This is a genomic window from Rathayibacter rhapontici (assembly GCF_001995175.1).
Classification (GTDB): Bacteria; Actinomycetota; Actinomycetes; order Actinomycetales; family Microbacteriaceae; genus Rathayibacter.
Window position 1 is genome coordinate 1 of record NZ_MUKN01000004.1, and the last position, 110346, is coordinate 110346.

The window sequence follows — 110346 nt, forward strand, 5'->3', positions numbered from 1 at the left end:
CTCGAGCAGGCGCAGCGCCTCCTCGGCCGGCAGGTGCGCGAGCAGGCCGGGCAGCGGCACGAACTCGCCGAGGCCCTCCCGGCACGCGGGGCAGGCTCGGAGGTGCTGCTCGTAGGCGCGGCGGTCGGCGCTCGACAGCGATCCGAGCAGGTAGGCGGCGTCCCAGTCCCGGAAGGCGTCGCCCTCGGGTGCGTCGTCACGCGCGTCGGTGCTCACAGCTCGGTCACTCCTCTCTCCTGCAGTGCGAGCTTGAGCGCCCGCATGCCGTAGTGCATCCGCGATTTCACGGTGCCGGGCGCGATGCCCAGCAGGTCGGCGATCTCGGCGACCGACCGGCCGCCGTAGTACGCGTGCACGATCACCGTGCGGTGCTCGAGGCTGATGCCGCTGAGGGCGTCCGAGAGCAGCCACGCGTCGAGCACCTGATCGGTGCGGTCGGCCGAGGGGCGCTCGGGCACCTCGTCGGTGCCGATCTCGCGGGCGTAGCGGGCGCTGCGGCGGTCGTCGATGACGAGGTTGCGCGCGACGGTGTAGAGCCAGGACCGCGCGGCGGCCTCGCCCTGGGCGAGGATCGCGGGGTTCTTCCACGCGCGCAGCAGCGCCTCCTGCACCACGTCCTCCGCCATCTGGCGGTCGCCGGTGAGCCGGAGGACGAACCTCCACAGCGCAGCCGAGTGCTCGTCGTGCAGTGCACGCAGCAGCTCGGCCTGTTCCTCGGACATGCACCACCTCTGACCCGTCCAACGTAACGGCGGCCCGTCCGGTTCATCCGCCGCCCCGGTTCGCGTCGACGGCCGCACTCTGGTACTCCGGGTACGGTGACCTTCCCCGACGCCGCCGATGCGGCCCGCGTGCGCGTGTTCCTGCGCGAGAACCGCGAGCAGATCCTCGCCGACGTCCGCCACCTCGTCATGATCGAGAGCCCGAGCGACTCGCTCGAGGCCCTCGGGGAGCTGCACGCGTACCTCGTGCACTGGGTGGGCGAGCGCCTCGGCCACGCCGCCGAGATCGAGCACCAGCGCGAGCAGGACGCTCCGCGCGCGTCCAGCTGGACCTTCCCGGGCAGCGCGCCGGGCCGGGGCCCGCGGGGATCGCGGCCGTTCGTGGCGCTGCTCGGCCACTACGACACGGTCTGGCCGCTCGGCACGACCCGGGCCTGGCCCTTCGCGGTCGACGGCGACCGGCTCAGCGGTCCTGGCACCTACGACATGAAGGTCGGCCTGGTGCAGATGGTCTGGGTCGTCGCGGCGCTGCGGCACGCGCGCCTGGAGCACCCCGCGATCCGACTCGTGATGAACGGCGACGAGGAGGTCGGCAGCCTGGTGTCGCGCTCGTTCCTCGAGCACCAGAGCCGCGGTGCCGAGGCGGCCCTCGTCTTCGAGGGCGCCATCGGCGACGCGGTGAAGACCGCCCGCAAGGGCATCGGCAACTTCGTCGTCGACGTCGTCGGCATCGAGGCGCACGCCGGCGTCGAGCCCGAGAAGGGCGCGAGCGCGATCCACGAGCTCGGCGTCCTGATCCCCCGGGTGCTGGGCATCGCGCGGCCCGAGGCGGGGACCACGGTCAACATCGGCCTGATCGGCGGCGGCAGCCGGGTCAACGTGACGACCGCGAAGGTGCGGCTCGAGCTCGAGGCACGCATCCGGAACTCCGCCGAGGCGGCTCGGGTGGAGGCCGAGATGAACGCGCTCCAGGCCTCGGACGAGCGGATCCGCATCGAGGTGCGCGGATCGTGGCAGCGCCCGGTGTTCGAGCGGAGCGCCGCCGTCGGCGCCCTGTTCCGCCGGGCCGAGCGGCTCGCCCGCACCATGGACCTGCCGCTCGTCGAGACCGCCGTCGGCGGGGCGAGCGACGGCAACCTGATCGCGGCCCTCGGCATCCCGGTGCTCGACGGTCTCGGCGCCCCCGGTGCGGGGGCGCACGCCCGCGGTGAGTCGGTGAGCATCGAGGGGATCCTCGAGCGCACCACCCTCGCCGCCCTGCTGGTGGCGAGCTTCGCCGCGGAAGGGGAGCGACTCCCGTGATCCACGAATCGAGACCGGTCGGGATCGTCATCGACGCGCCCGCCGACGAGGTCTACTCCTTCATCGTCGATCCCTCGAACCTGCCTCTCTGGGCCGCGGGGCTGGCGGAGTCGGACGTCGAGGAGGTCGACGGGCACTGGTTCGCCGACTCCCCGATGGGGCGGGTGGAGGTGGTCTTCGCTCCGCGGAACCCGTTCGGCGTCGCGGACCACCGCGTGATCACGGCCGAGGGGCGCGTCTTCGAGAACCCGCTGCGGGTGCTCGCGAACGGGGACGGCGCCGAGGTGGCCTTCACCGTGCGCCGCCACGAGGGGATGACACTCGAGCAGTGGGACGAGGACTGCGGCCGCGTGGCAGCGGATCTGGAGACCCTCCGCGGGCTGCTGGAGCGCACCGGGGACTGAGCGTGCTCTAGATTCGTTGCAGCCCGGCGAGCGCCGGTCGCCCGCGCGAGAACGTTGGATGCGATGACCTCTCCCGACCAGACTCCCGTCCGCCCCGCCGGCGGCATCGAGCTCAACGGCCTCGACACGATCCAGGAGTCGGAGCGGCACGGCCGCCCGCGCGATCTGTTCTGGCCGTGGTTCGCCGCGAACGTGTCGGTGCTGGGCCTGAGCTACGGCTCGTTCCTGCTCGGATTCGGCCTCTCCTTCGCGCAGGCCACCGCCGTCGCCGTGATCGGCATCGTCGTGTCCTTCCTCTTCTGCGGCTTCGTCGCCGTGGCGGGCAAGCGCGGCTCCGCGCCGACGATGGTGCTCAGCCGCGCCTCCTTCGGCGTGAACGGCAACCGCCTGGTCTCGGTGCTCTCGTGGCTGCTCACCGTGGGCTGGGAGACCGTGCTCGCCTCGCTCGCCGTGCTCGCGACCGCCACCGTCTTCGAGGAGTTCGGCTGGGACGGCGGAGTGCTGACGAAGGTCGTCGCGCTGATCGTGGTGGCCGCGCTGATCGTGATCGCCGGAGTCGTGGGCTTCCGTCTGATCATGCGCCTCCAGCTCGCGATCACGGTCGCCACCGGCGTGCTCACGGTGGTCTACGTCGCCCTCGTGCTCGACGACATCGACCTCGGCGCGGTCGCGAGCCTGCCCTCCGGCTCGGCCGGGGCCGTGATCGGCGGGCTCGTGTTCATGATGACCGGCTTCGGACTGGGCTGGGTGAACGCGGCGGCCGACTACTCCCGCTACCTGCCGCGCACGGCGGGGACCGGCGGGGTGATCGCCTGGACCACGATCGGCGGCGCGGTGGCCCCGGTCGTGCTCGTCGTGGTGGGCCTCCTGCTGGCGGGATCATCGCAGGAGCTGTCGGACGCGATCGCCGCCGACCCGATCGGCGCGCTCGCGACGATCCTGCCGACCTGGTTCCTCCTCCCGTTCATCGTCGTGGCCCTGCTCGGGCTCATCGGCGGCGCGGTGATGGACATCTACTCGTCCGGTCTCGCGCTGCTCAGCACCGGGCTGAAGGTCTCGCGACCGGTCGCCGCCGGGATCGACGGGGTGCTCATGGTGCTCGGCGCGATCTACGTCGTGTTCATCGCGGGCGACTTCCTCGGCCCGTTCCAGGGCTTCCTGATCACGCTCGGCGTGCCGATCGCCGCGTGGCTGGGCGTGTTCCTCGCCGACCTCCTCCTCCGCCGCCGCGACTACGACCAGGAGGCGCTCTACGACGCGCGGGGCCGCTACGGCAGCGTCTCGATCGCGCCGGTGCTGCTCGTGGTGGTCGGCTCGGTGATCGGCTGGGGCCTCGTGGTCAACTCCTCCCCCGGCTTCGGGTGGGAGGGCTACCTGCTCGGGCCGATCGGCGGACGCGAGGGCGAGTGGGCCTACGCCAACCTCGGGGTGCTCGCGGCGCTCGTGATCGGGTTCGTCGGCGCTCTCGTCTCCTCCTCGACGAGCGTGCGCCGGCAGGAGGCGCGCGCGTGAGCCTGCTCGTCGCGATCGACCTGCAGCACGTGTTCGCCGATGCCGACTCGCCCTGGGGCTCGTCGGAGTTCGAGCGGGCGGCCGCGGGGACGGCGCGGCTCCTGCCCCTCTTCGGCGACCGGGTCGTGACCACCCGATTCACCGCGCCGACCGAGCCGCAGGGCGCCTGGGTGCCGTACTACCGGGACTGGCCGTTCGCGCTCGTGCCGGACGGCGATCCGCTCTACGCCCTCGTGCCCGGGTTCGACGGCCACCGGGTGCTCACGGCGACGACGTTCGGCAAGTGGGGGCCCGAGCTCGAGGCGCTGCTCGACGACTCGCACGAGATCGTCCTGACCGGGGTGTCGACGGACTGCTGCGTGCTGTCGACGGCGCTGGCGGCGGCGGACGCGGGTGTGCGCGTGCGCGTCGTCGCGGACGCTGCGCGGGAGCCTCCGAGACCGACCACCGCCGCGCACTGGAGGCGATGGCGCTCTACGCGCCGCTGATCGAGCTGACGACCGTGGACGAGGTGCTCGCGCAGGTCGCCGGCGGCGGCTGAGCGCGCTCCCGACCGCCGCTGTGCCGAGGCCGCTCAGTACCGGCATGATGGGCGGATGCCCAGCACGGACGGCCGCGAGTCGGCAGCACCCCGGATCCTCGTCGTCGGCGAAGCGCTGATCGACATCGTCGAGCGCGACGGCGCGAGCAGCGAGCACGTCGCGGGTCGCCCGCCAACGTCGCGCTCACCCTCGCGCGACTCGGTCGCGACGCGACCCTCGTCACCGACATCGCCGACGACGAGCGCGGACGCCGCATCGGCGAGCACCTCGGCGCGTCGGGCGTGAGCGTCGTGCACGGCGACGCCGCCCGCACGTCGACCGCGAAGGCGCGCATCCGGCCCGACGGCTCGGCCGAGTACGAGTTCGACCTGTCGTGGAACCCGCCGGCGGCGGACCCGACGCCGTTCGGCCACGTCCACACCGGCTCGATCGCCGTCTACCTCGAGCCCGGCGGATCCGCGATCCTCGACCTGCTGGAGGCGCTGCCGGCCGGCACGACCGCGAGCGTGGACGCGAACATCCGCCCGGCGCTGGTGGGCCCGCGCGCCGAGGCGCTCGCGCGCTTCGAGCGGGTGGCCGCCTCGTGCGAGATCGTGAAGCTCAGCGACGAGGACGCCGAGTGGCTCTACCCCACCGTGCAGCTCGACGAGGTGCTCACCCGGATCCTCGGCCTGGGTGCGCGGCTCGCCGTCATCACCCGGGGCGGCGACGGACTGCTCCTGGCGTCCGCGGTCGCCCGGGCGACGGTGCCGGCCGCCCGGATCGTCGTGGCCGACACGATCGGGGCCGGCGACTCCGCGATGGGCGCGATCCTCGACGAGGCGTTCCGGCAGGGGCTCGGCGCGCCGAACGGGATGCTGCTCGACGAGCCCGCGCTGCGGGCGATCGGACGCTGGGCGGCGCGGGTCGCCGGCATCACGACGTCGCGCGCCGGAGCGAACCCGCCCACCCGCGCCGAGGCCGAGGCCGAGGCCGAGTAGATCGTCACGGACCCGTCACTCGACGGGTCTTCCGCCGGGGGCGGTGCCTGTTCCTAGACTCGGGCATGGGAACAGCACCGAGCTCCACCGCCACGGTCGTCCTGCTCGTCGGTCCGGGGACCGACGGCCTGCTGCGCGACCTCGACGCCCTGCCCAACGTCGACGCCCGTCCGGGCACCGGCCCGGGCGCGCACCCGTCCGCCTCCACCTACCTGCTGCACGACGCGGATCCGCTCGAGCACGTCGCGAACGCCTGGATCGAGTTCTTCGAGGACCGGGCGACGCACGGCGCGCTCGACGTCGAGATCGAGACGGCGCTGGGCGTCTTCCGCCGCGGCGAGGCCGCCCTGCCCGACTACTACGTGGTGCTCGAGCCGGAGTCGGCGCCGGCGAACTGGAAGCACTGGTGGCTGGGAGTGCTGCCGCACGCGGCGCCCGCGCGAGTGCTGCCGAGCTCGTCCGACCCCGGGGCCGTCCGCCGGCTGCTGGGCCGGCTCCCGCAGGGGCGGCCGTTCCCGGACCCGGCGTCGTGGCTCCCGGACGTGCGCTTCAGCGTGCCGGACCGCATCGGGCTCGTCTGACCCGTTGCCCGCCTCCGCCGCCGGGTATTGACTGATCGCGATCGCACCCCGAGCAGGAAGAAGGACACCGTGGCCACCAGTCTCAGCCCCTACATCGGCTTCGCCGGCAACGCCCGCGAGGCGATGGAGTTCTACCGATCGGTGTTCGGAGGCGAGCTGCAGGCCAGCACGTACGCCGACTTCCAGGCGAGCGAGGACCCCGCCGACCAGGACCGCCTCATGCACTCGCAGCTGACCCTGCCCAACGGACTCCTGCTGATGGGGTCGGACAACCCCAGCGCCATGCCGGCGTCGGAGGGCAGCAGGATCCAGATCGCGCTCTTCGGCGAGGACGACGCCGAGCTGAGCCGCTGGTTCGCGGCGCTCGCCGAGGGCGGCGAGACTCCGATGCCCCTGTCCGACTCCCCCTGGGGCGACCGGTTCGGCATGCTGGTGGACCGCTACGGAGTGGAGTGGATGGTCAACATCTCGCCCGCGTCGGACTGAGCGTCCCGATCGGCCTCCGCGCAGGCGCAGAATGGAGGGACCGCTCGGCTCCGGTCGCGAGCGGTCCCCTCTTGACTGACGAAGGCTGCAGATGACGATCACGCTCGGGTACAAGGCGTCGGCGGAGCAGTTCGGGGCACGGGAGCTCGTCGAGCTCGCCGTCGCCGCCGAACGGCACGGATTCGAGAGCGCGGTGGTCTCGGACCACTTCCAGCCGTGGCGCCACACCGGCGGCCACGCGCCGTTCTCGCTCGCGTGGCTCGCCGCGGCCGGCGAGCGGACGTCGACCATCCGGCTCGGCACCTCCGTGATGACGCCGCACTACCGCTACAACCCGGCCGTGATCGCGCAGGCGTTCGGAACCCTCGGGGTGCTCTACCCCAACCGCATCATGCTCGGCGTCGGCACGGGCGAGGCGCTGAACGAGGTCGCGACCGGCTACCAGGCGCCGGCGAGCAGACCTGGCCCGATTTCAAGGAGCGCTTCGCGCGGCTGCGCGAGGCGGTGCGCCTGATGCGCGCGCTGTGGGCGGGCGACCGGGTCTCGTTCGACGGCGAGTACTACTCCACCCACGAGGCGTCGATCTACGACAAGCCCGAGAGCGGAGTGCCGGTGTACATCGCCGCGGGCGGCCCGGTCGTCGCGAAGTACGCGGGCCGCGCCGGCGACGGCTTCATCTGCACCTCCGGCAAGGGGATGGAGCTGTACACCGAGAAACTGCTGCCCGCGGTGGAGGAGGGCGCGGCGGCGGGCGGACGCGACTCCTCGACGATCGACCGGATGATCGAGATCAAGCTCTCCTACGACCCCGACCCGGCGCTCGCGCTCGAGAACACCCGCTTCTGGGCGCCGCTCTCGCTCACTCCCGAGCAGAAGCACTCGCTGACGGACCCGGTCGACATGGAGCGCGCCGCCGACGAGCTGCCGATCGAGCAGGTCGCCAAGCGCTGGATCGTGGGCTCCGACCCCGACGAGACCGTGGCGCAGATCAAGCCCTACGTCGACGCGGGCTTCACCCACCTCGTGTTCCACGCCCCCGGCGACGACCAGCAGCGCTTCTTCGACGCGTTCGAGCGCGATCTCGCGCCGCGCCTGCGCGCGCTCTGAGCACCCTCCCTCCCGCCGGCCCCGCGCCGGCCGACCCCTCCGGAAGAGCCGCCACCCGCATGACCTCCTCCCCCACGGCCACCGTCCTCGACCGCCTCGCGCAGGGAGAGCCGATCACCCGGGCGAGCGCCGAGCTCCTGCTCGCGGCGCGCGGCGACGACCTCGAGCTGCTGCTGTCGGCGGCGGGGGCGCTGCGCGACGAGGGGCTCGCCCGCCGAGGGCGTCCCGGAGTGATCACGTACTCGCGCAAGGTGTTCGTGCCGCTGACGAAGCTTTGCCGCGACCGCTGTCACTACTGCGTCTTCGTCGAGACGCCCGGCGGCCTCGCGGCCAAGCGCGAGTCGACCTTCATGGAGCCGGAGGAGATCCTCGAGGTCGCCCGGGCGGGGGCGGCGCTGGGCTGCAAGGAGGCGCTGTTCACCCTCGGCGACCGGCCCGAGGACCGCTGGCCGGTCGCCCGCGCCTGGCTCGCCGAGCACGGCTACGCGTCGACCCTCGAGTACGTCCGCGCGATGGCGGTGCTGGTGATGAGCGAGACCGGCATGGTCACGCACCTGAACCCCGGAGTGATGTCGTGGGCCGAGCTGCAGCGCCTGCGGCCGGTCGCGCCGTCGATGGGGATGATGCTCGAGACCACCGCGACGCGGCTCTGGTCCGAGAAGGGCGGCGTGCACTACGGCTCGCCCGACAAGGATCCGGCGCTGCGCCTCCGGGTGCTCGAGGACGCGGGCCGCAGCCGCGTGCCGTTCACCACCGGCGTGCTGCTGGGCATCGGCGAGGACGACGCGGAGCGGGCCGACGCGCTCTTCGCGATCCGCGAGTCGCACGAGCGGTGGGGCCACGTGCAGGAGTGCATCGTGCAGAACTTCCGCGCGAAGCCGCGGACGGCGATGCAGAACGAGGTCGACCTCGAGCTGCAGGAGTACGTGGCGAACGTGGCCGTCGCGCGGCTCGTGATGGGCGCCGACACCACGATCCAGGCGCCGCCGAACCTCACCGACGAGCAGGAGCTCGGGCTGCTCGTGCGCGCGGGGATCGACGACTGGGGCGGCGTGAGCCCGCTGACCGCGGACCACGTGAATCCGGAGCGGCCGTGGCCCAACATCGACGACCTCGCGCGGCTGACCGCGGCGGCGGGGTACCGGCTCCGGGAGCGTCTCACCGCGCATCCGCAGTACCTGCGGGAGGCGGCGACCTGGATCGACCCGCGGGTGGCGCCGTACGTGCGGGCCCTCGCCGATCCGGAGTCGTGGCTCGCCGACGAGGCGGCACCGGTGCTCTCCCGGCCGTACCGCGAGGAGTTGGAGGCGCCCGCCCGCGCCGTCCCCTCCTCCGCTCTCGCTCCGGTCCTGGCACGGGCTGCCGAGGACCCCGCCGGCCTCTCCGACGGCGACTACCTGGCGCTCCTCGCCGTCGACGGCGATGACCTGGAGGCGCTCGCCGCCCTCGCCGACGAGCTGCGCCGCTCCGTGGTCGGCGACACCGTCTCGGTCGTCGCGAACCTCAACATCGACACGTCGCTCTGGCGCTCCGGCCTCGACGAGGAGGCGCTGCGCGAGCTCGCCGACGAGGCCGTCTCGTTCGGTGCCACCGAGCTGTGCCTGCAGGGAGCGCTCGCCCCGGGACTGCCCGGTGACGACCTCCTCCTCATCGCGCGGACCCTGCACGAGCGGCAGCCGTCGGTGCACCTGCACGCCTTCCGCCCCGCCGAGATCCTCGACGCCGCGGAGCGGACCGGGCGCACCGTGCCCGAGATGCTCGACGCGCTGCGCGAGGCGGGCGTCGCGAGCGTTCCCGGCACCGCGGCGCGGATCCTCGACGACGGCGTGCGCGCGGTCCTCAGCGAGGGCACGGACCCGAGCGTCGCCGCGTGGCGCGAGTCGGTCACGACCGCGCACCGCCACGGCCTGCGCTCCACCGCGACGATGGTCTACGGCCACGTCGAGACTCCGCAGCAGCAGATCGCGCACCTGCGCACCCTCGCCGCGATCCAGGACGAGACCGGCGGCTTCACCGAGGTCATCGCGATGCCGTTCGTGCCGGCGGAGGCGCCCCCCGCGGTCGTCGCGCTCACCCGCGGCGGCCCGACCCTCCGCGAGACGCGGGCGGTGCACGCGGTCGCGCGGCTGCTCCTGCACGGTCGGATCGATCACGTGCAGACCGCGTGGACCAAGGTCGGGCTGCACACGGCTCAGGTGCTCCTGCGCGGCGGCGCGGACGACCTCGGCGGACTGCTCCTGGACAGCGTGCTCCGGCCGGAGTCGGGCGCCGAGGCGCACCGCTCGCTCGACATCGCCACGGTCGACCGGGTGACGCGCGAGATCGGGCGCGACTGGCGCCAGCGGACCACCGACTACGGCGTCGTCGACCCGGCTCGCGCGGTGCGCCTCCATGCCCCGGCGGTCGGCGTGCCGGTGCGGGTGCGGCTCCCCCTGCGCGAGGCGCGACGCGCCTCATGACGTGCCGCACCTCATGAGCCGCCGCGAGGCGTTCCTCGACCGGCAGGCGTCGCTCGTGGCGGAGTCGACGGTGCTCGTCGGCGGGCGCTCGGTGCGGGTGTGGACCGCCGGGAGCGGGCCCGCCGTGCTGCTTCTCACGGGTCCCGGTCGCGGAGCGCGGGCGGATGCGGCGCTGCTGCTGCCGATGCTGGCGCGCCGGCGCCGCGTCGCCGCTCTGGAGCTCGCCGACCTGGCGGATCCGTGGGAGGACGGACCCGCGGCGGTCGCGGCCGTGCTCGACCTGCTGCAGGCCGCGGAGGCGGTCGTCGTCGGCCACTCGCTGGGGGCCGCGGTCGCCGTGCGGGCCGCAACGTCGGAGCCGCGGATCCGGGCCCTGGCCCTGGTCGCCGGGTGGGCCGCTCCGACCGAGCGGCTGATCACGAGCGCTCGCCTCTGGGCGCGTGTCGACGCGGCGGCGCGAGCCGACCTCTCGCGAGTGCTCGCCGTGCGCTCGCTCGCGGAGCTGGGCCCGGAGCGGACCCCGCCGTTCGGGTCGGGGGCGGAGGTCCTCCTGGCCGCGGCCGTCCGCGCCGACGTCTCCGCGGCCGCCGCGGGCCTCCGGGTGCCGGTGCTCGTCGTCGGCTGCACGGCCGATTCCGTCGTCGGGATCGAGGGAGCGCATGCCCTGCTCGGCACGATCGACGACGCCCGCTTCGCCGAGGTCGACTCGGGGCACGCGGTGCTCGCCGAGCGTCCGGCCGAGCTGCTCGCCGTGCTCGAGCACTTCCTCGCCGATCCCTCGCGCGACGCCCCCGGCTCGGTCCTCCCCCGGATGAGCGTCTGATGGCCGAGGAGGTCGACGTCCTCGTCGTCGGAGCGGGCTTCGCCGGCATCGGAGCCGCGGCGCTGCTCGCCCGCCGCGGCGGCACGTCCTTCGCGGTCCTCGAGCGGGCCGACCGGGTCGGCGGGACCTGGCGCGACAACCACTACCCGAACGTGTCGTGCGACATCCCCTCGCACCTCTACTCCTACTCGTTCGCCCCGGAGCCCGACTGGTCGGCGTTCTACGCGCCCGGCGCCGAGATCCAGGCGTACCTGGAGGCGGTCGTGGCGCGCGAGCACCTCGACGCGCACCTGCGGCTGAGCACGGAGGTGCGCGCGATGGACTTCGACGAGGAGTCGGAGCGGTGGCGGGTGCGCACCACCCGCGGCGACTGGTCGGCGGCCGTGCTCGTGGTGTGCGCGGGGCGGCTGTCCGAGCCGCGCCTGCCCGCGATCCCGGGGCTGGACGCGTTCCGCGGCACGGCGTTCCACTCCGCCCGCTGGCGCGACGACGTCGAGCTCGACGGCGCGCGGGTCGGACTCGTCGGATCGGGCGCCTCCGCGGTGCAGATCCTGCCGCACCTCGCGGAGCGCGCCTCCGACGTCGTGCTGTTCCAGCGCTCCGCGCCCTACGTCGTGCCGCGGCGGAACCGCGAGTACCCGCTCGCCGAGCGGCGCGCGCTGGCCCGCGTGCCCGGCGCGCTGCGGCGGCTGCGGGAGGAGCTGTTCTGGCGCGCGGAGCTCGGCTTCGCCGGGCGCGTGGGAGTGCCGGCGGCGATCGACCGCCTGCGCGCCGACGCGCTCGACCACCTCGCGGCGCACGTCCCGGATCCCGCCCTGCGCGCGGTGCTCACTCCGGACTACGAGATCGGCTGCAAGCGCGTGCTGCTCTCGGACGACTACTACCCCGCCCTCGTCCAGGACCACGTGCGCGTCGTGCCCGGCCCGCTGCGCCGCGTCGAGGGGTCCTCCGCGATCGGCGACGACGGCCGGGCGCACGAGGTCGACGTGCTGGTCTTCGCCACGGGCTTCCACTCGACGCGGCCCCCGTTCGCGCGGCGGATCCGCGGCCGCGGCGGCCGGCTGCTCGCCGAGCACTGGTCGGACGGGATGCGCGCCTACGACTCGACGGCCGTCCACGGATTCCCGAACCTGTTCGTCGTCAACGGCCCGAACGCGAGCCTGGGCCACAACTCCGCCGTGCACATGATCGAATCGCAGATCGCCTACGTGCTCGCCGCTCTGGACCACCGCGACCGCACGGGCGGGGCGCTGCTGGAGGTCCGCGCGGAGGCCGAGGCCGCCTCCGTCGCCCGGATCGACGAGCGCAGCTCCGACACGGTGTGGACGAACGGCGGCTGCGAGAGCTGGTACGTCGACGCCGAGTCGCGGCGGCTGACGCTGCTCTGGCCGGACTTCGCGTTCGCGTTCCGCGAGGAGCTCGGGCGCTTCGACCCGGCGGCGTACGCGGGCTGACGGGGCCGGCGCGCGGGACGTCGGCGGGGAACGGTCGTCGCGCGCGAGGGCGGCTGCGGGCCGTCCTCAGCGGAGGATCTGCACGTCCTCCACACACCCGACCGGGGCCTCGTTCGAAGCCGGCCGCGGGGTCGATGCGGCGGGTGCCGTGGCGGAGGGAGGATCATGGACGCACCCGATCCCTCCGCACGACAGGACCCCGCCATGCCGGTCGATCCCGCCTCCTCCGTCGCCCCGCCGCCTCCTCCCGCGCTCGATCACCACCGCGCCCGCGCGCTGCTGCGCGAGAGGTACGGCGTCGAGGGCTCGCTCCGCGATCTGGGCAGCAACCAGGACCGCAACGTGCTCGTCGAGAGCGACGGGAGCCTGCTGCTCCTCAAGGTCGCGAACCCCGCGACCCCGCGCGGCACGGTCACGGCGCAGACGGAGGCGGTCGCCCGGCTCACCGAGGAGCTGCCCGACCTGCGCCTGCCCCGCGCGGTGCCCGACCGCGACGGCCTGACGTTGCAGGAGCTGCGGCTCGGCGAGGAGATGTGCACCGCGCGGGTGCTGGAGTTCGTGCCCGGGCGGACCCTGTCGGGATCCGGATACCTCTCCCCCTCGGTCGTGCGGGCGATGGGCGCCCTCGCGGCGCGCGTCGACGTCGCGCTGGCGGAGCATCCGCTCGAGGGCCTGGAGGATCCCGGGCAGTGGGACCTCCGACGCGCCGGCGCGGTGGTCGCGGCCCTGATCGGGCGGGTCCCCCGGCGCGCCGCCCGGGTGATCCGGGGCGCGGTCGAGCAGGCGCTCGCCATCGTCGAGCCGCTCGCCGCGGAGCTGCCGGTGCAGCTCGTGCACGGCGACCTCACCGACGACAACACCGTGGCGGGCGAGGGCGGGACGCCCGACGGCGTGATCGACTTCGGCGATCTGGGCGCCGGATGGGCGGTGGGCGAGCTGGCGATCACGCTCTCCTCGCTCCTGCACCACGCCGACGCCGATGCGACGACGGTGCTGCGGGCCGCCGCCTCCTACGACGCCCTGCGCCCCCTGTCCGACGCCGAGGTCGAGGTGCTCTGGCCACTCGTCGTGCTGCGGGCGGCCGTGCTGGTCGTCAGCGCGCACGAGGTCCTCGCGGGCGACCCGGGCAACTCCTACGCCGCCGAGAACCTCGAGCACGAGCAGCTGATCCTCGAGCGGGCGCTCGCCGCTCCCCTGCCCGTCCTGCAGGCGCTGGTGAGGCGCTCGCTCGGGCGCGGCCGCCACCGTGGGGAGGCACCGCCGAGCACCTCGGCGCTCCCGGTCGACGCCGCCGTCCTCGACCTCTCGCCCGAGAGCCCGCTGCTCGACACGGGGCGGTGGCTCGAGCCGGACGCGAGGAGTCGCTGACCACCGAGGCCCTGCGGAGCGCTCCGGCCGTGGTCCTGCGCCACGGCGAGCGCCGCCTGACCCGGGCCCGTCCCCACTCGGCGCACGAGCCCGAGACGGTCGCCCTGCACGTGGCGGTGCACGTCGCCGAGCCCGCTGTCCCGGTCGCGCCGTTCGACGCGGAGGTCGTGGAGGGTCCTCCGGGTGCCCTCGTGCTGCGCGGCGCCGACGTGCGGCTGCTGCTCCGCGGCGTCGAGAACGCTCCGCCGCCCGGGACCCTCCTCGCGACCGGCGACCCTCTCGGTCGGATCCCCTCGGCCGTGCAGGCGCAGGCGCTGCCGCGCACGCTCGACGGGGTCGAGCCTCCGCTCTTCGCGCGTCCCGCCTGGGCCGACGCCTGGCTCGACGCGCTGCTCGATGCGACGCCCCTGCTCCTGGGGCGCGCCTTCCCCGCGCCGGAGCCCGACCCCGAGGTCCTCCCTCGCCGGCTCGCGCACCTCGCCGACGTGCAGGAGCACTACTTCGAGGAGCCGCCGACGATCCTCCGCGGCTGGCGCGAGCACCTCGTCGACGACTCCGCGCGCGTGCACCTCGACGTGCTCAACAACGTCACCTCGATCGGGCACGGGCACCCCCTGCTGGCCGAGCGCGTCGAGCGGCAGTGGCGCCTCCTGAACACCAACTCGCGCTTCTCCTACCCCTCGATCGGCGGCTTCGCCGAGCGGCTGGCGGCTCTCCTCCCCGAGGGGCTCGACACCGTCCTGCTCGTGAACAGCGGATCGGAGGCGGCCGACCTCGCCCTGCGCCTGGGCCGCGCGTGGTCGGGCCGCGACGACGTGCTCGCGGTGCGCGAGGCGTACCACGGCTGGACCGCGCTCTCGGACGCGGTCTCCACCTCCGTCGCCGACAACCCGGACGCTCTCGCGACCCGGCCCGCGTGGGTGCACACCCTCGATGCGCCCAACAGCTACCGCGGAGCCCACCGCGGCGCCGACGCCGTCCGCTACGCCGAGGAGGCCGTCGAGCGGATCCACGCCCTCGCGGCCGAGGGAGCGCCGCCCGGTGCCTTCATCGCCGAGACCTACTACGGCAACGCGGGCGGCATCCCGCTGCCCGACGGCTACCTCGGCGCCGTCTACACCGCCGTCCGCGAGCACGGCGGGCTCTGCATCGCCGACGAGGTGCAGGTCGGCTACGGCCGTCTCGGCGAGTGGTTCTGGGGCTTCGAGCAGCAGGGTGTGGTGCCCGACGTGGTGGCCGTCGCGAAGGCGATGGGCAACGGGCATCCGCTCGGCGCCGTGATCACGACGCGCGAGATCGCCGAGCGCTACCGCTCGCAGGGCTACTTCTTCTCGTCGGCGGGAGGCAGTCCCGTCAGCGCGGTCGTCGGGACGACCGTCCTCGACGTGCTCGAGGGCGAAGGACTGCAGCAGAACGCCCGCGCGGTCGGCGCGCACCTCCGCCGCCGTCTCGAGGAGCTCGCCGAGCGCCACCTGCTGATCGGCGCCGTGCACGGGCACGGCCTCTACCTCGGGCTCGAGCTGGTCCGCGACCGCGAGACGCTCGAACCGGCGACGGAGGAGACCCGCGCGATCTGCGAGCGCCTGCGCGAGCGGGGCGTGATCGTGCAGCCGACCTCCGATCGCCAGTGCGTGCTGAAGATCAAGCCGCCGCTGTGCTTCACCCGCGAGAGCGCCGACTTCTTCGCCGACCAGCTCGACGAGGTGCTGACGACCGGCTGGTGAGCACACCCGCACGCCGCGTCCCACACGAGCAGGCCGGGGTCAATCCCATCGTCACCGGCGCGCGCGGTTCCTAGCGTCGGAGGCATGAAGCACATCAGCTACGCCGACAAATCACTCCTCGCGGGCGACGACGTCGTCGATCTGCTGCTGCACTACGCGGCTCGGCTCGCCGACCAGGGAGCCGCCGACGACGTGGACGTGCACGTCTTCAGCGCGGACGGCGACGAGACGATCGCCACCTTCGTGCTCGGCCCGGGCATGGGGATCATGGCCGAGGTCGCGCACACGAGCATGCCCGCGCCCGACAACAGCGAGGCGATGGCCTATCTGCGCGAGAAGCTCGAGCTGCTGGACTCGCCGCCGCACGGCGGGCCGATGGATCCCGAGGACACCGAGCTCGACGCGTTCTACACCGAGCAGTTCGCTGCCGATCCGCGGGACGCGCGCGCCGACTGATCCGCGCGTCAGCCCGCGGGGAGGACCGCCTCGAGCTGCGTCCGCACGTCGAGCAGGATCCCGTCGACGCCGGCCGTCGCGTTCGCAGTGAGCGACAGCGAGAGCAGGAGGACGGCGCTCAGCACGTGGGCGAGGGTCGCTGCGCGGGCGGAGTCGATCCGGCCGTCGCGCTGCAGGATCGCCGCCACGGCCTCCTCCGTCCCCGCGACGATCGCGAGGGCCTCGGCGTGCCGGGGCTCGAGGGGGTCGCCGAACACCATCTCGCGGAGGTAGGTCCGGCCGTTCTCGACCTGAGCGCGGTTGCACTCGACGACCGGTGCGACGAGTGCCAGCACCGCGTCGACCGGGTCCTCGATCCGCTCGGCCGCGGCCCGGCCCCGCTCGAGCGCTTCGGCGTAGTTCGCGTTCTGCACCAGGAGGAGCAGCTCGCCCTTGGTCTTCGCGTACAGGAACAGGGTGCCGCTGCCGATGTCGGCGCGGTCGGCGATCTGCTGCGTCGTGACCTCGTCCACTCCGTGCTCGGCGAAGAGCTCGCTCGCGGCGCGGGTGATGCGCTCGAGCTTGTCGAGCTTGCTGCGCTCGCGGCGTCCGACGGGGGCGGGGTGCACGGCGGGTCCTCCGGGAGGGGTCAGGGGGACGCTCATCCTCCCACGCCGCGACCGGAAGGAGGCCGTGGCGGCCGAGGGGTCGCTCCGCACCCGCCGAGCCGGGGATAATCGTCTGCGATGCGTGAAGACGACGATGTCGACCTGGTGATCGACGCCTGGGCCGACGCCCTGCCCGATCTCGACTTCGCGCCCCTCGACGTCGTCTCGCGGCTCCGCCGGCTCAGCCCGCGGGTGCAGGAGTTCCGGCGCCAGGCCTTCGCGGTGAGCGACCTCGCGCCGTGGGAGTTCGAGCTGCTCTCGATGCTGCGTCAGAACGGCGCGTCCGGGCTCACCCCCTCGGCGCTCGCCGCCCGCCTGGGCATCTCGAGCGGCAACCTGGCGAACCGTCTCGACCGGCTCGCGGCCCGCGGCCTCCTCGTCCGCGAGCAGAACGCCGCCGACTCGCGGAGCAAGATCGTCTCGCTCACGCCTCGCGGCACGAAGCGCGTCGACGAGGCCATGCGGCACCTGGTGCACGCCGAGGGCGAGGTGCTCGCCGACCTCGACGCGAAGCAGATGGCCGTCCTCATCCAGTGCCTCCGCACGATCAGCGAGACTCTCGACCGCCTGGAGTGAGCCGCTACTCCGGGCGTCCCGAGAGGTCAAGCCCATGGGAGCTCGCAGGCGTCGGACGTAGCGTGAGGCATGCGCGATGAGGCGAGAGCCGGACGCGCTACGACACGCGAAAGCGGAGAGCACCATGACACAGACACCCATCATCCAACCCGCGCGATGGAGCCGGAACGGAGTCCGGATCGTCGTCGTCCCCGGGGCGGACCTGCCCCGGTTCCGACTCGAGATCGACCGCCGACTCATCACCGACCCCTTCGTCGCCACGGGCCCCTTCGCCTCCGTCGAGGAGGCCGAGCGCGCCGCCGAGATCGCGGCCTCCGCACTCGGCCGCAGGATCCCGGCCTGATCCCGTCTCCGTGCGCGCACTGCTCCTGAGCGGAGAGGGCCGCCACAGCGACCCCTGGCACCCGTTCGGCGAGACCAGCGCCGCCGTCGCGGACCTGCTGACGTCCCGCGGTGACCGCGTCGAGGTGCGCGGCGACGTGGAGGAGGCTCTCGCGGAGGAGCTTCGGGGCCTCGTGGTCGTGAACGTCGGCCTCCCCCGTGACGGGCACCCCTCGCCCGCGTCCCGGCACGCGCGCGACGGACCCGCCCGGCTCCGCGACTCGACGCTCCCGGTCCTGGCCCTGCACGTGTCGTCGACGAGCTTCGTCGACGCGCCGGAGTGGCCCGAGCTGCTCGGCGGCCGCTGGGTCCCGGACGTCACGATGCACCCGGACTTCGGCGCAGCGCGGGTCCGGGTGCGCGGCGATCGGCCGGTCGTGCGGGACCTGTCGGATTTCGAGGTCCAGGACGAGCGCTACTCCTGGCTCGAGGTCGCGGACGGCGCAGAGGTGCTGGCCGTGCACGAGCACGACGGAGTGGAGCATCCGCTGGCCTGGGCCCTCGAGCGCCCGGGCGGCGGACGCACCGTCTACGACGCCCTCGGCCACACCGCGGAGTCGTACCGGTCGCCGGGGCACCGCGCGCTGCTGGCCGCGGCACTCGACTGGCTCGGGGCCTAGACCAGGTCCTCGAGGGCACCGGTCGGCAGCGCGATCCAGCCCTCCGCCCGGGCGGCCTCGCGGTGCTCCGGAGGGATCGGCAGGGTCGCGCCGAGCGCGTGGGCCCGCGCGTTCAGCGCTGCGACGACGGCGTCGAGCGCGTCGTTCGACCGGGCCATGAGCGCGAACGCGTCCGCCGGCCCCTCGAGCCACGGCGCCGCGCGACGCAGGGCGGCGACAGCGGCCGGCACGGCCTCGGGGCGGGTCTTGTAGCCGGTGGTGTCGATCCGCCAGTGGCGCAGCGCCGCCGCCGGGTAGACCTCGACGAGGCGCCCGCCTCCCGAGCGGTCGACCTCCTCCCCGTCCGTCTCGAAGGCCTCGAGCAGCTCGGCGCAGCGCATCGCCGTCATGCCCAGGCGGTCGGTCGAGACGCTCAGCGGCCAGCGCCCGGTCGCCTCGCGCGCGGCGCGGTCGGTCTCGCGGTAAGCGAGCCGACGACGCCAGTCGCGACCGGCCAGGGTGCGCGGAGCGACCTCGCGCCGCGTGTGCGCCTGCACGAACGCGGCGAACTCGAGCGGCCAGCCGAACGCGCAGTCGATGCCGACCGCTCGCGCTCCCCGCGAGAGCTCGACGATGTCGGCGTCGGAGGAGTCGAGCGCCACGGCACGGACGACTGCGCGTCCCTCCGCCCACTCCACAGCGGCCCGGGCGGTGCGGGCGGGCTCCGCCGCCAGGTCGACACCGATCGTGAACACCTCCCGAGGGTAGGGCCTGGGGACCACGATCCCGCGTGCTCACCGGGGCCCGGCCTCGGACGACTAGCCTCGACCCCAGCGGCGCCGCGTCGCCCCCGAAGGAGCGCCATGAGACCCGCCGTCGCCGTCGTCCGGACCCTCGTCGCCCTCACGGTTCTGACCGCCGTGGCCGCGACCGCCGCCGACACCGCCTCCCGGACCCCGCTGAACCCGTTCAACTTCTTCGGCTTCTTCACGATCCAGGGCAACATCCTGCTCGCGGTGGTCCTGCTGATCACCGCCGGACTCTCGCTGGCGCGGCGACCCCAGGGCTCGGGCCTCGTCCTCGCCCGCGGGGCGGCCACCGGCTACATCGCCATCGTCGGAGTCGTCTACAACCTGCTGCTCGCGGGACTTGCGGGCGGCGTCACGCTCCCCTGGGCGAACACGGTGATGCACGTGCTGTTCCCGCTCTACGGAGTGCTCGACTGGCTGCTGATCGGCGATCGGCCGCCGCTCCCCTGGCGCCGCCTCTGGGTCGTGGTCGTGTATCCGATCGTCTGGCTCGTCGTCGTGCTCGTGCGCGGCGCGACGGACGGCTGGGTCCCGTACCCCTTCCTGGACCCGGCGAACGGCTACGCCTCGGTGGCCGCCTACGTCGCGGCGATCGCGCTCGCGTTCGTGCTCGCTGGCGCGCTGGCCTGGGCGATCAGTCGCGTGCAGGTGCTCCGGATCCGCGGGGCGCGCTGAGGAAAGTGCATTCCGGCCGTTCTGGGGTCAGGGCCGCATGATGCTTCCGAGGTCCCGGGATCTAGCGTCGACCTCGGCGGCCCCCGTCGCCTCCTACCGAGAGCGATCCCCCATGCCGCGCCACCTCCTCCCCCGTCCGCCCCGATCCGCCCGCCGGCGCCGCCTCGCCGCCCTCGCCGCCGGCGCCGTCCTCGCCCTGACCGCCGCCCTCGTGCCGGCGAGCGCCGCCACCGCCGCCACCCCCACGCTCAAGGTCCTCGGGCTCGGCGACTCGATCACGCGCGCCTACGGCACCTGCGGCTCGCTCGGCGACTGCCCGAGCAACAACTGGTCGACCGGCACCTCCTCCTCGGTCAACTCCTTCACCGCGCGCCTGCGCGCGGCCAAGCCGGGCACCACCGTGACCTCGGCCAACTTCGCGAAGACCGGCGACGTCATCGCCCAGGTCCCCTCGCGCATCGCCGCGGCCGCCGCCGCGGGCGTGAAGCCCGACGTCGTCACGCTGCTCATCGGCGGCAACGACCTCTGCTCACCGGACAACCGGGTCGCCGCCGACGGCTACACGATGACGCCCGCCTCGGCCTTCAGCGCCTCCGCGACCACCGCGATCTCGACGATCCGCACCACCTGGCCGACCGCGAGGATCGTGCTGTCGTCGATGCCGAACGTGGCGTCGGAGTGGTCGGTCGTCCGCAGCGGAGTCGGAGCGGTCGTGTGGTCCTCGGCCAAGCTCTGCCGCACCACCCGCGGCGTGAGCTCGACGGGAGCGCGCCTGAGCACGACGGCCGCCGCAGCCTCGGCCGCCGCGGCCAAGACCCGGACGGCGCAGTACAACACCGCGCTCAAGAACGCGTGCGCGGCCGCCGGACCGCTCTGCGACTACGACGGAGGCGCGCTGACCGCCACGCCCGTCACCAGCTCGCTGATCGGCAAGGTCGACTACTTCCACCCCAGCGTGGCCGGTCAGGCGAAGATCGCCTCGATCCAGTGGAACGCGTCGAACTTCGCGACCACGGGCTGAGCGCTCCCGCTCAGACGTCGTGCGGGCGCTCGCCCTCGAGCCGGCGCCGCTGCTCCTCGGCGAGCCGCGCGTAGTGCGCCTCCTCGCGCTCGAGATCCGCGAGCTGCTCCTCCGTCGACTTCTGCGGAGGCCGCACGACGATCGTCTGCGGGGCGGCGGGCCGACGGCGCTGCCGCGGCGCACGGCCGCCGGGGACGAACGAGCCGCCCTCCGGGCGCTTCCACTCGTGGCCGAGCAGGAACCAGATCGTGACCCCGATCAGCGGGATGAACACGATCAGCAGGATCCAGGCGATCTTGGGCAGGTTGCGGACCACGTTGTCCGGCTGGCGCACGACGTCCACGAGCGCCAGGACCATCAGCACGACGGTCAGAAGCGAGAAGAGAAACCCCATGCTGAGAGGGTACGTGCCCGAGCGGTGGGGGCCACCGGTTCCGCAGCCTGTACGTGGCACGATCGGAGGATGAGCGAGCCCCGAGACCGCCCGAGCACCCGTCGCCGCCTCACTCCGCGGCGGTTCGTGGCCCTCGCGGCGGGTGCCGTCGCGCTCGTGGGGCTCGCGCTCCTGGCGCTCGTGCCCCTGCAGTACGCGACGCTCGCCCGTGCGGGGTTCGACTCCGCGTGCCGGGCGAGCGTGGGGCGCGTGCCCGCGGAGGAGGGGGAGCTGCTGCGCGGTGCGTGGTCGTGGTGGCCGCTCGGCACGTCGTGCGAGTGGACGCTGCTCGACGGCTCGGTGATCGAGGTCCTGCCGGACTGGTCGACGACGGCCGTCGCGATCACGGGGGCGGCGCTGCTCGTGATCGGGATCGCGGGCGCGACGACCGCACTGCTCGTGCGACGCCGCACCCGCGGCTGAGGATCAGCGGTCGAAGAACGATCCCAGGTCGCCGAGGTCGGGCATCTGGAAGTCCGAGACCTGCTCGCCAAGACCGGACACCTGCTCACCGGCGCCGGACACGAAGTCGCCCGCCGACCCCGTTATGTCGCCGAACTCGCCCAGATCGCCGAAGCCGGCGAGCCCGTCGAGGTCGACGCCCTGCAGGAGGGAGCCGCCGACGCTGCTGAGCACGGCGCCGCCGGCGACGGCGGCCAGAAGACCGCCCGCGGCTCCGAGGCCCAGGCCCGCCGCGGCTCCCGCACCGCGCCCGCGAGGGCTCCGCGCGTCCCGGGCTTCGAGAACATCCGCTTCAGGATCCGGGGTTCTGCGCCTCGCCGCGGGTGGCCGCGCGGGCGAGGTCGTCGGGCGCGGAGGAGCGCGGCTGCTCGTTCGCGGGCAGCTCGTCGCGCAGTCGTGCCTCGACCTGCGAGCGCTGCTCGGGCGTCAGCTTCGCGAACGCGTCGCGGTGCACCTGCTCGAGCTGCTCGGGGTCGGCCGTGCGGAGGAGGTAGTCGTAGCGGGCGATGGCGGCGCGGTCCTCCGCCGTGACCGCGGGCCGACCGGGGCGGGCGTCCTGCGGGCGCCCGGAGGGACGTTGCTGGGGAGCGCCGTGCTGCGGCGCCGGCCGGGAGTCGCCGGTCACCTTGTCGGCGGCGGTGCGGACCAAATCGCGCCAGTCCGTCCCTCCGCTCGGGGACGCGGGGCGCGCGGAGGAGCTCGACGAGCTCTTCGAGTCGAGCGCCTTCGACGCCATGCTGAGGATGCGCTTGAGAGTGCTCACAGAAGACCTTCCGTCGGGTGTCAGCGTCGATCATCCCCGGGCCGCCTGGACGAAGGCCCATCGAATGCTCTCGACGAGCCCGGAATCGCGCATCCCGTCCCTCGCGGCCGAACGGTCGGATCGCGCGGTCGACCGGTCGGGTGCAGCACGCGGCACCGCGCCATGCTTCCCTCATGACCTCGACCGCGTCCGTCCCCGTCGTCCGCCCCGAGCCGACGGCGGAGCGGCTCCCCTACGTCCCCCTCGTCGTGCTGATGCTCCTCAGCTTCCTGCTCGTCACGGCCGAGTTCCTGCCCAACGGGGTGCTCACCGAGATGGCCGCCGGTCTCGGCGTCACCGCGGGACAGGCCGGGCAGACGGTCACCGTCACGGCGTTCGTGGGCCTCCTCGTCGCCCCGACCATCGGCCTGATCGTCCCGGGGCTCGATCGCCGCACCCTCCTGGTCTGGACCGCCGTCGCGGCAGGAGCGTCGAGCGTGCTCGCCGCCCTCGCGCCGACCCTCCCCCTGGTCCTCCTCTCGCGGATCCTGCTCGGAGCGGCCATCAGCGCGTTCTGGTCGATGTCGATCACGGTCGTCGCCCGCGTCGCGGGACCGGAGCGGGTCGGTCGGGCGACCATGTTCACCAGCGCCGGCCTGTCGCTCGCGACGGTCGCGGGAGTGCCGCTCGGCGTGATCCTGAGCGAGCTGATCGACTGGCGCGCGGCGTTCGTCGTCATCGGCGCGCTCACCGCCCTGCTCGCCCTGCCGCTGCGGCTCCTCCTGCCTCGCGTGCCCGCCGCGGCGTCCGCGGGCCTCGGCGTCCTCCTCGACACCGTGCGCCGCCCGGGCGTCACCCAGGGCTTCGCGGGCCACGTCCTCGTCGTCCTCGGCCACTTCCTCGCGTACACGTACATCCGCCTCGCTCTCGAGCGCACCGACGCGACGCGGCCACCGTCGTCGGCCTGCTGGCGCTCTTCGGCGTCGGCGGGCTGCTCGGCAACCTCGTGATCGGCTCCGTCATCGACCGCACCTTCGCGGTGTTCGGGGTCGTGGCGCCCGTGGCCATCGCGATCGCCGTCGGAGGCGTGCTGCTGCTCCCCGGCTCCGTCGTCGCGATCGCGGTGGCGGTGGGCGTGTGGGGCTTCTTCTTCGCCTCGTGGCTGATCATCGTGAACGCTGGGTGGGCCACCGGATGACCGACCGGCTCGAGGCCGGCGGCAGCCTGGTCGTCGTCGGATTCCAGGCCGCGATCGTCGTTGCGGCGGGCCTGGGCGGAGTCCTCGTCGACTCGGTCGGGATCGAGGCCGACTACGCGATCGGCGCGGTGCTGCTCCTCGTCGGCGCCGCCCTCTTCGGCTCGGCGGCCCGGCGCCGCGCGTGACGGTTCCGGACCCTCAGGCCGCGCTCCGCGTCGTCCGCCACAGCGACGGCACGACACCGGCGTGCCGACGGAACGCCCGGCTGAACCCGTCGTCCGAGGAGTAGCCCAGCGCGCGGGCGGCCTCGGACACCGTCCGCCCCTCCTCGAGCAGCTCCTTCGCCCGCCGCATGCGCACCTCGGCGACGTACCCGGCCGGGGTCCGCCCGAACGCCGCCCGGAACCGCTCGGTCAGCACCGTGCGCGACATCGCCCCGGCACTCGCCAGCCGATCGACGGTCCACTCCCGGCCGGGGTCGTCGGCGACGGCCGCCGCGACCCGGTCCAGGTGCACGTCGCCCGTGAGCGGACGCCGTCCACCGTCCTCACCGGACGCCCAGGCCCGCACGACGGAGAGCAGCACCGTCCGCACCATCAGCCGGCAGATCACGGGATCGCCCGAGCGCGCCGATCCGCCCCGCGGCGGGCCGAGCTGCGCCGCCAGCGCGGCCGCGGCGGGCTCGAGCCGGGCGAAGCCGGGGGCGAGCACCAGTCCCGGCAGCGGCCGGAGGCACGCCTCGGGCTCGAGCCGCACCTCGACGACCATCAGCCCGGCGCCCGAGGTCGACACGAGCGTCGCCGACCGCCGCCCGAACGCCAGCAGCGCGTCGCCGGCCAGCAGCGTGCGCGGCAGCGGGGCCGCCACCGCGTCGCCCGCCGCGAGGTCGAGCTCGCAGGCCGTCCCGGCCGGAGCGAGGGCCGTCAGCTCGCCGTCGACGACGTAGACGAGCACGACGACGCCCTCGTGGAGCACGAGCCGCTCCCCCGGCGCGAGCCTCCGCCGCCGGAGCTCGCCGAGCGTCACGTCCAGTGAGGAGAGGACGTCCTCGAGCACTGCGGGGTCGATCGTCATTCCCGGAGCAACGCGCGGCGCTGCTGTCCCATTCCTGCGGCGCGGGACGTCGGGTCTCTGGCGGGATGCGCGCGGCCGGCGTCGCGCCGTGTTCCAGCGGGCGACGTTCACCGGAGCGAGCGCGGGCATGCGGGCTGGTCGTCGCGGAACCGGAATCGAGACGCACGCCCCGGTCGCCGAGGACACCCCGTGGCCGCCGTCGTGCGCGGATCGCCGCGCGGCGTCAGCGGGTCCCGCCCATCCCGCTCTTGTCGCCGTCGCGTCGCAGCGGGATGATGACCGCGACGAAGGAGTCGGTCTCATGACGCAGCAGGTTCGTGCGCGGATGCTCACCGCAGCACTGGTCGGAGTAGTGGCGATCGGAGCCGCCCTCGTGCCGAGCGGTCCAGCGGCAGCGGTGGTCCCGCCTCCCTCGGCCGCCGGCAGCGGCACGACCGGTTCGGTGCAGCTGACTCCCGTCCTGTCCGCGGGCGAGACCGTCACTCCGATCAGCCTGGGCCTGGGGCGTCCCTCCGTCGTCTTCCAGGGCTATCCGCCCAAGAACGACGGTCACTCGGGCACGACCGGAGGCGGCGAGGGCATCGTCGCCCAGGGCCAGGTCGAGATCGCCGGGGACACGCTCCTCCGCGTGGACGTCGAGGCCGGTAGCGACTCTGTCCAGCTCCGCACCGAGCTGACCTACATCGAGCCCCGCGATCTCGATCCCTGGCACTTCGCGACCATCGAGGGTGCCGGCACGAGCGACCGCTACGACCTCGCGCGGCCGTTCGACGGCCTGTGGCTGATCGACGTCTACCAGACGTCCGGCCCCGCCGGCGTGCCCGTGGACGTCCGGACGACGACCGCGAAGCCCGAGGCGCCGCTCACCCTCTCCCCCGCGACCGTGTCCGCAGCGAACCCGACCGTCACCGCGAGCTGGTCGGGCCTCGCGCCCGGTCAGACCTACCTCGCCGGTGTGCTCTGGGCCGGCGCGAGCACCTCGTCGGTGGTCGAGGTGACCACCGGGACCGGTCAGCCGGTCGCGACCACCACCACGCACGTCTCTCCACGCCCCTCCAGCTCCCGACGAACTCCACGACGCTCCTCGCCTCCGTCCGGGCGGCCGACGGCAGTGCCGGGCCCGGCGTGCTGTCCCTGAGGATCGACGGAGTCGTGCGGTGGACCGGCACAGTGGTCACGGGCGCTCCCGCCATCCGGCTCCCCGTCCCCCGGCTCCCCCTCGGCCTCCACTCCGTCCAGACCGAGTTCCGACCGTCCGACGCGTCGCTGAAGCCGTCGAAGAGCACCGCACTGCGCCTGGTCTCGCTCGCGAAGTAGGAGCGCCGGCGCGATCCGACCGCGCTGACGGAGGCGCCTCCCTCTCGGAAGGCGCCTCCGTCAGTCGCGGCGGCCGGACGTCACAGACCCGCGGGCTTCTCCGGAGTGACGAGCCACGCCTTGAAGAAGGCCGACAGATCCTGTCCCGAGACCTCCTCCGCGAGTTCCTGGAGCTCGGCGGTGCTGACCGTCGAGTAGCGGTTCTCCGATGCCCAGCGCTTCAGGAGGACCGCGAACGCCTCCGCCCCGATCTCCTCGCGGAGCTCCACGAGCGTCAGCCCACCGCGGGCGTAGACCGGGCCGTCGAACAGTCCGGTCGCCCCCGGGTCCGCCACCGCAGTGGCCCAGAACGGGTCGTCCGCCGGGATCGCGGCGACCCGCGCCGCGGAGTCCGCGACACTCGTCCCGCCGGAGTGCTCCTCCCAGAGCCACTCCGCATAGGTCGCGAAGCCCTCGTTCAGCCAGATGTCCGACCAGACGCCCGGAGTGGCGCTGTTGCCGTACCACTGGTGCGCGATCTCGTGAGCGACCGTCGACTCGTCCGCGCCTCCGGAGTAGAACGAGCGCCCCTGGGTCTCGAGCGCGTAGCCGATCTCCTCGTCGTCGACCACCGCGCCGCCCGATCGGAAGGGGTACGGGCCGAACACCGTCGAGAAGTAGTCGATGATGTCGCCCTGCTCCGCCAGTGCGGCCTCGGTCCCCGCCCGGACGTCGCCCGTGATGTCGCGATCGATCGCGTCGACGGTCACGATGCCGCCACGGGTGGAGCGGACCAGGTCGTAGTCGCCGATGTTCACCATGCGAGGTAGCTCGCCATGGGGCTCGTCTCGACCCAGCTCGACGTGGTCCAGCCCTTCGAGGTGGTGGGCGACCCCACCGGGACGCCGTTCGCGACCACGGTCCGCCCCTCCGGGACCGTGATGGTGAAGGTGTAGCGGGCCTTGTCCGCCGGGGAGTCGTTGACGGGGTACCAGGTGGACGCGCCGTTCGGCTCGCTCGCGACGAGTGCGCCGTCGCTGGTCGACCACCAGCCGAACGGAGCGCCGGTGTTGTCCACCGGATTCCCGGTCGTCCCGGCGTACTCGATGTTCACCAGGGTCGGCACGCCCGTCCTCAGCGAGCGGGCCGGAGTGACGACCAGCTCCGATCCCTCCTGCACGAAGGCCGCCGACCGGGTGTTCACCGTGACTTTCGACACCGTCAGCCCCGTCAGGTCGAACGAGAGCGACCGCAGATCCTGAGTGGGAGCGAGCGTCACGAGCGCGCGCCCGCCGAGGGCGCGGGTGGCCGGGTCGTACTTCAGCACGAGGCTGTAGCTCAGGGCGTCGAACCCCGTGCTGCCGAGGCCGGGGAAGTACGGGTCCCCCGCACTGGTGCCGCCGTCGACGGCGCGCGCCGTCGACGAGGGCGCCGCGACGGCGGCGGGAGCGAGGAGGAGCGAGGACACGACCAGCGCGCCGAGCGCGTGGGCTGCACGGAGTCTCATGAGCCGACGGTACCCAGTGCAGATTTCCGGCCTGTTACTCCGGCAGCCGCGACGACGCCCCACAGGGAGCACGCGGATCGAGGAGGAGGTGCGAACCGCGCCGCGTCGACGGTCCGGCCAGGCACGACCCGTCGGTGCACCTATCTGCAACTAATCAAAAAAGGTGGGAGCGCGCACTGGTGGCCGCCAGGACCGGGATCAACAGGGGTGACGAGCCAGAACAGGCTGCTCCCCCAGTTGGCGTACGGGCCCTTCGTCAGCGCCAGGTGCGGCTGTCCGACGAGCAGAAGACCAAGCTGGCAGCTGAGTACGCGGCCGGCGGGAACATCCGTCAGCTCGCCATGTCGTGGGGCGTGAGCCGCGAAGCAGTTCGCTCAGCACTCAAGCAGCAGCACGTTCCGGTGCGTCAGGTTGTACTGACGGAGAACCAGCTGGAGGATGCGGCGTCGATGAAGACGCGGGGTTGGTCGTTGAACCAGCTTGGTGCGCTCTACGGCGTCGATCCGAAGACGATGAAGGCGAGGCTCCTTGCGCGGGCTCAAGGATCGGAGTAGAGACGACCGCTGCCTTGCTGTCGTCTCGGACGTAGTCCGGGTTCTCCATCTGCCAGCGCACAAGGGCGAGGATCGCGCGGACGAGCTTCTTCTTGTCGATGCGCTGGGCGATGGGCACGATCGTCACATTGCTCAACGCTCCCCCGCCGCGCTTCCAGTCGTGTTGCTTCGCTTCCGAGACTGGGCTGTAAACCGGTGGAGGAGTTCGGTGCAGGCGGACCATCTTTTTGCGCAGCTCGTCCACGATGCCGGGGCATCGTCCGCACGGCCAGTGCCATCGGCCCCGGTTCGAAGGCAACCACGCGTTGCCGCGGTCCGCATGACGCACGAACGCGGAGGTGGTGAGCACGATGCCGCCCACGACGACGACTCCGAGGGCAGCGAGGACCGGCCCCACCGCGAGGCTCCCATGGCAGTGAGCGCCGCCCTCGAAGTGGCCGATTAGCAGTGCGACCATCGTGATCGCCGCGAGTCCACGATGCGAGCCCGGGCCGGTGTTTGACTGCACGCCACTACGGGAGCCCGCGACCGACCACACTCCGCTGATGACCACCGCGACCGACCACACCACCGGCACCACCACGCCGACCAGCGCGCCATCGATCATCGCGGCGACCATGACGAGTGACGCGACCAGCATCCTTCCATGCCCAGGCCGATGCTGGTCGGCGACAGTGCAGCACGTCGCGAGCACTGACGAACCGAGCATTGCGGCGGTGAGTACGACCAACCCGCGACGTGGGCGCCGGCGTCTCCGCCGTGGCTGTGCCCCGCGTGGTGGCCCGGAGCGCACTGCGCAGCATCTGCTGTGGAGGAAACATCGACCGTGAGGTTGCGGTCGAAGAAGCCGTCCGGCTTGAGGACGAAGCCCGCGGTGTCGACGGGCATGATGGGCCAGTCCTCGAGCCGCGGGAAGTGCGCAAGCCCGCCGGGACCGGTGCTGCTCCTCGTCCGGCGGCATTGCCGCGACGAGGAGCAGCCGGCGCGGGTTCCCTCCGGGCCGTTCCGGCGGAGTCTCCCGCGCCGAGGGTCAGGCGCCGGTCAGCCTCCAGGCCTGCTTCACCGTCGCGGCCTGGTTCGCGGACGTGCAGGTCGTCTGGCTGATCCCCGCCCCGGCCGCCGTGCTGCCACCGGTGACGACGGCGCACTTGCTGCTGTGCCGCGCGATTAGCTGGAAGTCCTTCGCGGTGGCGCCGCTGTAAGTCGCCGCTCGAAGAGTGAACTGCTGATTCGTCCCACCGGTGCAGGTCCACTGCTGGACCGCTGCCCCGTTCGTGGTCGATGCCCCGCCGATGTCGAGGCACTTGCCGCTGTGGCGGTTGACGATCGTGTAGGTGTTGACGACACCGGGAACCCGGATGAAGGCGAACCGCTGCACGGCCGCGGTGCCGCACCCGTACTGCGCCTGCAGGTTCCCGTCGGCGGAGCTCCAGTTTGCGTTGTCCAGGCAGAGGCCGCTGTGCTGGGCGATCAGCGTGGTCTCGAACGCACGGCACGGTACGAACACGTCGATGACGCCCTCGCCGTTGGACGCGGTGCCTTTGTACTCGACCCAGGCGCCGCCACCGAGGGTGACGCGCTCGTTCACCGCCGTGAGTTGGCGGTGGTCATCGCCGTCGTACGGGCGGGAGAGGACGGTGGGCGCGTCCCACTGGTTCGGGTCATTGCGCGTGATCTGCACGCCGTCGCGGTTGGGCTTGAACGCGAGCCCGGTGCCGTGGAGGTAGTTGTAGATATTGGCGTCGGCCTGGGCGCGGAAGTCGACCCAGTACCGCGCGGCTGGGTCGCGCGGGTCTGCGAAGGAGATGGCTTCGCGGGCCTGGGCGGCGGCGCCCACGCTGGTCGCGTTCAGTGTGCGCACGGCGCCGCAGGTGGGCTCGTACCGTCGCGGGAGCATGCCGATCCGGTCGAGGGTCGCGGCGGGGAATGGGTTGAAGGTCCACGCTCCGCCCATGACGTCGAGACGGTTCCCGTACTCCGTGCGGTAGCAGTTCGCAGGGACGCCGGCTCCGAGGGTGCTGAAGTCCCATCCGCCGTCGCAGCCGATGCTCGAGGAGTGGAACATTGACATGTTGTGACCGAGCTCGTGAGCGACCGCGCTGGGATCGGTCCCGGGCACGAAGGAACGGCCGCCGGCGTCGACGGCCCAGTTCTGCTCGCCGTTCGCCCAGTCAGGGCAGGGATCTCCGGGCGGGACCATCACCACGAGGTGCTTCCCCGGGCCGCCCTGCCAGCCGATGCGCGGTTGGACCCAGTCCTGCAGGGTGCCTGCCCACGAGCACGGGGTGTCGTTGTCTACATACATCCAGTCGACCACTCGATCGACCTGCACCGTCACAGCGCCGTTCGTCTCGCGGCTCAGGAACGTCCCGGCGGATTCGACCGACTGCCGAGCCAGAGCGGTGTCGAACGACGGTGTGGTCCCCTGAGGAGCCACGAGCGCCACGGTGACGGAAAGGGTGTGCGGCTGGATCGGCTTCTCGACGACGCTCCATCCTGCCGGCGCGACGACGGCAGTCGCGGCGGCCGCCGCTGAAGGCGCCTGGGAGGCCCTCTCTGTCGCGGTCGCGGCGGGAGCCAGTGCTGTAGCGCACAAGCCGATGGTGACCGCGCACGCGGCCAGGATCGAGGACAGTCGTTGTCTCACGGTCATCTCCAAACGGATGGGATCAGCCTCGTTGCCGATCCATGTTGACGTGAACAATCGCAGAAGCGACAGCGGAAGTCACGTTAATAGTTTCAGTACAGATAACCGGAAGACCCTTGCGCGAGACGGTCGGTGATCCGAAATCGAACGAAGGTGAGGGAGTCTCTGCAGCCCATTGCGGCGTGTTCGAGCACGAGTTTTTCGTGTGCGTCGCGTGTCGGAAGCGCTATGTTAACGTGAACAATCCAGCTGCGGCTGGCCCCTTCCCCGCGCAATGGTGCCGATCTAGGAGCAAGAATGAACAGATTCGTGAGGCCGGTCGTTCTCGCGACGGCCGTCGCACTCATCGTCCCCCTCGTGACGGCGCAGTCCGCTGCGGCCGCCCCGTCGGACAGCCTCGTGCTCCGGTACGCCCTGGACGAGACGAGCGGGACGGTGGCCGCCGACAGCTCCGGCAACGGTCGCACCGGCACGCTCGTCAACGGGGCCTCCCCCCGCGGAGCGGCGGGTGTCGTGCTCGACGGCACCGACGACTATGTGAAGCTCCCCGACAACGTGCTCGCCGGCCTCACTTCGATCACCGTGAGCACCGATGTGCTCGTGAATCCGAACCAGGGCACTCCCTACTTCATCTGGGGCCTCGGCAACACGACGGGCGGAGCCGGCAACGGCTACCTGTTCACCACCGGCAACGGCTACAAGGCGTCCATCGCGACGGGCAACTGGAGCACCGAGCAGACCGTCGACTCCGGCGCGAACCTCGCGCGCGGGGTGTGGAAGACGTTGACCTACACGCTCGACGACGCGACCGACACTGCGAAGCTCTACCTCGACGGCACCCAGGTCGCGCAGAAGACCGGAGTGACGATCACCCCGGCGGCCATCGGCGGAGGCGTCACCACGGCCAACGCGATCGGCCGCTCCGTCTACACGGGTGACAAGACCCTCGCCGGATCAGTCCGCGACTTCCGCCTCTACAGCACGGCGCTCAGTGCCGCGGAGATCTCGACCCTTCAGGCCTCCGACGCGACGCGCGTCTCGCGCGACTCGACCGCGCTGAACCTCGGCGATCTTTCCTCGGTCACGGCGGATCTCACCCTGCCGACGAGCGGGGCGAACGGTTCGACGATCAGCTGGGCGTCCAGCAGCCCGTCCGTCGTCTCGACCAGCGGAGTCGTCACCCCGCCCGCCTCGGGCGTGTCGTCCGTGACGCTCACCGCCACGACGACCCGCGGCTCCGCCACGGCGACCCGCACCTTCACCGCGACCGTCCCGGCGAAGGACGTCAACGCCGACGCCCAGAGGGCCCTCGACGCGCTCAGCCTCGTCAACCCGAGCGACGTCCGCGGCAACATCACCCTCCCCGCCAAGGCCGGCGCATACGACGTCGCCTGGTCCTCGTCGAACACCGCAGTCGTCAGTGCGACCGGCGTCGTCACGCGCCAGACCGCCTCGACCGCGGTCACTCTCACCGCGAAGATCGCCGGCACCACCGCCACCCGGTCGCTGCCCGTGACCGTGACCGCCGCGCCCGCCGGTCTGGACACCGACTACGACGCCGGCTACCTCTGGACCCACTTCGCCTCGACCGACTACGAGAAGATCTACTTCGGCTCGAGCTCCGACGGCCTGCACTGGTCCAAGCTCAACGGCGACAAGGCGATCCTCGCCAACCTGGCCGGCACCCTCGGCGTCCGCGACCCTCACCTCGTGCGCTCCCCCGCGGGCGACGAGTACTGGATCCTCGGCACCGACCTGCACGCCGAGGGCACGGCCGGCGGAGGCTCCTGGGACCAGGTGAACGCCAGCCAGAAGCTCGTCGTCTGGCGATCCACGGATCTCGTCAACTGGAGCGACCAGAGCCTCGTCTTCGCCGGGGCGCCCAATGCGGGGAACGTCTGGGCTCCCGAGGCGATGTGGGACGAGACCACGGGGCAGTACTACGTCTACTGGTCCGGCCGCGACAAGACGCAGGTCGACACCGACGAGTGGGCGCTGCGCGTCTACGTCAGCACCACCCGCGACTTCGTGAACTTCTCGACGCCGACGGTCTGGCTTGACGAGAACTCGTCGACCAACAACGCCGACGGTCCGAACATCATCGACACCACCATCGCGAAGGAGGGCAGCACCTACTACCGCTTCTCGACCTCCGACTGGCGCACCGTCGTCGACACCGCCTCGAGCCTCGCCGGTCCGTGGACCCGGGTCATCGCGCCCGGGCAGGAGACGTCCCGCGGCCTCTCGGACCACCTCGAGGGCCTCACCGTCTACCAGCTGCCCGACGGCCGCTGGGTCGTGATGGGAGACTCCTTCGGCTACTCCGCCTACGTCACCGACTCGCTCGCGAGCATGCAGTTCACCGCCCTGCCCGTCGGCACGAGCGGAGCGAACAGATACTCCTTCTCCAAGCCCTTCCGTCACGGCTCGGTGCTGCGGCTCTCGAGCGCCGAGGAATCGCGCCTCCTGGCCGCGTACGGCACCCCGACCGGCCCGGCACCCAAGCCCGCGAACTCCGCGGGCGAGATCCTCCGCTACTCCTTCGACGGAGGATCCGGCACCACCGTGCAGGACGTGTCCGGCAACGGACTGAATGGCACGATCGTCTCCGGAGGCACCTGGCAGACCGGCTCGGTGAAGCTCGACGGCACCGACGACTACATCAAGCTGCCGAACGACCTCCTCGCCGGAGTGACCGACGTCACCGTGCAGGCGGACGTGTGGATCGACTCCGCGCAGAGCGGCGCCTACTTCATCTACGGTCTGGGCAACACGACCGCGGGTGCCGGCGACGGTTACCTGTTCACGTCGGGCAACAACTACCGCACCAGCCTCGCGACCGGCAACTGGACGACCGAGCAGACCGTCGGCTCGGGTTCCGCTCTGCCGCGCGGCCGGTGGGCGCAGCTCACCTACACGCTCTCGGGCACCACGGCGACGATCTACCTCGACGGCGTGCGAGTCGGTTCGGGCACGGTCACGACCGACCCGAAGGACATCGGAGGCGGCACGACGACGGCGAACACGATCGGCCGCTCGAACTACGACGGCGACAACCGCTTCCGCGGTCAGATCCGCGAGTTCGCGATCTACAACCGGGCGCTGAGCTCCTCCGAGGTGCTCTCCTCCTCGGGCAACAGCACGGTGCTGGCCGACGCGACCCTCACCGGCGACGTCCTCAAGGTGCCGGCGGTCCTCGACCAGGCGAACCGCGTCGTCACCTTCCCGGTCAAGCCGGGCACCGACCGCTCGGCCCTCACGCCGACCTTCTCGACCGCGACGGGAGTCACCGCCAGCCCGGCGTCCGGCACCGTCCGCGACCTGCGCACCCCGCAGACCGTCGTCCTGACCCCCACCGGCGGTGGCGCGAGCACCACGTGGACGATGAAGGCCGTCGAGATGAAGAGCCCGGTGATCCCCGGTCTCTACGCCGACCCGAACATCGTCGCGTTCGGCGACACCTTCTACATCTACGCGACGTCCGACGGGTTCCCGGGCTGGGGCGGCAAGACGTTCTACGTCTGGTCCTCCAAGAACCTCGTCGACTGGACGCGCTCGGCGCAGCCGATCCTCACCCTCGACGGCCAGAACGGGAACGTCCCCTGGGCGACCGGCAACGCGTGGGCGCCGACGATCACCGAGAAGGGCGGGAAGTACTACTTCTACTTCTCGGGCCACAACGCCTCGCTCGACCGCAAGACGATCGGAGTGGCCGTCGCCGACAGCCCCACCGGCCCCTTCACCGCTCAGCCCACCGCGATGATCACCAACGGCGAGTCCGTGACCTCGGGTCAGGCCATCGACCCGGCCGCATTCACCGACCCCGCCACCGGCAAGAGCTACCTCTTCTGGGGCAACGGGGCGCCCGTCTACGGCGAGCTGTCCGACGACATGCTCTCGATCAAGGCCGGCACCATCAAGCGGATGAGCGGACTGACCGACTACCGCGAGGGCAGCTTCGTCAACTACCGCCAGGGGCTGTACCACCTGACCTACTCGATCGACGACACCGGCTCCGAGAACTACAAGGTCGGCTACGCCACCTCGACGAGCGTCGACGGCCCGTGGACCTACCGCGGCGTCCTCCTCGAGAAGAACCCGTCGCTGGGCATCCTCGCGACCGGCCACAACTCGATCGTCAACGTCCCCGGCACCGACGACTGGTACATCGCGTACCACCGGTTCGCGATGCCCGGTGGAGACGGCCAGCACCGCGAGACCACGATCGACCGCGTCACCTTCGACCCGGCGACCGGGCTCATGCAGAAGGTCGTCCCGACCCTCGAGAGCGTCGCACCGCAGACCATCACCGACCCGGCGCCGCTGCGTGCGACGATCACCGGTGCGGCGACGGTCGGCACGACGCTGACCGCGACCGCCTCGACTCCCTGGACCGCCACGGCGTACCAGTGGAAGCGCGGCGGAGTGGACATCGCCGGCGCGACCGCGTCGACGTACGTCCTCACCGCGGCCGACCGCGGCACGGTGGTCTCGGTGACGGTGTCGGCGACCAAGCCCGGCTGGTCCCCCGCCACGGCGACGACGCAGACCAGCACCGTCACCGACGCGGCTCCGACACTCAACATGACCGCGACCGCGAGCACGCGCTGCATCTCGGGCAAGGTCACCCTGACGGTCACCAGCCGGAACGACAGCACCGTCCCGCTGACCATGACGCACACCTCGTCCTCCGGGACGAAGTCGTACACGGCCGTCGCGCCGGGCAAGAGCGCGACGACCGCATGGTCGACCCGGGCGACGAGCATCCCCGCCGGCACGGTGACGGTGACCGCGTCCGGAACCGTCGGAGGGAGCCCCGCGAGCACGGTCGCGACGCCGTCCTACGCGGCGAAGTCCTGCGGATAGCACGGATCGGCGGCGGACGGACCACTCCTCGCCCGCCGCCGATCCGCCCGACGCGGTCCAGTCGCCTCTGGTTCGCGTCGGCAACCGTGTCAGCACTGGTCCACGAGGAGCGAAGGAATGACGGGACGACGAACTTCGACTCCTGGATGGAGCACCTCGAGGAGCCCGGCTCCGAGAGCAGAGTCGTCATCCACGCCGTCGGTGCCCTCAGCGCTCGCCTCAGGATTTCGGCCGACGCCGCCTACGCGGCGCTGCGCGAGGAGGCGGAACTCGGAGGCCGCCTCCTCGCGGACGTCGCACGCGAGGCCGTCGATCTTCCGCGTCCAGCGCTCTCGCCACCCGCCGTGGCGCCGGAGTGACGAGTAGCGGGCGAGTCCTAGCTCGTCCGATCACTACAGGTCGCTCGGGGGACGGGAGCGCGCCACCCGCCGATGACATTGTCGGCCTGTCCAGCGCCGACGAGTCCCGAGTCGCGTTTCGACGCAGCGTTGCGGGTGTCCTGCGGAGTCTCGGCTCCGCCGAAGCGCTGGGAATGGACGACGCGGTCGAGCAGTGGCTGCTCGACCGCGTCGGTTCGTGGGGGATGTCGGAGCCTCCCGGTGTCACTCGAAGTGGCTGCTCGACCGCGTCGGTTCGTGGGGGATGTCGGAGCCTCCCGGTGTCACTCGAAGAGGGACAGGGTGAGGGTGGACGAGTAGTCGCCGGCCTCGACCGTGGGTGCGGTCCTCAGGAAGAGGTCCGCGTTCGCGGTGAAGGGGCCGGTTGGAGCGACCTCGGCCGACTCGTTGGTGAGAGCCAGGAGCTCCTGGTCGACCAGGCCGACGGCGTCCTCGCCCTCGTCGACGATCGTCTCGACGCGGTCGCCCTCGGCCACCAGGCCGGTGTCGCCGCCGTCGATCAGTCGGGGCTGCCAACCGAGGTTCGCGGCGGGGATGACGTCTCCGGCGGTGTTGGTGAAGTCGGACGTGGATCCGACGACGTACCAGCCGGCCTCCGCGGGGATGTCCTCCGGGTCGCGGGTGTCGGTGACGGTGACGGTGGGCAGGGTGCCCGTGAACTGGCGGATGACGGAGGTGGAGCCCTCCTCGGTCAGCTCGGTGGAGTCGCCGGCGACGGTCATCGACAGCGTGCCGCCTCCGGGCAGCTCGGTGATCTCGACGTTGACGTCGACGTCGTTGGAGTCGAGCTCGGCGGCCATCGCGGTGCCGGCGACGCCGAGGAGGAGGAAGCCGCCGGCGAGGCCGGCCACTCCGCGGGAGACGATCGTTCGGGTGTTCATTGCGGGTCCGTTCTCTGGGGCAGTGCTTCCGCCGCAGGAGGTCTGTCGTAGGGAGGGGCGTCGACGTCGGCGGTCGCCGACGTCGAGGGGGGTGACGGGGTGGAGCTCCTGACGGCGACGACCCGACCCCCCGCGGGTCGGATCGTCGCCGTCGAACGGAGCACCGGCGTCGCAGCGTGTCAGCGAGCGGCGTACGGCGCGGTGGTGGTCGTCGTCAGCCCCGTCGAGGCGGCGGTGACGGTCGCCGACCCGGCCGGAATCCGGGCGAGGCGGGTGGTGTAGGCACCGACCGCCGACGCTCCGGGCTTGACTCCGGCGAAGGTCTTCGTGCCGTACGCCGTCACCATCGTGAGATCCGCGGCACTGGACCCGGTGTTCTTCGCCGTGACCGTGAGGACCACCTTGCCGGCGACGATCCGTGTCTCCGCCTTGGCGGAGACGCGGGTGCTGCGGCGACGGTCGTGCTCGGAAGGGCCGTCGGTGCGACTCCCTGAGCGGTCGCAGTGATGGTGACGGCACCGGTCGTCGTTCCCGTCCGGATCGTCGGGAGGGTCGCCCGCCCATCGGACCCCGAGAGGACCGTCGCGGACTTCGTGCCGTCGACGAAACCGGCGGGTCCCGCGATCGTGAAGGTCACTGCGCGGCTGCCCAGCACTCGGTCGTCGGCGTCGAGGACATCGACGCCCAGGCCGAGGTCGCCGGTCGTCGAGGTCGCGACGGTCTGCTCGGCTCCGCGCGGGGCGAGGGAGGCGATCGGCGCGACGGCGTTCACGGTAAGTTCAGCGACGGCGGTCGAGCCTCCCTCCTCCCAGTCGCCCCAGGAGTCGAAGAGCACCCGGATCTCCTGCGTGCTGACCGCGGGGAATCCGACCGTGTTGGGGACACCCCGGTCCCGGCCCGGGACAGCGGGAGCGGTGTCCGCCACCGGCTCCCACTCCCCCGTCGTCGGATCCAGGTACTCGATCCGCCACGCGCGCGGAGGGATGGTGCCCTGGCGGTCACCGTCCTGCGAGTCGCTCGCGAACTGCACGGAGACGCTGTCGATGGTCACCGTCTCGGGCCAGCGGAGGTCGAGCCACTGCTCTCCCACGCGGGGCCAGGCGCTCCATTCGGACCACGCATTCCCGTCGATCGCGGCTCCGGTCGTCGACCAGTCGGAGGTGTACGACGACGTCAGAGTCGAGGAGCCGACGATGTTCCCGAGGTACTCGACGCAGGGCACGGACACAGTGACGGTCGCCTGGCGCGTGTCCGCGTCGATCGAGTCGACCCGGATCGTCGTGCCGGAGCTGAGGGTGACGGTCTCGCCGGTCTGGACGAACTCGTTGCCGACGCTTCCGTCGCCCGGTCGCTGGAGGAGTTCCGGGCTCAGCCCGCCACGGGGCACCTTCAGGATCTGCACGCCCGAGACGGTCCGCGGAGTCTGCCACTGGCTCCAGTAGGCGCCTCCGTCCGATGTGGCGTCGTTCTTGTCGTTGTACTGCACCCAGTAGCGGGCACCGCTCTGCGGATCACTCCAGGACAGTGCTCGCGGAGTGCCGGGGCCGGCACCGAGGGTGTCGATGGTCGCGATCCTCGGAGCGCCGCAGGTGGGCTGTCGGGTGTCGGAGAGGATCCCCAGTCGTGCGAGCGACGGAGCAGACAGCGGAGTGAACGTCCACGAGTCACCCATCAGGTCCGTCAGATTCCCGTACTCCTCCCGAGAGCAGTTCACGCCGGGACCGGCGTCCCAGGCCGTGTCGCACTGCAGGCTCGCGGCGTGCGGCAGGGAGATGCTGTGGCCCAGCTCGTGGGTGAGGATGATCGCGTCCGGGCCGGGCTCGAAGACCCGCCCGCCGTCATCGGGATCCCAGGGCTGCTCGGCGTTGGCCCAGTTCGGGCAGGGCGGACCGGGCGGCACCATGGTGACGAGGTGACGCGCGGGGCCGGGCTGCCAGCCGATGCTCCGCTGGACCCAGTCGTGCAGTCCACCCGTGTTCGTGCAGTCGATCGGCTCGTCGATGCTCTGCCAGTCGACGATGCGCTCGAGGTGGAAGCGGACCGCTCCGCCGGTCTCCCGGTTGTAGAACTGGTCGGCGAGCTCGAGCGAGCGTCGCGCGTCGTCCGTGGTGAAGGACGGGTTCGTTCCGGGGGGCGCGACCAGCGCGATGGTGACCTCGTGCGTGACGATGTCCGCACGCGACGGGATGTCGACGGCCGTGAAGTCGGCTTCTCCCGCGGTCCGGGAGGAGAACGCGGACTCCTCGGCAGCCACGTCCGGCACGAATCCGTTGCGGGACAGCTCCGGTTCGTGGGTGGTCTCCGTGGGGTCCTCGCGCCCTGGAGGCTCGGTGTAGGCAGTCGCTGTCGGGACCTTCGTGACGGCGGAGGCAGGAGCGGGTCCCGCGACGACGCCCGCCGCGAGCAGGAGGCCGAGGCCGCCGGCGAGCAGTGACGCTCGGCGGACAGGAGTGCGCGGCATCAGAGGCCGGCCGGCTTCTCGGGCGTGTAGAGCCACGCCTGGAAGAAGGCGGAGAGGTCCTTGCCGGAGATCTCCTCCGCGAGCTCCTGGAGGTCGGCGGTGCTGACGGTCGAGTAGCGGTTCTCGGTCGCCCAGCGCTTGAGGAGAGTCGCGAACGCCTCCGCCCCGATCTCGTCGCGCAGCTTGACGAGGGTCAGCCCGCCGCGGGCGTAGACCGGGCTGTTGAACAGGCCCGTCGCACCGGGGTCGGCCACCTTGGAGTTCCAGAAGCCGTCCCATGCCGGGATGCCGGCGATCTGGGCGGCCGAGTCCGCGACGCTCTGCCCGCCGGACTTCTCCTTCCACAGCCACTCCGCGTAGGTCGCGAAGCCCTCGTTCAGCCAGATGTCGGACCAGACGCCCGGCGTGGCGCTGTTCCCGTACCACTGGTGCGCGATCTCGTGCGCGACGGTGTTCTCGTCCGCGCCACCGGAGTAGAAGGAGCGGCCCTGGGTCTCGAGCGCGTAGCCGATCTGCTCGTCGTCGACCACCGCTCCGCCGGACTTGAAGGGGTAGGGACCGAAGATCTTCGAGAAGTAATCGATGATCTCCCCCTGCTTCGCGAGAGCCGCCTCGGTCCGAGCGCGGGGGTCACCCGTGATGTCGCGATCGATCGCATCGACGGTCGTGATGCCCTTGGCCTTCGACTGGATCAGGTCGTAGTCGCCGATGTTGACCATCGCGAGGTAGCTCGCCATGGGGCTCGTCTCTGCCCAGTTCGACGTGGTCCAACCCTTCGAGGTGGTCGGCGCGCCGACCGGGACGCCGTTCGCGAGTGCGGTCTTCCCCTCCGGAACGGTGATGGTAAAGGTGTAACGGGCCTTATCGGCCGGGGAGTCGTTGACGGGATACCACGTGGAGGCGCCATTCGGCTCGCTCGCCACGAGGGCGCCGTCGTTGGTCGACCACCAGCCGAACGGAGCACCCGTGTTGTCGCGCGGGTTGCCGGTGGTCCCGGCGTACACGATATTCACGAGGGTCGCGGCTCCCTTCTTTAGGGTGCGCGACGGCGTGATGACCAGCTCGGACCCGTTCTGCGTGAACTTCGCGGTGCGCGTGTCGACCGTGACCTTCGACACCGTCAGACCAGACAGATCGAAGGACAGCGACCGCAGATCCTGCGTCGGAGCCAGCGTCACCAGCGCGCGTCCGCTGAGGGCACGGCTGGCCGGGTCGTACTTCAGGACGAGGCTGTAGGACGCGGCGTCATAGCCCGTGCTGCCGAGGCTGGGAAGTACGGGTCTCCAGCGCTGGTGCCGCCGTCGACCGGCACCGCCGCCGAACCCGGAGCAGCCGCGGCAGCGGGAGCGAGAAGGAGGGAAGAGATTACGAGCGCCCCGAGGGCGTGAGAAGCACGAATTTTCATAGTTCACGGTAACAAACACAGGTTTCACGCCTGTTTCCCGGAAATGACGCGGATATTCCACGCGGCGGTGAGGACGCGTTTGAGAGCGCTTGCACGGTCACATCGTTGAACGTCCGGCTCAGTGAAGAGCTGACGGCAGCCAACGGACGCGCGCCAGTGGGACGGCTCACGGCCTTTCCATTCGGAATTGAATGTACTTACCCGGCTGCCGACGACGCGATTGTCGATGCTCTCGGCTGGGACCCCGAGCTCATCCCCGACCACGACCCGGGCAGACCTGACCCGGTGCTCGAGATGCTCTACCGCGACGTCTTCGACGTCCGCGAGTACCCCGACCGCGTCCTCATCTACCGACACCACCACTAACCGCTCCCCGCTGACTAACCCCGAAAGCAGAAAGGAAGATCTCCATGACCTCACCAGAACACGAAACACCCCACGAGCAACAACGACCGAAACACCGCCGCTCAGAAGCAGAGGAAGAGATCGCCCACCTCTTCCGTAACCGACCCGGCTGGGAGGACGACCCCTACATTGCCCGCGCGGCCCGCAACCACCCCGGACCATTCGCCGCTTTCCTACTCCTTCCCCACACCAACGTCGAATCGCCGACGCTAGCCACCGAGTTCGCTGACATCTTCTACGCCGAATACGACAGCCTCGACGAAGCTATCGATGACTACATCGACCTGCTCGGCTGGAACGACGGCCTGGAGGTACTGCAGAAAGAATATGGCGTCTCCCCCGACGAAGTGCAGTGGAACCGTGCGGCCATCGAATACCGCTTCCGCGACTTCGTCGACATCGTCTACTACCGCGACAAGGTCTATACCTTCCACAACTAGCAGCATTCCGCATATCAATCACTCACCGGGTGGGCAGAAAAGAGAACGATACATGACAACACCAGAACAACCGCAACACCCGAAAGACAACGAGCCGCGACCTCAAGAGGGCACGGACACCTATGACCGAGCGAAGGCGATGACCGCCTTCCTGCAGGTCTTCCGCACTGATGCCGACCCACGCACCTTCGACGCAGAGTTCGAGGACAGCTTTTTCGGCGAGTACCCAAGCTCCGGGCCGCACTCGACGAGCACATCGACGGGCTCGGCTGGCGCGCCGCCCTCTCGCAGCTCCGTCAAGAGCAGGGCATCGCCGACCACGACCTGCGCTGGAACTACGAATCAATCGAGATCCAGTTCCGCGAGATGTTCGACGTCATCCACCACGCTGACCGGGTCTACGTCTTCCACAAATGAGAAACGATTTCGCGCCAGCTACAGGTCAGACTGCGGAGGCATCCGTAGCAATTTCCGCAACACCCTACGACCGGGGGTGGAGACCTGACGATTCGGAACCTCACCGAACCGCCGAGCAGAAAAGACTCGACTCTGCGCGCGTTCAGAGCGTTAATCAGAGCGCTATGACACTCTCACCGCTTCTCGCCAGCCCTACCTTGAGCCCTCCGCCGGTCGCCTCTAACCCACTCGCTGTGATCGGCGAGATGCTGACGCCGAAGGTCGCGGTCCTCTACCTCCGCGTTTCGACTGCGCGGCAGGCGCAACGCGGTGACGAGAAGGAAGGCTTCTCGATTCCCGCGCAGCGCGAGGCGAACCGAAAAAAGGCCCAGTCGATGGGCGCCATGGTTGCGAAGGAATTCGTCGACCGCGGAGAGTCCGCGAAGACAGCGAATCGTCCAGCGCTACAGGAGATGCTCGAGTACATCCGCGAGCACGCCGTGGACTACGTCGTCGTGCACAAGGTCGACCGCCTCGCGCGCAACCGGGAGGACGACGTCGAGATCATGAAGCAACTGACCGCCGCGAACGTCGCGCTGATCTCGGCTACGGAAAGCATCGACCAATCGCCATCAGGTGCACTCCTTCACGGCATCATGTCCTCGATCGCCGAGTTTTACTCGCGCAACCTCGCGCACGAGGTCACCAAGGGCATGACGCAGAAAGTGCAGAAGGGCGGGACCCCAGGCCGGGCTCCGCTCGGATATCTGAACGTCCGCGAATTCGACAGCGACGGCCGCGAGAGCCGAACCGTTCGCCCAGACCCCGACCGCGCTCAGCTCATCACCTGGGCCTTCCACCGCTATACCGAGCCGAGCGTCAGCCTGTCGCAGCTCGCGCTCGAACTCGCCCAGCGGGGACTCACCTCTCGACGAACTCCGCAGGTACCGTCACGAGCACTCACCGACACGGACCTCCACAAGATCCTGACCAACTCCTACTACCTCGGCCTGGTCTCGTTCTCGGGCGCCACTTACGCCGGCAAGCATGAGCCCCTGATCGATCAGGAGACGTGGGACAAGGTGCAGGACGCGCTGCAGTCTCGTCGCTCCGGCGAGCGCCGACGTCGGCACGACCATTACCTCAAGAGCACCGTGTACTGCGGGAACTGCCACAACCGGCTGATCGTGCAGATGACTCGCTCGAAGTCGGGCGAAATCTACCCCTACTTCTACTGCTCTGCGCGTCAGGCGAAACGCAACGACTGCACGCAGAAGGCCGTCCTCATCCACGTAGTGGAGGAGAAGATCGTCCAGGAGTACCAGAAGCGTCTCCGGCTCGACCGGATCGCTCGAGACGACCTCGCGCGGCTGTTCCGCGATGAGTTCGTTGCCACCCGCGGCGACGCCGAGCGGCAGCGCGCGCAGATCACGACCGACCTGGAGCGACTCGAACGCGAGCAGCTCCGACTTCTTCAGGCCCACTACGCGGACGCATCCCGCTCGACTTGTTCAAGAAGGAGCAGGACCGCATCCGCTCCGAGCGCACGACCGCCGAGCGCGACGAGGCTCGCCTCACCCAGGACATCGCCGACGTCGAGCACGCTGTCCAGGTCGCTCTCGACGTGACAATGGAGTGCGCCCGCCTGTATGGCAGTGCACCCGATCACATCAAGCGGCTCTTCAACCAGGTCTTCTTCGAGCGGGTCCTCGTCCACACGGACGAGACCATCACGGTCGAACTGAACGAGCCGTTCGCGACGATCGCATCGCGGGCGGTCCAGGCGAGCGCGCACGAAAAAAGCACCACTCGTAGGAGTGGTGCTCGGACCCTTACCGGTTCCCTGGAGGTCGAGATCGGCGCCGATACGGCGTTTTTCTCTGGCAAGGGTTTTAGTAACGACACTTTGGTGCCCCTGGAGGGACTCGAACCCCCAACCTGCTCCTTAGGACGGAGTCGCTCTTCCATTGAGCTACAGAGGCTGGCCGAGCCAGTGTACCCGTCGGGCGGGCGGAGCTCGCAGCCCGCGGTTGACAGCACCGGGCAGACCTGCTTGGTTAGCTACTGCACCGACTAACCACTCAACCACCGCCCAGCAGGAAGGAGCACCCATGGACGACTCCCGGCCGATCTTCCTGCAGATCGCCGAGCAGATCGAGAACGACATCATCGCGGGGGCGCTCCCCGAAGAGACCCAGGTCCCCTCGACCAACGAGTTCGCCGCGTTCCACCGCATCAACCCGGCCACGGCCGGCAAGGGCGTGAACCTGCTCGTCGACGACGGGGTCCTCTACAAGAGGAGAGGCATCGGCATGTTCGTCGCCGAGGGCGCCCGCGACCGGCTGGTCGAGAAGCGCCGCACGCAGTTCCGCGACCAGTTCGTCGCTCCGCTGCTCGCCGAGGCCGCCAAGCTCGGCCTCACCCGCGAGGAGCTCGCCACCATGATCAGCGAAGGGGGATCGCGATGAGCGCGGTCATCGAGGTCGCCGGCCTCAGCAAGCACTACGGCAGCATGCACGCGGTCCGCGACGTGAGCTTCGCGCTCGACGAGAACCGGATCCACGGCCTCCTGGGCCGCAACGGCGCGGGCAAGACGACGCTCATGTCGCTGCTCACAGGTCAGGAGTTCGCGACCTCGGGTGGCATCCGCGTGTTCGGGGCGCCTCCGGTCGAGAACGCCGACGTCCTCTCCCGTACCTGCTTCATCAAGGAGAGCCAGAAGTACCCCGAGGACTTCCAGGTGAAGCACGTCCTGCGCAGCGCCCCGTGGTTCTTCGAGGGCTGGGACGACGCGTTCGCCCAGGAGCTCGTGAGCGACTTCCGACTGCCGCTGAACCGCCGGGTCAAGAAGCTCTCGCGCGGACAGCTCTCGGCCGTCGGAGTGATCGTCGGCCTCGCCTCGCGCGCTCCGCTCACCTTCTTCGACGAGCCCTACCTCGGCCTCGACGCCGTCGCCCGGCAGCTCTTCTACGACCGTCTGCTCTCGGATTTCGCCGAGCACCCCCGCACCGTCGTGCTCTCCACGCACCTGATCGACGAGGTCAGCTCCCTCCTCGAGCACGTCCTCGTCATCGACGAGGGTCGGCTCGTCGTCGACAGCGATGCGGAGGAGCTGCGCGGCTCGGCCGCGACCGTCGTCGGCACCCGCGGCGCGGTCGACTCCTTTACCGCCGGCCGCGAGGTGCTCTCCCGCAGCGGAGTCGGCGGCCTCGCCTCCGCCACGCTCCCCCGCCTCGACGCGCCCGGGCGCGCACAGGCGGCCGCCCTCGGGCTCGAGCTCGAGCCCGTCTCCCTCCAGCAGCTCGTCGTGCAGCTCACGAGCACCACCTCCTCCGGGAAGGACGCCTCATGACCACCACCGCCCCCGCGCAGAGCCTCGGCACCTCCGACCGACTGCTCCGCATCGTCCGCCTGCACTTCGCCAACCCCGCGACGCTGCTCTACACCCCGCTCGGGATCCTCGCCGCGATCTTCCTCGGCAGCCTCGCGATCTTCTGGGTCGTCCTGCGGACGATCGGCGCCGACAGCGCCGGCGGCGAGTCCGGCGTCCAGGTCTCCGGACCGGGCGCGTTCATCTTCATCTACATGCTCGTCGTCGCGATCCAGGCGGTGAACATCACCTTCGGCCTGGCACTGGGCTACGGATCCACGCGGCGCGACTTCTACTGGGGCAGCGCTCTCACCTTCCTCCTCCTCTCCGCCGGCTGGACCGTGCTCTACACGGTCATGGCCGCGATCGAGTCGGCGACGAACGGCTGGGGCATGGGCGGCATCCTGTTCCGCGTCGTCGGCTTCGGCGGCATCTCGTGGGTCGAGCGGGCCTTCGGCGTCTTCGTGCTGTTCCTGTTCTTCTTCTTCGTCGGAGCCGCGACCGCGTCGGTGTACGTCCGCTGGCGAGCGGTCGGTATGACGGTCTTCTGGATCGGGCTGGCAGCGGTGGCCGTCGCCGCCGTCGCCTGATCAGCCTCACGGGCACGTGGGACTCGGTGTGGCTCGCCCTTCAAGCGGTCGGCCCGACCGGCGGATTCGCGCTGCTGCTCGTCCCCACCGCGATCGCGGCCCTCAGCGGCTGGCTGGTCCTCCGCCGCGCCACTCCCCGGGGCTGACCTGACCGGAGCACCACCCCGCATCCGACCGTCCTGAGCGCGAGCGCCGCAAGGCCCTACCGCGCGGGGCGGTCGGATGCGAGCGTGGCGTCATGGCCGCATCCACGATCCCCTCCGCCTCCGAGCACACCTGGGCCGCCCGCGATGCGGACGCCCCGCTGACGCAGGAGACCCTCGAGACCGTCGACGCCTGGTGGCGCGCTGCCAACTACCTGGCCGTCGGCCAGATCTACCTGCTCGCGAACCCGCTGCTGACCGAGCCGCTCACCCGCGACCACATCAAGCCGCGCCTCCTCGGGCACTGGGGAACGACTCCCGGCCTGAACCTGATCTACGCGCACCTGAACCGCGCCATCCGCGAGCGCCGCCAGTCGACGCTCTACATCACTGGTCCCGGCCACGGCGGCCCCGGCATGGTCGCGAACGCCTACCTCGACGGCACCTACAGCGAGATCTACTCGCACATCGACGAGTCCGAGGACGGGCTGCGCAAGCTCTTCCGCCAGTTCAGCTTCCCGGGCGGCATCCCCAGCCACGCCGCTCCCGAGACCCCCGGCAGCATTCACGAGGGCGGCGAGCTCGGCTACGCGCTCAGCCACGCCTACGGAGCCGCCTTCGACAACCCCGACCTGCTCGTCGCCGCGGTCGTCGGCGACGGCGAGGCCGAGACCGGCCCGCTCGCCACCAGCTGGCACTCGAACAAGTTCGTGAACCCGGCCACCGACGGAGTCGTCCTGCCGATCCTGCACCTGAACGGCTACAAGATCGCGAACCCCACGATCCTGGCGCGCATCCCGTACGAGGAGCTCGAGAGCCTCCTCCGCGGCTACGGACACGAGCCCTTCCTCGTCGAGGGCGGCTTCGACGGCGAGGACCCGATGCGCGTGCACGAGCGCTTCGCGGAGGTGCTCGACACGGTGCTCGACCGCATCGCCGCGATCAAAGAGCGCGCCGCCGCCGGTGATCTGACGCGGCCCGCCTGGCCGATGATCGTCCTCAAGACCCCGAAGGGCTGGACCTGCCCCGCCGAGATCGACGGCGTCCAGGTCGAGGGCACCTACCGCGCCCATCAGGTGCCGCTCGCCACGCCCGCGACACCGAGGAGCACACCCGCCTGCTCGAGGACTGGCTCCGCTCCTACCGCCCCGAGGAGCTCTTCACCGAGACCGGAGGGATCGCCGACCGCGTCCGCTCCCTCGCCCCCGAGGGCGAGCTGCGGATGAGCGCCACGCCGCACGCCAACGGCGGACTCCTACGCCAGTCCCTCCACCTGCCCGACTTCCGCCGCTACGAGGTCGTCGTCGAGTCCCCCGGCGGCACCGTCGCCGAGGCGACGAAGGTGCTCGGCGAGTGGCTCGCCGACGTCATCCGCGCCAACCCCACCAACTTCCGGATCTTCGGACCCGACGAGGTCGCGAGCAACCGCCTGCAGAGCGTCTACGCCGCCACCGACAAGCAGTGGGAGGGGGAGCTCAGCCCGCTCGACGACCACCTCGCCCGCGCGGGCCGGGTCATGGAGGTGCTCTCGGAGCACCAGTGCCAGGGCTGGCTGGAGGGGTACCTCCTCACCGGCCGCCACGGTCTCTTCACCTGCTACGAGGCCTTCATCCACATCATCGACTCGATGTTCAACCAGCACGCGAAGTGGCTGAACGGCACCCGCGAGATCGAGTGGCGCCGCCCGATCGCGAGTCTGAACTACCTGCTCTCGAGCCACGTCTGGCGCCAGGACCACAACGGCTTCAGCCACCAGGACCCCGGCTTCATCGACCACGTCGTCAACAAGAAGCCGGAGGTGGTGCGCGTCTACCTGCCGTTCGACGCCAACACCCTGCTCTCGGTCTACGACCACTGCCTCCGCAGCGTCGACTACGTCAACGTCGTCGTCGCCGGCAAGCAGCCCGCCCCGGCCTGGCTGACGATGGACGAGGCCGTCGCCCACTGCACCCGCGGCCTGGGCATCCTCGAGTGGGCGAGCAGCGAGCGGCAGGGCGAGTCCCCGGACGTCGTGCTCGCCTGCGCGGGCGACGTCCCGACCCTCGAGACCCTCGCCGCCGTGAGCATCCTCCGCGAGAAGCTGCCCGACCTCGCGATCCGCACGGTCAACGTCGTCGATCTCATGCGCCTGATGTCCGAGTCCGAGCACCCGCACGGCCTCTCGGACCGCGAGTTCGACGCGGTCTTCACCCCCGACCGCCCCGTCGTCTTCGCCTACCACGGCTACCCGTGGCTGATCCACCGCCTGACCTACAAGCGCACCGGCCACCAGAACCTGCACGTGCGCGGCTACAAGGAGAACGGCACCACGACCACTCCGTTCGACATGGTGATGCTGAACGATCTCGACCGCTACTCGCTCGTGATCGACGTCATCGACCGCACCCCCGGCCTCGGCTCCCGCGCCGCCGGCCTCCGTCAGGAGATGCAGGACGCCCGCATCCGCGCCCGCGCCCACACCCGCGAGTTCGGCGAGGACCTCCCCGAGGTCGCGAACTGGACCTGGTCCGGCGAGCGCTCCGGCAACGCCAGCACCGCCACCGGAGGCGACAACGAATGACGCGGCGCGAGGGACGCCTTCCGCGGCGTTGTCGTCGGGCGCGATACCGCCGGTATCGCTTCCTCCTCCGCCTTGCGGAGAACGCCTCTCGCACCGCGTCCGGTAGAAGACTGCTCACGTCCCCCGGAGCCTCCGCGAGATGCCACTTCGGCACGCGGCACGCCGGTCTACTTGTACCCGAGTGGCATCTCGCGGCTCAGGCTGCGGGCGCTAAGTAGCCGTTCCACTCGGGTTCCATCCGCTCCGCGCCGCGCACGAGCCAGGAGCCGGCCCGCGGCACCCGCGGCACCGTCCGCAGGTGCCAGCCCATCTCGGCGGGCGTGCGGTCGCTCTTGGTGTTGTTGCAGCGGTGGCAGCAGGCGACGAGGTTCTCCCACGTGTCGCGTCCGCCGCGCGACTTCGGCTGGATGTGGTCGATGGTGTTCGCGTGCATCCCGCAGTATCCGCAGCGGTGGTTGTCGCGCCGCAGCACCCCGCGCCGCGAGACGGGCACGGTCCGCGAGCTCGGGATCCGCACGTAGCGGGTCAGGAGGATCACGGACGGCCGCACGTAGTCGCCGGCCGCTCCGTGCACCGGATTGTCCTCGTCGGCCGCGATGACGGTCGCCTTCTCGGTCATCAGCAGGACGAGCGCCCGCTTGAACGAGACGACAGCGAGCGGCTCGTAGCCGGCGTTGAGAACCAGGGTGCGCATCAGTGACCTCCGAACGGGCGTCGTCCGTCGCACCGCGACATCACCCCGGACGCGGAGAAGGGCGCCGTCGCGTGGACGGCGCCCTTCTGGGCCGCGGCTGAGCACCGCGTCGAGTCGTGGTGGTGTATCCGAGTGTCGGAGGAGTGCACCGAGGCGGAGAGGATCCCCGCCCGGATCGAGTCGGTCCGCCGCACGCGTGAACGCAGCCCCACGCAGTGTGCCCGTTCCGCTCGGTCATCCCGGCACTCCGTCCCTCGACGAACCGCTCCGCTGGTACGGCGGAGTGGGGTTCAGAGTATTCCTTCCCGCGCGAAACACCAGAGATTCACCCGAATTCGTCATCCGCATTTCACACCGCGTCCCCCGCGACGCGGACGAGCCCGCCCCCTCGGAAGGGAACGGGCTCGTCGACGGGCGTCCGGGCTCAGCCCGGGATGCGCACGATGTAGTAGTCCGACGTCCAGATCGGCTGCACGCGGACGCTCGCGCCGGCGTAGGGCGCGTGCAGGATGTTGCCGTTGCCCGCGTAGAAGCCGTCGTGACCGGGCATGATCACCAGGTCGCCGGGCTGCGCCTCCGAGACGGGGATGCGGGTGCCCATCGCGGCCTGTCCCGCCGCCGAGTGCGGCATCGAGATGCCGTACTGCGCGAAGACGTACATCACGAGGCCGGAGCAGTCGAAGCCGCTCGGGTCCGCTCCACCGAAGACGTAGGGCACGCCCTGGTACTGCAGCGCGGTGTTGTACACGGCCGACAGGCTGTACCCGGTGCTCGGCGCCGACGCGGCGAGCTCCGCGGCCGACGCTCCGTCGTACGAGTTGAACGTCTCGGCGGTCTCCGCACGGGCGGTCTCGACGTCCGAGGTGTCGGCGACCGGCTCGACGACGGGCGCCGGCTCCGGCTCGGGGGGCGGCGGGGGCGGAGGAGCCGCCTCGGCCGAGAAGCCGTCGCGCGCGATCGCGGCCTGCACGACGCTCCCCGCGACGGCGACGGTCTGCGCCTCGCCCTGGCGGAGGAGGTCGGCCTGCGACGCCGCGAACGGGCTGTCGACGTCGGTGCCCGGGGAGAACGCGTAGGCGGGCAGCGCCATGGTCGCGACGAGTGCGCCGGCGAAGCCGACGATCGCGACCTTGCCGAGCTTCCGGCCGCGGTGCCTGCGCGGGGTGCCGGCGGGCGAGGGCACGAAGTCGGTCACGTCGCGCTGGCGGGCCTGAGCGGTCGGGACCGCACGGCGGGCGACGGGGGCCTCGGAGTGGAACCGCGCGCGCACGACGGGCGGCTGGTTCTCGAACGAGGCGGTGCTGCGGGGGCTGTTCGGGTGGGTGGAGCGGTACCGGTCGGGGCTGCCGGTGGTGTCGTTCTCGGCCAAAGGGGTGGACCTCCGCGTCCCGTCAGCCCAGGCGGCTGTCCCGTCTCATGCACGAAGCATCGATGTTCACGGTGGTCCGAGACGGGCAGGGGGACGTCGGATTCCGCGCCCTGGAACCGGGGTCCGGATGCAGGGCTCCCCAGAGCGTATGCGACCGTTACCGATTTGTCACCATTCGACGCGGCCCGGACGCGACATCGGCGTGCGGACCGACCCGGCATGCGCTAGGGGCGCACCCAGCGCGCGCCCAGTGTCCGCTCGGAGACCTGTCGTCAGAGACGAGGAAGATGTGCGCCGCGACCTCGTTGGGGAGCTCGATGCCCGCCTCCGCGCCGTCGATGCGCACCAGGACGTAGCCGTTGAGGGCCGAGAACTCGCCCTCGGCTCCCGGCATGACGCCCGCCTGCTTCAGCTGCAGCAGCAGCTCGGGGTCGACCTGGGCCGGCTCCCCGAGGCGGCGGACGACACCGCGCTTGGGCTCGGCCGATCCGGCGACGAAGCGGGGCAGGCTGATGACCCCGTCCGCGAAGCGCGACGCCGGGGTGTCGCCGAGCTCGTCGAGGCCCGGGATCGGGTTGCCGTACGGCGACTCGGTCGGGTGGTCGAGCATCTCGAGGAGTCGTCGCTCCACCTGCTCGCTCATGACGTGCTCCCAGCGGCAGGCCTCCTCGTGCACGAACTCCCAGTCGAGCTTGATGACGTCGTGGAGGAGCCGCTCGGCGAGGCGGTGCTTGCGCATGACGTGGATCGCCTTGCGGCGCCCGTCGGAGGTGAGCTCGAGGTGGCGGTCGCCCGAGACGACGACGAGACCGTCGCGCTCCATGCGTCCGACGGTCTGCGAGACGGTCGGCCCCGAGTGGCTCAGACGCTCCGAGATACGCGCGCGGAGGGGGATGATGTTCTCCTCCTCGAGCTCCAGAATGGTGCGCAGGTACATCTCGGTGGTGTCGATCAGATCCGTCATCTCAGCCTTCCCGTCTCGGCGCGCTCAACCTTACTGGGCACCGTGTCGCAACATCCGCGAAGCCGCACGGCGCCAGGCCTTCGTCACTCGAAGGAGGGGGCGAGCCGGGAACCCTAGTATTAACGCATGCCGGACGTCACCATTCCTCGCGAGCTCCTCCCCCACGACGGACGATTCGGCTGCGGCCCGTCCAAGGTGCGGCACGACCAGCTCGCGCACCTCGCGACCGAGGGCGCGCACCTCCTCGGCACGTCGCACCGGCAGGCCCCGGTCAAGAACCTGGTCGGCCGCGTGCGCGAGCACCTCGCGAACCTGTTCGACGTCCCCGAGGGCTACGAGGTCCTCCTCGGCAACGGCGGCTCGACCGCGTTCTGGGATTCGGCCGCCTTCTCGCTGATCGAGCGCCGTGCCGAGAACCTCACCTTCGGCGAGTTCGGCCAGAAGTTCGCGAAGGCCGCGTCCGCGCCGTTCCTCGAGCCGGCGCACGTGATCTCGGCTCCCGCCGGGTCGCGGAGCGAGGTCGAGGTCCTCGAGGGCGTCGACGTCTACGCCTGGCCCCACAACGAGACCTCGACCGGAGTCATGGCGCCGGTCTCGCGCGTCCACGGCGACGAGGGCGCGCTCACCGTGATCGACGCGACGAGCGCCGCGGGCGGCATCGACTTCGACGCCTCGCAGGCCGACGTCTACTACTTCGCCCCGCAGAAGAACTTCGCCAGCGACGGCGGCCTCTGGTTCGGCCTCTTCTCCCCCGCCGCGATCGAGCGCGTCGAGCGCATCGCGGCGAGCGGCCGCTACATCCCCGAGTTCCTGAGCCTGAAGAACGCGGTCGACAACTCGCGGCTGAACCAGACGCTCAACACGCCCGCGCTCGCGACGCTCCTGCTGATGGAGTCGCAGCTCGACTGGATGAACGGCAACGGCGGCCTCGCCTGGGCGTCGGCGCGCACCGCCGAGTCCTCCTCCGCGATCTACGACTGGGCCGAGGCCTCGTCGGTCGCGACCCCGTTCGTCGAGGTGCCCGAGCACCGCTCGCAGGTCGTCGCCACCGTCGACTTCGACGCGTCGATCGACGCCGCGCTGATCGCGAAGGTCCTGCGCGCCAACGGCATCGTCGACACCGAGCCGTACCGCAAGCTCGGGCGCAACCAGCTGCGCATCGCCACCTTCACCGCGATCGAGCCCGACGACGTCCGGTCGCTGCTGAACTGCATCGACCACGTCATCGAGCGCCTGGCCGACTGAGGGGCGGGCGGAGGATGAGGCTGTGGCTCCGCGAGGAGGAGCGTCGACCGAGTCCTCCGCCCTACCCGAGCGACGACGCGCGAGCGCTCCTCGTGGGCTGCCTCGTCTGGGTCGCGGCGCTGATCGGCGTCCTCGTGGCGGCCTCCGTCGGCGTGGCCGTGCCGCCGCTCGTCCTGTCGACCGTCGTCATCGGCGTCGTGCTCGGCACGATCGGGCTGTTCTACAGCCGCAACCGCCGCTGACGGCTCAGGAGGCGTCCGTCTCCATCGTGAGCGTCGCCGCGACCGGGTCGACGGACAGCTCCACCGAGAGGGCGCCGAGGTCCGCGAAGCTCGCGACGTGCGTGCCTCCGCACGGGATCGACGCCTGCCCCGCCGCGAGGAGGCAGCGCCAGGTCCGGCGGGAGCCGAGCAGCTCGTCCTCGCGCTCGATCACGACGGCGGCGTCCTCCGCCGTCCACTCCGCCAGCAGCGCGTCGATCCGCTCCTCGATCTCCGGCAGCGCCTCCTGCAGCCGGGCGGTGTCGAAACCGCTGCGCCGGAGGCTCTTGCCGAGCCGGTAGACGTCGGTGGACCCGGACGGCCGGATGAGGGACGTCTGGATCGCGGCCTGATCGAAGTCGGGGCTGCCGAGCGAGTCGGTCCGGACGGGCTTGCTCCAGAGATCGGCGAGCGCCGCGTTCAGGGCGAGCGACGCCAGATGACAGGCCGTGTGCCCGCGCGACAGCTCGTCCCGTCGGGCACGGTCGACCTCGACCCGGATCCGCTGCCCCTCGGCGAGCGCGGACGCGTCGGCCACGACGTGCGCGACGACGAAGACCCAGCCGTCCGTGCCGAGGCGGACCGGGAGCCGGTCGCCCAGGTGCAGCGCGCGCCCGTCCCACGCCGCGATGCGGCAGTCGAGCAGGCGGTAGCGGACGCCCTCGGCGACGAGGACGCCCTCGTCGGGCCCCTGGTCCGGCCAGGTCGGATCGACGGGATGAGCGGCCGTGGCATCGAGGACGACCGCCCAGCGGCCCTCCTCGAGCGCCTCGAGGTGCACGACCTCCCCCTCGGAGGAGGTGGCGCCGTCGGGGTAGGAGACGACCGTGTCGATGCCGATCACGCCGTCCCCTCCCCCGTCGTCGCCGCGGCGGACGCCGACTCAGCGGTCGTCGTCATCCCGGTCGTCGTCGTCGTCATCGGACTCATCGTCGTCGTCGTCATCATCGGACTCGTCGTCGTCGTCCGAGGCGTCGTCATCGTCCGACTCGTCGTCGTCATCGTCATCCGCGTCGTCGTCGTCGTCATCCGACTCGTCGTCATCGTCCTCGTCGTCATCGGACTCGTCGTCGTCGTCGAGCACGACCTGATCGTCGAACTCGTCCTCCGAGTCCGGCGCGTCCTCGTCCGGGTCGTCCTCGTCGTCGTCCTCGTCCGAGTCGTCCGACTCCTCGCCGGCCGCGTCCTGCGCCGCGCGATAGTCCGCCAGGCGATCCGTCCACGGCACCCAGTCCGGAGCGAGCACCGCTCCCTCGCCGGGCAGCAGCTCGACCTCGAGCACGTTGACGTCCTCGGTCTCGTCGATGCGCGAGAGGGTCGCCGTCCAGAGCCACCCCGGGTAGCCCCTCATGAGGTTCGCGAACTGCAGCGAGACCACGTGCTCTCCCTGCGCCAGCGTCGCCACCAGCGGCCCGATCGTGTCGGGCGGAGCCACGTCGGCGAGCGCCTCGCGGGCACGCTCCTCGGAGGCGGCGAGAACGGAGTCGAGCTCGTACACGGGCTCCTCCTGCTCGTCCTCGACCGCGTCCTCCGTCGGCGACCCGGATCCCGATGCAGGGCCGTCCGTCTCCGACTGGGAATCCTCGATCGCGCTCTCGAGAACCGCGGGCTCCTCGGCGGGGGCCGGAGGCGCGGGCTCGGCCAGAGGCTCGTCCCGCTCAGGCACGACCTCAGCGGTCGATGCGACGTCCTCATCGGTGGACACCTCGACCTCGGCGATCGGCGCATCGTCCTCGTCAGTGGACGCCTCGACCTCGGCGATCTCCGCGTCGTCCTCGCCGGTCGGAACCTCGGCGACCCTCGTCTCGGCCGCGTCGTCCGCCGCCGTCTCGTCGACGTCTCCGGTCGGCAGGAGGGACTCCTCCCCCTGGGGCGACGCGAGGTCGCCGGTCGTGCCGTCGGCGTCAGGCATCCAGCTCGTCCGCCACCCGGCGCAGCAGCGCCGCGATCTTGCGGCCGTGGGCCTTGTCGGGGTAGCGACCGCGCTTGAGGCCGGTGCCGATGCCGTCGAGCAGCTTGACGGTGTCCTCGACGATCACCGACATGTCGTCGGCCGACTTGCGGTTCATCTTGACCATGCTGGGGGGCGCCTCGATGACACGGGCGGTCAGGGCCTGAGCCCCGCGCTTGCCGTCGCGATGCCGAACTCGAGGCGTGTGCCGGGCTTCACCGCGGTCCCCGAGGGCAGCGCGGAAGCGTGCAGGAAGACCTCCTGGCCGTCATCAGTGCTGATGAAGCCGAAGCCCTTCTCCTCGTCGTAGAACTTGACCTTGCCGGTAGGCATGCAGAACCCCTCCTGGAATCGAAGCAACCACCAGTTTAGAGGCTCCCGGGTGCGGCCTATCCTTGGGGGGTGAAGCCACAGCAGCCGGCGGGCATCGGACGCGCCGAGCGCACCCTCGCCTACATGTTCATCGCGATCATCGCCGTCACGGTGCTCGCGTTCCTCGCGATCCTCCTCGCACCCGTCTTCGGAGTCGAGCAGTACGAGGGTCCGCTGTGGCGGTTCGTCTTCGCGGTCCCCCTCGTCGGCCTGCCCATCGCCTTCCTGATGATGATCGCGATGCTGATCGTCGGAGTGCGCCGCCGCCGCGCGTCCTGACCCCGCCGACGGCACCGGGGCGGCGTCGAGCCGTCCACCACTCGGCTCCCAGACTCCGTTCAGGCAACGCGCAGAAGATGTCCTCATGGACGGACCCCGCATTCTCATCGTCGACGACGAGCCCAACATCAGAGACCTGCTCACCACGAGCCTCCGCTTCGCCGGCTTCGCCGTGCGCGCGGTGGGCAACGGCGCTCAGGCCATCTCGGCCGTCCTCGAGGAGGAGCCCGACCTGATCATCCTCGACGTGATGCTCCCCGACATGAACGGGTTCGGCGTCACGAAGCGCCTGCGCTCCGCCGGCTACACCTCCCCCATCCTCTTCCTCACGGCGAAGGACGACACGGAGGACAAGATCACCGGTCTGACGGTCGGCGGGGACGACTACGTCACCAAGCCGTTCAGCCTCGACGAGATCGTGGCGCGCATCAAGGCGATCCTCCGCCGCACCATGCACGCCGAGGAGGACGCGGTCATCCGCGCGGGCGAGCTCACGATGGATCAGGACACCCACGAGGTCCTGGTCGGCGACGAGCCGGTCGAGCTCAGCCCCACCGAGTTCAAGCTGCTGCGGTACCTGATGCTCAACCCCAACCGCGTGCTCAGCAAGGCGCAGATCCTCGACCACGTGTGGGAGTACGACTTCAACGGGGATGCGGGCATCGTCGAGTCCTACATCTCCTACCTGCGACGTAAGCTCGACACGCATTCGGAGGAATCGCTCATCCAGACCAAGCGAGGATTCGGATACATGCTGAAGGTCGCGAAGGCCTAGCCTCCGAGTCCTGTCGACGTCGCGGAGCCCGGAGCTCCGCACCCCGGCGGTCGTCCCTTCGCGGGGCGGCCGCCGTTCCGCCATCGAGGGAGTCTCACCGCCATGCACCAGACCCTGGCCGAGCGGTGGAACTCGATCTCCCTGCGGACCAAGATCACCGCGGTGACGGTCCTCCTGCTGACGCTCGGCCTCCTCGTCTCCGGCATCGGGACCATGACGATGCTGAAGCCGCAGCTCATCTCGCAGCTCGACCGCGATCTCGCGGTCAAGGCGCAGCTCGTGGCGAACACGCTGAGCGCCAAGGGCGAGGCCGGGCTGAGCGACGACGACAACCTCTACGTCGGCGCGGTCTACGATTCCGAAGGCGTGCAGGGCGACTCGACGGCGATCGGCCCGAACGACCCCGCCTTCCCGACGAGGTTCACGCTCGACGAGGCCCTCGACATCGGCGACGACCACCGGACGATCGAGAGCGTCAACGGCAAGATCGAGTACCACTTCGTCGCGACGACCTACTCGCAGGGCAACCAGGTCCAGACGCTGCTGCTGGCCACGTCCACACGGGGCGTGGACAACATCATGACGATCTACCTCACGATCTTCCTCGGGTTCGGAGTCGCGATCGTCGTCATCGGCGCCATGCTCACGCGCCTGCTCGTCACCACCACCTTCGCGCCGCTGCGCGAGGTCGAGCGCACCGCCGCCGCCATCGCCGACGGCGACTTCAGCCAGCGGCTCGACGGCACCACGCCGAACACCGAGGTCGGGCGGTTGAACCGCTCCCTCAACGCGATGCTGGGCCGGATCGACACGGCCTTCCGCGACCGCGCGCGCACCATCGATCAGATGCGCCGCTTCGTCGGCGACGCCAGCCACGAGCTGCGCACGCCCCTGGTCTCGGTGCGCGGCTACGCCGAGCTGTACCGGATGGGCGCTCTCCAGACGCCCGAGGCCGTCGGCCAGGCCATGGAGCGCATCGAGAAGGAGGCGATCCGGATGGGCGGCCTCGTCGAGGACCTGCTCGAGCTCGCCCGTCTCGACGAGACGAAGCCGCTCGCCCTCGCCCCCGTCGACCTCATGCCCCTCGCGCGCGACGCCGCCATGGACGCGATGGCCTCCTGGCCCGACCGCGACTTCGGCGTCGAGACCCGCGACGACACTCCGATCGAGACGCCGGCCCTCGACGACGACGAGCTCACCGGCGCCGCGACGCAGCCGCTGCAGACGGCGGCCGCCGGACTGACCGGACCCATCGCCGCCGCGGGAGCCCGGCTCGCGCGGCTCCGCCGCCGCCCGAGCCGGGTGAAGGCCGAGGAGATCGCCGCGGGGACTGCCGAGCCGGCCCCCGAGGAGGCCGGGCTGCCCGCGCTGGTCATGGCCGAGGAGAACAAGATCCGTCAGGTCCTCACCAACCTCATCGGCAACGCCGTCCGGTACACCCCCGAGGACACGCCCATCGAGATCGGAGTCGCGGTCGACCGCGCGCGCCGCCTCGCGTTCCTCGAGGTGATCGACCACGGCGAGGGCATCCCGCCGCAGATCCGCGAGAAGATCTTCCAGCGCTTCTGGCGCGCCGACACCTCGCGCACCCGCGAGACCGGCGGCAGCGGTCTCGGGCTGGCGATCGTCTCCTCCATCGTGGCCGCGCACAAGGGACGCGTCGACGTCGTCGAGACGCCGGGCGGAGGAGCGACGTTCCGCGTCGCCCTGCCCCTCCTCACCGTCGGCCCGAACGGCGAATCCTCCCCAGCCTCGGTCTGAGCGCCGCCGCCCGGGACGCCCGCGGTCCTACCGTTCACGCACGCGCCGATCGGCGCCGACCGGAACGAGAGGACTCCCCATGACCCGCTACCAGACCGACATCGACGCGATGACCACCATGACCGGCACCGCGCACGGCTACATGGACCGCATCCAGACCGAGGTGTCCGGGCTGCTCGCGCAGCTGACCGGGCTCGAGGCGGTCTGGCAGGGCCAGGCCTCGAACGCGTTCCAGGGCGTCGTCGGCGTCTGGCGCTCGACGCAGGCGCAGGTCGACGAGGGACTGGCCACCATCACGCTCGCCCTCGGCACGGCCGCTCAGCAGTACGCCGACACCGAGCAGGCCAACGCGCGCCTCTTCGGCTCCTGAGCGCCGGCTCGCGAGGGAGCCGCCGTCCGCGCACTGCCGGGGCGTGCCCGGAACGCACGGAAGGCGGCTCCCCCGGAGGGGAACCGCCTTCAGCATGTGGTGCGGGTCGGACTAGAAGTCCATGCCGCCCGTGGGGTCGCCGGCCGGAACCGGGTTCTTCTCGGGCTTGTCGGCGACGACGACCTCGGTGGTGAGGAAGAGGCCGGCGATCGACGCCGCGTTCTGCAGCGCGGAGCGGGTGACCTTGACCGGGTCGATGATGCCGGCGGCGATCAGGTCGACGTACTCGCCGGTCGCGGCGTTGAGGCCGTGTCCGGTGGGCAGCTCGCGGACCTTGGCGGCGACGACACCGGGCTCGAGACCGGCGTTCAGCGCGATCTGCTTGAGGGGCGCCTCGATGGCGACCTTGACGATGTTCGCGCCGGTCGCCTCGTCTCCGACGAGCTCGAGCTTGTCGAACGCGAGCTTGCCGGCCTGGATGAGGGCGACGCCACCACCGGCGACGATGCCCTCCTCGACGGCGGCCTTCGCGTTGCGGACGGCGTCCTCGATGCGGTGCTTGCGCTCCTTGAGCTCGACCTCGGTCGCCGCTCCGGCCTTGATGACCGCGACTCCACCGGCGAGCTTCGCGAGGCGCTCCTGGAGCTTCTCGCGGTCGTAGTCGCTGTCGGTGTTCTCGATCTCGGCGCGGATCTGGGCGACGCGGCCGGCGATGGCCTCGGCGTCGCCGGAGCCCTCGACGATGGTGGTCTCGTCCTTGGTGATGACGACCTTGCGGGCCGAGCCGAGGAGGTCGAGGGTGACGTTCTCGAGCTTGAGACCGACCTCCTCCGAGATGACCTGGCCGCCGGTCAGGATCGCGATGTCCTGGAGCTGGGCCTTGCGACGGTCGCCGAAGCCCGGGGCCTTGACGGCGACGGACTTGAAGATGCCGCGGATCTTGTTGCGACCAGGGTCGCCAGCGCCTCTCCGTCGACGTCCTCGGCGATGATCAGCAGCTGCTTGCCCGCCTGGATCACCTTGTCGACGACGGGGAGGAGGTCCTTGATGTTCGAGACCTTGGAGTTGACGATGAGGATGTAGGGGTCCTCGAACACCGCCTCCTGGCGGTCGGGGTCGGTCACGAAGTACTGCGACAGGTAGCCCTTGTCGAAGCGCATGCCCTCGGTGAGCTCGAGCTCGGTGCCGAAGGTGTTCGACTCCTCGACGGTGACGACGCCCTCCTTGCCGACCTTGTCGATCGCCTCGGCGATGATGGCGCCGATCTCGGGGTCCGCAGCCGAGATGGAGGCGGTCGCCGCGATCTCGTCCTTGGTCTCGATCGCCTTGGCGCCGGCGATGAGCTCGGCGGTGACGGCCTTGACGGCCTTCTCGATGCCCTTCTTCAGGGTGATCGGGTCGGCGCCGGCCGCGACGTTGCGCAGACCTTCGCGGACCAGGGCCTGGGCGAGGACGGTCGCCGTGGTGGTTCCGTCGCCGGCGACGTCGTCGGTCTTCTTGGCGACCTCCTTGACGAGCTCCGCGCCGATCTTCTCGTAGGGCTCGTCGAGCTCGATCTCCTTGGCGATCGAGACGCCGTCGTTCGTGATGGTGGGAGCGCCCCACTTCTTCTCGAGCACGACGTTGCGGCCGCGCGGGCCGAGGGTCACCTTGACCGCGTCGGCCAGAGTGTTGAGTCCACGCTCGAGGCCGCGGCGGGCTTCTTCGTCAAAAGCAATGATCTTGGCCATGTGTGTTTCTCGTCCCTCCCGGACGTCAAGAAAGTTTCATTCCTGGCACTCGGATGAACCGAGTGCCAAGAGCGATTCTGGCACTCGCGGGTGACGAGTGCAAGCGACGTGGCACGGGGCGGAACGACAGGAGCCGCCGTCCGCACGGGGCGGGCGACGGCTCCTGGGACGAGCGCCGGGTCAGACCAGGCGCACCGATTCCGCCTGGGGTCCCTTCGATCCGCTGCCGACCTCGAAGGCGACGTGCTGGCCCTCCTCGAGGACCTTGTATCCCGACATGTCGATCGCGGAGTAGTGGACGAACACGTCCTGCCCGCCGCCGTCGACCGTGATGAAGCCGTAGCCCTTCTCAGCGTTGAACCACTTGACGGTTCCGTTCGCCATTTCCACTCCCAAGTACTGTGCTGCCCTCGACACGAGCGATGCGCGCGTGCCTCCGAGTCGAGATACTAATCCGCGGCACGGGCCCGGAAACGGCGCGATCGCGCCTTCGGGAAAGAGTTGTCCGCGATTCAACACGGATTAAACGTGCCGGAAACAGAAGCCCCGGTGGAGGCGGGTTCCGATCGCCTCGTCGGGGACGATCGGGGCTCAGTCGACGGGGTAGTCGGCGCCGAGCACCACGACGAGATCGCCGGTCTCGGCGAACTCGTCGCCCTGCACCAGCGCCCCGAGTCCGAGCGACTCGACCAGGCCGAGCGCGGCGCCCTGGAGCGAGGGGTCGGCGTAGTAGACGGTGGTCGCGGCCTGGTCCTCCGAGCTGGCGTTCGCGACCGTCGGCACCGTCCAGCCGTCCGTGGTGAGCGCGTCGCCGGCGCTCGCGGCGAGCCCGGCCGTCGGAGTGCCGTTGAGCACGGTGATCTGGAGCGAGGGGTCCACGGTCGGAGCGACCTCCGGCGTCGCGTCGGCGATGCCGGTGGGGGCCGTGAAGACGTCGTTGAACTGCACGCGGTTGTCGATCACGAGGAGGCCGATGAAGCCGAGGAGGACGATCACCCCGGTGGCCAGCGCCGCCCAGGCGAGGGCGATGAGGCGGGCGTGCGGTGCCGGCGGCCTGCGGTGAGCGCCGACGCGGCCCTCCGTCGCGGGGACCTCGTCGAATCGGTCCTTCGGGTGCGTGTTCGACATCGAGATCGGAGCCGGCCTTCCGTTGCGGTGTGCTCGAGCAGCGGGTCTACTCGGGCCGCCCGAGGCGCCGCGCGGCGCGGGCGCCGGAGCGCCCGTCGCGGATGCGCAGGAGGCGCTTCACGAGCATCGGGTCGTGGGCGAGGGCCGCGGGTGAGCCGAGGACCGCGCCGAGGACCTGATAGTAGCGGGCGACCGAGAGCCCGAACCTGGAGCGGATCGCGTCCTCCTTGTCCCCGGAGCGCGAGGTCCAGTCGCGCTCGAAGTCGAGCACCTCGCGGTCGCGCTCGGAGAGCGGCGCGCTCGACGCGCTCGTGCCCCGCGTCGTCCCCGTCGTCCCGCTCATCCGTCCAGGGTAGGCACGCCCGCCGCTCACGCCGCGGAGGCGCTCCGGTACATGCTCACGTGCGCGATGCCCGCCTCCTGGTACTCCTCCCCGAAGGCGACGAAGCCCGAGCGGGTGTAGAGCCCGGCGACGTGCGCCTGGGCGTGCAGGAGGATCGCCTCGTCGCCGTGGCGCCGGATCACCGCCTGCACCAGTGCGTGAGCGAGCCCCTCCCCCCTCCTGTCCGCTCGGGTGGCGACACGGCCGATGACGCGGTGCGCGTCGGCGTGCTCCGCCTCGGCGTCGACGAGGGTCCGGAGATAGGCGGCGGTCCCGTGCGCGTCGGCGATCCACCAGTGCCGCGCGGTCGGCTCGAGATCACGACCGTCCAGCTCGTCGTCGTCGACGCGCTGCTCCCGGAGGAACACGTCGGTCCTCAGCCGCGCGAAGGCGTACACCTCCTCCGTCGAGAGTTCGCTCCACGCTTTCGAGATCACGGAATTCACCTGCACGGCTGGGAGTTTACGAGAGAGGAGGGGAGCGACCTCCCCCGTAAACTGGCGAGGAATCCTAGGGAGACCCATGTCGTCGTATTCCGTGAACAAGACCGACGCCGAGTGGCGCGAGGAGCTCGACCGCGAGCAGTACGCGGTCCTGCGCGAAGCCGCCACCGAGCGTCCGTGGACCGGCGAGCTGCTCGACGAGCACCGCTCCGGCCTGTACACCTGTGCCGCCTGCCACGCGGAGCTCTTCCAGAGCGGCACCAAGTTCGACTCCGGCTGCGGCTGGCCGAGCTTCTACGAGTCGGTGAACCCCGACGCGGTGCAGCTGATCGAGGACGACACGCTCGGCATGGTTCGCACTGAGGTGCGCTGCGCGAACTGCGGTTCGCACCTGGGCCACGTGTTCCCCGACGGCTTCGGCACTCCGACCGGCGACCGGTACTGCATGAACTCGATCGCACTCGAGTTCCAGGCCGAGAGCGAGTGACCGTGCCCGCTCCGGTGCTCGACGCCGTCCTCGCGCGACGATCGCGGTCGAAGGTGACGGCGGAGGCACCGGGCCACGACGAGATCGCGACGTACGTCTCGGCGGCGTCGCGCCTCGCCGACCACAGCTCGCTGCGGCCGTGGCGGGTCATCGAGATCCGCGGCGCCGCTCGCGACCGGATCGGCCGCAGCTTCGCGGCCGCGTCCGGCTCCAAGAAGGACCCGCGTAAGTACATCGAGAAGACCCACCGCGCCTCCCTCCTGCTGGCCGTCGTGGTGAGCACGAAGAAGTCGAGCGTGCCGGACTGGGAGCAGGAGGCGGTCGCCTCGGGCGTCGCGCACCTGCTGAGCCTGCTGCTCGACGAGGCGGGCTGGGGCGTCTTCTGGCGCACCGGCTCCTACACCCGGGCGAAGGCGGTCCGGAAGGCCCACCGCCTCGAGAAGGGCGAGGAGCTGCTCGGCTGGCTCTACGTCGGCCGGCCCGACGGCAAGATAGGCGGGCCCAAGCGCCCCACGCCCGCCGAGAAGCACCTCAGCGTCCTGCAGCCGTGACGCCGGCGGCGCGCCCCGATCCGGGCGCGGCGCCCGCGATAGTCTGTCCCGGTGCCTCCGGGCACCTGCCGACGTGGCGCAATTGGTAGCGCACCCGACTTGTAATCGGGCGGTTACGGGTTCGAGTCCCGTCGTCGGCTCCACGCATCGCCTCCCGAGCAGCCCCCGGGCTCCTCGTCGTCGCGCCCCGCTCGCTGCCACCGGGCGTCGACAGGAGAAGGGCACGTCCGGTTCGACCGGACGTGCCCTTCTCCTGTTCGCGCCTGCGGTCAGCCCGCGGCGGGAGTCGGCGTCGGCGACGCGGAGGAGTAGGTGTCGGCCGCCGCGGCGAGCACGAACGAGCTGAACGCCTCGGGGTCGGTGAGCGAGCCGGAGTAGGCCTCGCCGTTCACGAGGACGGTCGGCGTGCCGGAGACCTTCTCGACCTCGGTTCCGGGCAGCGGCCCGGAGGTCGCGCGCTCGGTCGCGGCCTGCACCCAGCTCGTGAAGGAGCCGTCGTCGATGCAGGAGTCGACCGCCGCGGTGTCCTGGACTCCGGCGTCCGCGGCGTAGCCCTTGAGCTCGGCGTCCGACAGGCCGTCCGTGCCCTCGGCGGGCTGGTTCTCGAAGAGCAGGGAGTTGAAGTCGAAGAAGGAGTCGGGCGAGGAGTCGGCGACGCAGGCGGCGGCGTTCGCGGCCCGCTCCGAGTACTTCGTGCCGTTCGATCGCGGCGTGAGGATCGCGAGCGGGTGGATCTCGACGGTCGCCGCTCCACTGTCGACCCACTCCCGGATCTGCTCGCCGTTCGTGGTCTCGAACTGACCGCAGTAAGGGCAGAGGTAGTCGACGTACACGCGGATGTCGACGGTGCCGGTCGAGGTGTCGAGAGCGCTCGGGCTCGGAGTGCCGCTCGCCGGGATCGGGTCGGAGGTCTGCGCGACCAGCCCCTCCCCCACCACGAGGCCGTCGCTGGCCATGTTCGCCGGGCCGGGGCCGACCTCGGCCGGGCGGAGGTTGGGCACGAGCACCAGGGCGACGATCGCGACGACGGCGATGACGGCGACGGCGAGGCCTCCCTGCAGCAGCAGGCGGCCGGCGCGGTCGCGGCGCTTCTGCTGCTCGCGGAGCCGTCGGGCCTTCTCCCTCGCTGCCTCTCGACGCTGGTTCTTCGAGAGACGGTCGTTGGCTCCGCCGTTGGTCATGACAAGGACACTCCGAGAAAGAGAGGGGGGGAAGTCGTCGCCGGGTCGCGACTCGCCGGAATCCTACGCGCGAGCCCTGGGAATCCCCCAAACGGCGGATATGCGACCGTCTCGGGGAGGCTTCCGGGCCCGCGGTGGCGAGTTCCGGGCCCGTGGCATACTGTGACGGTTGGCCGACGTCGTCCACACGACGATGACCATCATCAATTCCATTCACTCGGATCGTCCGGCACGTACCTGCCGGTGAAGGAGCAAGAACAATGGCGTCCGTAACTTTCGACCACGCGTCCCGCGTCTACCCCGGGGCCACGCGTGCCTCCGTCGACAAGCTCAACCTCGAGGTGGGCGACGGCGAGTTCCTCGTCCTCGTCGGCCCCTCCGGCTGCGGCAAGTCGACCTCCCTGCGCATGCTCGCCGGCCTCGAAGAGGTCAACGAGGGACGCATCCTCATCGGCGACCGCAACGTCACGGACGTGCCGCCGAAGGACCGCGACATCGCGATGGTCTTCCAGAACTACGCGCTGTACCCGCACATGTCGGTCGCCGAGAACATGGGCTTCGCGCTCAAGATCGCCGGCATCAACAAGGACGAGCGCGCCGCGCGGGTCCTCGAGGCCGCGAAGATGCTCGACCTCGAGCCCTACCTGAACCGCAAGCCGAAGGCCCTCTCGGGTGGTCAGCGTCAGCGCGTCGCGATGGGCCGCGCCATCGTCCGCAAGCCCCAGGTCTTCCTCATGGACGAGCCGCTGTCGAACCTCGACGCCAAGCTGCGCGTCTCGACCCGCACCCAGATCGGCACCCTCCAGCGCCGCCTGGGCATCACCACGGTCTACGTCACCCACGACCAGACCGAGGCGCTCACCATGGGCGACCGCATCGCGGTCCTCAAGGACGGCCTCCTCCAGCAAGTCGGCAGCCCCCGCGACCTGTACGAGAACCCGAACAACGTGTTCGTGGCCGGCTTCATCGGCTCGCCCGCGATGAACCTGTTCCACGCGGACGTCACCGACGGCGGCGTCAAGTTCGGCGACACCGTCCTCCCGATCGCCCGCGAGGCGCTCGCGAAGACGAGCCAGAAGGTCGTCACGCTCGGCGTGCGCCCCGAGGACGTCACCGTCTCGACCCAGCCCGGCGGCCTCCCCATCGAGGTCGACCTGATTGAGGAGCTCGGCTCGGACGGCTACCTCTACGGCCACACCGAGGTCGAGGGTCGCCGCACCGACATCGTCGCGCGCGTCGACGGCCGCGTGCACCCCACCGCGGGCGACCGCGTCTACGTGACCGCGAACCACCGCGTGCACATCTTCGACGCGGAGTCGGGCGAGCGCCTCTCCTAGGGCTCCGCTCCCGCGCACACGCTGCCGCCGTCTCCTCCGGGACGGCGGCAGCGTTCGTTACCGCTCCTCCCCCGCCCGACTCCGACACGAACGGCGCTCCATGTCCGGATCCCTGAACATCACCTCAGCCACCGTCGACCCGGCACTCCTCGACCTCCCGTGGAACCTCCGGCTGAACGACTGGCCCGACGAGTACATCGCCGCGCTGCCCAAGGGCATCTCGCGTCACACCGTGCGCTTCGCCCACCTCTCTGGCCACGTGGTCGCCGTCAAGGAGACCACCGCCGAGATGGCCCGCCGCGAGTACGAGATGCTGAAGACGCTGCAGCGCCTCGACGTCCCCTGCGTCGTGCCCGGCGCCGTCATCGCGAACCGCACCGACGACGAGGGCGGCGAGCTGCCCGCCGTGCTGGTGACGCGCCACCTCAAGTTCTCGCTGCCCTACCGCGCCCTCTTCTCGCAGACGCTGCGGCCCGACACGGCGACCCGCCTCGTCGACGCCCTCGCGCTCCTGCTCGTCCGACTGCACGTGATCGGTTTCTTCTGGGGCGACGTGTCGCTCTCGAACACGCTCTTCCGCCGCGATGCCGGTGCGTTCGCCGCCTACCTGGTCGACGCCGAGACCGGTCAGCTCTACTCGGGCGGGCTGTCGAACGGCCAGCGCGAGAACGACCTCGAGATCGCCCGCGTCAACATCGCGGGCGAGCTCCTCGACCTCGAGGCCGGCGGGCGCGTCGACGAGGACCTCGACCCGATCACCGTCTCGGACGGGATCGTCGCGGCGTACCGCAGCCTCTGGAAGGAGCTGACCGGCGTCGAGTCGTTCGCCACCTCCGAGCGCTGGCGGATCAACGACCGGGTGAACCGCCTGAACGACCTCGGCTTCGACATCGAGGAACTGGCGATCAAGACGGACGACGCCGGGTCGACGGTGCGGATCCAGCCCAAGGTCGTCGACGCCGGTCACCACCAGCGCCGCCTCCTGCGCCTGACGGGGCTCGACGCCCAGGAGAACCAGGCGCGGCGGCTGCTGAACGACCTCGACTCCTATACCGCCACCTACGGCAAGCAGGGCCTGGACGAGGAGATGGTCGCGCACGAGTGGCTGGCCCAGGTGTTCGAGCCGGTCATCCGCTCGATCCCCCGCGACCTCAAGGGGCGGCTCGAGCCGGCCGAGATGTTCCACCAGCTGCTCGAGCACCGCTGGTTCATGTCGCAGCAGCAGGCGCGCGACGTCCCCCTCGCGGAGGCGGTGACCGCGTACGTGAACGACATCCTCCGCCATCGCCGCGACGAGGCGACGATCATCGCCCCGCCGACGGAGGCGCTGACGCTGCCCAACCTCGTCATCGACGAGGCGGGCGACGCCGAGCTCACCGACGAGGACGCCGAGGTCGACTGGACCAAGAACGTCTGACCCTGATCGACGAAGGGCCCGTGCGAAGCGATCCGCACGGGCCCTTCGTCATTCGTGTCGACCCCGCGAGGGGTCCGGCGCGGTGAGCTGCAAGGCGGAGGAGGAAGCGATACCGGCGGTATCGCGCCCGACGACAACGCCGCAGATCGCCGTGCCGGGGCCCTCGCTATTCGGTCGACGCGCGGAGCTTGGAGATCTCGTAGAGCGCGACGGACGCGGCGATGCCGGCGTTCAGCGACTCCGCCGCCGAGCTGATCGGGATCGAGACGATCGCGTCGCACTGCTCGGTGACGAGACGGGACAGGCCCTTGCCCTCGCTCCCGACGAGCACGAGGAGCGGCCGGTCGGCGAGCTCGAGGCCCGGCAGCATCGTGTCGCCGCCGCCGTCGAGGCCGATGACGAAGACGCCGTCGCGCTTGAAGTCCTTGATCATCGCGGTCAGGTTCGACGCCATCGCCACGGGGACGCGCGCGGCGGCTCCGGCCGAGGTCTTCCAGGCGGCCGAGTTGAGCCCGACCGAGCGGCGCTGCGGCACGATGACGCCCTGGCCGCCGAACGCGGCGACGGAGCGGATGATCGCGCCGAGGTTGCGCGGGTCGGTGATGCCGTCGAGCGCGACGAAGAGCGGCGTCTGCGCGCGCGAGACGCTGCGCTGCAGAAGGTCGCTCGGGTGCGCGTACTCGTACGGCGGCACCTTGAGGACGAGTCCCTGGTGCACCGAGTCGGGGCCGGCGAGCCGGTCGAGCTCGGGACGCATGATCTCGAGGACGGGCAGGCCGCGCGCGGTGGCGAGCTTCAGCGCCTCCTTGACCCGCTCGTCCATCTCGATGCGCGTCGCCACGTAGAGGGTCGTCGCGGGGATCTTGGCCCGCAGCGCCTCGAGGACGGAGTTGCGCCCCGTGACCATCTCGGACTCGTCCGCGCTCTTGGGCTTGCGCGACGGAGCGGGCCGACCCGATCCTCCGCGCGCGGCCGCTGACAGCGTGCTGCCGGGGCGTCCCTTCCCGCCGGCGGCGACGAAGCGCTCGCGCGCCGCCTTCGCCTTGCCTGCGGGGTGGTACGGCCGGTCCTCGGCCTTCGGCGTGGGCTTCTTGCCCTCGAGGGCCTGACGACCCTGACCGCCGGAACCGACGGCCTTGCCCTTGCTCTTCTTGCGGACCGCTCCTGGGCGGCCGGGCTTATTCGCCATCGAGACTCCAATGCGCACCCGTCTGGGTGTCTTCGATCGTGATTCCCGCCGCGGCGAGATCGGTTCGGATGCGGTCGGCGGCCGCCCAGTCGCGCTGCTCCCGCGCGGACTGGCGCTCGAGGACCAGACGGTCGACGAGGACGCTGAGGGCCCGGTAGGAGGGCTCGTCGTCGGAGCGTGCCCACTCGGGCGCCTCCGGGTCGATGCCGAGCACCGACGCCATGGCGAGGACCTGCGTGCGCAGCGCCGCGACGGTGCCCAGATCCTCGGCGTCGAGGGCGGCGTTGCCGGCCCGGACGGTCTCGTGCAGCACGCCGACGGCCTGCGGGACGGAGAGGTCGTCGTCCATCGCCTCCGCGAACTCGTCCGGGACGAGGGGCTCGCCGACGGAGGCGAAGCGGGTGCCCTCGAGGCGGCGGCGCGACCGGTCGAGGAAGCCCTCGATCCGCTCGAGCGCGGCCTCGGCCTCGTCGAGCGCTCCGTCGTGGAACTCGAGGGTGGAGCGGTAGTGGGCGGAGCCCAGGTAGTAGCGGACGACGAGCGGTCGAGCCGCGTCCAGCAGCTCGGACGCGAAGACGGAGTTGCCGAGCGACTTGCTCATCTTCTGCCCGGTCACCGAGACGAGTCCGTTGTGCAGCCAGTAGGAGGCGAAGGCGTGCCCCGCGGCGCTCGACTGCGCGAGCTCGTTCTCGTGGTGCGGGAACCGGAGGTCGAGACCGCCGCCGTGGATGTCGAACTGCGTGCCGAGGTACTTCGTCGACATGGCCGAGCACTCGATGTGCCAGCCCGGACGGCCCGGTCCCCACGGGGACGCCCACGAGGCCGACTCCGGCTCCTCGGGCTTGACGCCCTTCCAGAGGGCGAAATCGTGCGGGTCGCGCTTGCCGCGCGGGTCGGCGTCGGTCGCGGCCTCCATGCTCTCGAGGCGCTGATGCGTGAGGGCTCCGTAGTCGGGCCAGGAGCGGGTGTCGAAGTAGACGTCGCCGGACTCGTCGGGCGCGGGGTAGGCGTGACCGAGCTCGATCAGGCGCTCGACGAGCGCGATCATCTCGGCGATGCTCGCCGTCGCCCGCGGCTCGTACGTGGGCGGCAGGATGCCGAGGGCGTTGTAGGCCGCGGTGAACTCGAGCTCGACGCGGTAGGCCAGCGCCCACCACTGCTCCGACGGCTCGCCCTCGGGGGCCGCTCGCCGCGACTCCTCGGCGATCGCGAGGATCTTGTCGTCGATGTCGGTGACGTTGCGCACGAGGGTGACGTGGAAGCCCCTGTAGCGCAGCCAGCGCCGCAGCTGGTCGTAGACCAGCGCGGAACGCAGGTGCCCGATGTGCGGGGAGGACTGCACGGTGGGTCCGCAGACGTACATCCCGACCTCGTTCGCGCGGAGGGGGACGAAATCGACGAGGGCCTGGGCCTTCGAGTCATGCAGTCGCAGAGTCACGGGGCGAGTTTACCGGGCGAGTCGCCCGCGGCCGGGCGGTGGGATCAGCGCGAGGACGCGGTCGGGAGCACGAGCGCAGTCGCCGTCGCCGCCACGCCCTCGCCCCGACCTGTGAAGCCGAGGGAGTCGGAGGTCGTCGCGGCGACGCTCACGGGGGCGCCGAGGATCGTCGACAGCAGCTCCTGCGCCTCATCGCGGCGCGGCGAGAACCTGGGCCTGTTGCCGATCAGCTGCACCGAGACGTTGCCGATCGTGAAGCCCGCCGATTCGACGAGCTCGCGGGTGGCCCGGAGGAACACGTCGCCGTGCGCGTTCGCGAAGCGCGGGTCGGCGGTCCCGAAGCGCGACCCGATGTCGCCCAGCCCGGCCGCGGCGAGGAGGGCGTCGCAGATCGCGTGGGCGACGGGATCGCCGTCGCTGTGACCCGAGAGCCCCCGCTCCCCGGGCCAGTGCAGCCCGGCGAGCCAGAGGGGCGACTCGTCGTCGAAGGCGTGGACGTCGGTGCCGATGCCGATCCGCGGAGCGGCGACGGGCACGGGCGGCGCGAGCAGCTGCTCCGCGCGCGAGAGGTCCCACGGCGTGGTGATCTTGAAGGCGAGCGGGTCTCCGGCGACGACGACCGAGCCGTGCCCGTGCGCGGCCAGGAGCGCGGCGTCGTCGGTGTGCTCGGCGCCGGCGGAGGCGTAGGCGGTGTCGAGCAGGGTGCGGGGGAAGCCCTGCGGGGTCTGCACGGCCGCGAGCTGCGCGCGGTCGACGGTCTCGAGGATCGCGCCCTCGGCTCCGATCCGCTTGATCGTGTCCGTGACCGCGAGGCCCGGCACCACTCCCCCGCCGGTCGCCCGCACCGCCGCGATGACGCGCTCGAACTGGTCGACCGGAGTGAGAGCGCGGGCGGCGTCGTGGACGAGCACCGTCTCGACGGAGGGGGCGAGGAGCGCGAGACCGCGGCCGACCGACTCCTGCCGGGTCGCTCCTCCGGCCGCGACCGCGACGTGGTCGGCGCCCGAGGCGGTGCGGCAGAGGGCGATCGTCTCGTCGACGAGCTCGGCGGGGGCGACCACGACGACCTGGACGGGCTCGGCGATCGTGAGGACCGTGCGGAGGCTGCGCTCCAGGATGGTCCGGCCGGCGCAGTCGACGTAGGCCTTGGGTCGCTCGCGGCCGAGCCGGGTGCCGCTGCCCGCTGCGACGATCACGACGCAGCGGTGGGAGGCGCCGAGGAGAGGGGGGTCATCGTGCACGTCCTTCCACCGGCTGTCGCCGGCGGTCAGAGTACCAAAGGGGTCGGGAGGTGAGGACCCCCTCGGTCGGACCGGCGGCGGGGGGTCGCTACGCTAATCTGGTGTCCGGCTCGTGCACCGTGAAGTCGCCCTGTCCGGGGCGAGCAGGGCCGACGATCTGGAGGATCCTGTGAAGGCGCGTATCGCTGCATCCGTCGTTCTCGCGGTCGGCGTCGCCCTCGCTACCGCCGGCTGCAACCTCGTCGCTCCCCAGGCGACGCGGGCCATCTACGACCCGAGCGACGGAGTCGGAGCCACCATCGGCGACCTCGCCATCCGCAACGCCATGGTCATCTCGAACGAGGGCGAGGAGGGGACGCTCATCGTCACCGTCGTCAACGACTCCGCCGAGACCGAGACCCTCGAGGTCCAGTACGAGTCCGACGAGGGACGCACCGACGGCGAGCTGACGATCGTGCCGGGCCGGAACCAGATCGGCCCCGAGCAGGGCCAGTCCGTGTACATGCCGGGTCTGGACATCGTCCCGGGCAGCCTCCTGCCGGTCTACTTCCAGTACGGCGACGAGGAGGGCAAGGAGATCCTCGTCCCGGTCCTGACCAACGCGCTCGAGGCCTACTCCACCCTCACGCCGGCCCCGTCGGCCACCCCGACGGCGACCACCACTCCGGACCCGGCCCTGACCGCGATCCCCACCCCCACGACCGAGCCCGGCAACTCGATCGAGCCCCCCGCCGGCGAGTAGCCCCGTCTCCCCTTCAACGGGCCGTCCACTCCGCTGGGCGGCCCGTCGTCGTCCCACCCCGCCCCGGCTGCGCCTCCCCCCGGCGAACACGGACCTCGACCCCCCGCTCCTCGGCTCCTCGACCAGCAGGCGGGACGCCTCCCGTCCACGCGTAGGAGCGACACCGCCTCGGGCGGCCCGGGTCTCGATACGCCGCTCCGCGGCTACTCGACCAGCAGCAGGGACGCCGCCCCGTCCACAAGCAGCCCGTCGCGCAGCGACGGCCCCACTCCGGCTCGTCGCACAGCGACGGCCCCACCTGCAGCTCGTCGCGCAGCGACGGCCCCACCGAAGCAGCTCGTCGCGCAGCGACGGCCCACCTGCAGCTCGTCGCACAGCGACGGCCCCACTCCGGCTCGTCGCACAGCGACGGCCCCACTCCGGCTCGTCGCACAGCGACGGCCCCACTCCGGCTCGTCGCACAGCGACGGCCCCACTCCGGCTCGTCGCACAGCGACGGCCCCACTTCTGGAGTTCTCCGCGGGGCCTGGTGGGGTCAGCTGCAAGGCGGAGGAGGGAGCGATACCGGCGGTATCGCGACCGACGACAACGCCGCAGATGGCCCCGCCAGGCCCCGCGTCACGAGTCGAAGCGGTAGCCGAGGCCGCGGACGGTGACCAGCAGCGTCGGCTCCTTCGGCGTCTTCTCGATCTTGGAGCGGATGCGCTTCACGTGGACGTCGAGGGTCTTGGTGTCGCCGAAGTAGTCGCTGCCCCAGACGCGGTCGATGAGCTGGCCGCGGGTGAGGACGCGGCCGGCGTTGCGGAGGAGCATCTCGAGGAGTTCGAACTCCTTGAGGGGCATGGGGGTCTCGACTCCGTCGACCTCGACGGTGTGCCGTTCGATGTCCATGCGGACGGGGCCGGCGGTGACGATGCGCTCCTCTCCCGGGTCCTCGGTGCGGCGTCGGAGGACGGCGCGGATCCGGGCGAGCAGTTCGCGGGTGGAGTAGGGCTTGGTGACGTAGTCGTCGGCGCCGAGCTCGAGTCCGACGACGATGTCCACCTCGGAGTCCTTCGCGGTCACCATGATGATGGGGATCTGCGAGCGGGTGCGGATCTCGCGGCAGACCTCGGTCCCGGGCATCCCGGGGAGCATCAGGTCGAGGAGGATCAGGTCGTAGTCGCCCTCGTCGAAGGCGGTGACGGCGCGCAGCCCGTCCTCGGCGACGGTGACGTCGTAGCCCTCGCGTTCGAGCAGGTAGCTGAGGGGTTCGCTGAGGGCGCTCTCGTCCTCGACGAGCAGGATGCTGGTCACGCGGTGTCTCCTATCGGGGCGCTGGACGCGAACGGCGTCCTCGCCGGGTCTGCTTCGGGGAGTCGGATGGTGAAGGTGGAGCCGCGGCCGGGCTTGGACCAGACGCGGACGTCGCCGCCGTGGTTCTGCACGGCGTGCTTGACGATGCTGAGGCCGAGGCCGGTGCCGCCGGTGTGGCGGGATCGGGCCTGGTCGACGCGGTAGAAGCGCTCGAAGACCCGGTCGAGGTCCTCCTCCGGGATCCCGATGCCCTGGTCGGTGACGGCGATCTCGACGACGCCTCCGGTCGAGCGCACGCCGATGCCCACGCGGGAGCCGGGAGGGGAGTACTGGATGGCGTTGGCGAGCAGGTTGTGCAGAGCCGAGACGAGCATCTTCTCCTGCCCGGCGACGTAGACCCTCTTCATCCCGCCCTTGACGAGGGTGACGTCGTGCGACTCGGCCAGCACGTGGGTCGTCTCGAGGGCGGAGGTGACGATGTCGTCGACGCGGACGAGCTCGGCGGAGGCGCCGACGTCGGCGGACTGCAGGCGCGAGAGCTCGATGATCTCGCGGGTGATCTTCGCGAGCCGGTGCGACTCCTGGGTCAGCCGGCGGGCGAAGCGCCGCACCTGCGTCGGGTCGTCGGCGGCGGAGTCGAGCGCCTCCGCGAGCAGGCCCACCGCTCCGATCGGGGTCTTCAGCTCGTGGGAGATGTTGGCGACGAAGTCGCGTCGCACGGCCTCGAGCCGGCGGGCCTCCGTGTGGTCCTCGGCGAGCACGAGCACGTAGCGCGAGCCCAGGCGGGTCGCGTGCACGACGAGAGTGACGGCCTGGTCCGAGAGCGGGCTCGTCGCCAGTTCGAGGTCCTGCTCGATGTCGTCGCCGAACCGCCGGACCCGGTCGACGATCGCCACCAGGTCGGGGTGGAGGAGCGTGTCCTGCGACACGAGGCCCAGGGCGATCGCGCGGGTGGACGCCTTGAGGACGTTGTGCGACGGGTCGGTCACGAACGCGGGCGCGCCGACGGCGTCGATGATCGCGTCGATCCCCTCCGGGAGGGTGACGGAGACGACCTCGGCCGCGATGCGCCCCTGCCGAGCCGCGAGGGTGAACACGGTCGTCAGAAGGACGCCGATCGCCACGCCGAGGACGAGCGCCAGAATCACGAACACACCCGAATCCACGGACCCAGGCTAACCATCCACCGGGCGTCTCCCTACCGGATGCCGGACGAGGGACAGCAGGTCGAGTACTGTTCAAACCCGCGGCACCGTTCGTTAACCTGCCGTGGTCATCATTGCTGCGCCTGCGCCGTAGAGGAACAGGTGCTGCGTCGCGCGTGGTGCGCGACGCATACCCGGCACCGTTCGCCGTGCGTGCCGCAGAGAGGGTCGATCACAAGATGCGCGAAGTATTCCAGCAGGAGCTGGCCGAGGTCCAGGATCGCCTCGTCGAGATCTCCGGACTCGTCGAGATCGCGATCGAGAAGGCGACTCAGGCGTTCAACCACTCCGATGTCACCCTCGCGGAGGAGGTGATCGCGAGCGACGCCCGCATCGACGAGCTGGCCATCAGCCTCGACGAGCTCGCGATCGACATCCTCGCCCGGCAGAACCCGGTCGCCCGCGACCTGAGGATCGTGGTCTCCGCCCTGCGGATCAGCGCCTCGCTCGAACGGATGGGCGACATCGCCGAGCACATCGCGCAACTGTCGCGGTACCGCTTCCCCGACAAGGTCGTGCCCAAGAGCCTGCGCCCTACCTTCGTCGAGATGGGCCGGCTGGACGTCGTCGTCGCCCACAAGCTCACGGAGCTGCTGCGCTCGCAGGACCACCGCATCGCCGAGGAGATCCGCGACGAGGACGACAAGATCGACGAGCTGCACGTCAGCGTCTTCGACAAGGTGCTCAGCGAGGCGTGGAAGGGTCAGGCCGCCGACACCGTCGACGCCACGCTCGCCAGCCGGTACCACGAGCGCTTCGCCGACCACGCGGTCTCGATCGCCAAGAAGGTGCAGTATTTGATCTCAGGCGATTACGCCTGAGTGCTGTGATCGCGCTCTGCGCGATCACAGCCGCGGTCGGCTTGTCGGGATGGATGCGTTCCGAGGAGCGTCCTGCGTTCGGCTAGGCCGAATGGCTCGCACGCGATTCGGCCGTTCGCCTTTAAGGGGGTCGGCCGGCCTGCACGGTTGAACCCCGGATTCCGCCCGAGCGGATTCGGGGGACGGATACTCGGCCGTCCTCCGCTCGACGAGTAGCGCGAGCTCCCGTCTTCTCTGCTGATCGAGTAGCGCGCGGAGCGCGCGTATCGAGATCCGCGTGATCCGAGCGCGGGCGCAGAACACAGGTCTCGGCCGATCTCCGGCTCGTGGGAAGCGGTTCGGCTCGCAGGACGTCGTCCTTCTTTGCGAGCCGAGCCGGATTCAGCGAGCGGAGGTGCCTCCGGAGATGCGGAAGGCCCGCTCGGATCGGGGATCCGGCGGGCCTTCCGTGGGGGCGGGACCTACTTCTTGGCGCCCTGGGCTGCGACGGCCGCGGCACCGGCGGCGGCCGCCTCCGGGTCGAGGTACTCGGCGGGGCCGACCGGCTCGAAGTTCTCGTCGAGCTTGTAGACCAGCGGGATGCCGGTCGGGATGTTGAGCTCGGCGATGTCCGAGTCCGAGATGCCGTCGAGCGTCTTGACGAGGGCGCGGAGCGAGTTGCCGTGCGCGGTGATCATGACGGTCTTCCCCGAGGCGAGGTCCGGCTTGATGTCCGACTCCCAGTAGGGCAGCATCCGCTCGATCACGAGCTTGAGCGACTCGGTGCGCGGCAGGGCGTCGCCGAGGTCGGCGTAGCGCTCGTCGTGCGCCTGCGAGTACTGGTCGTCGTCGTCGAGCGGGGGCGGCGGCACGTCGAAGGAGCGGCGCCAGGTCTGGAACTGCTCGGGGCCGTACTCCGCGAGGGTCTGCGCCTTGTCCTTGCCCTGCAGCGCGCCGTAGTGGCGCTCGTTCAGGCGCCAGGAGCGCTTGACGTCGATCCAGAGGCGGTCGGCCACCTCGAGCGCGATGTTCGCGGTCTGGATGGCGCGGGTCTGGCGCGACGTGTAGACGACGTCGGGGTGGAGCCCCGCCTCGGTCAGCAGCTCGCCGGCGCGGGTCGCCTCCGCGACGCCCTGCTCGGTGAGCCGCACGTCGACCCAGCCGGTGAACAGGTTCTTCTGGTTCCACTCGCTGTTGCCGTGGCGCACGAGGATGAGAGTGTAGGTCTCGGACATGCGTCCAGCTTAGAGGCGGCCCCCTCGCCCGCGGATACGCTGATCCCCATGCCGATCGGAGCCGTCACCCGCGGGACGACGGGCACGAACCGGCTCCGCCGGGTCGACCGGTACCTCGCCGAGCTGCCGGTCCTGCGCTCGTCGGCTCGGCCGCTCGTGGTCGACCTCGGGTTCGGCGCGAGCGCGGTCACCACGCTCGAGATGCACCGGCGGCTGGTGCGGACCGCTCCCGGCGTCGAGGTCGTCGGGTTCGAGATCGAGCCGGCCCGCGTCGCCACGGCGCGACAGCAGCTCGAGGTGGTCCGCGGAGGCGGGACCGCCTTCCCCGCGGACGCGCGGGTGGCGTTCGAGCGCGGCGGTTTCGAGATCCCCCTCCCCCGCGGTCGGCGCGCGAGCGTGATCCGGGCCTTCAACGTGCTGCGCCAGTACGACGAGGACGCGGTCGCCGGGGCCTGGCGGATCATGACCGATCGGCTGGAGCCGGACGGGGTCCTCATCGAGGGCACCTGCGACGAGATCGGCAGGATCTGCACGTGGATCGAGATCGGGGCGGGCGGGCCGCGCTCGCTGACCCTCTCCCTCCGCCTCGGCGCGATCCCGTCGCCGATGATCGCGGCGGAGCGGCTGCCCAAGGCGCTGATCCACCGCAACGTCCCCGGCGAGCGCGTCCACGCGTTCCTCCTGGCGCTCGAGCGCGCCTGGACGGTGAACGCACCGCTGGCCGTCCACGGCCCCGGGCAGCGCTGGCTCGCGTCGGTCCGGGCGCTGCAGGAGGACTGGCCGATCCTCGGCGGACCACGGCGCTGGAGGCTCGGGGAGGTGACCGTCGCGTGGGAGGCGGTGGCGCCCGCGGACGCGACCCCGTCGCTCCGCTGACCGGGAGCGCAGGACCCGCGACCGTCGATCCCCGCGGTCCTGTGAGCATTCTCAGATGTGCGGACGGTACGGTCCCTCCCCATGGACGACCCTCCCTCAGACGCGCCCGCTCATGAACCGGTGCGCGCCACCGCCCCCGCCCCTCTGATCGGCGGTGACGCGCGTGCCTGAGTGGCTCGGCATCGTCATCGGCCTCCTCCTGACCGTCGGCACCGGCCTCTTCGTCGCCTCGGAGTTCGCCCTGGTCAACCTCGACCGCAACGAGCTCGAGGAGCGCCGCGCCCGCGGCGAGAAGCGCCTCGACACGACGATCTCCGCCCTGCGGATCACCTCCACCCATCTCTCCGGCGCGCAGCTGGGCATCACGCTCACCACGCTGCTCACCGGGTACACGTTCGAGCCGGCCATCTCGTCGCTGCTCGCCGAGCCGCTCCGCTCGGTCGGCGTCCCCGAGGGGATCGTCCCCGGCATCGGCGCCGTCATCGGCGTGCTGCTCGCCACCGTCTTCTCGATGGTGATCGGCGAGCTCGTGCCCAAGAACTTCGCCCTGGCCCTCCCGCTGGCCACCGCGCGCGCGGTCGTGCCGTTCCAGGTGCTGTTCACGACGGTCTTCAAGCCGGTCATCGTCCTCTTCAACAACACCGCGAACGCCCTGATCCGCGCGATGGGGGTCGAGCCCAAGGAGGAGCTGTCGGGCGCCCGCAGCGCCGACGAGCTCGGCTCGCTCGTGCGCCGCTCCGCTCTCGAGGGCACCCTCGACCGCGACCACGCCGACCTGCTGCACCGCACCCTGCTCTTCTCGAGCCGGAGCGTCGCCGACGTGATGACCCCGCGCGTCCGGATGGCCTCGGTCACCCTGCAGAGCAGCGCCGAGGACGTCGTGCAGCTGGCGAACCGGACCGGCTTCTCCCGCTTCCCCGTGCTGGGCCGCGACTCCGACGACATCCGCGGAGTGCTGCACGTGAAGCACGCCTTCGCCCTCGAGCCGGAGCGCCGACGGAGGGTGAGCGCCGAGGAGCTCATGGTCGCGCCGATGCGCGTCCCCGAGACCGCCCGGGCCGACGCGCTGCTGGCTCCGCTGCGCGGCAGCGGACTCGCGATCGCGGTGGTCGTCGACGAGTACGGCGGGACCGCCGGCGTCGTGACGCTCGAGGACCTCGTCGAGGAGATCGTCGGCGAGCTGGAGGACGAGCACGACCGCACCCGCGCCGGAGTGATCCGCACCGGCCGCTCCGCCACCTTCGGCGGCGAGCTGCGCCCCGACGAGGTCGCAGCGCGGCTCGGCGTTCTGGTTCCTGAGGGCGAGGACTACGACACCGTCGCCGGCTTCCTCTCGTCGCAGCTGGGCCGCCTGCCCGAGCTGGGCGACGAGGTCGCGCTGGAGTCCGGCGTGCTGCGCGTCGACCGGGTCGCCGCCAACCGGGTGGACCGCGTCCGGTTCACCCCCGACACCGAGGGCGGAACTGCCACCGGAGTCGCCGCCCTGCGCGCCGAAGGAGCCGTCCATGAGTGAGTACCTGCCCGGGATCGCCTGGCTGGTCGTCCTCCTGGTCGTCAACGCGTTCTTCGTCGGCGCCGAGTTCGCCGTCATCTCGGCCCGTCGCTCGCAGATCGAGCCGAAGGCCGACGCCGGGAGCCGCGCCGCGAAGACGACGCTCTACGCGATGGAGCACGCCACGCTGATGCTCGCCACGAGCCAGCTCGGCATCACCGTCTGCTCCCTCGTGATCCTCAACGTCTCGGAGCCGGCGATCCACCACCTGCTCGAGATCCCGCTCGGGCTGACGTCGCTCTCGGCCGAGGCGATCGGCGTCATCGCGTTCGTCGCCGCGCTGCTGCTGGTGACGTTCCTGCACGTGGTGTTCGGCGAGATGGTCCCGAAGAACCTCGCGTTCTCGGTTCCGACGCGGGCGGCCCTGCTGCTGGCACCGCCGCTCGTGCTGGTGTCGCGCCTGGTCAAGCCGGTGATCTGGTCGCTGAACTCGGTCGCCAACGGCATCCTCCGCCTCGTGCGGGTCGAGCCGAAGGACGAGGCGACGAGCGCGTTCACCCTCGACGAGGTCGCCGCGATCGTGCGGCAGTCCACGCGCGAGGGGATGCTGGTCGACGCCTCCGGGACCGTCACGGCCGCGTTCGAGTTCACGACCAAGACCGTGTCGGACGTCGCGGTGCCGCTCGCCGAGATGGTGCTGCTGCCCTGGGAGTCGACCCCGGCGGACGTCCGCCGCGCCGTCGCCGTGCACGGCTACTCCCGCTACCTGCTCGCCGGGGCCGACGGACTGCCCGGCGGCTACCTGCACCTCAAGGACGTCTCGGACCTCGCCGATCCCGACGCCCCGGTGCCGGCCAAGCGGATCCGGCGTCTCGCGGCGGTGTCGGGCGGCGACGAGCTCGAGGACGCCCTCGCGGCGCTGCGGCGCACCGGCGCCCACATCGCCCGGGTGGTCGACCGCGACGGCCGCACCACCGGCGTGCTGTTCCTCGAGGACATCATCGAGGAGCTCGTCGGAGAGGTGCAGGACGCGACGAACGCGTGACCGGGGCCGCGCTGTCAGACGAGTTCCGGCAGCGCGGCCCTCGCGTCCGCGGCGTCCATCCCGGTCGCCGTGAGCAGGTCGACCGCCAGAGGCCGCAGGATCACGAGCAGCGTCTTCTCGGCGAGCCGCGCGTCCGGGATCATCCGCTGCGGATCGAGGGTCGTCGCCAGCAGGACCAGGTCCTGCCGGGCCAGGGCGAGCATCGACGGATCGGCCAGCGACCGGCCCAGCAGCGCGATGCCGGGACCGAAGCCCGCCACCGCGTCGGCGAGGGCCGGGCGCGGTGCGGCGTCGCCGACGAGGAAGTCGGTGCGCCGGGCGACGATCCGGAGGTTCCGGGTGGCGAGGTCGAGAGCACCGAGCATCGTGCGCTGGCGCTCCAGCTCCCCTCGGTGCCGCCGGAGGAAGGGCGAGATCCGCGCGACGCCGATCGCCGAGTCGAGAGCGGTCGACCAGCCGTCGATGACGGGCTGCGTTCCGCGGATCCGCTCGAGGGCCGCGGCGGAGGCCGTGCCGTCGCCCCGGCGGAGCGCGTCCGCGAGTGTCTCGATCGTGCCGGCGAGCGCGTCGACGAGCCGATGCGCCTCCGCCCGCGCCGCCCGGAGCGGAGTGCGGGGGACGATCGCGGTGCACAGCAGAGCGGCCAGTCCGCCGACGAGCCCGTCGAGGCTGCGCGTGAACACCCCGCCGTCGGGCGCCGGCAGCACCATCACGAGCATCGCCTGCGTGCCCGCCGCGACCGCGAATCCGGGTGAGGGCGAGAGTGCGCGGCCGACCGTGAAGACGACGGCGAGCACCACGCCAGCTGCCAGACCCCGGTGCCCCAGAGCAGCAGCAGCACTTCGCTGAGCGCGATGCCGAGGATCATCCCGATCGCGGTCTCGGCGACCTGCTTCGGACGGGTGTCGCGGGCGATGCCGAGGCTCGAGATGGTCACGGTGAGCGAGAGCACCGGGGCAGGGTGCCCGAACGCGAACCGCGAGACGGAGTAGGCGAGGATCGCCGCGAGCACGATCTGCAGCACGGCCGGAGCCGAGGCCACCGCGCGCGCCAGCCCCCGCGAGGGTCGGAGGCGGTCGTCCCGGACGAGGCCCCGGATCCGCTCGGCCGCCCGATCCCGACGCGCGGGTCCTGCGGCCACCACGGCGTGGCCTACCTGTCTTCGCCCCGAGCCGGGGCAGGCGGGGCACTCCCGCCTCCGCACCGGCTCCGGGTGGGACGACGACCTCCTGGGACGCCGCGACGCGGACCTCGCCCGCGAGGACCGTGAGCTCGAGCTCGACCGGGACGGCGCGCTTGATCACGGCGAGGGCGATCGGACCGTCCTCGTAGTGCCAGGCGCTGGAGGTGACGAGGCCGACCTCGACGTCCTCGCCGCCCTTGGGCGCCGTGACGACGTCGCCGTGCGACGGGAGCGCGGAGTCGGAGCCGTCGAGCTGCAGCAGAACGAGGCGGCGGGGCGGGTGGCCGAGGTTGTGCACCTTGGCGACCGTCTCCTGCCCGCGGTAGCAGCCCTTGGCGAGGTGCACGGAGGAGCGCAGCAGATCGAGCTCGTGCGGGATCGACCGCTCGTCGACCTCTGTCGCGTGCCGGGGGCGCCACGCCGCGATGCGGAGCGCCTCGAGCGCATCGGCGCCGGCGAACGAGACTCCGGCGCGGGCGGCGTCCGACGGGAGCGCCTTGAGGACGGAGCGGGGCACGAGCGTCTCGCGCGCGTGCCAGTCGGCCGCCGGGTGCTCGGCGAGGGCGTACTGCCAGCCCCCGGGCTGGACGCTGGTCCACGGATCGATCCAGCTGACGGCGTCCTCGCCCGCCAGTTCGAGCGCGAAGGCGGCGGCAGAGCCCTCCCCGAGGGTCGCCAGCGTGGCGAACTCGCTCGTCCGGTCGGCGATCTCGACGCGGAGCATGAACCGCATCCGATCGAGCCAGGCGGCGAGGCCCGCGGTCTCGTCGCGGTCGAGCAGGAGCCAGGCGGTCCCGCCGTCGTCGACGACGCGGATCAGGTGCTCGATGCGGCCGGTCGGGTCCAGGAGGAGCGTCTCGGCCGAGTCGCCGGGCGCGAGCCCCCGGAGCGCCTGGCTGGTCAGCGAGTCGAGCCAGGTGAGGCGGTCGGGTCCGGTGACGGTGACGACTCCGCGACCCGAGAGGTCGACGAGCGCGGTGCCGGCGGCGAGCGCCCTCTGCTCCCGGAAGGGCTCGCCGTAGTGCGCGGCCACGCCGGGCTCGGCGACGCTCGCGGTCGCGACCGCGCCCGGGACGTCCAGCAGCGGCGAGACGGGACTAGTCGACACGGGCGAGCCGTCCGGAGGCGTGGGTGCGCAGACCCTGGCCGAGCGCGGCGATGTCCCACGCCCACAGCAGGTGGTCGTCGACGAGGCCGTAGAGGCGCGTCGCCGCGGCGTAGTCCTTCGCGGCGGCGGTGCGCATCACCGCATCGGTCGCGAGATCGATGCGCGGACCCTTGACCTGGCCGAGGTACAGCTCGCTCACCCCGTCGGGGTGCACGAGCGAGACCTCGATGTCGAAGCCGCCCCCGGCGTTGCGGAGGGTCTCGACCGACTCCGCATCGGGGTACGCGGGGGCACCGCGCCCGGGGAGCATCGCGGGGCCCGCGTCGCGTCGGTGAGCGGCCGGCTGAGGCGCCAGTACCCCATCTCGCTCACCAGCGGGCTGTGCCCGATCTCGCGGTCGTCGTCGACCAGCCAGGTGTAGGAGCTGTAGTTGAGGTAGGGCAGCCCGTCGTAGCTGAAGCTGATGCGGTGGCCGAACTCGGCCTGCACGGAGTCGTCGCCGACGGCGTAGTCGACGACACCGGAACCCTCCCAGACGCCGAGCAGCCAGGAGAGGGGGACGAGCTCGGGCGGCAGGCCCGACGGAAGGGAGATCACTCCGGCTCTGTCGCGGCGGCTAGCGCTGGCCGCGGTAGAGCTTGTAGACGACCACGCCGGAGACCCACGCGATCGCGAGGGAGGCGAGCCCGAGCAGTCCGAGATAGAAGAGTTCGAGGGCGAGAAGCATGGCTCCATCCTACCCGGCGGCACGGCGCCGGAGCGGGTCGGACGCCACCCTCCGCAGCAGAGGCCCTCAGCGGCCGGCGAGAGCCGCGATCGCGCTCGCGACGCCGATGACGACCATCGCCCCGACCACGCTCGTCATGGCCCGCAGCAGGTACCCGGAGGCTCGCGCCACGGCCAGCTGCACCGCGAACGTCGCGAGGACGCAGCCGCCGAAGGTGAGCGCGAGCCAGGTCTGCGCCGACCCGGGCGACGCGAGGGCCAGCGAGACGACGGAGCCCACGAGGGCGAGCGCCCACACCACGCCGATGCCCACCCGATCCCCGCTCATCCGTCAATCATGCCCGAGGCGGTCGGCCCTTCCGGCCCGCCGCTAGTATTGCCGCAGACCATTTCTGGAGGATCCGTGGCGCAGTTGTTGATACTGACCTCTGCGGGGGGCACCGAGGTGCTGCCCGCTCTGGGGCTCCTCAGCCACCGCACCAGGCAGATCCCGGCCGAGCCGGCGCAGCTCGTGAACGCTCCGAGCTGCGATCTGATCTTCGTCGACGCGCGTCAGGACCTGGCCAGCGCCAAGTCCCTCTGCAAGATCCTGACCACCACCGGGATCAACGTCCCGCTCATCCTGATCCTCACCGAGGGCGGACTCACGGCCGTCTCGGCCGATTGGGGAGTGAACGACGTCATCCTCGACTCGGCCGGGCCCGCCGAGGTCGACGCCCGCATCCGGCTCGTGATCGGGCGCCTCGCCCAGGAGCAGTCGGCGTCGCGGATCCAGGCCTCGGGCGTCGTGATCGACGAGGCCAGCTATTCGGCGAAGGTCCACGGCCGCCCGCTCGACCTCACCTTCAAGGAGTTCGAGCTCCTGCGCTTCTTCGCCACGCACCCGTCTCGGGTCTTCACCCGCGAGCAGCTGCTCAGCGAGGTGTGGGGCTACGACTACTTCGGCGGCACCCGCACCGTCGACGTGCACGTGCGGCGCCTGCGCGCCAAGCTCGGCGATCTCGAATCGCTGATCGGAACCGTCCGCAACGTCGGATACCGCTTCAACGTCTACGAAGAGGACAATGAGCGAGTCGCTCAACCTCTCGGTTGAGGATCTGGCCGACCCCGCGGTGTCGGCCGGCCTCGAGCACCTGATCGGTCGTGCCGCCTGGTTCGACCACCAGCCCCCGTTCAGCGACCAGACGCTGGTCGACGCCCGGAACGGCTCGCGCACGCTCCTCATCGGCCTGCGGGCCGACGTGGTCGTGGCCGCCGCCGTCCTGGGGCAGGGCGAGCTCGAGTTCGTCGTCGATCCGGAGTGGCGCGGCGTCGGCTTCGGCCGCGCGACCCTCGAGCAGGTGCTCGCGAGCGGCCGCACCGGCCTTCTCGCGTGGGCGCACGGCGACCATCCGGCGGCCCGGGCCCTCGCGGCCTCGCACGGGTTCGCTCCGGTGCGCACCCTCCTCCACCTCGAGCTCGAGCCGCTCGCGGCGCCCGAGGTGGAGGTCCCCGAGGGCTTCGTGCTCTCGGGCGCCCGCGACCTCGATCCCGCCGAGTGGGTCGCGCTGAACGCGCGGGTGTTCGCCGCGCATCCCGAGCAGGGCCGCCTCACGGAGGAGGACCTCGCCGCCCGCCGCGCCGAGCCGTGGTTCGACGAGGGCGACTTCCTCCTGCTGCGCGACTCCTCCGGTGCGCTCGTCGGCTACGACTGGCTGAAGATCGAGCCGGGATCGACGACGGGCGAGATCTACGTCCTCGGCATCGCTCCGGAGCAGGCCGGTCGCGGCCTCGGACGCGCTCTGCTCGGCGCCGGGCTGGCCCGCATGCTCGAGCGCGGCTGCACCGCCGCCGATCTGTACGTCGAGGCCGAGAACCGCTCGGCGGTCGCCCTCTACCGCTCCCTCGGCTTCACCGACGCCTCGGTCGACGTGCAGTACCTGCAGCGGCGTCCGGCCGTCCGCTGACGCGGGCGCTCCTCCCCCGGCCGCGTTCACCCGGCATTCACCACCCGCGGCGCGGAGCACGCGGGGGCGGTGCCAGGATGGTCGCATGGACGGCGACAACCTCATTCTCGAAGACGGCCTGAGCGACGACCTCGACGACGACTTCGACGACGAGGAGGAGCTCCCGGACCCGCTCCTCCCGGACAACCGCTACCTCGACCGCGAGCTCAGCTGGCTGGCGTTCAACCAGCGCGTGCTCGAGCTCGCCGAGGATCCGCTGGTGCCGGTGCTCGAGCGGGCGAACTTCCTCGCGATCTTCTCGTCGAACCTCGACGAGTTCTTCATGGTGCGCGTCGCCGGGCTCAAGCGCCGGATCCTCACGGGGCTCGCGCTCACGACGAACATCGGCCGCGTGCCGGTCGACGTGCTCACCGACATCTCCGAGAAGGCGCACCAGCTGCAGCAGCGCCACGCGCGCGCCTACCAGGATCTCGTGAAGCCGGCGCTCGGCGCCTCCGGCATCGAGGTCGTGCGCTGGAGCGATCTCAACGACGCCGAGCGCTCTGTGCTCGACGACTACTTCTCGGCGCAGATCTTCCCGGTGCTCATGCCGCTCGCGGTCGACCCGGCGCACCCGTTCCCCTACATCTCCGGCCTGTCCCTCAACCTGTCGGTCCGGGTCCGCAACCCCAAGACGCAGAAGACCGAGTTCGCGCGTCTCAAGGTGCCGCAGATGCTGCCGCGCTTCGTGCGGATCGCCGGCGTCGCCGCACCCGGTGAGCCGATGCGCTTCATCTCGCTCGAGGACCTCATCGCGAACCAGCTCGACGATCTCTTCCCCGGGATGGAGATCCTGGACCACCACGTCTTCCGCGTGACCCGCAACGAGGACGTCGAGGTCGACGAGGACGAGACCGAGAACCTCATCAAGGCCCTCGAGAAGGAGCTGCTGCGCCGCCGGTTCGGCCCGCCCATCCGCCTCGAGGTCACCGACGACATGGACGACGAGACGCTGGGGCTCCTCGTGCGCGAGCTCGACATCACGACGCAGGAGGTCTACAAGCTCCCGGCGCCGCTGGATCTCAGCGGGCTCTTCAGCCTGCAGAAGATCGACCGTCCGGATCTGAAGTACCCGAACCACGTGCCGACCACGGCCGCGCAGCTCATGCCGTCCGAGCCCAACCAGCGGCAGGACGTGTTCAAGGCCGTCTCGCGCGGCGACGTGCTGCTGCACCACCCCTACGAGTCCTTCGCGACCAGCGTGCAGTCGTTCCTCGAGCAGGCGGCCGCCGATCCGGACGTGCTCGCGATCAAGCAGACGCTGTACCGCACCTCGGGCGACTCCCCCATCGTCGAGGCGCTCATCGACGCGGCGGAGTCGGGCAAGCAGGTCCTCGCCCTCGTCGAGATCAAGGCGCGCTTCGACGAGCAGGCCAACATCTCGTGGGCGCGCAAGCTCGAGAAGGCCGGCGTGCACGTCGTCTACGGCCTCGTCGGCCTCAAGACCCACTGCAAGCTCGCGCTCGTGATCCGCCAGGAGAAGGGCGGGGTGCTGCGGCACTACTCCCACATCGGCACGGGCAACTACAACCCGAAGACCTCGCGCATCTACGAGGACCTCGGCCTGCTCACCGCCGACGACGAGGTGGGCAAGGACCTCACCCGCCTGTTCAACGAGCTCTCGGGCTACGCGATCGAGAAGAAGTTCAAGCGCCTGCTCGTCGCGCCGCGCCACCTCCGGAAGGGCCTGCTGAAGCGCATCGAGGCCGAGACCGAGAACGCCAGGGCGGGCAAGCCCTCCGGCATCCGGATCAAGATGAACTCGATCGTCGACGAGGCCGTCATCGACGCGCTGTACCGGGCGAGCCAGGCCGGCGTGCCGGTCGACGTCTGGGTCCGCGGCATCTGCGGCCTCAAGCCCGGGCAGGAGGGCCTCTCGGAGACGATCCGGGTGCGCTCGATCCTGGGGCGCTACCTCGAGCACTCGCGCATCTTCAGCTTCGTCAACGACGGCGAGCCGATCGTCTACATCGGCAGCGCCGACATGATGCACCGCAACCTCGATCGCCGCGTCGAGGCGCTCGTGCGGATCGTCGAGCCCGCGCACCTGAGCGAGATCGACGACATGTTCGACCGCGCGATGGACGAGAAGACCGCCTCCTGGTGGCTCGGTCCCGACGGGGTCTGGACCCGGCACCACCTCGACGAGGACGGTGCGCCGCTCTCCGATCTGCAGAACCGGCTCATGGCGCACATCACGCACCGCAAGCGCATCGCGTCGCGGTCCGCCTCCCGGGCCTCCGCCCGCTGACGCCGTGACCGGGACCGTCTACGCGGCCGGAGCGGTGTGCTGGCGGATCATCGAGGGCCGCCCGCACATCCTCGTGATCCACCGGCCGCACCGGAGCGACGTCAGCCTGCCCAAGGGCAAGGTCGATCCGGGCGAGTCGCTGCCCGAGACCGCGGTGCGCGAGATCCGCGAGGAGACGGGGCTCGCCGTCGGTCTGGGCGTGCCGCTGGGCTCGACCGAGTACACCCTGCCGAACGGACGCGCCAAGGCCGTCCACTACTGGGCGGCGCGGGTCAGCGAGAAGGCCGTGCTGCACTCCGACTTCCTGCCCAACCGCGAGGTCGAGGCCCTGGAGTGGGTCACGCCGAAGCGGGCACGCGGCTACCTCACCTATCCGCACGACGTCGCCATCGTCGACGAGTTCTCGAGGATCGCGGCCCGGGGCGGCCTCGAGACCTTCGCGCTCGTCGTGCTGCGGCACGCGAAGGCCGTGCCCGCCGACTCCTGGGACGGTCGCGACTCCACCCGGCGCCTCAACCGGCGCGGGACCGACGAGGCCGCTGCGGCCGCCCGCGCGGTCGCGGCCTGGCGCCCGCGCCGGCTCGTCTCGAGCACCGCGAAGCGCTGCCGCTCGACGATCGCTCCGCTCGCCTCCCTCGTGAAGAGGCCCGTGCGCCTGTCCGACGACATCAGCCAGGACGCGTTCGAGCACGGCGGCACCGACATCCGCGGCCTGATCGGCAAGCGCGTGCGCGCCCGCAGGACCGCCGTGCTCTGCAGCCACCGGCCGGTGATCCCCGAGATCCTGCGCGAGATCGCCCTCGCCACCGCGACTCCGATCGGCGCCTACCTCGACGAGGCCTCGCACCTGCCCACCGGCGGATTCACCGTCGTGCACCTCTCGAGCGAGCACCCCGGATCGGGCATCGTGGCGATCGAGACGCACGCGCCGCTCGCCTGAGACCGCGCCGCCGCACGCCCGGAGCGATCCGGATCCGCGGCGCGCCCGGCAAGCCCCGACGGGCCTCGTTCACCGCCCGTTCACCCAGCGGACCGTGGGCGGACACGACCCCCTCGTACATTCGCTCGCGGGCTGCACCAGGCCCTGTTCTGTTTCCATGCTTTCCTACCCGAAAGGGATACTTGTGAGAATCTCGCGTCTCGGCCAGGCGGCCGTCGTCGCCGCCGTCGCAGCGATCACTCTGACCTCGTGCGCAGCCAATGAAGGGACCGCGGCTCCGGCCGGCGACTCCTCCTCCGGTGCTGCCAGCAGCCTCGAGGGCACGCTCAACGGCATCGGCGCCTCGTCGCAGGGGTCGGCCCAGGAGGCCTGGGTCGCCGCCTTCCAGACGGAGAACCCCGGCGTCACCATCAACTACTCGCCCGACGGCTCCGGCGCGGGTCGCGAGGCGTTCATCGCCGGCGGCGCCGACTTCGCCGGCTCGGACCGCGCGCTCAAGCTCGAGGAGCTGGACGGCTCCTTCGGCAAGTGCGCCGAGGGCACCTCGGCCATCGACGTCCCGGCCTACATCTCCCCGATCGCCCTGGTCTTCAAGATCGACGGCGTCGACGAGCTCAACCTCGACGCGGCCACCGCCGCGGGCATCTTCAAGGGCACCATCACCAAGTGGAGCGCCCCCGAGATCGCCGCGCTGAACCCCGACGCGACGCTCCCCGACGCCAACATCACCGCGGTGCACCGCTCGGACGACTCGGGCACCACCGAGAACTTCGCCGCGTACCTCAACGCGACCGCCCCCGACGTGTGGGACGCGGAGCCGGACGCGTCTGGCCCTACGAGGGCGGCGAGGCGGCCCAGGGCACCTCGGGCGTCATCGACACCGTGACCAACGGCACCAACACCATCGGATACGCCGACGCCTCGCGCGCCGGTGACCTCGGCACCGCGAAGATCAAGGTGGGCGAGGAGTTCGTCGAGTACTCCCCCGAGGCCGCTGCCGCGATCGTCGACGCCTCGCCCGAGGCGACCGACCGTCCCGAGAACGACATCGTGTACGACATCGACTACTCCACCGAGGAGTCGGGTGTGTACCCGGTCGTCCTGGTCAGCTACCTCATCGCCTGCCAGGAGTACCAGGACCCCGCGACGGCCGAGCTCGTCAAGGCGTACCTTGGCTACGTGACCAGCGAGGCCGGTCAGGAGGAGGCCGCGACCTCCGCCGGAGCCGCCCCGCTCTCGTCCGAGCTGTCGACCCAGGTCGCCACCGCGATCGAGTCCATCAAGTAATCCCCCTCGCGAGTCGGCCCCGGACCCCACCGGTCCGGGGCCGTCTCGCGGATCGGCCCCCTCCCCCACTCCGAACGCAGGGAACCCATCCATGAGCACCGCAGAGCGGCCCGTCGGCGCCATCAAGGCGAAGCAGCGCCCGGCCGACCGGATCTTCGCCGGAACGGCCATGGCCTCCGGCACGCTGATCCTCGTCATCCTCGCCGCCGTCGCCCTCTTCCTGGTCGTGCAGTCGATCCCCGCGCTCACCGCGCCGAGCGACGATATCTCCGGCGGCGCCGGCTTCTGGGCCTACGTCGGCCCCCTCGTCTTCGGCACCGTGTACGCCGCGGCGCTCGCCCTCGTCATCGCCGTCCCGATCTCGATCGGCATCGCGCTCTTCATCTCGCACTACGCCCCGCGCCGTCTCGCGCAGGGCCTGGGCTACGTGATCGACCTGCTGGCCGCCGTGCCCTCGGTCGTCTTCGGTCTCTGGGGCATCACCGTCCTCGCCCCGTTCGTCCAGCCCTTCTACACGTTCCTCACGGACGCGTTCGGCTGGTTCCCGCTCTTCTCCGGCCCCGTCTCGGGCACCGGACGCACGATCCTCACCGTCGCCCTCGTGCTGGCGGTCATGATCCTGCCGATCGTCACGGCGATCTCCCGCGAGGTCTTCCTCCAAACGCCGACCCTCCACGAGGAGGCGGCGCTCGCCCTCGGCGCGACCCGCTGGGAGATGGTCCGCACGGCGGTCCTGCCCTTCGGCCGCCCCGGCATCATCTCGGCCTCGATGCTCGGCCTCGGCCGCGCACTCGGCGAGACCATGGCCGTCGCGATCGTCCTCTCGCCGTCCTTCGTCGTGAACTTCGCGCTGCTGCAGTCGACGAACTCCAACACGGTCGCCGCGAACATCGCCCTGAGCTTCCCCGAGGCCTACGGCCTCAAGGTCAACGAGCTGATCGCCTCCGGCCTCATGCTCTTCGCGATCACGCTCGTCGTGAACATGCTCGCGCGCTACATCATCAACCGCCGCAAGGCTTCTCGGGAGCGAACTGATGGTCACCATGACGACTCCTCCTCGCCAGCGCCGCCGCGTCGAGGACGCCGCTCCCGCGGTGACGAACACCCTCACCAGCGGGCAGCTGCCCAAGTGGGCCCCCCTCGCGCTCCTCGGCGGCAGCCTCGCGCTGATGGCCGTCGTCTACGCGCTCCTCGCGGTGAGCGGCGTGACCGCCGGCTTCGACATCGTCGGCACCGTCTTCTTCGGCGCCGTGCTCTACACGGTCGCGGTGTTCGTCCTGGCCCGCCTGGTCGAGGGCGCCCGCCGGGCCACCGACCGGGTCGTCACGACGCTGGTCACCGCGGCGTTCGTCGTCGCGCTGATCCCGCTGATCTCGCTGATGTACACCGCGATCACCGCCGGGGCCGCGCGGTTCGACATCCTCTTCTTCACCTCCTCGATGCGGAACGTCGTCGGCGAGGGCAGAGGAGCGCTGCACGCGATCATGGGCACGCTCATCATCACGGCGCTCGCGGCGGTCATCTCGATCCCGATCGGCCTGATGACGGCGATCTACCTCGTCGAGTACGGACGCGGCACCTTGGCCCGCGGCATCACCTTCTTCGTCGACGTCATGACCGGCATCCCCTCCATCGTCGCCGGCCTCTTCGCCTACGCCCTGCTCGTCCTCTTCTTCGGACCGGGCGTCCGGATGGGCATCGGCGGCGCGGTCGCGCTCTCGGTGCTGATGATCCCCGTGGTGGTCCGCTCGACCGAGGAGATGCTGCGGCTGGTCCCGAACGAGCTGCGCGAGGCGTCCTTCGCCCTCGGCGTGCCCAAGTGGCTGACCGTCGTCAAGATCGTCCTCCCCACCTCGATCGCCGGCATCGTCACGGGCGTCATGCTCTCGATCGCCCGCGTCATCGGCGAGACGGCCCCGCTGCTCATCGTCGCCGGCTTCACGCAGTCGATGAACTACAACCCGTTCGACGACCGGATGATGACCCTCCCTGTCTTCGTCTTCCGCCAGTACGCGGACCAGGGCTCCGACGCCGCCGCGTACATCGACCGGGCGTGGACCGGCGCGCTGGTCCTCATCCTGATCGTCATGCTCCTCAACCTGCTCGCACGCCTGGTCGCGCGCATCTTCGCCCCCAAGCTCGGCCGCTAACCCGAAGGATCTCCGTTGTCCAAGCGCATCGAAGTCAACGACCTCAACGTCTACTACAGCAAGTTCCTCGCGGTCGAGGGAGTCGGGCTCACCATCGAGCCCCGCACCGTCACCGCCTTCATCGGCCCGTCCGGCTGCGGCAAGTCGACCTTCCTCCGCACGCTCAACCGCATGCACGAGGTCATCCCCGGCGCCTACGTCGACGGCGAGGTGCTGATCGACGGGAACAACCTCTACGGCCCCGGCGTCGACCCGGTGCTCGTCCGCCGTCAGGTGGGCATGGTCTTCCAGCGTCCGAACCCGTTCCCCACGATGTCCATCCGCGACAACGTGCTGGCCGGGGTGAAGCTCAACAACCGCCGCATCAGCAAGTCCGACGCGGACGACCTGGTCGAGAAGTCGCTCCAGGGCGCGAACCTCTGGAACGAGGTGAAGGACCGCCTCGACAAGCCGGGCTCCGGTCTCTCCGGCGGTCAGCAGCAGCGTCTGTGCATCGCCCGCGCGATCGCGGTCTCGCCCGACGTGCTGCTGATGGACGAGCCCTGCTCGGCCCTCGACCCGATCTCGACGCTCGCGATCGAGGACCTCATCGAGGAGCTCAAGAACGAGTACACGATCGTGATCGTGACCCACAACATGCAGCAGGCGTCGCGCGTCTCGGACCGCACCGCGTTCTTCAACATCGCGGGCACCGGCAAGCCGGGCAAGCTCATCGAGTACGACGACACGGCCACCATGTTCTCGCGCCCGTCCGTGCAGGCCACCGAGGACTACGTCTCGGGCCGCTTCGGCTGATCCGACGCCCTCAACGAGAAGAGCCGCACTCCCCTCGGGGGTGCGGCTCTTCTCGTCTGCGTCCGTCGGTCGTGCCGTCAGGCGGTCTCGATGGCGAGGATGGGATCGGTGGTCGGAGTGTCCGACCCGCCCTCGTCCTCGATCGTCACCGCGACGACGGCGCCCTCGGCCATGGTGCCCTCGAGAGGAGCCACGGTCCGGCCGTCGCCTCCCTCGAAGAGACCCGCGGCCACCGGCCCGGTGGAGTCGATGTACCAGAGCTCGTACGTCTTGCCGTCGGGCAGTGGAGCGAGATCCTCGACGACGAGAGCCGAGCGGCCGAGCGAACCCGACCAGACCAGCGTCGCGGTCTCGCCCGAGGCGACGGTCGAGACGGCCTCCTGCGCGTCGGGGGCGTTGCGGATCTCCTCCAGAGCCGTGAGCTCCTGCGTCTGATCGGAGCCGGGCGAGAGCACCTGGGGCAGCGTCACTCCGCCGACCGCGATCACGGCGGCCGCGGCGGCGGCCGAGAGGTACACGGCAGGGCGGGTGAACCACCGGCCGCGCGCCTTCGCCTCGGCGCTGTGGCGCGCCCTGGGGGGCGCCTCCGCTTCGACGGCGTGCAGTCGCGGAGGCTCGACCGGCTGAGCCGGCTCGTCCCGCGGCAGTTGCGGCGTCGTCGCGATGAGCGCCATCAGATCCGCCTTCAGGCGGGGCGAAGGGGCCACCGGCGCGGCGTCGTCGGAGAGCGCGTCGGCCACAGCGGCGAACCCGTCCGCCTCGGCTCGGGCCTCCGGGTGCTCCGCGAGGAACCGCTCGTACCGGTCCTGCTCCTCGGGAGTCAGGATCCCGAGGGCGTGGCCCGCGGCGAGCTCGCGAGGATCGTCGGGTCGATTCACGTCGGTCACCGGGTCACCCCCATCTCTTCTCGAAGTCTGATCATTCCATCGCGCAGGCGCGTCTTGACGGTACCGACGGGGCACTGCAGGATCCCCGCGATCTCGCTGTGCGAGTACCCGCCGTAGTACGCCAACTGCAGCGCCTGCCGCTGCAGCTCGGTCAGCCTGCCCATGGCGGCCGCGACCTTCTCGTGCTCAAGAGACACCTCCGCCTGTTCGGCGACCTGGTCGTAGTCACGACCGAGATCCCGGATTCCGATGCGCACGTCCCGGTCGCGGCCCGCTTGAGCCGCGCGTACCCGATCGATGGCCCTGCGGTGTGCCATCGTGAGGATCCAGGTCGTCGCGCTTCCTTTATTCGGAGCGAAGCGTCCAGCGGTTTGCCAGATCTCGAGGAACACCTCCTGGGTCACCTCCTCGGACTGCGCACGGTCGACGAGCACCCTGGTGACGAGCCCGAGGACGCGGGACGCGGTGAGGTCGTACAGCTCGGAGAACGCCGTCTGATCGGCGGCGGCGATGCGCTCGAGGAGCGAGCCGAGGTCGGTCGTGGTGTCGTCGCTCATCGTCGCTCCCCCGTCCGAGCCCGCTTCTGGAAGCCCGCGCTCACCGACGAGACGACGACGGTCACCGCCGCGACGATCACGAGCACCTCGAGGGGGTGGACCGCGAAGCGGATGTCGAGTGCGAATCCGCCGATGTCGACGAGCGCCGGAGCCTTGAGCCGGGGCGAGAGCCAGAGGGCGATCAGACCGGCGGCCGCCGCGGTCAGGGCGGGGTAGGTCCGGGGTCGGAGGAGGATCCAGAGACCGGCGATCACGTCGAGCACCGCCAGTGAGCGCATGACCGCTCCCTGCGACACGGTGACGCCTCCGCCGAGGAGTGCACCGTCGGCGTCGTCGACCTGCGGAGCGCCGAGGAGGTAGAGGGCTGCGGTGACCAGCAGGCCTGTCCCGGCCCACCACCGAGCCCCCCGTCGGAACGCGATGCGGTTCTTCATCGGGGTGGCGCCTGTCTGTCGAGGACTCGGACGTGCGGTGCGGGGCGGCCCGCCTCCGACCACCCGCCACTGGGCCCTCGCTCCCGTGCGGTACTGCGGGGAAGAAAGGGGCCGGACCGCAGAACGCCTCTCGGCGCGAGGCCGCTCGAAGCGGCTACAAGTGGAGCCCGGGGTTACTGCGATCCGGCCTCGCCCAGTCTAACCACTGCCCCGGGGGTGGTCGCGAGGCGCGTTCGCGGTCGGTGAACGGCCTTGCGCGGGAGGACTACTCCAGGGAGTCGCTCCGCCAGAGCCTCGCGCAGCCGGCGAGCTCGGAGGCGGTGGTCGAGAGGCGGAGGGCGCGCGTCGTGAGCTCGCTCGCCCGCGGCCCGTCGATCAGCTCGACGTCGTCGGCGACCGAGGCCGCTCCGGAGGCGCTCACGCGGCAGAACGCAGCGGCACGGTCGAGAGCCACGGCGAAGTCGCCGTCGAAGACGCCGCGGAGGATCCGGTCGGCGAGCTCGGTGATCTCGGCGGGTCCGGTGGGCGTGCTGGCTCCCGCGACCACCGGATCGATGGTGGAGGAGAGCTCCACGCCCCGCTGGTAGAGGAAGCTCGTGCTCTGCGGATCCTGCCGGATGACGAGCCGGAGCAGGTAGATGCGCCAGAGTGCACCCGGCAGGCTCGAGGCACTCGAGCGCGCCCACAGCTCGGCGAGCGCATCGATGCCGTTGTGGTCGGTGTACTCGACCAGGCGGTCGATGATCACCGGATCCGGGTCGTCCCGGACCCGGCTGAGCAGGGCGATCGCCGTCTCGTGCGCCACCCGGGTGATCTGCGCCGGGTCCTCGCCTCCCTGGAACGCCTCGAAGACGTGGGAGGGGAACTTGGTCGGCTTGTGGAAGCCGTCTGTCATGGGGCCGCCTTCCGCGGTCGGGAGAGCGGGCGCAGGCGTCCGCTCGGAGTGAAGGGGTTCGAGGAGGGTAACGCCTGCGGGCCGCCGGATATGCCCCGGTCCGGGTGCCGTCGGGTCGGTCCGTCGGGCGCGCTACCCTGGATCCGCGGGCCTCTAGCTCAGTTGGCAGAGCAGCGGACTTTTAATCCGCGGGTCGTCGGTTCGAGCCCGACGGGGCCCACCGGTGGCGGTGCGGACGCTGCCGCGCGGTCGGGGCGGGGAGCGAGCCACTCCGCAGTCCTTCTCGCAGGACGACCGCCGTGCGAGCCGCAGAGCCGACAGTCGTCGAACAGCTCACGCCCTCTTCCGGACGTGGCCGCTAGAGGACGTTGCGGCCGCACGCGGACACCTGCCACGGTCGCACGGAGGCCGAGGACGGTCGACCCGACACCGAGGACGACCATGCTCCCCCGCCGCGCACTCCGCCCGCACTCGCTCCTCGCCGGAGCACTCCTCCTCGGCACCGGGCTCGCCGCGGCGCATCCTCCGCTCCCCGCGCAGGCCGCCGAAGCTCCGTCCCTGGTCGTCGAGGCCGCCGGCGGCCCGATCCCCTACGTCGTCGGCGCCGACGTCACCGCCCTCCGCATCGAGATGAAGGGAGGCGACGGCGGTGTGGACGGCGGACGCGGAGGTCTCGTGACCGGATTGCTCCCCGTCACTCCCGGGCAGACGCTGCACCTCGTCGTCGGCGGGCAGGGCGGCGGGTACGACCGGGACGACCCCGCTGCTCCCCACCCCGATCGCTTCCCCGGAGGCGTCAACGGCGGAGGCCCGGGCGGCGGCGGCGCGTCCTCCCTGCGGCAGAGCGGGGGCGGCGGCGGCGCCACCGACATCCGTACCTCGCCGGACGATCCCTCCAGCCGCCTCATGGTCGCCGGCGGTGGAGGCGGAGGCGGCGGCGGACAGGACGCCTACCTCGCAGGCACCGGGGGCGACGCCGGTGCACCGGGGTCGGCGTGCAGAGCGGGCAGTCGCGCCGAGCCCGGCACGGAGACCACCGGCGGCGCCGTGGCGCTCTGCACCTCGACGCACGGCACCGACGGCGACTTCGGGGTCGGGGGCGCCGGCGGGGGGAGCGCGCGGACCGTCGACGGCATCGCGGGCGGCGGCGGCGGGGGCGGCTGGTACGGCGGAGGCGGTGGCAGCGGAGGACGGTACTCCGGCGGGCAGCGCTTCTTCCCCTCCTCCGGAGCGGGAGGCTCGAACCACGTCGACGCCTCGGTCACGGACTCCACCAGCGGCGTCTCCTCCGGCACCGAGAGCAGGCGCGACGGCTACATCGCCGTCACCGCCGTGAGGAGCCCAGCGCCTCCCTCCGGGCCGCCGGGTGCAACGGCACCCCCGATCCCCCCGGCACCACCTGTGCCGACGCCGACCTCGCCACCTACGGCGGCACCGCGGCCTCAGCCCTCCGTGCCGCCGTGGCTCGAGTCGCTGGTGCGGCAGTACCACCCGGCGCTGCGCCACTGGTGGCAGGGACGCTCGTGACCACCCCCGACCGACCCGACCCCGAGAAAGCAGACATGTCGACTCCGACCACCAGCCGCCCCCCGCTCACGCGCACACTGGGCGGCTTCCAGGTGTTCGCGATCTCCTTCGCGTTCATCTCCGTCGCCGTGGGGGTCTTCGCCACCTACGGGCAGATGCTGCAGACCGCGGGTCCGGCCGGCATCTGGCTGTGGGTGATCGTGGGCATCGGCCAGACCCTCGTCGCCCTCGTGGTCGCGCAGTTCGCCGCCCGCATCGCACTCAGCGGCTCCTCCTACCAGTGGGCGTCGAGGCTGGCCTCGCCCCGGGTCGGCTGGTTCTTCGGCTGGCTGTCGTTCTGGTTCCTCGCCATCGCCGTCGTCGCGATCGCCGACGCCCTCGCCGGCCAGGCGATCATGCCGATGCTGGGGATCGGCGCGGACGAGGATCTCACCCGCTGGCTGACCGTCGCGATCCTCGTCGTGCAGGCGGTCCTGGTGATCGCCTCCACCCGTCTGCTCGGCGTCCTCACGGCGTGGGCGGTGGGCATCGAGCTCGCGATCGTGGTGGTCCTCGTCGTCGTCCTCCTCGCGGTCTCGCTCGCCACCGGCACCGTCCAGCCCGAGAACCTCGTCTCCCGCGGTGTCGCCGACGCGGACCCCCAGTACTTCGTGCTCGGCGGCGGGCTGATGGCGGGGATGCTGATGGGCCTGACCACACTCGTCGGATTCGACTCCGCCGCGAACCTCGCCGAAGAGGCGAAGGACCCGTTCCGCAGCGTCCCGCGCGCGATCGTCGGATCCGTCATCGCGGCCGCCGTCGCAGGGCTCGCGTTCCTCGTCGTCCTGACCGTCTCGATCCAGGACGTCGACGCCGTCAGCACCGACCCCTCCCCCGTCGCCGCGATCATCCGCGGGCAGCTCGGACCCGTCTGGGAGCAGATCCTGCTCGCGGGCATCGCGTTCTCGATGTTCGGCGCCGGCACCGTGGTCATGGCTGCCGCGGCCCGCCAGGCCTTCGCGATGGCCCGCGACGGCCGCTTCCCCGCAGCGCGCCTGATCGGGCGCGTCGACTCCCGGACCAGGACGCCCGTGTACGCGACGCTGCTCATCATCGCCATCGGCTGCGTCCTGATGCTCGCCCTGCCCGGCGAGGCGCTGCTGCAGCTGATCATCGGCAGCACGATCCTCCCCGCACTCATCTACGGCGGCACCGTCGTCCTCTACCTCGTCGTCCGCCGCCGGCTCGAGCGCCGCGACGGCGGCTTCAGCCTCGGCCGCGCCGAGCTCCCCGTCGCCGTCGCCGCACTCGTCTGGATCGTCGTCGCCCTGCTCGCCCTCGTCACCCCGGGCGACGGGCTCGTGCCCGCGCTGGTCGTCCTCGGGCTGATCGCCCTCGGCGCCGTCTACTTCCTGCTGCTCCTGCGCCTGCGGCCGGGAGTCATGGACGACCAGCCGGCCGAGGACGACGCCTCCGACACCCGGGCGCGCGAGCGGGCCTCCTGACCGGCGACAGCTCAGGAGGCGTCCACCGCATCGTCGGACCGCCCGGGGGCCGGACGCCGCGGTGAGCGGCACCTGCACCAGGGTCGGTCGAGCATCGGCTCGCGCACCGCTGACGGAGCTGCGAGGGGTGCTCCCTCGGCGTCCCCGCGGCGTCCCGTCGACGTCGCCGCATCGTGGGAGCGGAGTGCTCCGTCGGCGGCACCGCGCTCACCGGACGGGGTGCTCCGGCGCGCGCCGGCGTCCTTCCGCACGGCTCCGCCCTGTTGCGGACATGTCCGCTTCCGGCTCTATCGCGCCCCCCGTCCGGACCCGAGACTGAGCGGCAGTGGGAGCTGTACGTTTCCACACCCCACACCCGGCCAGAGCGAGGATCGCACCGCCATGCCCATCTCCCCCCACCCCGATCGACCGCGCCGACGCGGTCGCCAGGCGCTGCTCGCCGCAGCCGCCGCCCTGACCGCGGGAGTGCTCGCAGGTCCCCTCGCCGTCCCCGCCTCGGCGGCGACGAGCACCGACACAGCCGTCACCGCCGTCGACCTCGGGTCGGGCGCGCCCGCCGAACCCGTCGACCCGTTGGGCGCTCCGGCCGCGAGCACCCTCATCCAGAGCGACAAGCTCCTGGTCCAACCGGCGGACGGGACGAACACCGCCACCGCGTACACGGCGAAGTCGGGGGCGCAACCCGTGACCGTCGCCTCCGGTCAGACCGCGCCTGTCACGGATCTGCACGCCAACTTCCCCACGGCCTCGGGCCGCTTCGTCGACGACGACGCCGAGCGCGTGCTGGCCCTGCACTTCAGCCCCCTCGGAGACAGCGCGGTCCTGGCGCTCTTCGACACGAGCGCCACCGTGACGTCCGGAGGCGCCCCCAACGCCGGCGCGCTGCCCACCTGGTCGATCCCGATGCCGAAGGACGCGACGCTCCCCTCCGACCTCGCGGTCGCGACCTGGACCGAGCGGCGACCGCGGCGGGCAACTACGGCGACGAAGCCGCCGTCGCCTACGTCGACGGCGATCGGAAGCTGCACGTCGCCGTCGTCGACTACAACCGGCCGAGCCTCGCCTCGACCGACGTCACCGGATTCACCACCGACGAGATCACCGGAACCGTCGGAGTGGAGATCGCCGACTTCAACGGAGACGCCCAGAACGAGATCGCCGTCGTCTACCAGAACTCCGCAGGCGCCTTCAGAACCACGTTCATCTCCTACACCGCGCCGGACCAGACCTCCGTGCAGCAGTCCACGACCGCTGCCTTCGCGGTAGGGAAGGACGTCCCCGTCTCGACGATCTACGGTGTCGCCGCCGGTGACTTCGCCGGCATCGGCAAGGCGCAGCTCGCGGTCAGCTACACCGAGTCCAACCTGGTGTGGGTATGGGTGGAGATCAAAGCCTTCACAGCGGACTTCACCGTCGCATCGTCCGTGACGCAGTCGGGCAACAACAACAGCAACGCCTTCGACATCTCCCTGGAGACCGGGTGCGCGACCACGGTCGCCGGGCAATGGTGCTCGGTCACCCATCGCCTCGAGCCGGCGTTGTTCACCGAGGGCAGCGATCCCTCCGACCCCTCCAGCATGGATCGCCGTCAGTTGGTCTTCTCCTACGCGGTGATGACCGTCGACGACATCTACAACGGCTGGCGGATCGTGCCTTATTCCTGCTACACCGCATACGGCATCGACCCGACCAGTGCTGTCGACCAGACGCTCAAGAGCTCGAACCTGGGATACGCCTGCCTCGAGTACGCGAAAGAGACTTTCCCTTATCAGACTGCGTCGAAACTCGATTTCGTGAAGAAGTACCCCCACCCGCACCGACCGCCTCTTCAGCTCGCTCCCGGTGGCTACGCCGGGCGCGACGCCGCGTCGAACGATGCGCTTCTCTGGGGGGTGGCCACGGTGCGCGGAGCGACCGGGAACGTCGCGATGCTGAGCTGGGACCCGGCGGCGAAGGCCGTCCGCGTCTTCGACACGTCGGTGAAGCTCGATCCGGCCAAGAGCGCCACCCTGACCGCGTACGACCAGGACAACACCTCGTTGCGCCTGGGTGCACCCCTGGTCATCGAGGTGCCCAGCACCGGGTCGCCCGTCATGATCGCCGCAGCGCCACCCGTCCACATGGACTGGCTCTACGACGAGACCACGGGTGAGTCCGGTCTCGACGAGTACACCTGGTCATCGAAGACCTTCCTGGCTCTCGAGACGGAGAACTCCAAGGCGAGCACGACGAGCGTGACCGTCGACCGGTCGACCTCCACCGGCGTCGCAGGAACGGCATCCGTCAAGGGCGCGTGGGAGGCCGGTCTGCCCTTCGTCGGTGCGACGAAGCTGAGTGCGGAACTGAAGGGCGGTCTCTCCCGAAGGACGGAGACGGTGAACGACGACGGGTCCAGCACGTCCGACACGATCTCCCGGCAGACGTCGAGCGAGACCATCAACGACGACCTCCTCGTGACGAAGTCGACGTCCATGACGGTCTTCCGCTATCCCATCATCGGCGAAGGACAGGTGTCAGCGGCGACCGGGGATCAGAACTGCGGAGGAACCTGCAATGCGTTCTTCGATGTCACCGTGCCGTCGTCGACGATCGATGTGCAGGCCGACGTGGCCGGCAAGTCGCTCGACTGGTATCAGCCCACGTGGCTCAACGGGAACCTGCTCTCCTACCCTCAAACGGTCACGGAGTTCGGCGACTACGAAGTGATCCCGAAGGATTCGACGGTCCCCGTGTCGAAGGGAGGCCAGATCGACAATCAGCTCTTCACGCCCGGCCAGTTGAAGGCCTCGAAGACGATCACCGTCTCCAGTAAGACAGGCACCGATACGACGGTGTCCTCGGACGTCACCACCAAGCAGAGCGAGGAGGCCAAGATCTCCGCCGAGGCGACGGCCAACATCGGGGTCAAGGTGACGACGAAGGTGAAGGTCGGCCAGTCCTGGGATGCGGAGCAGAGGTTGGGCCTCACCGTCCTCGGCACGACGGAGGCGACATCGAATCAGTCGATGATGATCCAGGTCGACGGCACCACCGCCCGCGACTACACCTTCAATGCTTACTACTACTATGACAAGGCGGGTGTGCAGAGGCTCACGAACTCCGTGAACATCATCCCGGGTCAGAACACGTTCCTGACCGACAACTACGGCCAGATCGCAGACCCGGCCCTCAACCTGCCCTACACGATCGATGTCGACGTCGTCGAGGGTTCCATCTCCCAGGTCCCGCGCATGACGACTCGGTTCTCCCGCCAGCAGATCCGCGGTTTCGAGGTGCTGCAAGCCAGCGCCACCGGCCCGCAGACCGCCGTCGCCTACGCCTCGGCCCCTGTGGCCGGTGACCAGGTCACCTTCGCCGTACCCGTCCACAACTTCAGCCTCGTCCCGGCCGAGAACACCACGGTCAGCTTCTTCGCCGTCCCCGTGAACGAGAGGACGGGCCTGCCGTTGAGTGCGCCCGTGAAGATCGGAGGCGACAAGACGATCGCCGACCTCGACGCGCGAGGGATGCAGACCGTCTACTCCGATCCGTGGACCGCGGTCGGCTCCTCCGGAGCCACCGACCACACCACCTGGAACATGTTCGTCCAGCTCAACCGCGACGGTGACCCGGACGCCGAGGTGCACCCCCTGCAGGCCAACGCGTCGGGAGCGAGCACCACCTGCCCGAAGGTCGTGGGGAACACGTCCTTCATGGCCGGAGGCGGCCCCGCGGTCGACTCCGAGGGCTACCTGATCGACCCGTTCACCGGGAAGCGTCAGGCCACCGCGTGCGGAAGCAACAATCAGGGGTTCCAGACCGTCACGGTCATGAATTCGGCCGACTCGACGCTCGCCGCGTCGACGACACCGGCGGATCCCACCCTGGCACGGTCGGTCGCCTCGACGACCACCCCGGCCACGGACGCCAACGTGCACCTCGCCGGCGGCGGATTCACCACCGACGTCCCTGAGCACGCCACCCTCACCGAGACCTCCCCGATCCCCGAACTGCAGGTCGGAGTACCCCTCGACGCGTACGTGACAGCGGATGCCGACGCCGCCTCGCCGTCGCACCAGACCGTCCTGATCTACGACGGGCCGCCGGAGGAGGGCGGTGCGGTGATCGCGTCGACGACGCTGCGCGGCATCGGCGCCGACCGGGAGGGCCAGGCCCGCTTCTCGTGGACGCCGACGTCGCTCGGCCGCCACCAGCTGTACCAGAAGCTCGTCGGCGAGTCCGGCGCGGGCGACTCCGACGCGCAGATCATCACGGTCGACGTCGTCCCGCGGGAGACCGTGCTGATCCCGACCCCGGGCCCGACCGGCGAGCCCTCGGCCACGCCGTCGGCCTCGCCGTCCTCGTCGGCCTCGCCGTCCGCCTCCCCGTCGGCGACGGCGGCGCCCGCGCCCGGCGACCGGCCCGAGGCCGGAAGGCCCGGCGGTCTCGCCGACACCGGGACCCCCGCGGTGACCGGACTGCTGGTCGGAGCCCTCGGGCTGCTGCTGCTGGGCGCGACGATGATCGTCCTCCGTCGACGAGCACGGCTCCGGGAGGCGACTCACGGGACGACGGTCGAGGAGCACTCCCGCGAGTAGCACGGAGTGACTCCGGGTGAGGCGGTCGCGGAGGCGGCCGCGCCACCCGGGCGCGGGGAGAGGTCGGGTGCCGTGGGCGCTCGGCCTCTCTCCGCGTCAGCACCGGGCCGCGCACCCCGCTCCGTCGGGAGGGACGCGCTCGTCGATCGGCGGCCGCTCACCCCGCGGTCCTCGCCGCCTCCGGCGCGCGCAGTCGTCCAGCACGTCCGGGAACCGCCGCCGGCGCGAGCCGTCCCGCTCCCCTCCTCCGTCAGCCGAGGGCAGGCGGCCTCGGCTGCTCCGTCAGCGGGAGCGAATCCGGCTCGCGGGTCACGACGAGGCCGCGGTCGCCGTGGGACGTCGTGAGCATCTCGCGGAGCCAGGCGTCGTTCAGCCGGGGCGGGCGGCCGCCGACGAAGTGGAACTGCAGCGGGATGTGCGGGGAGATCCAGACGGTGACGCGGCCGGACCCGCTCTCGACGGGCTTCACCCAGCTCAGGTAGAAGGTCTCGTGCCGACGGAGCTTGCGGCCGACGACGACCTGCACGTGGGCCAGGACGCGGTCGTCGAACTCGTAGACATCGGAGGAACCGTAGATGAGCTGACCCATGGAGACGATTTTCCCAGGGGTGCGGATTCGCGCCCTCGGGGTAGACAGACGACGTCCTCTCGGGGCAGTCCCCCGCTCGCGGGGCCCTCGTTCGGGGCGCTGGCGGCACCGCACCACGAACGGAATCCCCCTGCGCGGACTCGGGAGCGCGGTGACGATGGAGGGCATGAAGCGCCTTCACTACGCCGGTGGTTCGCTGCTCGTCGGGGACGCCGTGGCCCACGGGATCCTCGCCTACGCCCGTGAGCTGGGGCTGCGCGGCATCGCCGACACGATCGTCGTCGCAGGGACGACCCCTGACGGCGAGCGCGAGCAGGCCGAGCTGCTGATCGGGCCCGCGAGCCAGCTCCTCCTCGTGGAGGACGACTCGCCGGAGGATCCCGCAGCGGACGCGGCCACCCTCGCGGAGCTCGACCGTCGACGCACCGCGCTTGAGCCTCGGGTCGAGCACGTCTCGGCCGAGGATCAGCCCGAGCCCGTGGCGGACTACGACGAGTGGTCGATGCTCGCGCGCGACGAGGAGTGACCGGCGCGCCTACTCGTGGCAGAGCGACCAGATCGAGTCCGGGTAGTCGTGCACCTCGTCGCCGTCGAGCAGGCGCCAGACTCCAGCCTGGTGCTCGAGGAGGCGTCCGTGCACGACCTCGGATCTCCATCCGTCGTCGGTCCGGTACCACCGCACGAGTCGGATGCTGACAGAACTGCGGGTTGCGACCCGTTGAGACATCGTCGTCCTCACCGGCGCCCGCTCCGACGTCGCGACGGTGCGACGAGAGGCCGGGACGCCTGAGGCGAGCCTACGCCGCTCCCGGCCCCTCGGGGAGAGGTCGAGGGAGCGCTTCCATCACGATCCGGACGCCCAGTCGAGGCGGGCCGGTCGCGGTCAGTAGAGGGCAGATCCCCGGCGCAGCTGCCTCGAGCGCCGGCGCAGAGCCCTGTCGCTGGGCCCGAAGGTCCCCGCCTCCAGCAGTTGACGGAGCGAGTCGGCCACCTGCCGGGCGAGACGGGGATCGATCGCCCCCGGAACGCGGAGCGAGTCGATGAGGTCGAGGGCCGTCCGCGTGGTGCGAGAGATCGCCATGCCACGAACCTAGGGAGGCCGGAGGGTGATCGACGCACCCCGCACGGGGGCGCGCGACGGCATCAATTCTCACCGTCGCGCGGCGCCCCGGAGGGTCGTGCCGGGGGTCAGTCGTGCCCGTTGCTCGTCTCGCCGCGACCGGTCGAGGACTGGAGGCGGTCGATGTTCTCGGACGCCTGCGCCTTGGTGAGGTCGGCGGGGAGGGTCTCGCCGGCCTCGCGGGCCAGGGTGTCGAGGTAGCTGCGCTGCGGGCCGGTCATCGGCTCGTCGCCGGTGACCCAGTCGGACGGGTCCTTGCTGGCGCTGGTGTCGCTGCCGTCGTCGGCGCGGGCTCCGAGGACGTCGCCCTCGGTCTTGATGTCGGGGCCTGTGGTGTCGTTGTCGCTCATGCTGCGACGGTACGCGCGACCACCGACAGCGGCGAGGGCTTGCGGATCGGCGGCGACGACTCCGCTCGGCCCGGACCGCTTCTCAGGAACCGAGGAGGGCGTGCGCGACCGTGAAGATCACGAGGCCCGCGAGTGCGCCCACGACCGTGCCGTTGATCCGGATGAACTGCAGGTCCTTGCCCACCTGGAGCTCGAGCTTGTCGGAGGTCTCGCGCGGGTCCCAGCGCTGGATGGTGTCGCCGATGATGCTCGCGATGTCGGTGCGGTAGCGGTCGACCATGTTCGCGGCGACCGTGCCGATCCAGGCGTCGACCGTGCTCGCGAGGCGCTCGTCGGTCGACAGGCGGCGGCCGAGGTCCACCACGATCGACTCCAGGCTCGCCCGCAGCGGGCTCTCCGGGTCGTCCATCGCGCCGAGGAGGGACGACTTCGTCGACTCCCAGACGTCCCCCGCCAGGCCGCGCACCCGCGGACTGTCGAAGGCCTGGTTCTTGATCTCCTCGACCCGCGCGACGAGATCGGGGTCGGTGCCGAGGTCCTCGGCGAGGGTCGCGAGGTAGCCGTCGATCGCGAGCCGGAGCGGGTGCCCCTGCTCCTCCCTGACCGCGTGCACGAACACGAGGGCCTCGTGGTACAGCCGCTCGTCGATCGCCCGGCTGACCGCCGACGGCAGCCAGGTGGGCAGCCTGCCGCTGACCATGCGGGTGAAGCTCTGCGGATTCGCGGCGAGCCACGCCTCCGCCTGCTCCACCAGCGTGTCGACGAGCCGGCGGTGGTGCCCGGCCTCGACGATCCCGCCGACGAGCTTCCCCAGCGGCGGACCCCACTGCGGGTCGAGCAGGTGCCGGCGGGCGAGCGCCTCGATCACGCCCTGCACGTGGGAGTCGTCGAGCAGCGCGACGGCCGCGCGGACCGCGGCGGCGCTCTCGTCGCCCACGCGGTGCGCGTTGGCCGGTTCGGCGAGCCAGACGCCCGCGCGCCGGGCGATGCCGAACGAGTCGAGCTTCTCGCGCACGATCGCGCCGCGGAGGAAGTTCTCCTCGACGAACTGCGCGAGGCTCGTGCCGATCTCGTCCTTCTTGGTCGCGATGATCGCGGTGTGCGGGATGGGGAGCCCGAGCGGCCGGCGGAACAGCGCGGTCACCGCGAACCAGTCGGCGAGGGCGCCGACCATGCCGCCCTCGCTGGCCGCCCTGACCCACTGGAGCCACGGGTAGCGGTCCTGCAGTGCGAACGAGACCGCGAAGACGATCGCCATCACGACCAGGAGGCCGGTGGCGATGCGCTTCATGCGGACGAGCGCGGCGCGCTTCGCGGCGTCGTCGCGCCCGGTCGAGGTGGTCACCGTCATGAGGCGGAGGGGAACCCCTCGTGCCGGATGCCCCAGGCCACGGTCCACTCCTCGCCCGGCTCCAGCCAGCGCAGGCCCTGACCCGAGTTGAGCGCCTCGGCGGGAGCGGTCATCGGCTCGACGGCGATCGCGGTCTTGACGTCGTCGCCCTCGGGGAAGATGCGGGTGATGAAGACCTGGATGTAGTTGTGCGAGGCGTCGGCCCAGAGCAGCACGCGGCGCCCGTCCGAGGCGCTGAGGCCGTGGACGCTCTCGCCGTCGACGACGGTGACGTCGGCCCAGGCGTCGTCGAGCTCGAGATCGCCGATCCGGCGGCCCCGGCGCAGGTCCCACTCGGTGCCCTCGACCGGGCTCTGACCGGTGGGGTTCAGCCGCTCGTCGACCTCGATGTGCACGGCCGCGTCGACGGTGATCTCGAGCTCGTCGGTCGGCACGTCGCCGATGGCGAGGAAGGGGTGCGTTCCGATCGCGACCGGCGCCTCCTCGGCTCCGACGTTGACCACGCGGTGCACGACCTTCAGGCCGTCGGCCTGCAGCTCGTACCGCACGGTCGTCTCGAGGTGGAACGGCCAGCCGCGCTGGGGGACGACCGGAGCAGCGAGCTCGACGAACGAGGGGCCCTGCTCGACGAGGCGGTAGGAGGTGCTGGTCAGCAGCCCGTGGAGCGCGTTGTGGTACTTCGGCTCGGTGATGTCGAGCTGGAGGGTCCGCCCAGCGTGGTGCCACTTGCCGTCACGCACGCGGTTGGGCCACGGGACCAGCACGATGCCCGACCCGAAGGGCGGCACGGTGGTCTCGGGGTATCCGGCGGTGATCTCGACGCGTCGACGGAGAGGTGGCGCAGCCCTGCTGCCACCTCCGTCACGACGGCGTGGAGCGTGCGGCCCTCGGCGGTGAGGTCGAGGGCGTACTGGCGCCCGGTCGCGGGGGCGGGAGTGAAGTCGGCCATGCGTGAATCCTACGGACCGATGCCGGTGACGGGCGCCGCTCGAGGATCAGCAGCGCGTGACGGCCAGGCCCGACTCCTCCAGCTCGGCGACGACGACCGCCTCGGCGGCCGCGCCGGTGAGCAGGAGGTCGAACTCGTCGGCGCCGGCCACGCGGCCGAGGTCGACGACCCCGAGCTTGCGGGAGTCGGCGACGACGACGCGACGGGCGGCGGCCTGCAGCATGCGGCGCTTGAGGGTCGCCTCCGGAAGGTTGACGTTCGTCACCCCGGCGCGCGGATGCACGCCCGTGCAGCCCACGAAGACGACGTCGGCGCGGATCCGCTCGAGCATCTCGGAGGCCAGCGGCTCGACGAGCGAGTGCTGGAGCGGACGCAGGGTGCCACCGGTGACGACGACGGTGAACCGCGGGATCGCCGGCTCGAGGGCCAGGGCGGTGGAGAGTCCGTTGGTGATGACGGTGATGTCGCGCAGCTCCTCGCGGGCGACGAGGGCGTGGGCGATCGCGAGCGGAGTCGTCCCGACGTCGAGGATGACGCTCTCGCCGGAGGAGACGGACGCGGCGGCCTCGCGCCCGATCGCCGCCTTCTCCTCGGCGGCGGCGGCCAGCCCCTCCTCCAGCGAGCGCTCGCCCGGCTTGGCAGCCGACGGGATCGCTCCGCCGCGCACGCGCTGCACCGACCCCTCCCCCGCGAGCTGGTCGAGGTCGGAGCGGACGGTGACCACCGAGACTCCGAGGCGCTCGGCCAGGTCGGCGACCGAGACGAAGCCCGAGCGCTCGGCCAGCAGGCGCATCCGGAGGCGGCGCTCGACGGCGGAGCGCCCGTCGTGCTCGCCGTCCGGTCTCATGCGCCCATGGTGCTCCGGCGAGGTCGACTTGTCAAAGCGAAAACGCGCTTTCCTTTTCGAAGAGCGACCCCTAGTCTGAGTCCCGCCATGAACGAAGCGATCCCCCTCTCCGCCGGCGTCGTCAAGCGCCCGCACACCCTCGCCGACGGGCGAGAGCTCATCTACTTCGACGACGCCGACACGACGCTGCCGCCCGAGCGCAGCGCCGATGCCCGCGACCTCGACCCGCGACCCGCGACGGCGCGCATGCGCCAGGACGTGCTCACCGGGGAGTGGGTGTCGATCGCCGCCTCGCGGCAGAACCGCGTGTTCCTGCCGCCGGCCGAGCTCGACCCGCTGGCGCCGGCCTCGCCGACCAACCCGTCCGAGGTGCCCAGCCGCTACGACGTCGCGGTCTTCGAGAACCGCTCGCCGTCCTTCGGTCCGCTGCTCGAGGACGCGGACGCTCCCGCCTCCCTCGAGGACCTGCGCACCCTCGGACTCGGCCGCACGCTGACCAGCGTCGGCCGCTGCGAGGTCGTCTGCTTCAGCCCGGAGCACGAGGGCTCGTTCTCGACGCTCTCGGCGTCGCGCGCCCGCACGGTCGTCGAGGCCTGGGCCGACCGCGTCGCCGCCCTCTCGGCCCTGCCCGGCGTGCAGCAGGTCTTCCCGTTCGAGAACCGCGGAGAGGCGATCGGAGTGACGCTCCACCACCCGCACGGCCAGATCTACTCCTACCCCTACGTCACGCCCCGCACGACCCGTCTCCTGGCGTCGCTCGACTCCTACGGACCGACGCTGTTCGCCGACATCCTGGCCTTCGAGCAGGCTGGTGACCGCGTGCTCATCCGCGGCGAGCACTTCACCGCCTTCGTGCCGTTCGCCGCGCGCTGGCCCGTCGAGGTGCACCTCCTGCCGCACCGCCACGTCGCCGACATCAGCGAGACGACCCCGGAGGAGCGCGACGAGCTCGCGAAGGTCTACCAGCGCCTGCTCCGCGGCATCGACGCGCTCTACGACACCCCGACGCCCTACATCGCGGCCTGGCACCAGCGCCCGTGCACGAGCGCCGCGACGAGGTGCGCCTGATGCTGCAGATCACCTCGCCCCGCCGCGCCGAGACCAAGCTGAAGTACCTCGCCGGCAGCGAGGCCGCGATGGGCGCGTGGATCGGCGACATCGCTCCCGAGACCAGTGCGGCCGCCCTGCGCGCCGCGATCGAGCGGGCCGACGCGGCGACGCTCGCGGCCGGGGTCGCCCAGCGTCCCGACGCCTCCCTCCCCGACAGCCCCTCCGACACCGAGGAGACCCGATGACCTCCGCCTCCCCCTCGCTCGACGCCGTCGCCGAGCGCGCCGCCCGCGACTTCGAGCGCGAGTACGACCACGCCCCCGCGGGCGTGTGGGCAGGGCCCGGCCGCGTGAACCTGATCGGCGAGCACACCGACTACAACGACGGGTTCGTGTTCCCGTTCGCGATCGACCGCGCGACCGCGATGGCCGTCGCGCCGCGCGAGGACCGCGTCATCCGCATCGCCAGCGCGTTCTCGCCCGAGCACGTCGAGATCTCGCTCGACGATCTCGCTCCGGGCGCGATCTCGGGCTGGTCGGCCTACCCGCTCGGCGTCGTCTGGGCTCTCACCGAGTACGGCGTCGACCTCGGCGCCCGCACCGGGTTCGACGCGTTCGTCGACTCCGACGTCCCGGTCGGTGCGGGACTCTCGAGCTCCGCCGCGCTGATGTGCGCCATGGCCGTCGCGCTGAACGAGCTCTGGGAGCTCGACCTCGACAAGGCGACGCTCGCGCGGGTCGGACGCCGCGCCGAGAACGTCGCCGTCGGTGCCCCGACCGGGATCATGGACGAGTCCGCCTCCCTCTTCGGGCAGCGCGACGCGGCCGTGTTCCTGGACTGCCGGAGCCTGGACACCGAGGTGATCCCGCTCGGCTTCGAGGAGGCCGGACTCGTCCTCCTCGTGATCGACACGAAGGTCGAGCACGCGCACGCGACCGGCGGCTACGCCGAGCGGCGCGCCTCGTGCGAGCTGGGCGCCTCGACGCTCGGTGTGGAGTCGCTGCGCGAGCTGTCCGTCGACGACCTCCCGCGCGCCGAGGAGCTCCTCGACGACGTCACGTACCGCCGCGTGAAGCACGTGGTGACCGAGGACGCCCGAGTCCTCGCGACCGTCCGGACCCTCCGCGAGCAGGGCCCCCGCGCCATCGGCGAGCTCCTCGACGCCGGCCACGTCTCGCTCCGCGACGACTTCGAGATCTCGGTTCCCGAGCTCGACACGGCCGTCGAGGCCTCGCGGGGTGCGGGAGCGATCGGCGCCCGCATGACCGGGGGCGGCTTCGGCGGCTCCGCGATCGCCCTCACTCCGGTCGAGAAGGAGGAGGAGGTCCGCGCCGCGGTCCTCGCTGCCTTCGCCGCGAAGGGCTTCCGGGCGCCGGAGCTGTTCCTGGTCACCGCCGCCGACGGCGCCGGCCGGGTGCGCTGAGCCGCTGCACGACGAGGGAGCCGGCACCCCCGCGTCCGAACCACTGAGGTGGATCGGACGGCGCGGGTGCCGGCTCCCTCTGCGCGGCGGAGGCCTCAGGCGGGCGGGACGACCGGGCGCAGCACTCCCCCGGTGACCCTCACGAGCTCCGTGGCGCTCGTCGGATACAC

At 71.2% G+C, this 110346-nt stretch carries 105 protein-coding genes, 3 tRNA genes and 10 pseudogenes (1 of these 118 only partly in view); 67 read left to right on the forward strand and 51 right to left on the reverse strand.

What is annotated here, in order from left to right; all coding sequences use genetic code 11:
- Positions 1–216 (reverse strand): zf-HC2 domain-containing protein (locus B0T42_RS19850; protein WP_173892277.1); only part of this gene is annotated, 216 nt, incomplete at its 3' end.
- Complete coding sequence (locus B0T42_RS02000) at positions 213–722, reverse strand: sigma-70 family RNA polymerase sigma factor (protein ID WP_056866644.1); 510 nt, start codon at positions 720–722, stop codon at positions 213–215. The genes B0T42_RS02000 and B0T42_RS19850, both read right to left, overlap by 4 nt.
- Before the next feature lie 96 nt (positions 723–818).
- On the opposite strand from B0T42_RS02000, the gene B0T42_RS02005 reads away from it, so the two are divergent.
- The 16 genes and pseudogenes from B0T42_RS02005 (at position 819) to B0T42_RS02065 (ending at position 15920) form a co-directional block, all read left to right on the forward strand.
- Positions 819–2024 carry a M20/M25/M40 family metallo-hydrolase gene (locus tag B0T42_RS02005; protein ID WP_077221749.1) on the forward strand — a complete coding sequence of 402 codons (1206 nt, stop codon included), beginning with the start codon at positions 819–821 and terminating at the stop codon, positions 2022–2024.
- Positions 2021–2428, forward strand: a complete 408-nt coding sequence (locus B0T42_RS02010; RefSeq protein WP_077221750.1) for an SRPBCC family protein — start codon at positions 2021–2023, stop codon at positions 2426–2428. Before B0T42_RS02005 ends, B0T42_RS02010 begins: the two co-directional genes overlap by 4 nt.
- Before the next feature lie 63 nt (positions 2429–2491).
- A complete protein-coding gene (locus tag B0T42_RS02015; protein WP_077221751.1) occupies positions 2492–3940 on the forward strand; it encodes a purine-cytosine permease family protein in 1449 nt (482 codons plus the stop codon).
- Positions 3937–4428, forward strand: coding sequence for a cysteine hydrolase family protein (locus B0T42_RS02020; protein WP_342418193.1), 492 nt, complete (start codon positions 3937–3939; stop codon positions 4426–4428). The genes B0T42_RS02015 and B0T42_RS02020 overlap by 4 nt, the downstream gene beginning before the upstream one ends.
- 108 nt (positions 4429–4536) lie before the next feature.
- Positions 4537–4767 carry a hypothetical protein gene (locus B0T42_RS20905; protein WP_236720058.1) on the forward strand — a complete coding sequence of 77 codons (231 nt, stop codon included), beginning with the start codon at positions 4537–4539 and terminating at the stop codon, positions 4765–4767.
- Positions 4704–5462 (forward strand): annotated as a pseudogene (locus B0T42_RS02025) (PfkB family carbohydrate kinase); the annotation flags it as partial. The gene B0T42_RS20905 and the pseudogene B0T42_RS02025, both read left to right, overlap by 64 nt.
- 65 nt (positions 5463–5527) lie before the next feature.
- Positions 5528–6043 carry a hypothetical protein gene (locus B0T42_RS02030; RefSeq protein WP_055787843.1) on the forward strand — a complete coding sequence of 172 codons (516 nt, stop codon included), beginning with the start codon at positions 5528–5530 and terminating at the stop codon, positions 6041–6043.
- Positions 6044–6112: 69 nt separating this feature from the next.
- Positions 6113–6529 (forward strand): VOC family protein, encoded by a 417-nt coding sequence (locus B0T42_RS02035; protein ID WP_077221752.1) that lies wholly within the window; start codon positions 6113–6115, stop codon positions 6527–6529.
- 91 nt (positions 6530–6620) lie between these two features.
- Positions 6621–7043 carry an LLM class flavin-dependent oxidoreductase gene (locus B0T42_RS22550; RefSeq protein ID WP_446737347.1) on the forward strand — a complete coding sequence of 141 codons (423 nt, stop codon included), beginning with the start codon at positions 6621–6623 and terminating at the stop codon, positions 7041–7043.
- On the forward strand, positions 7034–7636 hold the full coding sequence (locus tag B0T42_RS22555) for an LLM class flavin-dependent oxidoreductase (RefSeq protein WP_446737348.1): 603 nt from the start codon (positions 7034–7036) through the stop codon (positions 7634–7636). The genes B0T42_RS22550 and B0T42_RS22555 overlap by 10 nt, the downstream gene beginning before the upstream one ends.
- A 59-nt stretch (positions 7637–7695) precedes the next feature.
- Positions 7696–10095 carry a 7,8-didemethyl-8-hydroxy-5-deazariboflavin synthase CofG gene (cofG, locus tag B0T42_RS02045; RefSeq protein ID WP_077221753.1) on the forward strand — a complete coding sequence of 800 codons (2400 nt, stop codon included), beginning with the start codon at positions 7696–7698 and terminating at the stop codon, positions 10093–10095.
- A gap of 1 nt (position 10096) precedes the next feature.
- On the forward strand, positions 10097–10918 hold the full coding sequence (locus B0T42_RS02050; RefSeq protein WP_077221754.1) for an alpha/beta fold hydrolase: 822 nt from the start codon (positions 10097–10099) through the stop codon (positions 10916–10918).
- Positions 10918–12372: a flavin-containing monooxygenase gene (locus tag B0T42_RS02055; protein ID WP_077221755.1), complete on the forward strand. Its 1455-nt coding sequence runs from the start codon at positions 10918–10920 to the stop codon at positions 12370–12372. The genes B0T42_RS02050 and B0T42_RS02055 overlap by 1 nt, the downstream gene beginning before the upstream one ends.
- Positions 12373–12537: 165 nt before the next feature.
- A complete protein-coding gene (locus B0T42_RS20910; protein WP_094742657.1) occupies positions 12538–13740 on the forward strand; it encodes a phosphotransferase in 1203 nt (400 codons plus the stop codon).
- On the forward strand, positions 13710–15464 hold the full coding sequence (locus B0T42_RS02060) for an aminotransferase class III-fold pyridoxal phosphate-dependent enzyme (protein ID WP_236720059.1): 1755 nt from the start codon (positions 13710–13712) through the stop codon (positions 15462–15464). The genes B0T42_RS20910 and B0T42_RS02060 overlap by 31 nt, the downstream gene beginning before the upstream one ends.
- An 84-nt stretch (positions 15465–15548) precedes the next feature.
- The gene (locus B0T42_RS02065) at positions 15549–15920 is read left to right on the forward strand and encodes a hypothetical protein (RefSeq protein WP_077221756.1); all 372 of its coding nucleotides are present in this window, start codon (positions 15549–15551) and stop codon (positions 15918–15920) included.
- Positions 15921–15928: 8 nt separating this feature from the next.
- Here B0T42_RS02065 and B0T42_RS02070 read toward each other — a convergent pair whose 3' ends face one another.
- Entirely contained in the window at positions 15929–16528 is a 600-nt protein-coding gene (locus B0T42_RS02070; protein WP_236720060.1) for a TetR/AcrR family transcriptional regulator, read from the reverse strand.
- A 117-nt stretch (positions 16529–16645) separates the two neighbouring features.
- Between B0T42_RS02070 and B0T42_RS02075 the strand changes: the two genes are divergently transcribed.
- The 3 genes from B0T42_RS02075 to B0T42_RS02085 all read left to right on the forward strand — a co-directional run bounded on the left by B0T42_RS02075 (position 16646) and on the right by B0T42_RS02085 (position 18144).
- On the forward strand, positions 16646–17143 hold the full coding sequence (locus tag B0T42_RS02075; protein WP_077221758.1) for a MarR family winged helix-turn-helix transcriptional regulator: 498 nt from the start codon (positions 16646–16648) through the stop codon (positions 17141–17143).
- A 124-nt stretch (positions 17144–17267) separates the two neighbouring features.
- Positions 17268–17486 (forward strand): hypothetical protein, encoded by a 219-nt coding sequence (locus tag B0T42_RS02080; RefSeq protein WP_077221759.1) that lies wholly within the window; start codon positions 17268–17270, stop codon positions 17484–17486.
- 10 nt (positions 17487–17496) lie between these two features.
- Positions 17497–18144 (forward strand): ThuA domain-containing protein, encoded by a 648-nt coding sequence (locus B0T42_RS02085; protein ID WP_077221760.1) that lies wholly within the window; start codon positions 17497–17499, stop codon positions 18142–18144.
- On the opposite strand, the gene B0T42_RS02090 is transcribed toward B0T42_RS02085, so the two are convergent.
- Positions 18141–18878, reverse strand: coding sequence for a DUF429 domain-containing protein (locus B0T42_RS02090; protein WP_077221761.1), 738 nt, complete (start codon positions 18876–18878; stop codon positions 18141–18143). The two genes, B0T42_RS02085 and B0T42_RS02090, sit on opposite strands and share 4 nt — an antisense overlap.
- 108 nt (positions 18879–18986) lie before the next feature.
- Between B0T42_RS02090 and B0T42_RS02095 the strand changes: the two genes are divergently transcribed.
- A complete protein-coding gene (locus tag B0T42_RS02095) occupies positions 18987–19607 on the forward strand; it encodes a Pr6Pr family membrane protein (RefSeq protein ID WP_077221762.1) in 621 nt (206 codons plus the stop codon).
- A gap of 112 nt (positions 19608–19719) precedes the next feature.
- Positions 19720–20628 (forward strand): SGNH/GDSL hydrolase family protein, encoded by a 909-nt coding sequence (locus B0T42_RS02100; RefSeq protein WP_139344386.1) that lies wholly within the window; start codon positions 19720–19722, stop codon positions 20626–20628.
- Between the two features lie 10 nt (positions 20629–20638).
- Here the strand turns inward: B0T42_RS02100 and B0T42_RS02105 are convergent, their stop codons facing one another.
- Entirely contained in the window at positions 20639–21022 is a 384-nt protein-coding gene (locus tag B0T42_RS02105; RefSeq protein WP_077221764.1) for a PLD nuclease N-terminal domain-containing protein, read from the reverse strand.
- Between the two features lie 69 nt (positions 21023–21091).
- Here B0T42_RS02105 and B0T42_RS02110 point away from each other — a divergent pair, with 69 nt between their 5' ends.
- Entirely contained in the window at positions 21092–21484 is a 393-nt protein-coding gene (locus B0T42_RS02110; RefSeq protein ID WP_077221765.1) for a hypothetical protein, read from the forward strand.
- Positions 21485–21487: 3 nt separating this feature from the next.
- Here B0T42_RS02110 and B0T42_RS20915 read toward each other — a convergent pair whose 3' ends face one another.
- Both B0T42_RS20915 and B0T42_RS20920 read right to left on the reverse strand, forming a co-directional pair.
- The gene (locus B0T42_RS20915) at positions 21488–21697 is read right to left on the reverse strand and encodes a hypothetical protein (protein ID WP_236720061.1); all 210 of its coding nucleotides are present in this window, start codon (positions 21695–21697) and stop codon (positions 21488–21490) included.
- A gap of 118 nt (positions 21698–21815) precedes the next feature.
- Positions 21816–22286 carry a hypothetical protein gene (locus B0T42_RS20920; RefSeq protein WP_236720062.1) on the reverse strand — a complete coding sequence of 157 codons (471 nt, stop codon included), beginning with the start codon at positions 22284–22286 and terminating at the stop codon, positions 21816–21818.
- Between the two features lie 173 nt (positions 22287–22459).
- On the opposite strand from B0T42_RS20920, the gene B0T42_RS02120 reads away from it, so the two are divergent.
- Genes B0T42_RS02120 through B0T42_RS20930 form a run of 3 tightly spaced genes read left to right on the forward strand, consistent with a single transcriptional unit; the run spans position 22460 to position 23648 of the window.
- Positions 22460–23275 (forward strand): MFS transporter, encoded by an 816-nt coding sequence (locus B0T42_RS02120; RefSeq protein WP_236720063.1) that lies wholly within the window; start codon positions 22460–22462, stop codon positions 23273–23275.
- Entirely contained in the window at positions 23272–23463 is a 192-nt protein-coding gene (locus B0T42_RS20925; RefSeq protein WP_236720064.1) for a hypothetical protein, read from the forward strand. The genes B0T42_RS02120 and B0T42_RS20925 overlap by 4 nt, the downstream gene beginning before the upstream one ends.
- Positions 23460–23648: a hypothetical protein gene (locus tag B0T42_RS20930; RefSeq protein ID WP_236720065.1), complete on the forward strand. Its 189-nt coding sequence runs from the start codon at positions 23460–23462 to the stop codon at positions 23646–23648. Before B0T42_RS20925 ends, B0T42_RS20930 begins: the two co-directional genes overlap by 4 nt.
- Before the next feature lie 13 nt (positions 23649–23661).
- Here the strand turns inward: B0T42_RS20930 and B0T42_RS02125 are convergent, their stop codons facing one another.
- On the reverse strand, positions 23662–24537 hold the full coding sequence (locus tag B0T42_RS02125; RefSeq protein WP_077221766.1) for a helix-turn-helix transcriptional regulator: 876 nt from the start codon (positions 24535–24537) through the stop codon (positions 23662–23664).
- Between the two features lie 301 nt (positions 24538–24838).
- Here B0T42_RS02125 and B0T42_RS02130 point away from each other — a divergent pair, with 301 nt between their 5' ends.
- Positions 24839–25675, forward strand: coding sequence for a hypothetical protein (locus B0T42_RS02130; protein ID WP_139344387.1), 837 nt, complete (start codon positions 24839–24841; stop codon positions 25673–25675).
- A gap of 14 nt (positions 25676–25689) precedes the next feature.
- Positions 25690–25854 (forward strand): hypothetical protein, encoded by a 165-nt coding sequence (locus B0T42_RS19855; RefSeq protein ID WP_158078014.1) that lies wholly within the window; start codon positions 25690–25692, stop codon positions 25852–25854.
- Between the two features lie 80 nt (positions 25855–25934).
- Here B0T42_RS19855 and B0T42_RS02140 read toward each other — a convergent pair whose 3' ends face one another.
- From B0T42_RS02140 to B0T42_RS02160, 5 genes and pseudogenes are all read right to left on the reverse strand, one after another.
- A complete protein-coding gene (locus B0T42_RS02140) occupies positions 25935–26654 on the reverse strand; it encodes a M1 family aminopeptidase (protein WP_077221769.1) in 720 nt (239 codons plus the stop codon).
- Positions 26648–27340 (reverse strand): gluzincin family metallopeptidase, encoded by a 693-nt coding sequence (locus tag B0T42_RS02145; RefSeq protein ID WP_077221770.1) that lies wholly within the window; start codon positions 27338–27340, stop codon positions 26648–26650. The genes B0T42_RS02140 and B0T42_RS02145 overlap by 7 nt, the downstream gene beginning before the upstream one ends.
- Positions 27341–27721: 381 nt before the next feature.
- Positions 27722–28534, reverse strand: a complete 813-nt coding sequence (locus B0T42_RS19340) for a hypothetical protein (protein ID WP_173892275.1) — start codon at positions 28532–28534, stop codon at positions 27722–27724.
- A pseudogene (locus B0T42_RS22560) lies at positions 28498–28809 on the reverse strand (copper amine oxidase); the annotation flags it as partial. The pseudogene B0T42_RS22560 and the gene B0T42_RS19340, both read right to left, overlap by 37 nt.
- Before the next feature lie 115 nt (positions 28810–28924).
- Positions 28925–30541, reverse strand: coding sequence for an RICIN domain-containing protein (locus B0T42_RS02160; RefSeq protein WP_158078015.1), 1617 nt, complete (start codon positions 30539–30541; stop codon positions 28925–28927).
- Between the two features lie 297 nt (positions 30542–30838).
- On the opposite strand from B0T42_RS02160, the gene B0T42_RS02165 reads away from it, so the two are divergent.
- Complete coding sequence (locus B0T42_RS02165; RefSeq protein ID WP_077221774.1) at positions 30839–35407, forward strand: family 43 glycosylhydrolase; 4569 nt, start codon at positions 30839–30841, stop codon at positions 35405–35407.
- Between the two features lie 86 nt (positions 35408–35493).
- A complete protein-coding gene (locus tag B0T42_RS19860) occupies positions 35494–35766 on the forward strand; it encodes an ANTAR domain-containing protein (protein ID WP_158078016.1) in 273 nt (90 codons plus the stop codon).
- Between the two features lie 302 nt (positions 35767–36068).
- On the opposite strand, the gene B0T42_RS02175 is transcribed toward B0T42_RS19860, so the two are convergent.
- The 4 genes from B0T42_RS02175 to B0T42_RS02185 form a co-directional block, all read right to left on the reverse strand.
- Complete coding sequence (locus B0T42_RS02175) at positions 36069–36686, reverse strand: hypothetical protein (protein WP_077221776.1); 618 nt, start codon at positions 36684–36686, stop codon at positions 36069–36071.
- Between the two features lie 179 nt (positions 36687–36865).
- Positions 36866–37033, reverse strand: a complete 168-nt coding sequence (locus B0T42_RS19345; protein ID WP_158078017.1) for a hypothetical protein — start codon at positions 37031–37033, stop codon at positions 36866–36868.
- Entirely contained in the window at positions 37027–39147 is a 2121-nt protein-coding gene (locus B0T42_RS02180) for a discoidin domain-containing protein (protein WP_077221777.1), read from the reverse strand. Before B0T42_RS02180 ends, B0T42_RS19345 begins: the two co-directional genes overlap by 7 nt.
- Positions 39147–40613, reverse strand: coding sequence for a M1 family aminopeptidase (locus tag B0T42_RS02185; protein ID WP_077221778.1), 1467 nt, complete (start codon positions 40611–40613; stop codon positions 39147–39149). Before B0T42_RS02185 ends, B0T42_RS02180 begins: the two co-directional genes overlap by 1 nt.
- Before the next feature lie 44 nt (positions 40614–40657).
- Here B0T42_RS02185 and B0T42_RS19350 point away from each other — a divergent pair, with 44 nt between their 5' ends.
- From B0T42_RS19350 to B0T42_RS02195, 3 genes are all read left to right on the forward strand, one after another.
- The gene (locus B0T42_RS19350; RefSeq protein ID WP_139344390.1) at positions 40658–40918 is read left to right on the forward strand and encodes a hypothetical protein; all 261 of its coding nucleotides are present in this window, start codon (positions 40658–40660) and stop codon (positions 40916–40918) included.
- A gap of 44 nt (positions 40919–40962) precedes the next feature.
- On the forward strand, positions 40963–41397 hold the full coding sequence (locus tag B0T42_RS02190) for a hypothetical protein (RefSeq protein WP_077221779.1): 435 nt from the start codon (positions 40963–40965) through the stop codon (positions 41395–41397).
- Positions 41398–42047: 650 nt separating this feature from the next.
- Positions 42048–43421, forward strand: coding sequence for a recombinase family protein (locus B0T42_RS02195; RefSeq protein WP_158078019.1), 1374 nt, complete (start codon positions 42048–42050; stop codon positions 43419–43421).
- Between the two features lie 279 nt (positions 43422–43700).
- Here the strand turns inward: B0T42_RS02195 and B0T42_RS02200 are convergent.
- A tRNA-Arg gene (locus B0T42_RS02200) sits at positions 43701–43775 on the reverse strand.
- A gap of 129 nt (positions 43776–43904) precedes the next feature.
- Between B0T42_RS02200 and B0T42_RS02205 the strand changes: the two genes are divergently transcribed.
- The 4 genes and pseudogenes from B0T42_RS02205 (at position 43905) to B0T42_RS02220 (ending at position 48456) form a co-directional block, all read left to right on the forward strand.
- Positions 43905–44261, forward strand: coding sequence for a GntR family transcriptional regulator (locus B0T42_RS02205; protein WP_055787762.1), 357 nt, complete (start codon positions 43905–43907; stop codon positions 44259–44261).
- On the forward strand, positions 44258–45145 hold the full coding sequence (locus B0T42_RS02210; protein ID WP_077221781.1) for an ABC transporter ATP-binding protein: 888 nt from the start codon (positions 44258–44260) through the stop codon (positions 45143–45145). Before B0T42_RS02205 ends, B0T42_RS02210 begins: the two co-directional genes overlap by 4 nt.
- Positions 45142–45753 carry a hypothetical protein gene (locus B0T42_RS02215; protein ID WP_077221782.1) on the forward strand — a complete coding sequence of 204 codons (612 nt, stop codon included), beginning with the start codon at positions 45142–45144 and terminating at the stop codon, positions 45751–45753. The genes B0T42_RS02210 and B0T42_RS02215 overlap by 4 nt, the downstream gene beginning before the upstream one ends.
- Positions 45754–45991: 238 nt before the next feature.
- Positions 45992–48456, forward strand: a pseudogene (locus tag B0T42_RS02220) (phosphoketolase family protein).
- Between the two features lie 196 nt (positions 48457–48652).
- Here the strand turns inward: B0T42_RS02220 and B0T42_RS02225 are convergent.
- From B0T42_RS02225 to B0T42_RS02240, 3 genes are all read right to left on the reverse strand, one after another.
- Entirely contained in the window at positions 48653–49150 is a 498-nt protein-coding gene (locus B0T42_RS02225) for an HNH endonuclease (RefSeq protein ID WP_077221783.1), read from the reverse strand.
- Positions 49151–49574: 424 nt separating this feature from the next.
- On the reverse strand, positions 49575–50519 hold the full coding sequence (locus tag B0T42_RS02230) for a C40 family peptidase (protein WP_236720067.1): 945 nt from the start codon (positions 50517–50519) through the stop codon (positions 49575–49577).
- 157 nt (positions 50520–50676) lie between these two features.
- Entirely contained in the window at positions 50677–51483 is an 807-nt protein-coding gene (locus B0T42_RS02240) for an iron-dependent transcriptional repressor DtxR (RefSeq protein ID WP_077221785.1), read from the reverse strand.
- A gap of 126 nt (positions 51484–51609) precedes the next feature.
- Between B0T42_RS02240 and serC the strand changes: the two genes are divergently transcribed.
- Both serC and B0T42_RS02250 read left to right on the forward strand, forming a co-directional pair.
- Positions 51610–52728 carry a phosphoserine transaminase gene (gene serC, locus B0T42_RS02245; protein WP_077221786.1) on the forward strand — a complete coding sequence of 373 codons (1119 nt, stop codon included), beginning with the start codon at positions 51610–51612 and terminating at the stop codon, positions 52726–52728.
- 14 nt (positions 52729–52742) lie between these two features.
- On the forward strand, positions 52743–52970 hold the full coding sequence (locus tag B0T42_RS02250; RefSeq protein ID WP_077221787.1) for a hypothetical protein: 228 nt from the start codon (positions 52743–52745) through the stop codon (positions 52968–52970).
- A 4-nt stretch (positions 52971–52974) separates the two neighbouring features.
- On the opposite strand, the gene B0T42_RS02255 is transcribed toward B0T42_RS02250, so the two are convergent.
- The 3 genes and pseudogenes from B0T42_RS02255 to B0T42_RS02265 all read right to left on the reverse strand — a co-directional run bounded on the left by B0T42_RS02255 (position 52975) and on the right by B0T42_RS02265 (position 55272).
- Positions 52975–53832, reverse strand: coding sequence for an alanyl-tRNA editing protein (locus tag B0T42_RS02255; protein WP_077221788.1), 858 nt, complete (start codon positions 53830–53832; stop codon positions 52975–52977).
- A 39-nt stretch (positions 53833–53871) separates the two neighbouring features.
- Positions 53872–54900, reverse strand: a complete 1029-nt coding sequence (locus tag B0T42_RS20940; RefSeq protein WP_077221789.1) for a DUF3027 domain-containing protein — start codon at positions 54898–54900, stop codon at positions 53872–53874.
- A pseudogene (locus tag B0T42_RS02265) lies at positions 54893–55272 on the reverse strand (cold-shock protein). The gene B0T42_RS20940 and the pseudogene B0T42_RS02265 overlap by 8 nt, the downstream one beginning before the upstream one ends.
- Positions 55273–55341: 69 nt before the next feature.
- Here B0T42_RS02265 and B0T42_RS02270 point away from each other — a divergent pair.
- From B0T42_RS02270 to B0T42_RS02285, 4 genes are all read left to right on the forward strand, one after another.
- On the forward strand, positions 55342–55590 hold the full coding sequence (locus B0T42_RS02270) for a hypothetical protein (RefSeq protein ID WP_236720068.1): 249 nt from the start codon (positions 55342–55344) through the stop codon (positions 55588–55590).
- 85 nt (positions 55591–55675) lie between these two features.
- Entirely contained in the window at positions 55676–56365 is a 690-nt protein-coding gene (locus tag B0T42_RS02275; protein WP_055787731.1) for a response regulator transcription factor, read from the forward strand.
- Between the two features lie 102 nt (positions 56366–56467).
- Complete coding sequence (locus tag B0T42_RS02280; protein ID WP_077221790.1) at positions 56468–58126, forward strand: sensor histidine kinase; 1659 nt, start codon at positions 56468–56470, stop codon at positions 58124–58126.
- Between the two features lie 79 nt (positions 58127–58205).
- Positions 58206–58496 (forward strand): WXG100 family type VII secretion target, encoded by a 291-nt coding sequence (locus B0T42_RS02285; protein WP_056866601.1) that lies wholly within the window; start codon positions 58206–58208, stop codon positions 58494–58496.
- 111 nt (positions 58497–58607) lie between these two features.
- Here B0T42_RS02285 and groL read toward each other — a convergent pair.
- The 5 genes and pseudogenes from groL to B0T42_RS02310 all read right to left on the reverse strand — a co-directional run bounded on the left by groL (position 58608) and on the right by B0T42_RS02310 (position 62188).
- Positions 58608–60226 (reverse strand): annotated as a pseudogene (groL, locus tag B0T42_RS02290) (chaperonin GroEL).
- A gap of 180 nt (positions 60227–60406) precedes the next feature.
- The gene (locus B0T42_RS02295) at positions 60407–60610 is read right to left on the reverse strand and encodes a cold-shock protein (RefSeq protein WP_077221791.1); all 204 of its coding nucleotides are present in this window, start codon (positions 60608–60610) and stop codon (positions 60407–60409) included.
- A gap of 207 nt (positions 60611–60817) precedes the next feature.
- The gene (locus B0T42_RS02300; protein ID WP_077221792.1) at positions 60818–61354 is read right to left on the reverse strand and encodes a LytR C-terminal domain-containing protein; all 537 of its coding nucleotides are present in this window, start codon (positions 61352–61354) and stop codon (positions 60818–60820) included.
- Positions 61355–61400: 46 nt separating this feature from the next.
- Positions 61401–61697 (reverse strand): DUF3263 domain-containing protein, encoded by a 297-nt coding sequence (locus B0T42_RS02305; protein ID WP_077221793.1) that lies wholly within the window; start codon positions 61695–61697, stop codon positions 61401–61403.
- A gap of 26 nt (positions 61698–61723) precedes the next feature.
- Positions 61724–62188, reverse strand: a complete 465-nt coding sequence (locus B0T42_RS02310; protein WP_236720069.1) for a GNAT family N-acetyltransferase — start codon at positions 62186–62188, stop codon at positions 61724–61726.
- Positions 62189–62258: 70 nt separating this feature from the next.
- Between B0T42_RS02310 and msrB the strand changes: the two genes are divergently transcribed.
- The 3 genes from msrB (at position 62259) to B0T42_RS02325 (ending at position 63360) form a co-directional block, all read left to right on the forward strand.
- Positions 62259–62666: a peptide-methionine (R)-S-oxide reductase MsrB gene (msrB, locus tag B0T42_RS02315; protein WP_077221794.1), complete on the forward strand. Its 408-nt coding sequence runs from the start codon at positions 62259–62261 to the stop codon at positions 62664–62666.
- A 2-nt stretch (positions 62667–62668) separates the two neighbouring features.
- Positions 62669–63217: a nitroreductase family protein gene (locus tag B0T42_RS02320; RefSeq protein WP_236720070.1), complete on the forward strand. Its 549-nt coding sequence runs from the start codon at positions 62669–62671 to the stop codon at positions 63215–63217.
- Positions 63218–63284: 67 nt separating this feature from the next.
- Positions 63285–63360: transfer RNA gene (locus tag B0T42_RS02325), tRNA-Thr, on the forward strand.
- A 126-nt stretch (positions 63361–63486) separates the two neighbouring features.
- Here the strand turns inward: B0T42_RS02325 and B0T42_RS02330 are convergent.
- Entirely contained in the window at positions 63487–64398 is a 912-nt protein-coding gene (locus tag B0T42_RS02330; protein WP_077221796.1) for a DsbA family protein, read from the reverse strand.
- 260 nt (positions 64399–64658) lie between these two features.
- On the opposite strand from B0T42_RS02330, the gene B0T42_RS02335 reads away from it, so the two are divergent.
- On the forward strand, positions 64659–65735 hold the full coding sequence (locus B0T42_RS02335) for an ABC transporter ATP-binding protein (protein WP_055787700.1): 1077 nt from the start codon (positions 64659–64661) through the stop codon (positions 65733–65735).
- A 100-nt stretch (positions 65736–65835) separates the two neighbouring features.
- Positions 65836–67152, forward strand: a complete 1317-nt coding sequence (locus B0T42_RS02340) for a DUF4032 domain-containing protein (RefSeq protein WP_056866597.1) — start codon at positions 65836–65838, stop codon at positions 67150–67152.
- Positions 67153–67318: 166 nt separating this feature from the next.
- On the opposite strand, the gene rlmB is transcribed toward B0T42_RS02340, so the two are convergent.
- The 3 genes from rlmB to B0T42_RS02355 are packed head-to-tail and all read right to left on the reverse strand — an operon-like array spanning position 67319 to position 71020.
- Positions 67319–68341, reverse strand: a complete 1023-nt coding sequence (gene rlmB, locus B0T42_RS02345; RefSeq protein ID WP_077221797.1) for a 23S rRNA (guanosine(2251)-2'-O)-methyltransferase RlmB — start codon at positions 68339–68341, stop codon at positions 67319–67321.
- A complete protein-coding gene (cysS, locus tag B0T42_RS02350) occupies positions 68331–69779 on the reverse strand; it encodes a cysteine--tRNA ligase (RefSeq protein WP_055787693.1) in 1449 nt (482 codons plus the stop codon). The genes rlmB and cysS overlap by 11 nt, the downstream gene beginning before the upstream one ends.
- Positions 69780–69823: 44 nt before the next feature.
- Complete coding sequence (locus B0T42_RS02355; RefSeq protein WP_077221798.1) at positions 69824–71020, reverse strand: bifunctional 2-C-methyl-D-erythritol 4-phosphate cytidylyltransferase/2-C-methyl-D-erythritol 2,4-cyclodiphosphate synthase; 1197 nt, start codon at positions 71018–71020, stop codon at positions 69824–69826.
- A 169-nt stretch (positions 71021–71189) separates the two neighbouring features.
- Here B0T42_RS02355 and B0T42_RS02360 point away from each other — a divergent pair, with 169 nt between their 5' ends.
- Entirely contained in the window at positions 71190–71762 is a 573-nt protein-coding gene (locus tag B0T42_RS02360) for a hypothetical protein (protein WP_077221799.1), read from the forward strand.
- 618 nt (positions 71763–72380) lie between these two features.
- Here B0T42_RS02360 and B0T42_RS02365 read toward each other — a convergent pair.
- A complete protein-coding gene (locus tag B0T42_RS02365; protein ID WP_055787684.1) occupies positions 72381–73058 on the reverse strand; it encodes a response regulator transcription factor in 678 nt (225 codons plus the stop codon).
- Entirely contained in the window at positions 73055–74212 is a 1158-nt protein-coding gene (locus B0T42_RS02370; RefSeq protein WP_342418194.1) for a sensor histidine kinase, read from the reverse strand. The genes B0T42_RS02365 and B0T42_RS02370 overlap by 4 nt, the downstream gene beginning before the upstream one ends.
- Before the next feature lie 230 nt (positions 74213–74442).
- Here B0T42_RS02370 and phoU point away from each other — a divergent pair, with 230 nt between their 5' ends.
- Positions 74443–75084 (forward strand): phosphate signaling complex protein PhoU, encoded by a 642-nt coding sequence (phoU, locus tag B0T42_RS02375; protein ID WP_077221831.1) that lies wholly within the window; start codon positions 74443–74445, stop codon positions 75082–75084.
- A 461-nt stretch (positions 75085–75545) separates the two neighbouring features.
- On the opposite strand, the gene B0T42_RS02380 is transcribed toward phoU, so the two are convergent.
- Positions 75546–76298, reverse strand: coding sequence for a phosphoglyceromutase (locus B0T42_RS02380; protein WP_077221801.1), 753 nt, complete (start codon positions 76296–76298; stop codon positions 75546–75548).
- Positions 76299–76346: 48 nt separating this feature from the next.
- On the opposite strand from B0T42_RS02380, the gene B0T42_RS02385 reads away from it, so the two are divergent.
- From B0T42_RS02385 to B0T42_RS02395, 3 genes are all read left to right on the forward strand, one after another.
- Positions 76347–77174, forward strand: coding sequence for a class I SAM-dependent methyltransferase (locus B0T42_RS02385; protein WP_077221802.1), 828 nt, complete (start codon positions 76347–76349; stop codon positions 77172–77174).
- Between the two features lie 163 nt (positions 77175–77337).
- Positions 77338–78687 (forward strand): hemolysin family protein, encoded by a 1350-nt coding sequence (locus tag B0T42_RS02390; RefSeq protein WP_077221832.1) that lies wholly within the window; start codon positions 77338–77340, stop codon positions 78685–78687.
- The gene (locus B0T42_RS02395) at positions 78680–79711 is read left to right on the forward strand and encodes a hemolysin family protein (RefSeq protein ID WP_077221803.1); all 1032 of its coding nucleotides are present in this window, start codon (positions 78680–78682) and stop codon (positions 79709–79711) included. Before B0T42_RS02390 ends, B0T42_RS02395 begins: the two co-directional genes overlap by 8 nt.
- 1163 nt (positions 79712–80874) lie before the next feature.
- Here B0T42_RS02395 and ygfZ read toward each other — a convergent pair.
- The 3 genes and pseudogenes from ygfZ to B0T42_RS02410 all read right to left on the reverse strand — a co-directional run.
- A pseudogene (gene ygfZ, locus B0T42_RS20425) lies at positions 80875–82002 on the reverse strand (CAF17-like 4Fe-4S cluster assembly/insertion protein YgfZ); the annotation flags it as partial.
- Positions 81992–82599 (reverse strand): annotated as a pseudogene (locus B0T42_RS02405) (nitrobindin family protein). The pseudogenes ygfZ and B0T42_RS02405, both read right to left, overlap by 11 nt.
- 196 nt (positions 82600–82795) lie before the next feature.
- A complete protein-coding gene (locus tag B0T42_RS02410; protein WP_139344391.1) occupies positions 82796–83056 on the reverse strand; it encodes a hypothetical protein in 261 nt (86 codons plus the stop codon).
- Between the two features lie 75 nt (positions 83057–83131).
- On the opposite strand from B0T42_RS02410, the gene B0T42_RS02415 reads away from it, so the two are divergent.
- The 8 genes and pseudogenes from B0T42_RS02415 (at position 83132) to pstB (ending at position 92136) form a co-directional block, all read left to right on the forward strand.
- On the forward strand, positions 83132–83821 hold the full coding sequence (locus tag B0T42_RS02415; protein WP_055787643.1) for a winged helix-turn-helix domain-containing protein: 690 nt from the start codon (positions 83132–83134) through the stop codon (positions 83819–83821).
- Positions 83793–84674: a mycothiol synthase gene (gene mshD / locus B0T42_RS02420; RefSeq protein ID WP_077221807.1), complete on the forward strand. Its 882-nt coding sequence runs from the start codon at positions 83793–83795 to the stop codon at positions 84672–84674. The genes B0T42_RS02415 and mshD overlap by 29 nt, the downstream gene beginning before the upstream one ends.
- A gap of 85 nt (positions 84675–84759) precedes the next feature.
- On the forward strand, positions 84760–86964 hold the full coding sequence (locus B0T42_RS02425) for an RNA degradosome polyphosphate kinase (protein WP_055787636.1): 2205 nt from the start codon (positions 84760–84762) through the stop codon (positions 86962–86964).
- A 4-nt stretch (positions 86965–86968) separates the two neighbouring features.
- A complete protein-coding gene (locus tag B0T42_RS02430) occupies positions 86969–87904 on the forward strand; it encodes an NUDIX hydrolase (RefSeq protein WP_077221808.1) in 936 nt (311 codons plus the stop codon).
- A 184-nt stretch (positions 87905–88088) separates the two neighbouring features.
- Positions 88089–89191: pseudogene (locus B0T42_RS02435) on the forward strand (phosphate ABC transporter substrate-binding protein PstS).
- A 91-nt stretch (positions 89192–89282) separates the two neighbouring features.
- A pseudogene (pstC, locus tag B0T42_RS02440) lies at positions 89283–90226 on the forward strand (phosphate ABC transporter permease subunit PstC).
- Between the two features lie 8 nt (positions 90227–90234).
- The gene (gene pstA / locus B0T42_RS02445) at positions 90235–91341 is read left to right on the forward strand and encodes a phosphate ABC transporter permease PstA (protein ID WP_077221833.1); all 1107 of its coding nucleotides are present in this window, start codon (positions 90235–90237) and stop codon (positions 91339–91341) included.
- A gap of 15 nt (positions 91342–91356) precedes the next feature.
- Entirely contained in the window at positions 91357–92136 is a 780-nt protein-coding gene (gene pstB, locus B0T42_RS02450) for a phosphate ABC transporter ATP-binding protein PstB (protein ID WP_055787623.1), read from the forward strand.
- A 77-nt stretch (positions 92137–92213) separates the two neighbouring features.
- Here the strand turns inward: pstB and B0T42_RS02455 are convergent, their stop codons facing one another.
- From B0T42_RS02455 to B0T42_RS02470, 4 genes are all read right to left on the reverse strand, one after another.
- Positions 92214–93023, reverse strand: a complete 810-nt coding sequence (locus B0T42_RS02455; RefSeq protein WP_201788473.1) for an anti-sigma factor — start codon at positions 93021–93023, stop codon at positions 92214–92216.
- Positions 93020–93580, reverse strand: a complete 561-nt coding sequence (sigK, locus tag B0T42_RS02460) for an ECF RNA polymerase sigma factor SigK (RefSeq protein WP_077221809.1) — start codon at positions 93578–93580, stop codon at positions 93020–93022. The genes B0T42_RS02455 and sigK overlap by 4 nt, the downstream gene beginning before the upstream one ends.
- On the reverse strand, positions 93577–94014 hold the full coding sequence (locus tag B0T42_RS02465; RefSeq protein WP_077221810.1) for a hypothetical protein: 438 nt from the start codon (positions 94012–94014) through the stop codon (positions 93577–93579). Before B0T42_RS02465 ends, sigK begins: the two co-directional genes overlap by 4 nt.
- Positions 94015–94279: 265 nt before the next feature.
- Positions 94280–94909 (reverse strand): hypothetical protein, encoded by a 630-nt coding sequence (locus B0T42_RS02470; RefSeq protein ID WP_055787611.1) that lies wholly within the window; start codon positions 94907–94909, stop codon positions 94280–94282.
- A gap of 147 nt (positions 94910–95056) precedes the next feature.
- Here B0T42_RS02470 and B0T42_RS02475 point away from each other — a divergent pair.
- The 4 genes from B0T42_RS02475 to B0T42_RS19865 all read left to right on the forward strand — a co-directional run bounded on the left by B0T42_RS02475 (position 95057) and on the right by B0T42_RS19865 (position 102497).
- Positions 95057–95129 (forward strand) — tRNA-Lys (locus B0T42_RS02475).
- 221 nt (positions 95130–95350) lie between these two features.
- Positions 95351–96436 (forward strand): glycine rich domain-containing protein, encoded by a 1086-nt coding sequence (locus B0T42_RS02480; RefSeq protein ID WP_077221811.1) that lies wholly within the window; start codon positions 95351–95353, stop codon positions 96434–96436.
- Positions 96437–96471: 35 nt separating this feature from the next.
- Positions 96472–97920 (forward strand): APC family permease, encoded by a 1449-nt coding sequence (locus B0T42_RS02485; RefSeq protein WP_077221812.1) that lies wholly within the window; start codon positions 96472–96474, stop codon positions 97918–97920.
- A 1115-nt stretch (positions 97921–99035) separates the two neighbouring features.
- Positions 99036–102497: an NADPH-dependent FMN reductase family protein gene (locus B0T42_RS19865; RefSeq protein ID WP_077221814.1), complete on the forward strand. Its 3462-nt coding sequence runs from the start codon at positions 99036–99038 to the stop codon at positions 102495–102497.
- 250 nt (positions 102498–102747) lie between these two features.
- Here B0T42_RS19865 and B0T42_RS02500 read toward each other — a convergent pair whose 3' ends face one another.
- Positions 102748–103086 (reverse strand): DUF7882 family protein, encoded by a 339-nt coding sequence (locus tag B0T42_RS02500; protein ID WP_077221815.1) that lies wholly within the window; start codon positions 103084–103086, stop codon positions 102748–102750.
- Positions 103087–103252: 166 nt separating this feature from the next.
- Between B0T42_RS02500 and B0T42_RS02505 the strand changes: the two genes are divergently transcribed.
- Complete coding sequence (locus tag B0T42_RS02505) at positions 103253–103612, forward strand: hypothetical protein (protein WP_139344393.1); 360 nt, start codon at positions 103253–103255, stop codon at positions 103610–103612.
- Between the two features lie 9 nt (positions 103613–103621).
- Here the strand turns inward: B0T42_RS02505 and B0T42_RS19870 are convergent, their stop codons facing one another.
- The 6 genes from B0T42_RS19870 to B0T42_RS02530 all read right to left on the reverse strand — a co-directional run bounded on the left by B0T42_RS19870 (position 103622) and on the right by B0T42_RS02530 (position 107703).
- Positions 103622–103768 carry a hypothetical protein gene (locus B0T42_RS19870; RefSeq protein ID WP_157602202.1) on the reverse strand — a complete coding sequence of 49 codons (147 nt, stop codon included), beginning with the start codon at positions 103766–103768 and terminating at the stop codon, positions 103622–103624.
- Between the two features lie 201 nt (positions 103769–103969).
- The gene (locus tag B0T42_RS02510; RefSeq protein WP_056866578.1) at positions 103970–104167 is read right to left on the reverse strand and encodes a hypothetical protein; all 198 of its coding nucleotides are present in this window, start codon (positions 104165–104167) and stop codon (positions 103970–103972) included.
- A gap of 107 nt (positions 104168–104274) precedes the next feature.
- Positions 104275–104556: a DUF3072 domain-containing protein gene (locus B0T42_RS02515; protein ID WP_077221817.1), complete on the reverse strand. Its 282-nt coding sequence runs from the start codon at positions 104554–104556 to the stop codon at positions 104275–104277.
- Between the two features lie 82 nt (positions 104557–104638).
- The gene (locus B0T42_RS02520; RefSeq protein WP_077221818.1) at positions 104639–105907 is read right to left on the reverse strand and encodes a DUF445 domain-containing protein; all 1269 of its coding nucleotides are present in this window, start codon (positions 105905–105907) and stop codon (positions 104639–104641) included.
- The gene (locus tag B0T42_RS02525) at positions 105904–106695 is read right to left on the reverse strand and encodes an aldose 1-epimerase family protein (protein WP_236720071.1); all 792 of its coding nucleotides are present in this window, start codon (positions 106693–106695) and stop codon (positions 105904–105906) included. The genes B0T42_RS02520 and B0T42_RS02525 overlap by 4 nt, the downstream gene beginning before the upstream one ends.
- A 207-nt stretch (positions 106696–106902) precedes the next feature.
- Positions 106903–107703 carry a DeoR/GlpR family DNA-binding transcription regulator gene (locus B0T42_RS02530; RefSeq protein WP_077221819.1) on the reverse strand — a complete coding sequence of 267 codons (801 nt, stop codon included), beginning with the start codon at positions 107701–107703 and terminating at the stop codon, positions 106903–106905.
- 87 nt (positions 107704–107790) lie between these two features.
- On the opposite strand from B0T42_RS02530, the pseudogene galT reads away from it, so the two are divergent.
- Together galT and galK are read left to right on the forward strand one after the other, a co-directional pair.
- Positions 107791–108998: pseudogene (gene galT / locus B0T42_RS02535) on the forward strand (galactose-1-phosphate uridylyltransferase).
- Positions 108995–110176, forward strand: a complete 1182-nt coding sequence (gene galK / locus B0T42_RS02540; RefSeq protein WP_077221820.1) for a galactokinase — start codon at positions 108995–108997, stop codon at positions 110174–110176. The pseudogene galT and the gene galK overlap by 4 nt, the downstream one beginning before the upstream one ends.
- Before the next feature lie 95 nt (positions 110177–110271).
- On the opposite strand, the gene B0T42_RS02545 is transcribed toward galK, so the two are convergent.
- A protein-coding gene (locus B0T42_RS02545) for a YbaK/EbsC family protein (RefSeq protein WP_077221821.1) crosses the window boundary here: on the reverse strand, positions 110272–110346 show its final stretch. It continues 408 nt past the right edge of the window; only the last 75 of its 483 coding nucleotides appear in the window; its start codon lies off the right edge, out of view; the stop codon is at positions 110272–110274.

What these genes read in the sequence shown, in the direction of transcription:
- phoU (WP_077221831.1), top strand. Translation starts at nt 74,443, where the DNA reads ATGCGCGAAGTATTCCAGCAGGAGCTGGCCGAGGTCCAGGATCGCCTC.
- B0T42_RS02335 (WP_055787700.1), top strand. Translation starts at nt 64,659, where the DNA reads ATGGCGTCCGTAACTTTCGACCACGCGTCCCGCGTCTACCCCGGGGCC.
- B0T42_RS02075 (WP_077221758.1), top strand. Translation starts at nt 16,646, where the DNA reads ATGCGTGAAGACGACGATGTCGACCTGGTGATCGACGCCTGGGCCGAC.
- B0T42_RS02210 (WP_077221781.1), top strand. Translation starts at nt 44,258, where the DNA reads ATGAGCGCGGTCATCGAGGTCGCCGGCCTCAGCAAGCACTACGGCAGC.
- B0T42_RS02385 (WP_077221802.1), top strand. Translation starts at nt 76,347, where the DNA reads ATGCCGATCGGAGCCGTCACCCGCGGGACGACGGGCACGAACCGGCTC.
- B0T42_RS02520 (WP_077221818.1), bottom strand. Translation starts at nt 105,907, where the DNA reads ATGACGGTGACCACCTCGACCGGGCGCGACGACGCCGCGAAGCGCGCC.
- B0T42_RS02280 (WP_077221790.1), top strand. Translation starts at nt 56,468, where the DNA reads ATGCACCAGACCCTGGCCGAGCGGTGGAACTCGATCTCCCTGCGGACC.
- B0T42_RS02130 (WP_139344387.1), top strand. Translation starts at nt 24,839, where the DNA reads ATGACGCAGCAGGTTCGTGCGCGGATGCTCACCGCAGCACTGGTCGGA.
- B0T42_RS02480 (WP_077221811.1), top strand. Translation starts at nt 95,351, where the DNA reads ATGCTCCCCCGCCGCGCACTCCGCCCGCACTCGCTCCTCGCCGGAGCA.
- pstA (WP_077221833.1), top strand. Translation starts at nt 90,235, where the DNA reads ATGACGACTCCTCCTCGCCAGCGCCGCCGCGTCGAGGACGCCGCTCCC.
- B0T42_RS02295 (WP_077221791.1), bottom strand. Translation starts at nt 60,610, where the DNA reads ATGGCGAACGGAACCGTCAAGTGGTTCAACGCTGAGAAGGGCTACGGC.
- B0T42_RS02470 (WP_055787611.1), bottom strand. Translation starts at nt 94,909, where the DNA reads ATGACAGACGGCTTCCACAAGCCGACCAAGTTCCCCTCCCACGTCTTC.
- B0T42_RS02510 (WP_056866578.1), bottom strand. Translation starts at nt 104,167, where the DNA reads ATGGCGATCTCTCGCACCACGCGGACGGCCCTCGACCTCATCGACTCG.
- B0T42_RS20905 (WP_236720058.1), top strand. Translation starts at nt 4,537, where the DNA reads ATGCCCAGCACGGACGGCCGCGAGTCGGCAGCACCCCGGATCCTCGTC.
- serC (WP_077221786.1), top strand. Translation starts at nt 51,610, where the DNA reads ATGCCGGACGTCACCATTCCTCGCGAGCTCCTCCCCCACGACGGACGA.
- B0T42_RS02340 (WP_056866597.1), top strand. Translation starts at nt 65,836, where the DNA reads ATGTCCGGATCCCTGAACATCACCTCAGCCACCGTCGACCCGGCACTC.
- B0T42_RS20940 (WP_077221789.1), bottom strand. Translation starts at nt 54,900, where the DNA reads ATGCCTGACGCCGACGGCACGACCGGCGACCTCGCGTCGCCCCAGGGG.
- B0T42_RS02515 (WP_077221817.1), bottom strand. Translation starts at nt 104,556, where the DNA reads ATGAGCGACAACGACACCACAGGCCCCGACATCAAGACCGAGGGCGAC.
- B0T42_RS02275 (WP_055787731.1), top strand. Translation starts at nt 55,676, where the DNA reads ATGGACGGACCCCGCATTCTCATCGTCGACGACGAGCCCAACATCAGA.
- B0T42_RS02505 (WP_139344393.1), top strand. Translation starts at nt 103,253, where the DNA reads ATGAAGCGCCTTCACTACGCCGGTGGTTCGCTGCTCGTCGGGGACGCC.
- sigK (WP_077221809.1), bottom strand. Translation starts at nt 93,580, where the DNA reads ATGAGCGACGACACCACGACCGACCTCGGCTCGCTCCTCGAGCGCATC.
- B0T42_RS02410 (WP_139344391.1), bottom strand. Translation starts at nt 83,056, where the DNA reads ATGAGCGGGGATCGGGTGGGCATCGGCGTGGTGTGGGCGCTCGCCCTC.
- B0T42_RS20930 (WP_236720065.1), top strand. Translation starts at nt 23,460, where the DNA reads ATGACCGACCGGCTCGAGGCCGGCGGCAGCCTGGTCGTCGTCGGATTC.
- msrB (WP_077221794.1), top strand. Translation starts at nt 62,259, where the DNA reads ATGTCGTCGTATTCCGTGAACAAGACCGACGCCGAGTGGCGCGAGGAG.
- B0T42_RS02000 (WP_056866644.1), bottom strand. Translation starts at nt 722, where the DNA reads ATGTCCGAGGAACAGGCCGAGCTGCTGCGTGCACTGCACGACGAGCAC.
- B0T42_RS02485 (WP_077221812.1), top strand. Translation starts at nt 96,472, where the DNA reads ATGTCGACTCCGACCACCAGCCGCCCCCCGCTCACGCGCACACTGGGC.
- B0T42_RS02065 (WP_077221756.1), top strand. Translation starts at nt 15,549, where the DNA reads ATGAAGCACATCAGCTACGCCGACAAATCACTCCTCGCGGGCGACGAC.
- B0T42_RS02105 (WP_077221764.1), bottom strand. Translation starts at nt 21,022, where the DNA reads ATGGGGTTTCTCTTCTCGCTTCTGACCGTCGTGCTGATGGTCCTGGCG.
- B0T42_RS02190 (WP_077221779.1), top strand. Translation starts at nt 40,963, where the DNA reads ATGACCTCACCAGAACACGAAACACCCCACGAGCAACAACGACCGAAA.
- B0T42_RS02165 (WP_077221774.1), top strand. Translation starts at nt 30,839, where the DNA reads ATGAACAGATTCGTGAGGCCGGTCGTTCTCGCGACGGCCGTCGCACTC.
- B0T42_RS02100 (WP_139344386.1), top strand. Translation starts at nt 19,720, where the DNA reads ATGCCGCGCCACCTCCTCCCCCGTCCGCCCCGATCCGCCCGCCGGCGC.
- B0T42_RS20910 (WP_094742657.1), top strand. Translation starts at nt 12,538, where the DNA reads ATGGACGCACCCGATCCCTCCGCACGACAGGACCCCGCCATGCCGGTC.
- B0T42_RS02140 (WP_077221769.1), bottom strand. Translation starts at nt 26,654, where the DNA reads ATGGTGAACATCGGCGACTACGACCTGGTCCGCTCCACCCGTGGCGGC.
- B0T42_RS02300 (WP_077221792.1), bottom strand. Translation starts at nt 61,354, where the DNA reads ATGTCGAACACGCACCCGAAGGACCGATTCGACGAGGTCCCCGCGACG.
- B0T42_RS02125 (WP_077221766.1), bottom strand. Translation starts at nt 24,537, where the DNA reads ATGACGATCGACCCCGCAGTGCTCGAGGACGTCCTCTCCTCACTGGAC.
- B0T42_RS02055 (WP_077221755.1), top strand. Translation starts at nt 10,918, where the DNA reads ATGGCCGAGGAGGTCGACGTCCTCGTCGTCGGAGCGGGCTTCGCCGGC.
- B0T42_RS02465 (WP_077221810.1), bottom strand. Translation starts at nt 94,014, where the DNA reads ATGAAGAACCGCATCGCGTTCCGACGGGGGGCTCGGTGGTGGGCCGGG.
- B0T42_RS02395 (WP_077221803.1), top strand. Translation starts at nt 78,680, where the DNA reads ATGAGTGAGTACCTGCCCGGGATCGCCTGGCTGGTCGTCCTCCTGGTC.
- B0T42_RS02215 (WP_077221782.1), top strand. Translation starts at nt 45,142, where the DNA reads ATGACCACCACCGCCCCCGCGCAGAGCCTCGGCACCTCCGACCGACTG.
- B0T42_RS02205 (WP_055787762.1), top strand. Translation starts at nt 43,905, where the DNA reads ATGGACGACTCCCGGCCGATCTTCCTGCAGATCGCCGAGCAGATCGAG.
- cofG (WP_077221753.1), top strand. Translation starts at nt 7,696, where the DNA reads ATGACCTCCTCCCCCACGGCCACCGTCCTCGACCGCCTCGCGCAGGGA.
- B0T42_RS19345 (WP_158078017.1), bottom strand. Translation starts at nt 37,033, where the DNA reads ATGGTGACGGCGTACGGCACGAAGACCTTCGCCGGAGTCAAGCCCGGA.
- B0T42_RS02305 (WP_077221793.1), bottom strand. Translation starts at nt 61,697, where the DNA reads ATGAGCGGGACGACGGGGACGACGCGGGGCACGAGCGCGTCGAGCGCG.
- B0T42_RS02080 (WP_077221759.1), top strand. Translation starts at nt 17,268, where the DNA reads ATGACACAGACACCCATCATCCAACCCGCGCGATGGAGCCGGAACGGA.
- B0T42_RS02015 (WP_077221751.1), top strand. Translation starts at nt 2,492, where the DNA reads ATGACCTCTCCCGACCAGACTCCCGTCCGCCCCGCCGGCGGCATCGAG.
- B0T42_RS02285 (WP_056866601.1), top strand. Translation starts at nt 58,206, where the DNA reads ATGACCCGCTACCAGACCGACATCGACGCGATGACCACCATGACCGGC.
- B0T42_RS02250 (WP_077221787.1), top strand. Translation starts at nt 52,743, where the DNA reads ATGAGGCTGTGGCTCCGCGAGGAGGAGCGTCGACCGAGTCCTCCGCCC.
- B0T42_RS02175 (WP_077221776.1), bottom strand. Translation starts at nt 36,686, where the DNA reads ATGAACACCCGAACGATCGTCTCCCGCGGAGTGGCCGGCCTCGCCGGC.
- B0T42_RS02145 (WP_077221770.1), bottom strand. Translation starts at nt 27,340, where the DNA reads ATGAGACTCCGTGCAGCCCACGCGCTCGGCGCGCTGGTCGTGTCCTCG.
- rlmB (WP_077221797.1), bottom strand. Translation starts at nt 68,341, where the DNA reads ATGGCGAATAAGCCCGGCCGCCCAGGAGCGGTCCGCAAGAAGAGCAAG.
- mshD (WP_077221807.1), top strand. Translation starts at nt 83,793, where the DNA reads ATGAGCGAGTCGCTCAACCTCTCGGTTGAGGATCTGGCCGACCCCGCG.
- B0T42_RS02425 (WP_055787636.1), top strand. Translation starts at nt 84,760, where the DNA reads ATGGACGGCGACAACCTCATTCTCGAAGACGGCCTGAGCGACGACCTC.
- B0T42_RS02180 (WP_077221777.1), bottom strand. Translation starts at nt 39,147, where the DNA reads ATGCCGCGCACTCCTGTCCGCCGAGCGTCACTGCTCGCCGGCGGCCTC.
- B0T42_RS02225 (WP_077221783.1), bottom strand. Translation starts at nt 49,150, where the DNA reads ATGCGCACCCTGGTTCTCAACGCCGGCTACGAGCCGCTCGCTGTCGTC.
- B0T42_RS02330 (WP_077221796.1), bottom strand. Translation starts at nt 64,398, where the DNA reads ATGACCAACGGCGGAGCCAACGACCGTCTCTCGAAGAACCAGCGTCGA.
- B0T42_RS02030 (WP_055787843.1), top strand. Translation starts at nt 5,528, where the DNA reads ATGGGAACAGCACCGAGCTCCACCGCCACGGTCGTCCTGCTCGTCGGT.
- B0T42_RS02530 (WP_077221819.1), bottom strand. Translation starts at nt 107,703, where the DNA reads ATGAGACCGGACGGCGAGCACGACGGGCGCTCCGCCGTCGAGCGCCGC.
- galK (WP_077221820.1), top strand. Translation starts at nt 108,995, where the DNA reads ATGACCTCCGCCTCCCCCTCGCTCGACGCCGTCGCCGAGCGCGCCGCC.
- B0T42_RS02380 (WP_077221801.1), bottom strand. Translation starts at nt 76,298, where the DNA reads ATGTCCGAGACCTACACTCTCATCCTCGTGCGCCACGGCAACAGCGAG.
- B0T42_RS02110 (WP_077221765.1), top strand. Translation starts at nt 21,092, where the DNA reads ATGAGCGAGCCCCGAGACCGCCCGAGCACCCGTCGCCGCCTCACTCCG.
- B0T42_RS22550 (WP_446737347.1), top strand. Translation starts at nt 6,621, where the DNA reads ATGACGATCACGCTCGGGTACAAGGCGTCGGCGGAGCAGTTCGGGGCA.
- B0T42_RS02120 (WP_236720063.1), top strand. Translation starts at nt 22,460, where the DNA reads ATGACCTCGACCGCGTCCGTCCCCGTCGTCCGCCCCGAGCCGACGGCG.
- B0T42_RS19340 (WP_173892275.1), bottom strand. Translation starts at nt 28,534, where the DNA reads ATGCTGGTCGCGTCACTCGTCATGGTCGCCGCGATGATCGATGGCGCG.
- B0T42_RS02095 (WP_077221762.1), top strand. Translation starts at nt 18,987, where the DNA reads ATGAGACCCGCCGTCGCCGTCGTCCGGACCCTCGTCGCCCTCACGGTT.
- B0T42_RS02240 (WP_077221785.1), bottom strand. Translation starts at nt 51,483, where the DNA reads ATGACGGATCTGATCGACACCACCGAGATGTACCTGCGCACCATTCTG.
- B0T42_RS02500 (WP_077221815.1), bottom strand. Translation starts at nt 103,086, where the DNA reads ATGGGTCAGCTCATCTACGGTTCCTCCGATGTCTACGAGTTCGACGAC.